This is a genomic window from Aquabacterium humicola, from assembly GCF_030167915.1.
Lineage (GTDB): Bacteria > Pseudomonadota > Gammaproteobacteria > Burkholderiales > Burkholderiaceae_C > Pseudaquabacterium > Pseudaquabacterium humicola.
In genome coordinates this window covers 170,554-281,864 of the sequence record NZ_JARGNB010000005.1, presented here as the reverse complement: position 1 = coordinate 281,864, position 111,311 = coordinate 170,554, and the positions used below count along the sequence as shown (strand labels likewise).

Below are 111,311 nucleotides of genomic sequence, written 5' to 3'. Positions count from 1 at the left end.
ACGCCGGGCCTGCGTTCGCTGTTCGTGCTGTTCGTGCTCTCGGTGGGTTCGGCCGTCGCCTTCGCGAAGTCGCGTCCCGACTCGACGCCGACCGACGAGCTGATCGTCGTCTCGATGTGCGTCGGCGTCGGCGTGGCCTTCGTGCTGGCGGTGATGAACCGGCTCTTCAAGCTCGGCCTGCTGTCGAGGATGGCCGAACGCGTGACCTTCGTGCTGATCCCGCCGCTCGGCCTGATCTTCCTGGTGCTGGGCACCATCTTCCTCGGCGTCGCGACGCCGACCGAAGGTGGCGCGATGGGTGCGGTCGGTGCGCTGGTGATGGCCCTCAGCCGCAAGCGCCTGGACCTGAAGCTGATGAAGCAGGCAATGGACTCGACGATGAAGCTGTCGTGCTTCGTCGTCTTCATCCTGCTCGGCTCGACCGTGTTCAGCCTGACCTTCCAGGGCGTCGACGGTCCCAAGTGGGTCGAGCACCTGATGACCAGCCTGCCGGGCGGCCAGCTCGGCTTCCTGATCGTCGTCAACGTGCTGATCTTCGTGCTCGCCTTCTTCCTCGACTTCTTCGAGCTGTCGTTCATCGTGATCCCGCTGCTGGGCCCGGTGGCCGAGAAGCTGGGCATCGACCTGGTGTGGTTCGGCGTGCTGCTGGCGGTCAACATGCAGACCTCCTTCATGCACCCGCCGTTCGGCTTCGCGCTGTTCTACCTGCGCAGCGTGGCGCCGCACGACGACTACAAGGACCGCCTGACCGGCCGCACGGTCGCCAAGGTGACGACGGGCCAGATCTACTGGGGCGCGGTGCCCTTCGTGCTGATCCAGATCATCATGGTCGGCCTGATCATCGCCTTCCCGAACCTGGTGTCCGGCGGCCTGGGCAAGAAGGCGGATCTGGACACGACGAACATCCAGCTCGAAGCGCAGCCGGATGACAGCCAGAAGGAGATGGATGCGTCCAAGCTCTTCGGCTTCGACCAGCCCGCCAGCGCCCCGGCCGGCGGCGCCAGCGCACCGAAGAAGTAACGCCCGAAAGACGCACGTGCGGCCGCGCCGCACGTCGCATCCGCGGCCCCCGTCGAGGCATCGGCCGGGGCCGCCTTCCTTTCCGCGGGCTCAGCGATGCAGCGGCAGCGGGCTCTGCTTCAGGCTGCGCAGCACGAAGCTCGACTTGCTGTGCCGCAGCCCGGGGATCTTGTACAGCCGTTCGCGCAGCAGGCGCTCGTAGTCGCGGGTGTCGCTGACGGCGATGCGCAGGATGTAGTCGTAGTCGCCGGAGACCAGCAGCGCCTCCAGCACCTCCGGAATGTCCGCCAGCGCACGGCCGAAGGCGAACAGCGCCTCGTCGCTGTGGCTGTCGAGCGTGACCTGCACGATCACCGTCTCGGCCAGGTTCAGCGCCTGCGCATTGACCCGCACGGTGTAGCCCTCGATCACGCCCGACTCCTCCATGCGCCGGATGCGCGTCCAGCACGGCGAACTGCTCAGGCCGACCCGCTTGCTGAGCTCCTGCAGGCTGATGCGGGCGTCGGTTTGCAGCACGGACAGGATGTCACGATCGAGTTTGTCGAGCTTCGGTTCCGGCATCGCTTGCATTCGCAGAAGGATTTTCCGCGTCGATCATAGAACGCGGCGACTTCGAAAGCCTTTTCTCCGGCACCGCGGGCACCATGCCCGCATGCCTGCCGCCGCCACGCTCAGCCCGCCCGCCGACGCCCCTTCGCGCCCGGCGCCTTCGTTGGCCCCACCGACGTCCGGCGCGCCGGAAAACGGCGCGCAGCGCCTGCTGCGCACGCTGGTCGAGCTGGGCGTCGATACCTTGTTCGGCTATCCCGGCGGCGCGGTGCTGCCGCTGTACGACGCGCTGATCGACCACCCGCGGCTGCGCCACGTGCTGGTGCGCCACGAGCAGGCCGCGGTGCATGCGGCCCAGGGCTACGCGCGCTCGACCGGCCGGGTCAGCGTCGTGCTGGTGACCTCGGGACCGGGCATGAGCAACACCGTCACCGGCCTGCTCGACGCCCACTGCGACTCGGTGCCCGTGGTGGTGATCAGCGGCCAGGTGGCAACGACGGCGATCGGCACCGATGCCTTCCAGGAGTGCGACGCGCTCGGCCTGTCGCGGCCGGTGACGCGCTGGAACCACCGCATCCGCTCGACCGCCGAGATCGCGCCACGCTTGCGGCAGGCCTTCGCCATCGCCGCCGGCGGCCGGCCGGGGCCGGTGCTGATCGACGTGCCGAAGGACCTGCAGCTTGCGCCGGCAGCGCGCGACAGCGCACTCGCCACGCCGCCAGCGCGCGACAGCGCCCTCGCCGCGTCCGGCGCCCGCCTTCGCTTGCCCGCCGTGGCCCCCCCGCCCGCCGACGCCGACCTCGCGACCGCGCTGGCGTGGATCGTGCGCGCCGAGCGCCCGGTGTTCTACGGCGGCGGCGGCCTGATCAACGCCGGCCCGGCGGCCTGCGCCGCCTTCACCGAGCTCGTGCGCTGGGCCGACGCGCCCTGCACGCTGACCCTGATGGGCCTCGGCGCCTTTCCGGCGTCCGACCCGCGCTTCCTCGGCATGCTGGGCATGCACGGCACGCTCGAGGCCAACCTGGCGATGCACGCGGCCGATCTGGTGGTCAACGTCGGCGCCCGCTTCGACGACCGCGTCACCGGCCGGCTCGATGCCTTCTGCCCCGGCGCGACCGTGATCCACGTCGACATCGACCCGAGCTCGATCGGCAAGGTCGTGCGCGCGGACCTGTCGCTGCTGGGCGACGCGGCGGCGACGCTGCGCCAGCTGCTCGCCGCACGCGCCGCCGGGCCGGCACCGGGCTCGCGCGCGGCGTGGTGGCAGCGCATCCAGCGCTGGCGGGCCGAGCGCTCGCTGTCCTATCACGACAGCGACGCGGCCATCGCGCCGCAGGCGCTGCTCACCCGCCTGCAGGCCGCGCTCGCCGGCCGCGATGCGATCGTCTCGACCGACGTCGGCCAGCACCAGATGTGGGCCGCCCAGCACCTGCGGTTCGACGCACCGCGGCGCTGGCTGACCTCCGGCGGCGCCGGCACGATGGGCTACGGCCTGCCGGCGGCGATCGGCGCGCAGGTGGCGCATCCGGCGAAGACGGTGGTCTGCGTCAGCGGCGATGCCTCGGTGCTGATGAACATCCAGGAGCTGTCGACCGCGGTCCAGCACCGCCTGCCGGTCAAGCTGGTGCTGTCGAACAACGGCGCGATGGGCATGGTGCGGCAATGGCAGGAGCTGATCCACGGCGGCCGCTACAGCCACAGCTACATGCAGGCGCTGCCCGACTTCGTCGCGCTGGCGCGCGCCTTCGGCTGGGCGGCGCGGCGCATCGAGCGGCGCGACGAGCTCGACGCAGCGCTGGCGCAGTGCCTGGACACGTCGGGCCCGTTCCTGCTCGACGTGCAGGTGGCCCAGGCCGAGAACTGCTTCCCGATGATCCCCGCCGGCGCCGGCCACGACGAGGTGTGGCTGGCACCGGGCCGGCGCTACGCCGAACAGGCCGCCTGAACCGCGGCGCCGTCCGCCGCCGGGACCTCGGCGCCGAGCTGGAACTCGAAGCTGGCGCCCTGCCCGATCCGCCCGCGTGCGCGGATCCAGCCGCGGTGCCCCTCGACGATGCGCCGGGCGATCGACAGGCCGAGTCCCGTGCCGGCGAAGCGCTGCGGCGCATGCAGCCGCACGAAGGGCTCGAACATCGCACCGGCGGCCGCTTCGTCGAAACCGGCACCGTTGTCGGCGACGCAGATGCGCTGCGCAGCGCCGTCGACGCCGGCGAGCGCGCTGATGCTGACGCAGGGCGCGTCGACCTCGGCGGTGTACTTGGCCGCGTTCGACAGCAGGTTGCGCATCAGCAGCGCGACCAGCGACGGCGCGCCATGCAGGCGCATGCCCGGGGCGATCGACCAGTGCACCGGCGCGCGCCGCGGCTGCGGCGGCAGCTGCCGCAGCACGCTGCGGCACAGTGCGCTCAGGTCGATCTCGGTGCGCGCCAGCTGGCCGCCGCTGCCACGCGCCAGTTCAAGCAGGGCCTGCACCGTGTCGCCCATCTGCTGCGCCGTCTGCAGCTGCAGCTCGAGCCAGCGCCGGGCATCGGGCAGCGATCCGTTGTCGAGCCGGTCGAGCAGCAGCTGCGCGATGCCCGCAAGCTGGCCGATCGGCGTGCGCAGCTCGTGCGCGAGCTGGCGCGCGAAGGCTTCCAGGTCCTCGTTCGTCCGCTGCAGCGCCGCGGTGCGGCGGGCCACCGCCTGTTCGAGACGCGCGTCGTGACCCGACGCATCACAGGTGCACAAGCTCGACATCGCAAGACTCCTTCAGACACCGAAGGTGGCCGCTTCCCTTGAACATCATCGTCCGTCGACGTGGCGGCCTCGATCAGCCGCCGGCCGGCAGCTTGAAGACGCCGACCAGCGCTTCCAGCCGCCGCGCCTGGTCGCGCAGGCCGCCCGCCGCGGCCGCCGTCTGCTCGACCAGCGCCGAGTTCTGCTGCGTCAGGCGGTCCAGCTGCATCACCGCGTCGTTGACGCGCGCCATCTCGCGGCTCTGCCCGCCGACCGACTCGGCCACGCCCTGCATCGCGCCCGACACCGCGCGTGCGGTGTGCACCACCTGGTCCATCGTGCGGCCGGCCTGCTGGGACTGCGCCGTGCCCTGCTGCACCTGCTGCGCGGCCTGCCCGACCAGCGCCTTGATCTGCTGCGCCGACTCGGCCACCCGCAGCGACAGCCCGCGCACTTCCTGCGCGACGACCGCGAAACCGCGGCCGTGGTCGCCGGCCCGCGCGGCCTCGACCCCGGCGTTGAGCGCCAGGATGTTCGTGCGCCGCGCGATGCCGTCGACCACCTCGACGATCTCCGCGATGCGCTTGGACGACTCGGCGATGCCGGCCATCAGCCCGGCCACCGCCAGCACGCGCTCGCCGCCGCTGGCGGTGGCATCGGCCGCCTGCACCGCCAGCGCGCCGGCCTGCTGCGCGCTGTGCGCGCTGTGCATCAGCTGCGCGTTCAGCTGCGCCATGCCGCTGGCCGCGGCCTCGAGGCCGGCCGCGGTGGTCTCGGTGCGCTGCGACAGGTCGAGGTTGCCGGCGGCGATCTGCTGCGACGCACTGGCGACGAAGCCGGCGGTCGCCCGGATGCCGCTGACCATGTCGCGCAGGCCCTGCTGCATCTCGGCCAGCGTGCGCATCAGCGCGGCGGTCTCGTCGCGGCCGCTGTCGTGGATGTCCACCGACAGCTCGCCGCGCGCGATGCGCGCCGCGACCTCGCGCGAGCGCCCCAGCGGCACGAGGATCGAGCGCAGCGTCGCCCACATCAGCGGCAGCAGCAGCACCAGCGCCACGGGGGCCAGCACCGCGAGGGCGCGGCTGCTGGCGGCGTTGCGCCCGGCGATCTCCTCGGCCAGCGTCTTCGTCGCGCCGTCGAGCTGCTGGCCCAAGCTGCCCAGCAGCTGCGCGGCATCGGCGATGCGCTGCTTGGCACCCTCCAGCGCCTGCTTGCCGGCGGCGGTCGACGGCAGCTTGCCGTCCCCTGCGGCCCGGTACACCGGCTCGACCTGGCGCCGGTAGTCGGCCAGCAGCTGCTGCGCCCGTTCGATCGGCGGCGAACGATCCGCCGCGGCCACCGCGCGCAGCGGCGCCTCGGCCCGGGCCAGCAGTGCGAGGCCCTGCTCGGCCGACCGCTGCGCGAGGTCCGGCATCGAGTAGTTGATCGCCACATCGGTCTCGTCGAAGGCCTGCAGCTGGCCCAGCGCCTCGCGCGCCTGGTTCACCGCGACGACCAGCGGCAGGTGCCGCTGGGCGAAGCCGGCGAAGTCCTGCTGGGCGCGGCTCACCGCCAGGTAGCCGCCGCCGCCCAGCAGGCCCAGCGTCAGCGCGGTCAGCGCCATCGCCGCGTTGACGCGGCTGCGGATCGAGATCCTGCGCAGTGATTCCATCGAAACCTCCGACGAACGGGACGAGCGGTCCCCCGCGGCCACCCGCGTGGCCGCGCTCCGTGAAACCGCGAATGGGCGACGGACGCCCGCTTTGACGCTTAAGCGGGCACCACCGACACCCCATGCCCGGTCAGGCCCAGGCTCACCGGCGCGCCGACCGCCAGCGGCTCGCGCACCTCGGGCGACACGACGAAGATCTCGCCGAGCGTCGTCGCGAACGTGTACTCCATGATGCTGCCGAGGTAGGTGCGCTTGAGCACGCGCGCCGGCAGCCCGCCGTTGCTCGCCGGCCCGATCGCCCAGGCCTCGGGCCGCACCGCCACCTTCACCTTGCCCGCCGGCAGCGTCTTCGCGCCGTCCAGCGCCAGCGGCCCCAGGCGCGTGCGGCCACCGGCATCGCACTCGCCGTCGAACAGCATCGCCTCGCCCATGAAGCCGGCGACGAACTCCGACGACGGCGCTTCGTACAGTTCGCTCGGCGAGCCCATCTGCGCGATGACGCCGCGGTTCATCACGATGATCTGGTCGCTGACCGCCAGCGCTTCGCTCTGGTCGTGCGTCACGTAGGCCACCGTCAGCTTCAGCCGCTGCTGCAGCGCGCGGATCTCCTCGCGCATCGAGCGCCGCAGCCGCGCGTCGAGGTTCGACAGCGGCTCGTCGAAGAGCAGCACCGCCGGCTCCAGCGCCAGCGCGCGGGCCAGCGCAACGCGCTGCTGCTGTCCGCCCGACAGTTCGCTGGGCATGCGCGCATCGAGGCCGGACAGCCCGACGGTGTCGAGCATCGCGCGCGCCTTCGCCCGCGCGTCGGCCGGCACCAGCCCGGACATGCGCAGGCCGTAGCTCACGTTGTCCACCACGTTCATGTGCGGGAACAGCGCGTAGCTCTGGAACACCAGGCTGACGTTGCGCTCGGCCGGGCCCAGCGTCGTGACGTCCTGGCCGTCGATCAGGATGCGGCCGGCGCTGGGGCTCTCGAGGCCGGCGATCAGGCGCAGCGTCGTCGTCTTGCCGCAGCCGGAGGGCCCGAGGATCGTCGTCAGCGTGCCGCGCGGCACCGTGAAGCTGACATGGTCGACGACCAGCGGCGCGTCGGCCGCCAGGCCGTAGCGCTTGCAGACCGCGTGGAATTCGATGCCGTTCATCGTGAGCGTCCTTTGTCTGTTCTGTTCAGGGGGTGACCGCGACGCCGCGGCGGCCGAGTTGCCGGTCGCCGACCACCCACTGGATCAGCGCGGTGGCCGCGGCCATCAGCACGATCAGCACGGTGCTGTAGGCCAGCGCGACGCCGTAGTCGCCCTGGCCGACGCGGCCGATGATGAAGGTCGTCGCCAGTTCGGTTTCGGCGGTGACGAGGAAGATCACCGCCGACACGGTGGTCATGCTGCGCACGAAGCTGTAGACCAGCGAGGCCACGACCGCCGGCTTCAGCAGCGGCAGCACCACCGACCACAGCGTGCGTGCGGTGCTGGCCTTGAGCATCAGCGAGGCTTCGTCGAGCGACTTGTCCAGCTGCTTGAAGGCCGCCGCGCCGGCGCGCACGCCCACCGGCAGGTTGCGGAACATGAAGCACATCACGATGATCAGCCCGGTGCCGGTGAGTTCGAACGGCGGCACGTTGAAGGCCAGGATGTAGCTGACGCCGAGCACCGTGCCGGGGATCGCGAAGGCCAGCAGCGCGGAGAACTCGAACAGGCCCTGGCCGCGGAACTGCGTGCGCGCCAGCACCCAGGCGATCAGCAGCCCCACCGCGGCGGTCATCGGCGCCGCGGCGGCGGCCAGGCGCACGGTGTTCCACAGCGACTGCCAGGCGACGCCGTCGAAGCGCCAGCCGTCGGCGCCCCACGCGAAGCCGAAGGCCGTCTGGAAGTGCGCCAGCGTGACCGTGTAGTCGCGGCCCCAGGTCTTCACGAAGCCGCCGCTGAAGGCGAACAGGTAGACCACCAGCGTGAACACCAGCCAGGGCACCGCCACGGCCAGCGCGACGCGACGCAGCCGCGCCGGCAGCGGCATCGGCACGCCGGCGTCGCCCTTGCCGGACACGGTGGTGTACTGCCTGCGGCCCAGCAGCCCGCGCTGCAGCGCGAAGACGCCGAGCGCGAACAGCGTCAGGATCCAGGCCAGCGTCGCGGCGCGGCCCTGGTCGTACTGCGCGCCGACGATGGCGAAGAAGATCTCGGTCGACAGCACCGAGAACTGGCCGCCGACGACGATCGGGTTGCCGAAGTCGGCGATGCTCTCGATGAAGCCGACCAGGAAGGCATTCGCGAGCCCCGGGCGGATCAGCGGGAAGGTCACCTGCCAGAAGGTGCGCGACGCGTCGGCGCGCAAGGTCAGGGAGGCTTCCTCGAGCGACGGGCTGACGCCCTGCACGACGCCGCGCATGATCATGAAGGCGATCGGCGTGAAGGCGAACATCTGCGCCAGCCACACGCCGAACGCGCCGTAGAACCAGCGGCCCGGCGGGATGCCGAAGGCCCACTCGAGGAACTGGTTGACGAGGCCCGCACGGCCGAACAGCAGGATCAGGCCGAGGCCGACGACGAACGGCGGCGTGATGATCGGCAGCGGCGCCAGCACGCGAAGCACGCGGCGCCAGCGCGAGTGGCTGCGGTCCTCGATCAACGCCATCAGCGTGCCGAGGATGGTGGTGCCGGCGCCGGTCAGCAGCGCCAGAAGCAGCGTATTCCACGCGACGCCGCAGCGCGTGCCGCCGGCCAGGCACGAGACGCCCCAGATGCGCTCGGTGCCGACGCGGTTCCACGCGGCCTGCAGGCTGAAGCGGCCGGTGTCGTCGAGAAAGGCGCCGGACAGCGCGCTCAACACCGGGTAGGCGACGAAGGTCAGCAGCAGGCCGCCCGAGCACACCACCACCGAGGCGACGAAGAGGTCGCCGCGAAACGCCCCGCGCCGCGCGATGCCGAAGGCGCCGAGCACCAGCAGCGCCGCCAGCACGAAGGTCGCGCCCCAGCCGAAGCCGGGCTGCACCGGCCGCATCGCGCCAGTGTCGATCGGCGGCGCCCCGCCGGCGCCGCCGCCGATCATGAAGCCCTGCAGCATCAGCCAGGCCGCGCCGCCGAAGCCGGCGGCCATCAGCCAGCGGCCCTGCGTGCGCGACGGCGCCCGCATCGCGCAGACCAGGGCCAGCGCCAGCGCCGCCGCCGCGCCGAGCAGCCAGGGCCGGTGGTGCAGCAGCACCTGCGCCAGCGCCGACGAGGTGTCGTGGCCGCCGATCAGCTCGCCCAGGCCGCGCAGCGCGAACAGCCCGTCCGGCGTCGCGTGCCAGGGCAGCAGCACGAAGCCGGCCAGGCCGAACAGCGCCCACACTGCGATCGGCCGGTTGTGGTTGGAAATCGAAGTCTTCAGGTTCATCGGGCGCGCCATCGGCTCGGGTCGGGTCGTCGGTCGGGTCGTCGGGGGTCTCAGTCGTTCGTCGTCGCGGCGCGCGCTCAGCGCGGCTGCGAATTGACGTCGCGCTCCCAGCGCTCGATCAGCCGCTTGCGCTCGGCGGTCTTGCCGTACTTCGCGTAGTCGTACGCGATGAACTTGATCTTCTTGAAGTCGGGGATGCGGGCGTCGAGCTGCGCGGCCTTGTTCGACGGCAGCTGGAACTGCTTCGCCGCGGCGGCGAACTGCTGCGCGGCCGGCGTCAGCGCCCATTCGTAGAACTTCTTCGCGTTCGCGAGGTTGCGCGAGCCCTTGACGAGGGACATCGAGCCGATCTCGGCGCCGGTGCCTTCGCAGGGCGTGGCGGTGGCGATCGGGAAGCCCTGCATCTGCTCGCCCGGCGCGTCGTGCACGAAGCTGATCGACACGGTGGTCTCGCCGCGCGCCACCGCCTTGATCGGCCCGGTGCCCGAGCGCGTGTACTGGCTGACGTTCTTGTGCAGGCCCTTCATGTACTCGAAGGCCTTGTCCTCGCCCATCAGCTGCACCAGGGTCGCGACCATGGTGTACGCGGTGCCCGAGCTGTTGGGGTTGGCGACCTGGATCTCGCCTTTCAGCGACGGGTCGAGCAGGTCCTTCCAGCACTTCGGCGCGGTGAGCTTGCGCTTGGCCAGCAGCTCGGTGTTGAAGCCGAAGCCCAGCGGTCCCGAGTAGACGCCCACCGTGCGCCAGCCCGACTGCTCGGCCTGTGCCTGCGCCCAGCCGTGCAGCTGCGGCAGCGAGGGCGACTTGTACTCCACCGTCAGGTCGAGCTCGGCGGCCTGCAGGTGCGGATCGCCGGTGCCGCCGAACCAGATGTCGAGCTTCGGATTCGCACGCTCGGCGATCAGCTGTGCCAGCGCCTCGCCGCTGCCGCGCTTGACCATGTTGACCTTGATCCCGGTGGTCTTCGAGAAGGTCGTGGTCATCAGCGTGCACCACTCGTCCTGCACCGAGCAGATCAGGTTCAGCGATCCGGCGTCCTGCGCCGAGGCCGGCGTGCCCAGCGCGAGCAGCGCCGCGGCGCCCAGGGCATGGAGGATCGCTTTCGTCGTTTTCATCGTGTGTGTCTCCAGGGTGAAAGAACTCATGACGGGTCGGCGGCCGACGGCGACGGTGCCGCCGGGGCCCAGGACACCACCGCATCGACGCCGACCACGCGCCCGCCGTCGGTGCGGTTGAAGAGCTCGACGCTCGCATCCATCGAGCCGGCGATCTGGCGGCAGATCGACAAGCCCAGGCCGACGCCGCCGCGCGCCGCGGCGAAGGGATGGAACAGCCGCGGCCTGACCGCGTCGTCGATGCCGGGGCCTTCGTCCCAGACGATCAGCTCCGGGCCCAGCGCCGCCTCGCGAAGCAGGATGCCGACGCGGCCGCCGGCGGGCGCATGGTGGATCGCGTTGGCCAGCAGGTTGCGCACCAGCTCGCCGAGCATCGTGGCCTCGCCCGGCACGCTGAAGCTCGCCTCGTCGAGCGTGAAGTCGATGCGCTTGGCGGCGATCAGCGGCGCCAGCTCCAGCACCACGTCGCGCGCGAGCTGGCGCACGTCCACCGGCTGCAGCTCGCCGCGCCGCTTGAGCTGCTCCAGCTTGGTCAGGCTGAGCAGCTGGTCGGCCAGGCCCGCGGCACGGTCGACCGTGTGCAGCATCTGCGGCAGCACCTCCGCGGCCGACGCGTCGCCGGCCATCGCCGCTTGCAGCTGCGTGCGCAGCACGGCCATCGGCGTGCGCAGCTGATGCGACGCATCGGCCAGGAAGCGGCGCTGCTCGTCGACCCACTGGTGCTCGCTGCGCAGCAGCGCCTGCACGCGCTCGACCAGCGGCCCCAGCTCGGCCGGTCCGTCATAACGTTCGACAGGCGCGGCCACCGGCCGGTCCAGCGCGGCATGGGCGCGCCCCACCCAGCGCAGCGCGATGCTCACGCCCGAGACGATCAGCAGCGCCATCGCCGCGGCCGCTGCCAGCAGCGGCGCCAGCGCCGTCCACAGCAGCGACGCGCCCGGCCAGCGCTCGCCCATCGGCGCGGCGGCCTGCACGATCACCGCCGGCCCCTTGCCGTCGCCGGTGACATCGCGGCGCGCGGCGGCCACGCGCACCAGGGTGCCCGCGCGATGGGCGACGTAGGCCTGCACCGTGCCGTCAGGCGGCAGCGCGGCCGCCCACGGGCAGGCGGGCAGGCCCTGGTCGCCGGCGAGCCAGTCACCATTCATCGCGCTGATCCGGAAGACGACCGGCGCCGGCGGTGCATCGACGAGCAAGCTGCGGCGCTCGATGGCCGACTGCACCAGCGCCGACACCGCGGCGCCCAGCCGCTCGTCCTGCGCCTGCGCCAGCCCGTGCTGCAGCCGCAGCAGCTGCCACGCGCCGACGGCCACGATCACCAGCAGCAGTCCGCCCAGCAGCCACAGCAGCAGGAAGCGGCGCAGAGAGCCGGCGAGCAGCACGCGCTGTGTCCATCGCCTCACCTCGGTCCTCGCTGCGCGGCGGCCTGGCTCGCGTCGTCGCACAGCAGGTAGCCGACACCGCGCAGCGTGAGGATCTCGACCTTGGTGGCCACCAGCTTCTTGCGCAGCCGGTGCACCAGCACCTCGACCGCATCGGCCTGCACCGCATCGTCGCCGCCGAAGACCGCGGCGCGCAGGTCCTCCTTGGGCACTACGCGGTCGACCGAGGCCATCAGCGACTTCAGCAGCTCCGCTTCGCGCGGCGACAGCTCCAGCGGACAGGCCTGGCACCAGAAGACGCCGCTGGCCGCGTCGTAGCGCAGCAGGCCGCAGCGCAGGTCGCCGTCATGGCCGAGGCGGCGTGTCAGCGCCTGCAGGCGGGCGACCAGCTCGTCGAGGTCGAACGGTTTCGCGAGGTAGTCGTCGGCCCCGGCGTTGAGCCCGGCGATGCGCTCGCCGACCGCCCCCCGCGCGGTCAGCACCAGCACCGGCGTGCGCTTGCCGTCGTCGCGCAGGCGGCGCAGCAGTTCCAGGCCATCGAGCTTCGGCAGGGTCAGGTCGAGCACCACGACGTCGAACGGGCGCTTGCGCAGCAGCGCCAGCGCCTCGGCGCCGTCGGCACAGCAGAGCACCTCGTAGCCGCGTTGCAGCAGGCTGCGGCTCAGCACGCCGGACAGATCGAAGTCGTCCTCGACCAGCAGCAGCTTCATGGCGCGCGGTGCCCGCCCGGGCAAAGGCGCTCACGCAGGCGCCCGGCGAGCGGCGAACGGCGTGAGCGGGCGGTATTCATGGCGTTCATCGTGCCCGTGCGGGACCCGCGCCGCCACCGGACAAGCACCACGCGGCGGTGAAAGCCAGCTGACAGGCAGCGGCACGCGCGGGAGCCGTGCCCCGGCTTTCAGTTCCATTGCAGCTTCATCGCGGGTTGATACGTCGTTGAATCACTGTACGTATCACCGATACATTGCCGGCGTCCAACACGACGAGGAGACACGATGACCCCCCGATTCAACGCACCCGCACCTACACCGACATCCGCACCCGCCCGGACCGCCCGCCGCGCGCTGCCGGCGCTGCTGCTGCCCTTCGGCCTGCTCGCCGCGAGCGCGCAGGCGCAGGTGACGCTGTACGGCCGCGCCAACATCGACTTCGAGAAGACCCGGCTCGACGGCACGCCGGCCGCCCGCGCCTTCGCCGGCAACCAGCGGGTATCGAGCAACTCGTCGCGCTTCGGCATCCGCTACGCGAAGGAACACCAGGGCCTGACCTGGTTCGCGCAGCTGGAGTCCGGCGTCAGCTGGGATGCGGGCGGCGACACGCTGGCCGGCCGCGACACCTTCGCCGGCGTCGAGGGCCCCTTCGGCAAGTTGCGCATCGGCAAGATGGACACGCCCTTCAAGGACCTGGGCGGGCTGACCGACCGCTTCAAGGGCACCGGCATCCAGGACGACGGCTCGATCGCCGTGCTCGGCGGCTCGGCCAACGGTTTCGGCCGGCGCCAGAACAATTCGCTGCGCTACGACTCGCCCCGCTTCAACGGGCTGCGCGGCGCGCTGCACTACGGCCTGGAGAACGAAGACCGCGGCAGCGCCGAGCAGCGCCGCCTGCTCAGCCTGTCCGGCAACTTCGAGTCCGGCGCCTTCAAGGCCGCGCTGGCGCACGAGCAGCACCGCAACTTCAACGCCACCGGCCAGCGCGACAGCGCATGGCGGCTCGGCGTCAACCACCAGTGGGGCCTCGTGAACCTCGGTGCCGGCCTGAACCGCCTCGACTACCGGCTGCCGGCCGGCCGCGTGAAGCGCGACTACGCCACCGTGACCGCCGGCATCAGCGTCGGTGCCGGCACGATCAACCTGCGCTACGGCCGCGCCGCCGACGTCAAGGGCACGGCGCCCGCGAGCGCCGCCATCGCCGGCGCCGACGGCACGACCTTGATCGTCGGCCGCAACACCGGCGCGACGCAAACCACGATCGGCTACGAGCACACGGTGTTCAAGGGCGCGCAGGTCTATGCCTACTGGACCCAGGTGCGCAACGAGGCCAACGCGAACTACCGCTTCGGCGTCAACCCGATCAACCTCGCCGCGGCCGACCGCGGCGCCGATCCGTCCGGCCTCGTGGTCGGGCTGTGCATCGACTTCTAATCCATGAAAGGCGCGTCATGAGCATCGAATCCAGGCCCTGGGGCGGCTTCGAGGTGCTGGCCGAAAGCCCGCTGCTGAAGATCAAGCAGCTCGCGCTGCATCCCGGTGCGCGCCTGTCGCTGCAGCGCCACCGGCTGCGCCGCGAGCACTGGCTGCTGGTCGAGGGCCTGGCCGAGGTGGAGATCGACGGCACGCCGCGCACGCTGGTGCCCGGCGAGTCGGTCGACGTGCCGCGGGGCGCCTGGCACCGGCTGGCGAACATCGGCGCGGGTGCGCTGCTGATGATCGAGATCCAGACCGGCGACGGCTTTGACGAAGCGGACATCGAACGTGCGGCCGACGACTACGGGCGGGTCGCCCCGGGAGCCGCCTCATGAGCCGCGGCCGGCGCGCGGTGCTGGCGGCGCTGCTGGCAGCGGCCGGCACCCCCGCGGTGTTGGCGCTGCCGCCGGCCGGGCCGTCCCGGCCGGACGCGCCCGCGCCGCCGGGTGCACCGGTGCAGCCGCTGGTCTTCGGCCTGATCACCCCGCGCGAGCGCGACCAGGTGCTCGCCGCGTGGCGCCCGTTCCTGCAGGCGATCGCGCGGGAGATCGGCCGCCCGATCGAGCCCTCGATCGCCAACAGCCCGCAGCAGGTCATCGACGGCTTCCGCGACGGCCGCATCGACCTCGCCTGGGTCGGCAACGCGACTGCGCTGGCGATCGTCGAGCACGGCAGCGGCGAGGTCTTCGCGCAGATGCTGACCGGCGACGGCCGCACGGGCTACCAGTCGATCATCGTCACGCACCGCGACAGCGGCCTGGCCACGCTGGAGCAGGCGCAGCAGCCCGAGCGGCGGCTGGTCTTCGGCGACGGCGACCGCAACAGCACCTCGGGCCACCTCGTGCCGCTGTACTACGCCTTCGTCAAGCGCGGCATCAACGATCCGCGCAGCCTGTACCGCGAGCTGCGCCACGGCAGCCACCGCGGCAACCTGCGCGCCGCCGCGCTGCGCGAGGTCGACCTGGCGACGGCCAACGACGTCGAGCTGGACTTCTTCGCCGCCGAGCAGCCGGCGCTGGCCGCCACGCTGCGCGTGCTGTGGCGTTCGCCGGACATCCCGCATTCGCCGCTGGTGTGGCGGCTGGCGCTGCCGGCGCCGCTGCGCCTGCGCATCCAGCAGGCGGTGGTGGACTTCGGACGCGACGATGCCGAGCGCCGCATCCTGCGCGGCGTCAACGACCTGTCGGGCTTCCGAAAGTCGCGCAACCGCCAGCTGATCACCGTCGCGGACCTGGAAATGTTCGCCGCGTGGCAGCGCGTCAACAACGACGCCGCGCTGGCGCCGGCCGACAAGTTGTCGCGCATTGCCGCCATCAGCCAGCGCGCGTCGCGCCTGGAGCTGCGGCTGAAACAGGAACCGAGCCTGCGCTGAATCAGAATCGGCGGATGCTCAACCGCATCCAGACCCGGCTCGCGCAGCTGTCCACGGCCGAGCGCGCGGTCGGCGACTGGGTGATCCGCCACCCGCACGAAGCGCTCGGACAGGACACGCGCACGCTCGCGCAGCAGATCGGCGTCAGCCAGCCGACGCTCGTGCGCTTCGCGCGCTCGCTCGGCTGCGCGGGCTACGACGACTTCCGGCTGAAGCTCGCGCAGTCCCTCGGGTCGCGGCCGGCGGCGGCGGCCCCGCCGGTGACGCTGGCGACGCTGGCCGCCAGCCCCGACCTCGGCACGCTGGTGCGCGGCGTCTTCGATTTTTCGATCGCCGCGCTGACCCAGCTGGGCGAGCAGCTCGACGAAGCGGCGCTGGCGCGCGCGGTGGCGCTGCTCGACGGCGCCCGCCAGGTGCTGTGCCTGGGCTACGGCAACGCGGCCACCGTTGCCGACGATGCGCGGCGCCGGCTGCTGCGCCTGCAGCTGCCGGTGTCGTCGGCCGCCGAGCCGACGCTGCAGGCGCTGGCCGCGGCGCAGCTGGGCGCCGGCGACGTGCTGCTGCTGGTCTCGCACGGCGGGCGTGTGCCGGGCCTGCTCGAGATGACGTCCGAAGTACGCAGCCGCGGCGTGGCGACGATCGCGTTGACGGCCGGCGCGTCGCCGCTGGCCGCGGCGGTCGACGTCGCCTTGTGCGTCGACGTGCCCGACAGCGGCGACGCGCTGACGCCGGGCACCGCCCAGCTCGCGCAGTTGCTGCTGCTCGACCTGCTGGCGCTGGCGCTGGGCCAGGCGCGCGCGGCGAAGGCGATCCGGCCCCCGGCCAGGCGTCCGGCGCGCACGGCGCGGCGCTGACTTTCATCTCGCTGTCGGCCCGGCCGCGCGCTTGTCCGCTGGCGGCGCGTCGGCAGCGGGCCGACCATCGCCGGCATGGATGTCGTGCTGGTGGACCGCGGGCGTGCGCTGGCCCGCGTGGTGCGGCCCGCGTTGCCGGCGGGCGACCGCCTGCGCCGTGCCAGCGAGGCGCAGGTCGCGGCGGGCTGGTGCCCGCCGGCCTGGCGCACCCGCGCGATCCTGCTCGGCGCGACGGTGCTCGATGCAACCGCGCTGCGCGCCCTGCACCGCCTGTGGATCACCGAGCACGGCCCGCCGGCCTTCCTGCTCACGCCGCTCGGCGGCCCTGGCGAGGCGCGGCTGGCCGCGCTGGCGGGCCGGCCGCCGCACCGGGCAGCTGGGTGCGCCTGGCGGCCGGTGCATGCGCTGTCGCTGGTGCACCTGCTGGCGCTGGAGCGGCTGGCGGCCGCCTGAGGCCTGCCGCGGCGGCCGGGCGCACGGTGCGCTCGTGGCGGCTTCAGGTTCCGATCACGCCGCCGTCGAGCTTGCGGATGGCCACCGTCGCCGAACGCGGACGGCCGCTGCCGTCGGGCCAGCGCGAGAAGCGCATCGGGTTCGCGGGGTCGCTCTGCTCCGAGGGCGTCTCGCCCGGGTGCTGCACGTTGATGAACAGCGTGCGGCCGTCCGGCGTCATCGTGCTGCCGGTGATCTCGCAGCCGGCCGGGCCGGTCAGGAAGCGCCGGATCTCGCCGCTGCGCGGGTCGGCGGCCAGCAGCATGTTGTTGCCCAGGCGAGCGAACTCGCCCTGGCCGCGCACCGACGAGGACATGTCGGTGCAGATCCACAGCAGGCCGCGCTGGTCGACCCACAGGCCGTCCGGGCAGCCGAAGATGTCGCCGCGCACGTTGCCCTTGGCCTCGGCGCGTTCGTTGGCCGGGTCGCCGGCGAGCACGAAGTGGCTCCACTCGAAGGTCTCGCCGTCGAAGTCGCCGGCCTCCTTCCAGCGCAGGATGTGGCCCATCGTGTTGTGCGCGCGCGGGTTCGCGGCATCGACGCCCGGGTAACGATCGCCGCCGCGGTTCGTGTTGTTCGTCAGCGAGCAGTAGACCTCGCGCGTCTGCTGGTCGAGCGCGACCCACTCGGGCCGGTCGAGCTTGGTGGCGCCCAGCGCATCCGAGGCCTGGCGCGCCTTGATCACCACCTCGCCCTGGTCGGCGAAGCCGTTGGCCGCGGTCAGCGGCCCCTGGCCGTGTTGCAGCGGCAGCCAGCGGCCGCGGCCGTCGGCATCGAAGCGCGCGACGTAGAGCACGCCCTCGTCGAGCAGGCCGGCATTCGCCGCGGCGCCGCCCGGCTTCATGCGCTCCTTGCTGACGAAGCGGTAGAGGTATTCGAAGCGCGCGTCCTCGCCGGAATAGACCACCGCACGGCCGTCCTTCGTCAGCGCGACGGTCGCGCCTTCGTGCGCGGCGCGGCCCAGCGCGGTGCGCTTGACCGGCGTCGACGTGGGATCGAAGGGGTCGATCTCGACGATCCAGCCGAAGCGGTTCGGCTCGTTCGGATGTTTCGCCGCATCGAAGCGCTCGTCGTGCTCGTGCCAGCGCGCGCCCCTGCCCTTGCGCAGGCCCCAACGCCGATGGTGAGCGTCCACCGGATCGGCGTCGAGCGCGAAGTAGTAGGCCCAGTTCTCCTCGCCGGTCAGGTAGGTGCCCCACGGGGTCTTGCCGCTGGCGCAGTTGTTCAAGGTGCCCAGCACGCGGCGGCCCTGCGGGTCGGCCGCGGTCTTCATCATCGGATGGCCGGCGGCGGGGCCCTGCACCGCCATCGGCGTCGCCGCGGTGATGCGCCGCGCATGGCGCGACGGCCGCACGGCCTGCCAGCTGCCATCGGCGCGCTGCGCGATCTCGCTGACCGAGACGCCGTGCGCGGCCTGGGCCTTGCGCACCTTGTCGGCATGCCAGGTCTTGTCGCCGTCGGGATAGAGCAGGCCGTAGTCGACGTATTCGTGGTTCATCACCAGCAGGCCGCGGCGCGCGCCGTCCAGCGGGTAGTAGTGCACGCCGTCGTGGTGCATGCCCATCTGCAGTTCCTGCTCGGCGCCGCTGTTGCCGGCATCGGGCTTGAACGCAGGCATCGCGCCGGCCACGCCGACGGGATCGCCCCAGGGCACCAGCACCTGGTGCGTGTAGCCCTCAGGCACGCGGATCGCGTCCTCCAGCGACGCGCTGACGCTCTTGAAGCCCAGGCGCGGGCCGGCAGCCTCGGCGACCGCGCCCTCGCTGCGCGCCGTCGCGCAGCCGCTCAGGTTGGCCAGCAGCGCACTCGACAGCACCGCCAGGCCGCCGTGCAGCACGCGCCGGCGCGACGGGTCGGACACCTCGTGGATGCTGGGGTTGGAGGAGCGGTTGCTGTCCTCCATCGTGTCGAAGTCCTTGGCCATCGCGGGCTCCGTGAGCGACGAAATTTGCGATGGTGCCAGACCGGTTCAGGGCGGAGGATCGGGATACAACCCATGCACGCGGCCGAACAGCCGCGTCAGCCCCAGCAACGCGTCGATGTTCGGCGTCGGCACCCCCACGCGCTGCCCGATCTCGGCCACCGCGGCGACGATCGCATCGAGCTCGATCGGCCGCCCGCCTTCAGCATCCTGCAGCATCGAGGTCTTGAAGGCGCCGAGCTTGCGCGTCACCGCATTGCGGTCCTCCGGCGTCTGGTCGATCGTGCAGCCGATGCGCTCGCCGACCGTGGCGGCTTCGGCCATCGCCGCGTTGCAGAAGCGGCGCACCAGCGGATCGTCGAGGATGCGGTCGGCGGTCGCGCCGGTCATCGCCGACACCGGGTTCATCACCAGGTTGCCCCACAGCTTGTACCAGGCGCCGCGGCGGATGTCGGCCGACGCGGTGGTCTCGAAACCGGCCATCTCGAGCGCCACGCGCAGCGTTTCGACGCGCTCGCTCAGGCCGCCCAGGGGCTCGCCGATCAGCAGCGCGCGGCCCATCTTGTGCACGACGAGGCCGGGCTCGGCGACCAGCGCGCTGGCATGCACGACGCAGCCGACCACCCGCTCGAACGGGATCGCCGCGGCGATCGCGCCGCCGGGGTCGACGCTGGCCAGCGGCTCGGGACCCAGCGCCGGCGTCGCCGCGCCGAACCACCACGGCACGCCGTTCATCGCCGGCAATACGATGGTCTGCGGCCCGAGCAGCGGCGCGACCGACGCCGCCACCGCCGCCATCGACGGCGCCTTTACCGCGATGATCACGAGGTCCTGCTCGCCGAGCACGCGCGCATGCTCGACCGCCGCGACCGGCGACTGCTGAAGCTCGCTGCCCTCGCGCAGCCGGAAGCCGTGGCGCCGCAGCGCGGCCAGGGTCGCGCCGCGCGCCAGCGCCGACACCTGGTGCACGCCGGTGGCCGAGAGCTTGGCGCCGATCAGCCCGCCGATCGCGCCGGCGCCGACGATGCAGACCTTCATGGTCCGCGGGGGTTCAGTTGTGGATGTAGCGCTCGAACACCGGGCTGAAGTCGCGGCGGTGGAAGCGCTCCAGCATGGTCTGGTTGAGCGTATTGAGGATCGCGTTGTAGTGCTGCGTCAGCGCGTCCTCGCTCTGCACCGTGTTGATCTTGTACATCGAGGCCACCGCGTTCAGGCTGTGCATCGCGTTCTCGCGTGCCAGTGCGTCGCGGTGCTGCATCTTGCCGATGGTGATCAGCGCCTTGTAGATGTCCTTCACCGATTCGATGAAGTTCTTGCGCACGTCGATGCTGAAGACGTTGTCGCCGATCGTGAACTTCAGCTCCACGTCCATGTCGATGGTGCCGGCGGTCTCGATCGTGACGTTGGCGAAGTGGTGCGTCGCGTAGTCGTAGCGCTTGATCGTGCGCTTGGACGACACGGCCGAGTCACCGTCGACGTGCACCAGCCCGTAGTTGGTGAAGCAGTATTCGTCCTTCTTGGACTTGATCAGGAAGAAGATCTTCTCGCCATCCTCGTTGAAGAGGTAGTCGTCGGCATCGACCTTGTTGTAGTCGGCCGGCGGCACGATGACGCCGATGTCGCTCAAGCCGAGGGCTTCGGAGGCAAGCTTCTTGAACATGATGGTTCCCTGAGGCGAGGAAAGGATCGGGACGATAGCGCGTCGTGCGGCACCGCGCGATCCCCTGCTACGTCCGCGGAACGATCGAAACGATCGAAACCCGTCGGCGCGCCGCGCGCTCAGACCCGGCCGCTGACCGGGATGCCTGCGCCGGTGATCGCCCGCGCGCCATCGGACAGCAGGAAGGCGATCACGTCGGCCAGTGCCTCGGGCGTGACCCAGCGGGTGAAGTCGGCCTGCGGCATGTCGCGGCGGTTCGCGGGCGTGTCGATGATCGACGGCAGCACCGCGTTGACGGTGATGCCCTTGTCCTTCGTTTCCTCGGCCAGCGCCTCGGTCAGGCGCAGCACGCCGGCCTTCGACGCGGCGTAGGCGCCCATGCCCAGGCCGGCCTTCGCGGCCGCGCCGGCGCCGACGTTGACGATGCGCCCGCCACCGCCTTGCAGCATGTGCGGCAGCACCGCCTGGCAGGCGTTCAGCGTCGTGGCGACGTTGATCGAGAACATCGCCTGCCAGGTGGCCGGATCGCCGCCGTCGATCGTCTCCCAGCGGAAGCCGCCGGCGACGTTGACCAGCCCGTCGATGCGCCCATGCCGCGCGGCCACCGAATCGACCGCCGCGCGCGTCGATTCGGCGCGGCTCAGGTCCACGCCGGCGAGCAGTTGGTACGCGCCGAAGGCCTCGGCCACCGTCGGCGGCACCGCCGGCGCGGCGTCCAGCAGCGCCAGGCGCGCGCCCTGGGCTGCGAGCGTGCGGGCCAGCACCTGGCCCAGCGCACCGAACGCGCCGGTGACGATGACCGTGGGAGAGCTCATGGGAATCCTTTGCTTGAGATGAATCAGGGGCGACGATGCCGACGCAGGGGATTGTCGGCGCGTGGACAGACGCGCCCCGCGCCCTGCGCGATGATCGCGACTTTATTGCACCGCAACATCAGGAGCCCCCCATGGCCAGCACCCGTGAAGTCTTCGTCCTCGGCGCCGCCCGCACCGCCATCGGCACGTTCGGGGGCACCTTGAAGGACGTGCCGCCGATCGACCTGGCGACGCTGACGATCAAGACCGCGATCGAGCGCGCCGGCATCACGGCGGACCGCATCGGCCATGTCGCGATGGGCAACGTCATCCCCACCGAGACGCGCGATGCCTACCTCGGCCGCGTCGCCGCGGTGAACGCCGGCGTGCCGAAGGAGACGCCGGCCTTCAACGTCAACCGCCTCTGCGGCTCGGGCCTGCAGGCCATCGTCTCGGCGGCGCAGGCGCTGATGCTGGGCGATTGCGATCTCGCGATCGGCGCCGGCGCCGAATCGATGTCGCGCGGGCCCTACTTCGTGCCCGCCGCGCGCTGGGGCCAGCGCATGGGCGATGCGCAGCTGCTGGACTACATGGTCGGCATCCTGCACGACCCGTTCCACAAGATCCACATGGGCATCACCGCCGAGAACGTCGCCGAGCAGTTCGGCATCACGCGGCAGCAGATGGATGAGCTGGCTGTCGAGAGCCACCGGCGCGCCGCCGCGGCCATCGCCGCGGGCCGCTTCGTCGAGCAGATCGTGCCGGTCGAGATCGCCAGCCGCAAGGGCACGGTGCAGTTCGCGACCGACGAGCACGTGAAGGCCGACACCACGCTGGAGACGCTGGCGAAGATGAAGCCGGCCTTCAAGAAGGACGGCACGGTGACCGCCGGCAACGCCTCCGGCATCAACGACGGTGCGGCCGCGGTGGTGCTGGCCAGCGGCGACGCGGTGGCCGCGCACGACCTGAAGCCGCTGGCGCGCCTGGTGGGCTACGCGCACGCCGGCGTCGAGCCGACGATCATGGGCATCGGCCCGGTGCCGGCGACCAGGGAGGTGTTGAAGCGCACCGGCCTGAAGGTCAGCGACCTCGACGTCATCGAGGCCAACGAGGCCTTCGCCGCGCAGGCGTGCGCGGTCAGCAAGGGCCTGGACCTCGACCCGGCCAAGGTCAACCCGAACGGCTCGGGCATCTCGCTGGGGCACCCGGTCGGCGCCACCGGCGCGATCATCACCACCAAGGCGCTGTACGAGCTGCAGCGCACGGGCGGCCGCTACGCGCTGGTGACGATGTGCATCGGCGGTGGCCAGGGCATCGCGGCGATCTTCGAACGCTGCTAGAAAGGCGACTTCCCTCTCGAAGGAAGCCCCCATGCAACTGCGTCCCCTCGGCCGCTCCGGCCTGCAGATCGCGCCGCTGGTCTTCGGCGGCAACGTCTTCGGCTGGACGGCCGACGAAGCCACCTCGTTCTCGCTGCTCGATGCCTTCGTCGACGGCGGCTTCAACCTGATCGACACCGCCGACGTCTATTCGCGCTGGGCCACCGGGCACTCGGGCGGCGAGTCCGAGACGGTGATCGGCAAGTGGCTCAGGAAGTCCGGCAAGCGCGACAAGGTGCTGATTGCCACCAAGGTCGGCAAGGACATGGGCGGCGGCAAGGTCGGCCTGTCGCGGGCCTACATCCGCCAGGCGGTCGAGGATTCGCTGCGACGGCTGCAGGTCGACCGCATCGACCTGTACCAGTCGCACGACGACGACCGCGACACGCCGCTCGAGGAAACGCTCACCGCCTTTGCCGAGCTGATCGCCGAGGGCAAGGTGCGCGCGATCGGTGCGTCGAACTACAGCGCCGAACGGCTCGTCGAAGCCCTGGCGCTCAGCGAACGCATCGGCCTGCCGCGCTACGAGAGCCTGCAGCCGCTGTACAACCTGTGCGACCGCGCGGCCTTCGAGGCCGAGTTGCGCGCGGTCTGCGTGCAGCAGGAAGTCGGCGTCATCAACTTCTTCGGCCTCGCGCGCGGCTTCCTGACGGGCAAGTACCGCAGCGAAGCGGACCTGGCGAAGAGCCCGCGTGGCGCCGGCGTCAAGTCGGCCTACTTCAACCCGCGCGGCTGGCGCATCCTGGCCGCGCTGGACGCGGTGGCCGAGCGCCTGCATGCCACGCCGGCGCAGGTGGCATTGGCCTGGCAGATGGCGCAGCCCGGCATCACCGCGCCGATCGCCAGCGCGACCTCGCTGGCGCAATGGGCGGAGCTGGCCCGGGCCGCGACGCTGCAGCTCGACGCCGCGGCATTGCACAGCCTGAGCGAAGCCAGTAACGAGTGAAGGACGCGGCCGAGGCCGCGTCGCTTCAGGGCGGCATCAGCCCTTGTTCTTCAGCCCCAGCACCTCGATCGGCTCGATCGACGGCGGCTGCGAGAACAGCTCCGCGCCCTTGCTCATCAGCGCCTGCGCGATCGGGCCGGTGAGGTGCGTCTGGCGGCCGGCCTCGTCGTGGAAGGCGTCGAAGACACCGAAGGTCGAGGGGCCGAGGCGCAGCGCGAACCAGATCGGCGTCGTCGGCTCGTCGTTGGCCATCGCCAGCGCGGCGTGCAGGAACTGCGCGACCTCGGCTTCCTTGCCCGGCTTGGCTTCGAGGCGGGCGAACAGTGCGAGCTTGATCATGTGAATCTCTCCTGAATCGGGTTGCGTCGGGGAGTCGACGGGAACGGACTGTAGGCAGGCGCCGGCTCCGCAACCATTGCCGCGAATGACAACTTTGGTATCGTTCGCGCCATGAAGCTGATCGTGCTCGCCCTCGATGGCGTCTTCGATACCGGACTCGCCGCGATCCTCGACACCCTGGGCACCGCGAACGAGCTGGCCGCGATTCAGGGCCTGGATGTGCCGCCCTTCGAGCTCCAGGTCGCCGGCGTGCGCCGCCGTGTGCACACCGCGCAGGGTTTCTCGGTCCCGGTGCAGCCGTTGACGGGCCGCGAGCGCCCCGACTGGGTGGTGGTGCCGGCCATCGGCGCCAAGATGCCCGAGCCGCTGTGTACCGCGCTGGACCGCCGCGACGTGCACGAGGCCGCCGCGCGCTTCGCCGACTGGCATGCCGGCGGCGCGCGCCTGGCCGCGGCGTGCATCGGCAGCTTCGTGCTCGCCGAATCGGGCCTGCTCGACGGGCAGGACGCGACGACCTCGTGGTGGCTCGGTCCCCTGTTCCGCCAGCGCTACCCGAACGTGCGGCTCGACGAGTCGCGCATGCTGGTGCCCTCGGGCCCCTTCGTCACCACCGGCGCCGCGCTCGGCCACATGGACCTGGCGCTGTGGCTCGTGCGCCAGGCCAGTCCCGAGCTCGCCGCGGTGACCGCGAAGTACCTGGTCGTCGACCACCGCGCGTCGCAGGCGCCCTACGTGATCCCCGACCACCTCGCGCATGCCGATCCGCTGGTCGGCCGCTTCGAGCGCTGGGCGCGCGCACGGCTGCACGAGGGCTTCTCGCTCGACGACGCGGCCGGCGCGCTGGCCACCAGCAAGCGCACCTTGCAGCGGCGCATCGAGGCGGTGCTGGGCAAGTCGCCGCTGTCCTATGTGCAGGACCTGCGCGTCGAGCGCGCGGTGCACCTGCTGCGCACCACGCGCGACGACATCGAGCGCATCGCCGCGCAGGTCGGTTATGCCGACGGTGTCACCCTGCGCTCGCTGCTGCGGCGCAAGCTCGGCCGCGGCGTGCGCGAACTGCGCGCCGGCGGGGCGTAGGGCGCGGTGCAGAATCGGCCGCACCGCCCCTTCCGTCCACCCGCCACGCCGCCTGACGATGAACGCCCCGCTGCCGCTGCCCGCGCTCGACGACATCCGCGAACACGAAGCCGAGATGGTCGCCATCCGGCGCCAGATCCACGCCCAACCCGAGCTGGCCTACGAGGAACACCAGACCTCGGCCCTGGTCGCCGAACGCCTCGAGCGCTGGGGCTACGAGGTGCACCGCGGCCTCGGCGGCACCGGGGTCGTCGGCACGCTGCGATGCGGCACGTCGACGCGGCGCATCGGCCTGCGCGCCGACATGGACGCGCTGCCGATCCAGGAGACCAGCGGCAAGCCGTGGGCGAGCCGGGTGCTCGGCCGGATGCACGCCTGCGGCCACGACGGCCACACGGCGATGCTGCTGGCCGCCGCGCGCCACCTGGCGGCCACGCGGAACTTCGACGGCATCCTGCACCTCGTCTTCCAGCCGGCCGAAGAAGGCCTGGGCGGCGCGAAGAAGATGATCGAGGACGGCTTCTTCGACCTGTTCCCCTGCGACGCGATGTTCGGCCTGCACAACATGCCGGGCCACCCGGTCGGAAAGCTCGGCTTCCTGGCCGGGCCGATGATGGCCAGCTCCGACACGGTGATCGTCACCGTGCGAGGCAAAGGCGGCCACGGCGCGAAGCCGCACCGCAGCGTCGACGCGGTGGTCGTCGGATCGAGCATCGTGATGGCGCTGCAGACGGTGGTCTCGCGCAACGTGCCGCCGCTGGAGATGGGCATCGTCACCGTGGGCGCGTTCCTCGCCGGCAATGCGCCGAACGTGATCCCGGAGACAGCCACGCTTCGGCTGACCGTGCGCGCCTACCGGCCCGAGGTGCGCGACCTGCTGCAGGAGCGCATCACGGCCATCATTCGCGCCCAGGCCGAAAGCTACGGTGCCAGCGCCGAGATCGACTACCAGCGCCGCTACCCGATGGTGATCAACCACGAGCGCGAGACGGCGTTCGCGCGCCAGGTCGCGCTGGACTGGGTCGGCGAACCGGGCTTGATCAAGAACCTGCAGCCGCTGACCGGCAGCGAGGACTTCAGCTTCTTCCTCGAGCAGGTGCCCGGCTGCTACTTCCTGCTCGGCAACGGCGAAGGCGATGCCGGCGGCTGCGACGTGCACAACCCCGGCTACGACTTCAACGACGCGGCGTTGGGCACTGGTGCCAGCTTCTGGGTGCGGCTCGCGGAGTCCTATTTGTCGAAGTGAGCGTCCAGGCGAATCGCCGAATCAGGAGTTGATGCTGATCGCCATGGCTGTTTCGGTCCGATGCAACGGTCGTCGGTCGCTTGCCTGATGTGTGCGCTTCTCTGGGCGTGTCTCTCTTGCCAACCGGCCGGGTCTCGTCCCGGCAGGCGAGTCACTTTGGTGTCCGCATAACATCGCTTCGCGAAGTGAGCGGCCCCCCGCTTCGCGAGCTTCTGTTGGCCCAGAAGAAAGTAACCAAAGAAGAGGGCCTAACGTTCATCAGGCCGTCCAGATGAGACGTTGGGCAGGACGCTGTCACTCACTGCTCCGGCGTCCTCAATACCCCGAACCGAGGTCATTTGCCCATACATCAACGCTCTCCGTCGCGACCGGGACCGCTGCGAGTGCGCCGAGTCGCGACGAACGGCACAGGCGTATGGGCAATTCGACCTCGGTTCGGGGTATTAAGAGTGCCAGGGCGGTGAGTGACAGTGTCCTGCCCAACTCCTCATCTGGACGACCTGATGAACGTTTGGTTTTAGGTGCTTTCTTTGCTTCTTTCTTTGCACCAGCAAAGAAAGAAGTCGGCCGCCGGGCCGAGACCCGGCACCGTGGCAGGACGGAAACCTCGCGAAAGAACGCGAAGAAGACGACACGTCCGACTGACCGCAACGGCCCGTGAGCCGACACCCGATCAGTCAGCGTTCAGCTGTCGACCTTGACGTTCCCCTCCTTCACCACCTTGGCCCACTTGACGGTCTCGCTGGCGATGAAGTCGCGGAACTTCTCGCGCGTGCCGCCGCCGTCCTCGGCGCCGTAGGTGTCGAGCTTCTCCTGCACGTCGGGCATCGCCAGCACCGCGTTGACGTCGGCGTTGACCTTGTCGGCGATCGCCGCCGGCAGCTTCGCCGGCGCGACGAGGCCGTACCAGGTCGTCGCCTCGAAGCCGTCGAAGCCGAGCTCCTGCATCGTCGGCACCGTCGGGTGGCCTTTCGCGCGCTTGGCGCGCGTCTGCGCGATCGCGGTCACCTTGCCGCTCTTCACATGCGGCGTCGCGGCGGTCATCGTCTCGAAGCAGTACTGGATCTGGCCGCCCATCAGGTCGGTCAGCAGCGGGCCGCTGCCCTTGTACGGAATGTGCAGCGCATCGACCTTCGCCTGCTGCTTGAAGAGCTCCAGCGCCAGGTGCTGCGCCGAACCGAGGCCCGCCGAACCGAAGCTGACCTGACCCGGCTTGTTCTTGCACAAGGCGACGATCTCGGGCAGCGTCTTCGGCTGGCCGGGATGGCCGATCAGCAGGTTGGGCGTCACGCCGACCAGCACGATCGGCACGAAGTCGCGCTCGATGTTGTAGCGCAGCTTGGGCTGCAGGCTGGCCGCCAGCGCATGGCTGTTGATGTGCGCCATCAGCAGCGTCGAGCCGTCGCCGGGCTGCAGCGCCGTGTACTCGGCCGCCAGCACCCCGGCGACGCCGGCCTTGGTCTCGACGATGACCTGCTGCTTCCACATCTCGGTGAGCTTGGCGGCGACCACGCGGGCCAGCGCGTCGGTGCCGCCGCCGGGCGGAAAGCCGACGACGATGCGCACCGGGCCGGTCGGCCAGCTCTGCGACAGCACGTGCGGCGCGGCCAGCGTCGCGGCGGCCGCGCCGGCGACCTGGATCAGGGTTCGACGTTGCATGGTGGTCTCCTGTGTCTTTGAACGTTATGCAGGGCCGGTCTCAGGCGGCCTGCTGCAGCGCACGCGGCGAAGCATGCGCCGCTGAACGGTCCTGCGCGGCATGCGCCGCGAAGTGGTCCATCGCGGCCTGGACGCCGCTGCCGGCGATTCCGATGCCGGCCAGCTTCAGCCCCATCTCGACGCCGGCCACCATCGCGATCAGCGTCAGGTCGTTGCTGTCGCCCAGGTGGCCCATGCGGAACATGCGGCCCTTGAGCTTGCCCAGGCCCGTGCCCAGCGACAGGTCGAAGCGTTCGTGGATCAGGCGCCGCAGCGCGTCGGCATCGACGCCGGCCGGCGTGACCACGCCGGTGAGCACCGGCGAATACACCGCCGGGTCCGCGCACTGGATCGGCAGGCCCCAGGCCTGCACCGCCGCGCGCACGCCGGCCGCCCAGCGCTGGTGGCGCGCAAACACGTTGTCCAGGCCTTCGCCGAGCAGCATGTCCAGCGATTCCGACAGGCCGTACAGCAGGTTGGTGTTAGGCGTGTAGGGCCAGTAGCCCGACTTGTTCATCTCGACGATCTCGTCCCAGGCCCAGAACGAACGCGGCAGCGTCGCGCGCTTCATCGCCTCCAGCGCCCGCGGCGACAAGGCGTTGAAGCTGATGCCCGGCGGCAGCATCAGGCCTTTCTGCGAACCGCTGATCGTCACGTCGACGCCCCACTCGTCGTGCCGGTAGTCGGCCGACGCGAGGCCCGAGATCGTGTCGACCATCAGCAGCGCCGGATGGCCGGCGGCATCGATCGCGCGGCGCACCGCGGCGATGTCGCTGGTGACGCCGGTGGAGGTCTCGTTGTGCACGACGCACACGGCCTTGATCGTGCGGCCGCTGTCAGCGCGCAGCCGGGCCTCGATCAGCTCGGGCTGCACACCGCGGCGCCAGCTGATGGGCAGCCCGGTCTCGGCGTCGGTGCCGGGCAGCGCCAGGAACTCGGGTTGCAGGCCCAGCCGCAGCGCCATCTTCTGCCACAGCGTCGCGAACTGGCCGGTCTCGTACATCAGCAGGTGATCGCCGGGGCTCATCGTATTGGCGAGCGCCGCTTCCCACGCCCCGGTGCCGGAAGCGGGATAGATCGCCACCGGGTGGCGCGTCTTGAAGACCTCGCGGATGCCGGCCAGCACCTTCAGCCCGAGCGCGCCGAACTCCGGCCCGCGGTGGTCGATGGTCGGCAGGCTCATCGCGCGCAGGATGCGGTCGGGCACCGGGCTGGGGCCGGGGATCTGCAGGAAGTGGCGGCCGCTGGGATGGTGGTCGAGCTGGAGCATGGGGTCACGTCCTTTCGCAGCCAAGTTTTGCATGCAAAATGCAAAGAAGTTCGCTGATTAACCCTATCAATCCGAGATTGCCGCGCCTGTTTTTTGCATGCAAACTCAGCTTGACCCACTCACGAAAACCATGGCAGAAGTCATCCAGATCGCCCGCCTCGGCCTGCACGACCAGGTTGCCGCGCGCCTGCGCACCATGCTGGTCGAAGGCCGCATCGCGCCCGGCGCCAAGCTCAACGAGCGCGAGCTCGCCGAACAACTGCACGTGTCGCGCACGCCGCTGCGCGAGGCGATCAAGATGCTCGCGATGGAGGGCCTGGTCGACCTGCTGCCGAACCGCGGCGCGGTCGCGGTCAAGCTGTCGGAGACCGACGTGGTGCACACCTTCGAGCTGCTGGCGATGCTCGAAGGCCTGGCCGGCGAGCTGGCCGCGCAGCGCATCACCGAGCCCGAGCTCGCCGAGCTGCGCGCCAAGCACTACGAGATGCTGGCCGCCTTCGCGCGGCGCGACCTGTCCGCGTACTACCGCCTGAACGCGCAGATCCACGCGGCCATCGGCGACGCGGCGAAGAACCCGGTGTTCAACACCACCTACCGCGCGGTCAACGCGCGCGTGCAGTCGCTGCGCTTCCGCACCAACCAGAACGAGGCGAAATGGAAGCGCGCGGTGAAGGAGCACGAGCAGATGATCGAGGCGCTCGATGCCCGCGATGGCGCCGCGCTGAAGGCCATCCTGCAGCAGCACCTGGCGCACAAGCGCGACACCGTGCTCGAGCTGATGCGCGCCGGCGACGTCTACGCCGGTCACGCCGGCCAGGCCGGTCACGCCGGCGCCTGAGCCGACATCCCCGATGAAACTCGACACCCCTGCGCGGCTGCGCCCGCCATTGACCGAGGTGGCCGACCCCACCGCGTTGCCGCCGAACGAGGTCTGCGAGGCGCTGGCCCGCCGCCTGCGGGCCGAGACGCGCGGCGAGGTGATGTTCGATGCCGCGTCACGTGGCCGTTATGCCACCGACGCGTCGATCTACCAGATCATGCCGGCCGGCGTGTTCGTGCCGCAGACGGCCGAGGACGTCGCCACCGCGCTGGCCATCGCGCGCGAATTCAAGGTGCCGGTGCTGCCGCGCGGCGGCGGCACCAGCCAGTGCGGCCAGACCACCGGCGCCGCGCTGGTGATCGACTGCAGCAAGCACCTGCGGCGCGTGCTGGCGGTGGATGCGCAGGCCGGCACCGCCGTCGTCGAGCCGGGGCTGGTGCTCGACCACCTGAACGCGCAGTTGAAGGCCCACGGCCTGTGGTACCCGGTCGACGTGTCGACCAGCGCGCAGGCCACGCTGGGCGGCATGGCGGGCAACAACTCCTGCGGTTCGCGCTCGATCGCCTACGGCAACATGGTGCACAACGTGCTGGGCGCGAGCGCCTGGTTGTGCGAGGGCAGCCTGCTGGACTTCGGCCCCGTCGCGGGCCTGACCGGCCGCGCCGCGCAGATCGCCGACCACGTGCGTGCGCTGGCGCAGCAGCATGCCGCCGAGATCGACGCGCGCTGGCCCAAGGTGCTGCGGCGCGTCGGCGGCTACAACCTCGACATCTTCCGGAACCAGAACGAGCGGCCGTACACATCGGACGGCAGCGTCAACCTCGCGCACCTGCTGGTCGGCTCGGAAGGCACGCTGGCCTTCACCCGCAGCCTGACGCTGAAGCTCAGTCCCTTGCCGAAGGCGAAGGTGCTGGGCATCGTCAACTTCCCGACCTTCCACGCGGCGATGGACGCGGCGCAGCACATCGTCAAGCTCGGGCCGACCGCGGTCGAGCTGGTCGACCGCACGATGATCGAGCTGAGCCTGCAGAACCCCGCGTTCCGGCCGGTGATCGAGACCGCGCTGATCGGCCGGCCGGCGGCGATCCTGCTGGTGGAGTTCGCCGGCGATGCAAAGGCGCCGCTGCTGCCGAAGCTGAAGAACCTCGATGCGCTGATCGGCGACCTCGGCCTGCCGGGCGCCGTCGTCGCGATGCCCGACGACGCGCCGCAGAAGGCGCTGTGGGAGGTGCGCAAGGCGGGCCTGAACATCATGATGAGCCTGAAGGGCGACGGCAAGCCGGTCAGCTTCATCGAGGACTGCGCGGTGCCGCTGGAGCACCTGGCCGAGTACACCGACGCGCTGACCGAGGTCTTCGCACGCCACGGTACGCGCGGCACCTGGTATGCGCATGCCTCGGTCGGCACGCTGCACGTGCGGCCGATCCTCGACATGCGGACAGACGGGGCGCAGAAGATGCGCGCGATCGCCGACGAGGCAGCGGCACTGGTGAAGAAGTTCAAGGGCGCCTACAGCGGCGAGCACGGCGACGGGCTGTGCCGCGGCGAGTGGATCGAGTGGCAGTTCGGCCCGGCGATCAACGAGGCCTTCCGGTCGATCAAGCAGCAGATGGACCCCGACGGCCTCTTCAACCCCGGCAAGATCATCGACCCGCCGCGCATGGACGAAGGCTCCCTCTTCCGCTTCCCGCCGCCCTCGGCACCCAAGCCCTACCGCCGCATCGAGCTGAAGCCGGTGCTCGACTGGTCGGCGTGGAACGTGCAAGCCGACCCGGTCACCGAGGTCACGACGCCGCCCGGCAGCGGCGGCGACTCGACCGGCGGCTTCGCGAAGGCCGTCGAGATGTGCAACAACAACGGCCACTGCCGCAAGTTCGACGCCGGCACGATGTGCCCGAGCTACCGCGTCACGCGCGACGAGCAGCACCTGACGCGCGGCCGCGCGAACACGCTGCGGCTGGCGCTGTCGGGCCAGCTCGGCCCCGACGCGCTGGCGGGCGACGCAGTGGCCGAGGCGATGGACCTGTGCGTCAGCTGCAAGGGCTGCAGGCGCGACTGCCCGACCGGCGTCGACATGGCGAAGATGAAGATCGAGTGGCTGGCGCACCGCACTGCGCGCCACGGCCTGTCGATCAAGGACCGCCTGATGGGCGCGCTGCCTGCGATCGCGCCCTGGGCCAGCCGCGTGCCGGGCCTCGCGAACCTGCGCAACCGGCTGCCGTGGGCGCGGCGCCTCGGCGAGCGCTGGTTCGGCATCGCCGCCGCGCGTTCACTGCCGGCCTGGCGGCGCGACACCTTCTGGCACCAGCGCCCGCGCGGCCTGGCTTCCCGCGACAAGGTGCTGAGGGCCGCGGCCGCCGGCGACAAGGCCGTGGTGCTGTTCGTCGACACGTTCAACGGCTTCTTCGACAGCGAGAACGCGCGCGCCGCCGTGCACGTGCTGCAGGCCGCCGGCTACCTGGTGCATGCGGTGCACAAGGGCCACGGCCCGGCGGATCAATCCGCCCACTGCTGCGGCCGCACGCTGCTGGCCTCGGGCCAGGTCGACGCAGCGAAAGCAACGCTGGGCGCACTGGTGGACGCGCTGCTGCCCTTCGTGCAGGCCGGGCTGCCGGTGGTCGGCCTCGAGCCGTCGTGCCTGCTGACCTTGCGCGACGAGGCGCTGGTGATGGGCTTCGGCGACAAGGCCGAGCAGATCGCGAACGCGTCGCATCTGTTCGAGGAGTTCGTCGCCGCCGAGCTGCGCGCGGGCCGCTTCGCGCTCAAGCTCAAGCCCGCCGAACGGCCGATCCTGCTGCACGGCCACTGCCACCAGAAGGCTTTCGGCGCGGTCGAGCCGATCCTCCAGGTGCTGCGGCTGATCCCCGGCGCGCAGCCGGCGCTGATCGAGTCGAGCTGCTGCGGCATGGCCGGCAGCTTCGGCTACGAGGCGAAGCACCATGCGGTGTCGATGCAGATGGCCGAAGCCGCGCTGCTGCCGGCAATCCGCGCGCGGCCGGACGCGATGATCGTCGCCGACGGCACCAGCTGCCGGCACCAGATCGCCGACGGCGCGCAGCGCGAGGCGCTGCACGTCGCGCGGCTGCTGGAGATGCAGCTGGCCTAGCGCGAAATCGACGCGGCCGCCGGATCGATCGCCGCCATCGTGCGCGGCGCCGCCGGCGCGCGCACGAAATCGACCACGTCGTCGAGCACCGGCGCCAACCGGCGCAGCGGCCGTGCGATGGCGGCGACCACCGGTTCGTGCCCCAGGCCCTCGTACTGCCGCAGCGCCACCGGCGCGCCGGCGTCGCGCAGCGCATGCGCCAGGCCGACCGTGTTGCGCAGCGGGTTGATGCGCTGGTCGTCCAGCCCGACCGCCAGCAGCGCCGGCACGCTGGCGCCGATCACATGACGGATCGGCTGCGAGTCGCGCGGCACGTCGGGATGGTGGAACACCGACTGCACCTCGGGTGTCTTGATCGGCAGGAAGTCGTAGGGCCCGGCCAGGCCGATCCAGCCGGCCAGTTCCTCGGGCCGGTGGCCTGCGGCCGCGAGCCAGCGCGCATCCAGCGCCAGCATCGCGGCGTTGTAGGCGCCGGCGCTGTGGCCCATCACGAAGAAGCGCTTCGGATCGGCCTGCCAGGCGGCCGCGCGGTCCAGCGCGAAGCCGGCGGCGCGGGCGCAGTCGTGCAGGAACTCGGGGTACTTGACCTCCGGATGCAGCCGGTAGTCGGCCACCATCACCATCAGCCCGCGCTCGGCCAGGGCCTCGCCGACGAAGCGGTAGTCGGCGCGTTCACCGCGGTTCCAGGCGCCGCCGTAGAAGAACAGCACCAGCGGATAACCGCCGGGCGGCGCCGCGCCGGCGGGGCGGTACAGGTCGTAGCGCTGGCGCGGCAGCGGGCCGTAGGCCTCGCCGGCCGCGGCGCGGCGGCTGTCGACGGCGGCCAGCAGGTTCAGCGCCTTCAGCGGCGCCAGCGCCGCCGCGGCCACGATCGCGACCAGCAGCGCGGCCAGCGCGCCCAGCAGGAGTTTGAGGGTCATCGATCGGTCTACGCAGTGACAGGCACCCCGGATGCGGGCGCGGATAATTCGCCGCACTGCAACATTCCACCCGATCCGGAGTTTTTCGTCATGAGCATCAACACCATCGGCATCGTCGGCGCCGGCACCATGGGCAACGGCATCGCGCAGGCCTGCGCGGTCAAGGGCCTGAACGTCGTGATGGTCGACATCAACGACGCCGCCGTGCAGCGCGGCCTCGCCACCGTGGCCGGCAGCCTGGACCGGCTGATCAAGAAGGACAAGATCAGCGCCGCCGACAAGGACGCCGCGCTGGCCAAGATCAAGGGCACGACCCGCTACGAGGACCTGACGACGGCGCAACTGGTGATCGAGGCGGCGACCGAGAACGAGGCGCTGAAGCTGAAGATCCTGGGCCAGCTCGATGCGCTGCTGCCCGCCGAAACCATCATCGCCAGCAATACCAGCTCGATCTCGATCACCAAGCTGGCCGCCTCGACGCAGCGCGCCGACCGCTTCATCGGCATGCACTTCTTCAACCCGGTGCCGATGATGGCGCTGGTGGAGATCATCCGCGGCCTGCAGACCAGCGATGCGACGCACGACGCGGTGAAAGCGATGGCCGAGGCCCTCGGCAAGACGCCAGTGACGGTGAAGAACGCGCCCGGCTTCGTCGTCAACCGCATCCTGGTGCCGATGATCAACGAGGCCTTCTTCGTGCTGGCCGAAGGCCTGGCGACGCCGGAGGACATCGACGCCGGCATGAAGCTCGGCTGCAACCACCCGATCGGCCCGCTGGCGCTGGCCGACATGATCGGCCTGGACGTGTGCCTGGCGGTGATGAACGTCTACGTCGAGGAGTTCGCCGATTCGAAGTACCGCCCGGCGCCGTTGCTGAAGGAAATGGTCGCCGCTGGCTGGCTGGGCCGCAAGACGGGCCGCGGCGTCTACCGCTATTGAGGGCCGACGCTGCGCTCGCGCAGCGCGGCGCGGATCGTGCCGGTGAGCGCGGCCAGCGCGCGCTGCAGCGCGCGCTCGTCGGCGGCCAGGGCCTCGGCGTCGAGCTCGTGGCGTGCGGCGCGCTCCAGCGCCTCCTCGAAGGCCAGCGCCTGGCCCGACAGCGCCAGTGCGCCGATCGCGCCGCAGCTGCCGCGCAAGGTGTGCACCAGCGCGCGCGCCTCGCCGTGCGCGCCCTCGGCGAGCAGCGCCGCCAGCCGCGGCAGGCCGCCGCGGTAGTCGTCGGCGAAGCGCTGCAGCACGCGCAGGAAGAGGTCGTCGCGCCCGGGCAGGTGCATCAGCGCGCGCGACGTCACGAGGCCCGGGATCTCGGGCAATGCGGGCGGACGGTCGGCCGTGGAGGCCGGCCGGCCGGCCGGCGGGCGCGGTGCAGGCACGGGTGTTTCATGCAGCCAGTGCTGCATCAGCCCGTACAGCTGGTCCGGATCGACCGGCTTCGCGATGTGGTCGTTCATGCCCGCATCGAGGCAGGCCGCGCGGTCCTCGCCGAAGGCATTGGCGGTCATCGCGAGGATCGGGGTCCGCGCATGGTGGGACAGCTGCCGGATGCGCCGTGTCGCTTCCAGCCCGTCGAGGCCGGGCATCTGCACGTCCATCAGCACCAGGTCGTAGTGCTTGCGTTCGGCGCAGGCCAGTGCGGCGCTGCCATCGGAGCTGACGTCGACCACCGCGCCGACGGCCTGCAGCAGCTCGACGGCCACTTCCTGGTTGATCAGGTTGTCCTCGGCCAGCAGCACGCGCACGCCGCTGAAGTCCGGCCGGCCGGCCGGCGAAGAAGGGATGTGGGCGTGCTCGTCGGCCATCGTGCTGCGTGAGGTCTGCGGTCGATGCTACACGCGGCCCCGGCGCCAGCGCATCGCACAATGCCACCGATGGACATGGATCGTTCGGGCCTGCCCCGCCGCATCATCTGCCTGACGGAAGAGCCCACCGAGGTGCTGTACGCCCTGGGCGAACAGGACCGCATCGCGGGCATCTCGGGCTTCACCGTGCGCCCGGCCCGGGCGCGCCAGGACAAGCCGCGTGTCAGCGCCTTCACCAGCGCAAAGATCGACCGCATCCTGGCGCTGGCGCCGGACCTGGCGATCGGCTTCTCCGACATGCAGGCCGACATCGCCGCCGCGCTGGTCAAGGCCGGCATCGAGGTGTGGATAGCCAACCATCGGTCGGTGGACGGCATCCTCGGCTACGTGCGCCGGCTCGGCGCGCTGGTGGGCGTGGCCGCCCAGGCGGCGCGTTATGCCGACGCGCTGGCGGCGCAGGTGGATGCGGCGCGCGAAGCGGCCGCGCGGCTGCCGCGCCGGCCGCGCGTGTACTTCGAGGAATGGGACGAACCGCGCATCAGCGCGATCCGCTGGGTCAGCGAGCTGATCGGCATCGCCGGCGGCGACGACATCTTCCCGCAGCGCGCCGCGGCCAGCCTCGGCCGCGACCGCATCGTCGCCGACGATCGCGAGACCATCGAGGCCGCGCCGGACATCATCATCGGCTCGTGGTGCGGCAAGAAGTTCCGGCCCGAGCAGGTCGCCGCGCGGCCCGGCTGGGCGGACGTGCCGGCGGTGCGCGACGGCCAGCTGCACGAGATCAAGTCGCCGATCATCCTGCAGCCGGGGCCGGCGGCGCTGACCGACGGGCTGGCTGCGCTGCAGCGCATCGTCCGCGACTGGGCCGAGCGTCAGGGCTGACGCTCCGCGCCGGCGGACCCTGTGCGACCGCCGATGCCAAGGCGGCGCCGAATGCGCGACAGCGCGACGTCGGTGATGCCGAGGTAGCCGGCGACGTGGCGCAACGGCACGCGCGCCGCGATGGCCGCGTATTCCGAGAGGTAGGCGCGGTAGCGGTCCGGGGCATCGAGCAGCAGCAGCTCGGCCTCGCGCGCCGCCAGCCGCGCGAACACCCGCCCGAGCCCGGCGACGAGCAGTTCGCCGACCGCCGGCCACTGCAGCGACCAGCGCTGCAGCTCGGCATACGACAGCTGCACCACCTGCAGCGGTTCCAGCGCCTCGATGAAGTACGGGCTGGGCGCCGGCCGGGGCGGCACGCCCGCGCCGACCCAGGCGCCTTCGGCATGAAAGGACTTGTTGCGCTCGAGGCCGTCCGGCGCCAGGCAGTACAGCCGCACCAGTCCGGATTCGATGAACCACAGGTCGTGCGCCGGCTCGCCGGCAGACAGCAGCCGGGCACCCGCCGGCCACCGGCGGCGCGGCAGGGTGGTCCACGCCCGCGCCAGCAGCGGCTCGGCGTCCAGCACGCGTGCCAGCCCGGGCCCGCAGGGCGAACAGGCGTCGTCGGACAGCATGCGAATGAACCCTGGTTAATGCGGCGGCGTGCGCGGCTTCGGATCATGCCAGCCCGATCCACCCGACAAGGCTTCACAGTGCCCTTCCCGACGACACCCGAGATCCCGCCCACGCGCCGTCCGTGGCGAACCGCCCTGCTGCTGATCGCCGGGCTGGCGGCCCTGCTGGCGCTGGCCGTGGGGCTTCGCACCGCGTCGCTGAGCTCGCGGCAGCTGGCGGTCGCGCCGCTGCCCGCACTGCCCATCGACACGGCGGCTGCGGCCGAGCGCCTGGGCGGCGCCGTGCGCATCCGCACCGTCTCGATCGACGGGCAACCCGGCGCCAGCGCCGCTGCCTTCGCCGAGCTGCATGCGCATCTCGAGCGTTCGTTCCCGCTCGTGCACCGCACACTGAAGCGCGAGCTGGTCAACCGCCACAGCCTGCTCTACACCTGGACCGGCAGCGACCCCTTGCAGCCGCCGATCCTGCTGATGGCGCACCAGGACGTCGTGCCGGTGGCCGCCGGCACCGAGGGCGACTGGCAGCAGCCGCCGTTCAGTGGCGCGCTGGCCGACGGCCACGTCTGGGGCCGCGGCGCGTGGGACGACAAGGGCAACCTGATGGCGATGTTCGAGGCCGTCGAGCGCTTGATCGCCACCGGCATGCAGCCGCGCCGCACCGTGGTCTTCGCCTTCGGGCACGACGAGGAGATGGGCAGCACGGCCGGACGCGACGGCGCGTCGGCCATCGCGGCGCTGCTGCGCGCACGCGGGCAGCGCTTCGCCTATGCGCTCGACGAAGGCCTGCTGGTCACCGAGGGCGTGATGGCCGGGCTCGACGCGCCGGTGGCGCTGATCGGCGTCGCCGAGAAGGGCTACCTGACGCTGGAGCTCACCGCCCACGCGCACGACGGCCACTCGTCGATGCCGCCGGCGCGCACGGCGATCGGCAGCCTGGCGGCCGCGCTCGACGCCCTGCAGCATGCGCCGATGCCGGCGGACCTCGACGGCATCGCCCGAGGCCTGTTCGACACGCTGGCACCGGAGTTCAGCGGGCCGAATCGATGGCTGCTGTCGAACCTGTGGCTCTTCGGACCGCTGGTGCAGCGGCAGCTCGAGCGCATGCCTTCCGCGAACGCGATGCTGCGAACCACGATCGCGCCGGTCAGCGTGCGCGCCGGCGCCAAGGACAACACCCTGCCCGCACAGGCGGTCGCGCGGCTCAATCTGCGGCTGCTGCCGGGCGACGCGCCGGCCGCGGCGCTGGACCACGTGCAGCGCGCGGTCGATGCGCACGGCGTTCGCGCCGCGAGCAGCCCGGGCGGCTGGGCCGGCTCGCGCGTGTCTCGGCACGACAGTGCGGGCTACCGGCAGATCGAACGCACGATCCGGGAGGTGTTTCCCGGCGCGCTGGTCGCGCCCGGACTGATGGTCGGCGCCACCGACACCCGGCACTACGTCGACCTGGTCGACGACATCTACCGCTTCACGCCGCTGCGCGCGCGGCCCGAGGACCTGCCGCGCTTCCACGGCACGAACGAACGCGTCGCGGTCGACCGCTACGCAGAGATGATCCGCTTCTATCACCGGCTGCTCTCGCAGTCGTGACGGCGACTGTGGTGATTCGGACCGCGTGCGATCATCCGGCGCTCCAGGAGAGACACCATGTTCAAGGCCGTGCTGCTGTCGCAGACCGAGGACCGAAAGACGCGCGCCGAGCTGCTCGAGCTCGACGACGATCGCCTGCCGGACCGCGACGTCACCGTCGACGTCGCCTACTCGACGTTGAACTACAAGGACGCGCTGGCGATCACCGGCCGCGGCGCCGTGGTGCGAAGCTGGCCCCTGGTGCCCGGCATCGACCTGGCGGGCACCGTGCGCGACAGCCGCCAGCCGGACTGGCAGCCCGGCGACCAGGTGGTCGTCACCGGCTGGGGCCTGGGCGAGAACCACTGGGGCGGCCTGACGCAGCGCCAGCGCGTCGACGCCGGCTGGCTGCTGAAGATCCCGGCGCCGTTCACGCCGCGCAGCGCGATGGTCATCGCCACCGCCGGCTTCACCGCGGCGCTGTGCGTGCAGGCGCTGCAGCGCCATGGCCTGCAGCCCGGCGACGGCGAGGTGCTGGTGACCGGCGCGGCCGGCGGCGTCGGCTCGATCGCCGTCGCGCTGCTGGGCGCGCTGGGCTACACCGTCGTCGCGTCGACCGGCCGCCCGCACGAGGCCGACTACCTGCAGGGCCTGGGCGCACGCCGCATCGTCGACCGCGCGACCTTGACCGAAGCCGGCAAGCCGCTGCAGAAGGAAACCTGGGCCGGTGTGGTCGACACGGTCGGCAGCCACACGCTGGCCAATGCCTGCGCGCAGACGCGCTTCAACGGCGCGGTCGCGGCCTGCGGCCTCGCGCAGGGCGGCGACTTCCCGACCACCGTGATGCCCTTCATCCTGCGCGGCGTCACGCTGTACGGCATCAACAGCGTCTTGGTGCACAACGATCTGCGCCGCGAGGCGTGGGCGCTGATGGCCAGGCACCTCGATGCGGCGAAGCTCGAGGTGATGAGCACCGAGATCGGCCTGTCCGAGGTGATCGCCTATGCGCCGAAGCTGATCGACGGCCAGGTGCGCGGGCGCACGATCGTCGACGTGAACCGCTGACGCCGAAAGCACGACGGCCGCCTTGCGGCGGCCGTTCAGCGGGCGTGATGGGCGCAGCCTGCGCCGGTCAGCCGGGCATGAGATCCGAAGGCAGGTGCTCGTCCTCGCGCTCGCTCTCCGGCTTGGCCAGCTGCTGCTCGCGCAGCGCCTGCACGGCCTGCATGCGGCCCATGATGCTGGCTTCCTCGGTCAGCGAGAAGGCGAACGGGAACAGCGAGCGTTCGTTCGCGGCGCGGTCCGGCTGGCCGCCGAACTCGCCGATCTGCTGAAGGATGTAGGCGAAGTCCACCGCCAGCAGCACCGCCGGTGCGCGCACCGTGCGGTTCAGCCGTTCGCTGCCGATGACCTTGAGGCCCAGCATGCGCTCGTAGTAGCGCACGTGACGCGGGTTCACCTCGATCAGCAGCATGTCGTGGCCGCGGATGCGATGGGCGACGATGTACGCGACATGGAACAGCGCCGCCAGCACGCGCTTGGTGGCGGTGGTGGGGTCGACCGCCAGCTTGGTGAATTCGCACAGCCGCCGGCCCTGCGCGCGCAGCGCCTGCACTTCTTCCGGGAAGGCATCGTCGGCGCTGAGCCGGTTCGGCCCGTCGAAGGACACGGTGATCGTGCCGATCGACTGGTCGTTCTCCATCGCCGCCAGCGTGAACTTGTGGACCGACTGGTCCGTCGGCAGGCTCACCTGCTGGTAGCCGCGCCACGCGTAGCGGTGCTTCAGCAGGCTCTCGACCAGGCCGCGCCGGCCCTTCTGGTCGGCGACCTTGATCTTGAAGCGGCGGGGTCCGGGGGCACCATCGGGCAGCAGGTCGATCCGCGGGTTCTCGACCAGCATGTTGCCGGAGTTGCGGCGCCACATCAGCGATGCGGCGATGATGGTGCTGGATTTCAAGGGGAGGACGTGCTCTCGGGTCCGTACCGCGCCCGGGTTAGGCACTGTGCGGCGATGATAGCCCCGAACCCACGTTACAAATCGAACCTTTGCGTCAAAGTGCGGGGAAGCCCCAGGCACTCCATCCCCCGTTCTACCTATCGGTCGTCATCGTGCGTCGGCGGCCACTGGAAACGGGGCGGCTGCTTGGCCAGGAAGCGTTCCACGGCGTCGGCCTGGTAGGCGGTGTCGAAGCAGCGCGCCTGGTGCTCGGCCTCCAGGGCCAGCATGGTCGGCAGGTCGCTGGCCAGCGAGCGCGCGACATCCTGCTTGATGTGTCGCACCGCCACCGGCGACGCGTCGACGAAGCTGCGCGCCAGCGCGCGCGCCCGGTCGAGCAGCCGATCCTCGGGGTGCAGTTCCATCACCAGCCCCAGCCGCTGCGCTTCCTCGGCGCCGACCTCGCGAGCCGACAGCATCAGCTCCTTCGCGCGCTGCACGCCGACGACGCGCGGCAGCGTGTACATCGCGCCGAAGTCGGGGCCGAGGCCGACCTTCATGAACGACAGGCAGAAGCGTGCGCGCGGCGACGCCAGCACCACGTCGGCCGCCAGCGCGAGGCCGAAGCCCGCACCGTAGGCCGGGCCGTCGACCGCGGCGATCAGCGGCCGGTCGAGCTCGATCAGCTGCGTGAGCCAGGGCTGGAACTCGCGCATGCGGGCCTGCCAGCGTTCGAAGTCCATCGTCGGGCGCACTTCGGCCATGCCCCGCAGGTCGCCGCCGGCACAGAAGGCGCCGCCCGCGCCGGTGAGGATCACCGCGCGCACGGCATCGTCGGCGACGATCGATGGCACCAGCGCGGCGAGCGCGTCCTTCATCTGCGCATCCAGCGCATTGCGCGCCTGGGGGCGGTTCAAGGTGATCGTCGCGACGCCATCGGCGACGTCGACCAGCACGGTCTCGTTCATCGTCGCAAAGTCCCGTTCAAGCCAGCCGGTAACGCAGCACGCCGTCGGCGCCCTCCTCGCGCACGGCTTCACCGCGTGCGAGCAGGTGATTCAGGTGCGCCAGGCTTTCGCCGGTGGCCATGCCCAGCAGCTCGCCCTTGCTGTCGATCGGCCGCGCGAACAGCGCGCCGAAGACATCGATCGCGCGCTTCGGCTCGGCCAGGCTGCGGCGCAGGCGCTCCAGCCCGCGCTCGTGCCCGCCGGCCAGGCGGTCGAGGCGCGCATGCAGGCCGCGGAAGGGTTCACCGTGCGCGGGCAGCACCAGCAGCTCGTCGGACAGGCTCGCGCGCAGCACGTCGATCGATTCGATCCAGTCGCCCAGCGGATCGGCATCGGGCTCGGTCGGGAACACCGAGACGTTCGACGAGATGCGCGGCAGCACCTGGTCGCCGGAGATCATCACCCCCAGCGAGTCGCTGATCAGGCAGGCGTGTTCGGGCGAATGGCCGCGGCCGACGACGATGCGCCAGTCGTTCGTGCCGATGCGCAGCGTCTCGCCATCGACGAGGCGGCGATAACTCTCCGGCAGCGCATGCATGTACTTGCCGAAGCCGCCGAAGCGCGCACGGTAGGTGTCGATCGCCTCCTCCGGCCAGCCGACGCGGCGGTAGAAGCGGATCGCCTCCTCGGGCGCCTCGCGGCCGGTGTCGGCGACGAGCATGCGGCAGGTCAGGTACTCCAGCCGCGTCATCCACAGCCGGCACTGGAACTTGCGCGTCAGCCAGCCGGCCATGCCGACATGGTCCGGGTGCATGTGCGTGACCAGCACGCGCGTCAGCCGCGCGCCGCCGCCGGGCAAGGTGCCCTCGGGCAGCCGCGCGGCCAGCGGGCCTTCGGGCGCGATCAACGTGCGCCAGGCATCGAGCGCCTCGGGCGTCTTGGTGCCGGTGTCGACGATGGCCCAGCCGGGGCCGTGTTCGTCCTCGTCGGCGATCGCCCACAGGTTGATGTGGTTCAGCGCGAAGGGCAGCGGCATGCGCAGCCACAGCACGCCCGGCGCGATCTCGGTGACATGGCCGGGGGCCGGCGGTTCGCCGCACGGATAGAGGAGGCCGCGGGCGGCATCGTCGGGCGTATCCGGCCGGCCGTCGGGCGTCATCGTGGGAGCGGAAGGGGAGGACATCGGCCCGATTCTGCGCGCGGGCCCGTCAAGCGGCCTGACGCCCAGGCGACTGCGGCGCCCGCGCCTGCCACTGCGCCCGGCGCAACCAGGGGCTGACGCGGTAGCGCTCGCCGCGGTAATGCGCGTCGAGCCGGTCGAGCAGATCGACGACGGGCGCGACGCCGACGCGCTGCAGCCACTCGAACGGCCCGGCCGGGTAGCCGACGCCGAGCTTCATCGCCGCGTCCGCCGCGTCGGGCGCGCAGACGCCCTGCTGCACGGCATCGGCCGCTTCGTTGATCAACATCGCCACCGTGCGCGCGACGACCAGCCCCGGCGCGTCGGCCACGCGCAGCGGCTGCCAGCCGAGCGCGGCGATCAAGCCGGCGACCTGCTGCGCGAAGCTGTCGGACGCGGTCGGCGCGATCGCGAAGGCCAGCGCGCCGCGCGACGCCGCGGCGGGGTCGGCCACCACCCAGTCGAACACCGCGCTGTCGGCGACGCCGTTCTCGGCCGCGCGCTGCAGCGCCGGGCGGCCGTCGGTGATGTCGAGCCGGCCGGTGCCGAAGCGCAGGCCGACGGTCGGCGCGCCGACGTCCTGCTCGACGGTGAGGCCCGCGGCGCGCAGGCCGTCGGCCAGGCGCTGCGCGAACGCACAGCCGCCATGCACCTCGACCGGACCGCTGACCGGCGCGGTCGGCAGCGGCTCGATCGCCGGCGCCGCGGCCCCGGCCGCATGCGTGTAGAAGCCGCGCCCGCTCTTGCGGCCGAGCAGGCCGCCGTCGACGAACTCGCGCTGAAGCAGCGAGGGCTGGAAGCGCTTGTCGCCGTAGTTGGCCTGGAACACCGACTCGGTGACCGCGAGGTTGGTGTCGTGCCCGATCAGGTCCATCAGCTCGCAGGGCCCCATCTTGAAGCCGGCGCCCCGCAGCGCGGCGTCGATCGCGGCGGGCACCGCGGCCTGCTCCTGCAGCAGCGCCCAGGTCTCGGCGTAGTACGGCCGCGCGATGCGGTTGACGATGAAGCCGGGCGTCGAGCGGGCGTGCACGGCCGTCTTTCCCCAGGCGGTGGCGAGCGCGTGGATCGCGTCGGCAACCGCCCGATCCGTCTCCAGCCCCGACACCACTTCCACCAGCTTCATCAGCGGCACCGGGTTGAAGAAATGCATGCCGACCACACGCCCCGGCCGCTTCAGGCCCTGCGCGATGGCGGTGATCGAGATCGACGAGGTGTTCGTCGCCAGCACCGCGTCGTCGGCCAGCAGCGCCTCGAGCTGCGCCATCAGCGACCGCTTCGCGCCCAGGTTCTCGACGATCGCCTCGACCGCGAGACCGGCGCCGCGGGCGTCGTCCAGCGTCGTCGCGACGCGGATGCGCGCGGTGATCGCCTGCGCCTGGCCGCCCTGCAGCTTGCCCTTGGCCTCCAGCGCCTGCAGCGCACCCGCGAGCTTGTCGAGCGACTGCGCCGCGGCGCCCTCGCGCAGGTCGTACAGCCACACCGGATGACCGGCCTGCGCAGCCACCTGCGCGATGCCGGCGCCCATGATGCCGGCGCCGATCACCAGCAGCGGCGTGTCGAGGGAAAGACTCATTGCTTCAGTTCTCAAATAATTCCGGACCTCTCAAGTGGACCACAACCGGGCCCCGTGCAGAATCGGCGCGCCCGCAAATCCCGGAGCGCCGCCATGCGATGCCGCCTGACGTTCCAACCGATGTGCACCGCGCTCGCGCTGGCGTGCGGGCTGCTGCTGGCCGCCCTGCCCGCTGCAGCAGCGACCGACGGCGCCGGGCTCGTCGTCGGCTCCAAGCGCTTCACCGAGTCGTACATCCTCGGAGAGATCGTCGCGCAGGCCGCGCAGCCGCACGCGCCGGCGGTCGAGCACCGGCAGGGGCTGGGCAATACCGCTGTCGTGTTCGAAGCGCTGAAGGCGGGCGCGATCGACGTCTATCCCGAGTACCTCGGCACCATCGACGCCGAGATCCTGAAGCACCCGAAACCCACCGACATCGCCACGCTGCGTCGTGAACTCCAGGCGCTGGGTCTCGGCGTCGCGGTGCCCCTGGGCTTCCAGAACGGCTACGCGCTGGCCTTGCGGGGCGACCAGGCGCAGCAGCTGGGCCTCACGACGCTGTCCGGGCTCGCGCGGCATCCGGCGCTCAACTTCGGCCTGTCGCACGAGTTCATCGGCCGTGCCGACGGCTGGCCGGGGCTCGCCGCGCGCTACCGGCTGCCGCAGCGGCCCACCGGCCTCGACCACGGCATCGCCTACGACGCGCTGGCCGCCGGCCGCATCGACGTGATGGACATCTATTCCACCGACGCCAAGATCGCCGCGCTGGGCCTGCGCGTGCTGGCCGACGACGCCGCGTACTTCCCACGCTATGACGCGGTGCTGCTGTACCGGCTGGATCTGCCGAAGCGCCTGCCGGCGGCCTGGCGCGCCATTTCCGCGCTCGAGGGCCGCATCGACGAGGCGACGATGATCCGGCTGAATGGCGATGCGGAGCTGCGCAAGCGGTCGTTCGCGGCGATCGCGCGCGACTTCCTGGCGGCGCAGGCGCCCGCGACGGGCGCGTCCGCGGCCACGACGGCACCGGCCGCGTCCGCGGCCACGACGGCACCGGCCGCGTCCGCGGCCACGCAGACGTCATCCGGCGGCGGCTTCCGCGAGCGCCTCTTCGGCGACGACCTCGGCCGGCTGACGCGGCAGCACGTGCTGCTGGTGCTGGTCGCCGTCGGCGCCGCCTGCGTGATCGGCCTGCCGCTGGGGGCGCTGGCGGCCACCTGGCCGCGGCTCGAACACGCGGTGATGGCGGTGGTCGGCCTGCTGCAGACCGTGCCGTCGCTGGCGCTCTTCGCCGCGCTGATCCCGCTGCTGGGCCGCATCGGCACGCTGCCGGCGCTGGTGGCGCTGGCGCTCTACGCGCTGCTGCCGATCGTGCGCAACACCTGCACCGGGCTGATGCAGGTGCCCGGCGGCCTGCGCGCGGCCGGCACCGCGCTCGGGCTGACCGCCTGGCAGCGCTTCCGCCTCATCGACCTGCCGCTGGCGCTGCCGGTGATCCTGGCCGGCGTGAAGACCGCCGCGGTGATCACCGTCGGCACCGCGACCATCGCCGCCTTCATCGGCGCCGGCGGCTACGGCGAACGCATCGCGACCGGCCTGGCGCTCAACGACCACGCAACGCTCTTGGCCGGCGCGCTGCCGGCGGCGGCGCTGGCGCTGCTGACCCAGGCGCTGTTCGAGGGGCTGGCGCGGCTGGTGTCGCCGCGCACTGGAGCGCGGTAGGCCGAAGGGGTCAGGCCGCCATGCCGTTCTCTTGGGCCGCTTTCGGCCCGTTGCGGACATTGGTGTGGATGGTCCACGTGGGAATTGCGACGTGCAGAGCGACAAAGGCACGGGCGGGCAGGCCGCATCGCGCGAGTCCGGCGGTCGGCCCTGGGGGGGCCGACTCCCCGGGCTTGAGCGGCTCGGGGGCGCGCCGTCCATTTAGCTTCGCTCGCTGCGCTCGCTACGCACAGCGCCGGCGAGTCAGTTGTCGAAGCTCGCTGCGCTCGCCGCCCCCGAGCCGCTCAATCCCGGCGCCTCCCACGCGCGCTGCGGCCTGCCCGCCCGCGCCTTTGCGAGTCACCGAGGACTTTGAAGGACCGCATGCCACCACCTCGCCGGACTCGGCCCGACGTGCCCGCACGCCGAGCCGCTCGGGCGCGCCACGCCTTGCAGGTCGAGCGACTCTCCATCGTCCGCGGATCTGCAATGGCTTCCACGCGGACGCCGCCGAAATGTTCATGGCGCCCGTTCCACCGCCTGCAGCGCCAGCTGCACCACGTCGGCATCGCTCAGTGTCCGCCCCTGCGTGATCAGCGCGTCGATGGCCGCATCGTCGGCCGGTGCGTCGCACAGCAGCTGCAGCGTGCGTTCGTAGGCGCGCTGTTCGTTGACCTGGCGCTGCTCGTCGTCCGTCGCGTAGCGCGCGTCGGTGGCGCCTACCAGTTGCGCCGCGTCGTCGAAGCGGCCTTCCAGCGCGGCCAGCAGCGCCAGGTAGTTCATGCACCAGGTCTGCAGCGGCCCGCGCAGCGGCCGGGGCAGGGCCTCGTGCAGCTGCTGCCGCGCAGGCGCGGTCTGGTGCAGCATCAGGTGCGCCGCGGCCAGGTTGATGCGCGCGAAGAACAGCATGTTCTCGTTGCGCAGCGGCTGGATCAGCGCCACCAGCCGGATGCCGCTGGCAACGGCCGCCTCGGCATCGCCGGCCAGCAGCTCGGCGTTGGCGAGGTTGAGCTGGGTGGTCACACCGGGGTCGCCGGCGGCGTGGCCGACGTCGAGCACGCGGCGGTACAGGCGCAGCGCTTCGGACACCTCGTGGCGCGCCATCGCGATGCTGGCCTGGACGCGCAGGCCGGGCAGCAGGCGCACGGGCGGCCAGCCCGGGTCTTCGAGCGTGCGCGCTTCCTGCAGCAGGGCCACAGCGGGCAGCGCGTCGTCGTCGTCGACCAGCATGTGCGCGGTGGCGCAGAGCGCGTCATAGAGCGCATAGCGGTCCGGGCGCGAGGCATCCAGCTGCCGCGCCAGCGCCAGCGCGTGCCGCGCGGCCACCAGGCTGCGCTGCGGCCGCATGTTGGCCAGCGCCACGCTGATCTCGCGCCAGGCGTCGTAGACCCGCACCGGGTCCAGCGGCGCCTGGCGGTCGGCACAGGCGGCGATCAACTGCTCGCAGCGGTCCGCCAGCGCCAGGCGCTCGGCATTCAGCGCGGCGGGCATCATCGCGCTGGCCAGCGCCAGCTCCAGGGCCGGCAGCCCGGCGTCGTTCGCGCAGGCCAGCGCCGCGCGGGCGTTGTCCAGCGCCCGGGCGCCGAGCTGGCGCCAGTCCTGCAGGCCGAGCTCGCCGGCGAGCAGCGCGGTGCGCGCGGCGTCGAGCTCGTCGAGCACGGCGTGGGCGAAGCGCAGGCGCACCACGGGGGCTTCGCCGGCCGCGGCCAGCTGCTCCAGCGCCAGCGCCCGCGGGGACTCGAGCAGCCGGTAGTGCGTCGGGCCGGCGCCTTCGGCCTGCACCACGTCGACCAGCGAGCGCTGCACCAGCTGGTCCAGCGCATCGACGACGGCCCAGGCATCCGCCGGCGCGGCGTCGTCGTCGGCCAGCGTGCCCAGGCGCTGCACCAGGCCCAGCGACGCGCTGCTGGCCACCACGCCGAGGCGGCGGAACAGCTGTTGTTCGAACGGCGCCAGCAGGCCCACGCTCCATTCGAGCGCCGCGCGCAGGCTCTGCTGCCGCGCCGGCGCCAGGCGGTTGCGGTTGCTGCTGAAGACCTGCAGCCGGTCGGACAGCGCCTGCTGCAGCCGCGGAATGCCCAGCGCCGGCGCGCGCGCGGCCGCCAGCTCGATGGCCAGCGCGACGCCGTCGAGGTGCCGGCACAGCTCGATCACCGCGGGCACGTCGGCCTCGTCGAGCACGAAGCGGTGATCGGCCGCGGCCGCGCGTTCGCAGAACAGCGCCACCGCGCCGAAGGACTGCGCCTGCTGCGCCGGCAGCGGGCCCTGCGGCAGGGCCAGCGGCCCGAGCCGGAAGATGCGTTCCTGGGCCAGCCGCAGCGGCGCCTGGCTGGTGATCACCAGGCGAAGGGCCGGCGCCGCGTCCAGCAGCGCCTGCGCGAGGCCGGCCACGTCGTCGAGCAGGTGTTCGGCGTTGTCCAGCGCAAGCAGCATCTGCAGCCCGGCCACCGTGCGCGCCAGGTGCGCCAGCGCGTCGCCTGGGGGCGACTGCAGGCCCAGCGCCGCCGCGACTGCCGGCGGCAGGGCCGCGGACGTGCCGACGTTGCCCAGCTCCACCCAGCAAACGCCCTGCGGATAGGCGTTGGCGCGCAGCTGCATCAGCGCCTGCACGAGGCGCGTCTTGCCGATGCCGCCGGCGCCGACCACGGTGACCAGCCGGTGCTGGTCGACCAGCGTGCCCAGCGCGGCCAGGTCGTCGCTGCGGCCGATCAGCTGCGGCTGCAGCACCGGCAGGTTGGTGCGCGGGCCAGACGGGAGCGGCGCCGCGGTGGTTGCCGGCAATGGCGTCGATGAAGGCGATGCAGGGGCCGAGGGGGATGACGGCGCCGAGGCCGTGGCCGCCGGCGCCGGCGCGACGAAGCGGTAGCCCCGCCCCGGCACGGTCACCAGCCACTCGCTGCCGAGCGCCTTGCGCAGCGCATTGACCTGCACGGTGAGGTTGTTCTCCTCGACCACGCGGCCCGGCCAGACCTGCTCGATCAGCTCGTTGCGGCCGACCAGTTCGCCCGGCCGCTGCACCAGCGCGAGCAGCAGGTCGAACGCACGCCCGCCCAGCGGCACCGGCTGGCCGTCGGCGAGCAGCCGGTGCTCTGCGGGCCGCAGCTCGAACCGGCCGAAGCGCAGGGTGTTCGCCATCGTGGCGTCGAAGTGTAGGGAGCGGTCGCGGCCGATGTTTAACCATTTTTAAGTCCGCCTGAAGGTGCTTGCGAGGGGGTGTCGGAACACTGGCCTCCATCCCTTCCACCGCCTCAGGAGACGCCCGATGAAAGTCCTCATGTCGCCCCAGCAGATCGTGCTGGTCCGATCCACCTGGCAGCAGGTGCTGCCGATCAAGGCCGCCGCGGCGGACCTGTTCTACGGCCGCCTGTTCGAGCTGGCGCCCGATACGCGGCCGCTGTTCAAGCGCGACATCCATGCCCAGGGCGCCATGCTGATGGCCACGCTGGACGCGGTGGTGCGCAGCCTGCACGACCTGGGGGCCGTGCTGCCCACCGCGCAGCAGCTGGCGCGGCGCCATGTCGGCTACGGCGTGCAGCCGCAGCACTACGACAGCGTGGGCACCGCGCTGATCTGGACCCTCGAACAAGGCCTCGGCGCCGCGATGACGCCGGCTGCGCGCGAAGCCTGGCTGCTGGCCTACGAGACGCTGGCCGGTGCGATGAAGGCCGCGGCCTACCCGGCCGAGGCTGCCGACATGCAGGAGGCCGCATGAGCAACGCCCGTGCTTCATGGCGCGACGTGATGTTCACCGCCGTGTGCGTCGCGACCCTCGTCGTCGCCCGCCCTGCCGCCGCCGACCAGCCGCTGGAAACGGCGCTGGGCCTCAGCCGCGACCAGGCGCATGCGGTGATGGCCATCGAGAAGGTCTATCGCCTGGAGTTCGCGGCCAAGCGCGGCGACTTCAACCGCGAGAGCCGCGTGCTGCGCCGCGCGCACCTGGCCCGCGACAGCGCGGCCATCGCGAAGCAGCAGCCGGTCGTCGATGCGCTGCAGCAGGACCTGCGCAAGATCCGCGAGGCCGAGAACGACAAGATCCGCGCGCTGCTGACCCCCGAGCAGCGCGTCCGCTTCGAGGCCGAGCTGGCCCGACGCAAGGCCATGCACGGCAGCTCGCGCGACGAGCGCCTGCTCTGACGCGCTCGCGTCGCCCCGCGCTTCGACCCTCCATCCCCCTCCCGACGAACCCACTTCAGACGAACCCCGTTCAGGAACCCGCACCATGACCTCCCTTCTCCCTGCTTCCCCCGTGCCCACGCGTCGCCGACGCCTGTGGGCCGGCCTGCTCGCCGCGGCCGCCGCGCTGGCCGTTGCCGCACCGGTCCACGCCAGCGACCTCGTCGGCGGCGATGCGATCTCGCTGACCCGCACCTACCACGGCGCCGACGGCAGCGTGCTGTCGCTGCGCGCCGTCAACAACACGGTGGTCGGCTTCAGCCAGGACCTGACCGGCACGCGCGCCTACGTCTTCAGCGGCACGCGCTCGGGCATGACCATCACCGGCCAGGTCTACGGCCTGCCCAAGGGCAGCAGCACGCAGCAGGGCCCGCTGACCCTGACCCTGTCCAATGGCGGCTCGACGCTGCAGCGCGCCAGCGGCGAGAACGTCGGCACCGGCACCTGGATCGCCAAGCTGCCCAGCCAGTTCACCTTCCCGCAGGCGCGCGAAGCGAAGTTCCAGTCGACGATGGCCAGCGACCTCGACGGCGCGTTCAAGGGCTCCGACGGCAGCCGCGCCTACGTGCGCCAGTACGGCTCAACGGTGGTCATGATGACCGAGCGCTTCGCCGAGCCGGGCGATGCGCGCCCGGTGTATGCCACGGTCAGCATCGCGACGCGTTCCAGCGACGGCATGGGCGGTGCCTTCTTCGACCTGCCGCACCAGACCGCCAACCTCACGTCCGGCCAGTTCATCGGCCAGAAGTCGCCCGCCGCGCGCGACTTCCTGCAGACGCTGAGCGTGCCTGTGCCAGGTTACCCGCCGCTGCGCCAGGTGGCCTATACCGCCGACTACGCGGTGGACCTCGACAAGTTCGCCTCCGAGATCGAGGCCCGGCTGACGCCCTACACCGTCGGCTTCAGCTACGCCATCGCGCAGAACGGCGTCGTGCTGCGCAAGGGCGCCGGCGGCGCCCGCCGCGCGGTGACCGCCAGCAACGGGCTGTGGTCGCCGCTGCCGTTCACCGAGAACACGCTCAACGAGATGGCCAGCACGACCAAGACCGTCACGCTGGTGGCGATGCTGCGCGCGCTGCGCGAGCGCTCCGTGTCGGTGGACGCGAAGGTCGACCACTACCTGCCGCCGCACTGGCCGCGCGGACCGGGCATGGACACGGTCACCTTCCGCCAGTTGCTGTCGCACGGGTTGAAGCCCACGGTCGGCAAGGGCCTGCACTATCCGGCCGCGATGTGCGACAGCAACCCCTACCGCTGCCTGCGCGATGCGGTGGCCGGCGGCATGGTCCGCGACGCCGGCTACCACAACATCCACTACACGCTGATGCGCTACCTGCTGCCGTACGTGATGGACCCGGTCGGCGTGACCAACCTGTTCCTCTTCGAGCCCAGCGAGTCCAAGCGCAACGAGGAGATGAGCAAGCGCTTCCGCAACTACGTGCGCGGCATGCTGGCCGAGGTGGGCGTCGACGCCGACTTCAAGTACGTCTACGGCGACGGCGAGAACGGGGCCTACCGCTACCACTGGGGCACGCCGCCGACCGACGAGATCGCGCCGTGGATCCCCGAGAGCGAGGACGACTACCTCGAGGCCGGCTCCGGCGGCCTGAAGATGACGTCCAAGGAATTCGCGCGCTTCCTGTCGAAGCTGGCGAACGGCGCGTTGCTGACGCCCACGGACCTGGCGGCCGCCAAGTCCATCGGCTTCGGTGGCGAGGCCCCGGCGATGAGCGGCCCCGACGGCGTCGGTCCGCTGTACTCGAAGAACGGTGGCGCCGGCGGCGCGGCGTCGCAGCTGGTGGTGTACCCGGGCACCGAGGTCTTCATCACCCGCAACTCGATGGGCAATGAAGCGCAGCCGAACGATGCCGGCATGCTGCGCGCGGCCTGGACGGCCGCGCTGATCGGCAAGTGAGCGCCGCCAGGCCTTTGCACCGACGCTCGGACAGGTCCACCCTTGCGGCTCAGGCGCCGAGGCCGGCCGTGCCCGTCACGGCTTCACGCTGATCGCCTTGGCGGTGGCCGAGGCATCGAACAGCAGCTGCGCCGGCCACACCGGCCAGGTGACGCCCAGCGCGCTGTGGTTCGGGTCGCCGCTGCGCGCGAAGGCGCCCAGGCTCTTCATCATCGCGTCCGACAGCGCCAGACGGCCGGCCTGGTTGGCGCTGCTGTTGGCGACGTTGGAGAACAGCGAGGGCCCGAAGGTGCCGAAGACGAAGGGCAGGTCGAAGGCATGGGCGGCGCCGTAGATGTCGTTCCATGGCGCCGGTTCCTCGTCCCAGTCGAAGCGGAAGTACCAGACGCTGGTGGGCTGCTGCGCCTTCAGCGCGGCCATCACGTTGTTGCGGCTGGCGATGAAGAAGATGCTGTTGAGCAGGTCGGTGCGGGCATTGAAGCCGGTGGTCGGCGTGGCCACCGGCAGGTAGGCGGCCGGAATCCACTGCTCGACGGCGACCGTGGGCGCCGCGTTCGGGTTGTAGGCCATCTGGGTGCTGAACAGCGCCGCGTCGTTGACCAGGCGGCCGCTGACGCCACCGAGCGCCGGCGACAGCGCGAGGAAGGTCGGGAACAGCTTGGCCTCGTCGCGTGTATTGCTGGCGATGAACGGCAGCTTCAAATACTGCCCGGCGTTGATGGCGGCCACCGGGTCCACCGGCAGCACCGTGCCCTCGGGGATCGGGCCCGAACCGGCGAGGCCCAGCGCGCTCAGCTTGCCCAGCAGCGTGCCCAGCAGCGCGGCCGGGCTCTTGCCCCTCAGGTACGCGGCCAGCTGGGCCTTGCCTTGCGTCGCGATGTAGGCATTGGCCGAGGCCACGTCGGTGGCCAGGCCGTCGGCGATCAGCTGCTGCTGCAGCAGCGCGGTGCCCTGGGCCAGCGACGTGCTGGCCGGGTTCAAGGTCGGCAGGCTGCCGGGGGGCAGGTTGGTGGCCAGCGAGATGCCGCCGCTCATCGCCACCGCGCGGTGCATCAGCTTCGGGCTGGCATTGACCATCAGCGGCGAGGTCATCAGCGCATAGACGTTGATCGCGCCGGCCGACTGGCCGGTAACCGTGACGTTGCCGGGGTCGCCGCCGAAACTGGCGATGTTGCGGTTGATGAAGCGCAGCGCCTGGATCGTGTCCAGCGTCGCGAAGTTGCCCGAATCGTCGCTGGCATTGCTGCCTTCCTTCAGCTGCGGCAGGTTCAGCCAGCCGAAGATGCCCAGGCGGTAGTTCACCGTCACGACCACGGCGTTGGCCGTCTTCGCCAGCGCCGCCCCGTCGTACACCGGGTCCGCGGTGTAGCCCGAGACGTTGCTGCCACCGTGGATGAAGACGATCACCGGCAGCCTGTCGTCCGTCGTGGCGGGGCGCCAGATGTTCAGGTACAGGCAGTCCTCGCTGCCCACGGCCTGGTTCAGCGTGGTGCCGATCGTCGCGTCGTAGGTGTTGTTCGCGCCGGGACCGTAGATGCGGCCGTACTGCACGCAGGCATTGCCGAACTGCGTGGCCGGCCGCAGCGTGCCGGCCCAGCTGTCGGGTTCCACCGGGGCCTTCCAGCGCAGGGCGCCGACCGGCGGCTTGGCATAGGGCACGCCCTTCCAGGCCCAGGTGCCGCTGGCGGCGCCGAGGTCGCTGCCTTGCAGCGTGCCGTAGACCGTTTCGCGCCGCGTGGGCGGCACGTCGTCGTTGCCGCCGCAGCCCCCCAGCAGCGCGCTGCCCAAGGCCAGCACCGCCAGCCCACCACGACTCCAAGCCCAGCGCGCGTCCATCGTTTGTCTCCTGCTCGAATGACGAGTGTTTCCCCTCTGCGAGAGGGTCGAATTTCATTCTAGAAATCGCGTTCGGTGGACACAGTGGCCGCAGGCGGCCACAACGCTGGCGTTGCAGCGCCAGAACGGAGCAGGCGAGTTGATCGAGCGCACGAGTTCGGCAGCGTGGGTGCGGGGCGTGGCCGACATGTTCGCGGCCGAGGGCCTGGACGTGGCGGCGCTGTTTGCGCAGGCCGGCCTGGACCTGCGCCTGCTCGACGAGCCGGAAGCCCGCTTCACGATCGACGACGTGAGCCTGCTGTGGGAGCTGGCGGTGCGGCGCTCGGGCAAGCCGACGCTGGGCCTGCGCCGCGAGCTGGCCGCCACCTACGCCAAGCTGGGCATGGTGGGTTTCGCGATGATGGCCTGCCCCACGCTGCTGCAGGCGCTGCAGCGCATGCAGCGCTACATGGACGTGGTGAGCAATGCGGCGACCTTCGCGCTGGCCGACGATGCGCAGGGTTGCTGGATCGAGCTGGGACACCTGGGCGGCGCGAGGCCGGTGCCGCGGCAGCGGGTGGAGTTCGGCATGCTGACGACGCTGAGCTTCTGCAGCTGGATCAGCGGGCGTGACTTCAACGCGCTGGTGATCGAGTTCGTCGATCCGCCTTCGCCGCATGCGGCGCTGCACCAGGCCGTGTTCGGCTGTCCGGTGCGCTATGGCTGCGCGGCCAACCGCGCGCTGCTGCGCCGGGACGACCTGGCGCTGCCGCTGCCGGCGCGCGACGCGGCGATGGCCGCGCTGCACGAGCGCCTCGCCGAGCAGGCGCTCGAGCGCCTGTCCGGCGCCGGTACCGGCCAGCGGGTGCGTCACTTCCTGGCCACGCGCCTGAGCGAGGCCGAGCCGCGCCGCGAACAGGCCGCCGCTGCGCTGCAGCTGAGCGACCGCACGCTGCAGCGCCGCCTGCACGACGAAGGCACTTCGTTCCAGCAACTGCTCGACGAAACCCGGCGCGAGCTGGCGCAGGTGTACCTGAAGCAGCCGCGCCATTCGCTGAAGCAGGTGGCGCAGCAGCTGGGCTTCGAAGACCCGAGCAACTTCTTCCGCGCCTGCAAGCGCTGGTTCGGCGAGTCGCCGGGCGCATACCGCGCGCGCCACGGCGCGGCGGAAAACGTCGGCGATCGCCCGCGCTGAGCCTGCGCAGAGGCCTGCCCGGCCGCGCTACAGCGCGAGCTGCGTCAGCCCGATCGCCACGGCGCCGAGCTGCAGCACGTTGAGCAGCATGCCGCTCACATGCAGCCGGCGAAAGCGCGCGATGCCCGGTGCGTCGGACGGCGTCATCGTGCCGCGCAGCGCGTCCATGCGGCCGACGATCGTGCGGTGCAGCCCGAAGCCCAGCAGAGCGATCGCCGCCATGCCGGCGCAGAACGCGGGCTTGCCGGCCAAGCCGTAGGCCAGCGCGGCGACCGTCGCGGTGAGCATCACCGCCCGGTAGTGCAGGTTGAAGAGACTGCGGATGAAGCGCGCGTCGAGCGGGGTGTCGTGCTTCAGGATCAGCAGCGGCAGCGAGCCCATCATGAAGAAGCCCATCGTGCACAGCAGGGCCACCGTCGACGCGATGGCGAGGATCACGGGCCACATCGGGAGTTCCTCCTCAGCCGCCGGCGCGCTTCACCGTCAGGCCGGCCTGCTGGAGTATCGCGACGATCCGGTCGCAGTGGTCGCCCTGGACCTCGATGACGCCGTCCTTCACCGTGCCGCCGCAGCCGCAGGCGGTGCGCAGCTGCTTGCCCAGCGCCGCCACCGCTGCCGCGTCGCCCGTCACGCCGCGGATGACGGTGACCGCCTTGCCGCCGCGACCCTTGGTCTCGCGGCTGACGCGCACGACGCCATCGCCGGCGGGCGCGGGGGTCTGCGCGCGGCAGCTGCAGGCGGCCAGCGGCTGCCGGCAGGCCGGGCACATGCGCCCGCCTTCGGTGGAGTACACGAGGCCGCCGGCGGCCGACGTCTTGCGCATGCGTGCGCTGCCGTCAGGGGCCGGGTCAGTGCGTCTTCTTCTTGCCCGCGCCGGCGGCGAGTTCCTTGCCCTCGATGCCAGCGAAGAGCTTCGCGGCGCGCACCTTGATGTCCAGCAGCTCGTTGGCGGTCACGCTGTACTTGCCGCTGAACTTGTCGACCTGCACGCTGAACTCGACGTCCTTGCCGCCGTGCGACAGCGTGCCGCTGGTGAAGGCGTAGTCCGGCAGCGTGGCCGGCACCCCGCCGCGCGCCTTGACGTCGTAGTCCTCGTAGACCACGTCGCGGATCTCGCCGCTCGCCAGGTCGAGCGAGCCGGTGGAGCTCACGATGTCGTCGTCGAGCTCGTCGGTGATGGCGATGGAAACGTGCAGGTTCATGGCGGTGCCGCGCAGGAGGGGTCACGAAAATGGCCGCGCACCCTATCACAGTCGGGCTGGCGACCCCCGATTCGATCACCGAACGGCGTTCGCGGTTCGCGGCGCGGGTACTGCACGCGGCAAGTGGCGCGCCCGCGGCCTCAGCGACGCACGAGGCTCATGCGCAGCGCGTCGAAGTAGATGCCGTCGAAGCGCATCGCGTCGCGCTGGCGTGCCTCGAGCTCGTCGAGCGCGACGAACTGCACCGCGTCGTCGCGCACGCTGTCGCGCACGAAGCCCTCGATGCGATCCAGTGGCAGCGCCTCGATCTGGGCGAGGTAGCGTTTCTCGCGTGCCACGGTGTCCAGGCAGGCGTGGAAGCCGGCGGCGTGCGCCGGGGCGATCGGGACGATGCGGAGGGTCGGTTCGGACATCGCGCGAGTGTGGCGCATGGACCGGGGGCTCGAGGGGCGGGCGCGCCGGCCGGCATCACGCCGGCGCCGTGCTGATCGCGTCGGCGCGCGCCGTCACCGACCAGCACGCCGCCGTGAAGCGCGTCTGGTCGCCGTGCCTGAACGGCGCGAAGGCGGTGCGCAGCACCTGCAGCAGGTGGTCGCGGGTCGCGTCGTCGGCCTCGGCCAGCGCGACGCCGACCGGGCCGAGGCGGGACAGGTAGCGGTCGAGCTGCGCCGGGTCGAGCGCACACGGCACGTCGAGCGGCTGCAGCGCGACATCGTGCCAGCCGGCGGCGCCCAGGATGTGCTGCACGCGTGGCGGCTCGGCGAACGCGAACTGGCCCGGGCCGTCGCGGCGGCGCGCGGGCATCGAGGGCAGCAGCGGCGCGACCGCGCGTTCGGCGGTGGTCATGAACGGGTTCTCGGCCGCGCTGCGCCAGACGATGCAGTGCAGCGCGGCGTGATCGGTGGCGGCGCGGCGCAGGTTGGCGAACGCGGCGACGGGGTCGGCGAAGAACATCACGCCGAAGCGCGACACCACGCGGTCGAAGGTGGCGGGCTCGAAGGCCTGGGCCTGCGCATCGGCGCAGAGGAATTCCGCGTTGGCGACGGCGTCGCGCCGCGCGCGTTCCCGGGCCAGCGCGGTCATCGGCTCGGACAGGTCGATGCCGGTGCAGCGGCCACCGGGCCCGGCCGACTCATCGATCGCGCGGGCGATCGCCAGCGTCGTCGCGCCGGTGCCGCAGCCGACGTCCAGCACGCGGCGCGCCGAGGCCGCGCGTGCAGCGGCGGCGAGCGCCTCTTCGAAGGGCCGGAACAGCGCGTCGAGCAGGGCCTGTTCGTCGACCCAGGCCTGGCCGGCGACGCCGTTCCACAGTTTCAGCTGGTCGTCGTTGTTGGTGGGCAGGGGCGGGTCGGTCATCGGGGCCTCGTTTCGGGAAAGTCTATTCAGCTGCCCGATGCGGCGCGCGACCAGACCAGCAGCAGGTTGTTCGACGGCATCGGGACGCGTACTTCGAGCGTCAGCCCGGCGGCCGCCGCCTCGCGCTCGACGTCCTCGCGGCGGCGCAGGCCCCAGGCCGCGTCGCGCGCGCGAAGGTCGGCGTCGAACGCCAGGTTGCTCGCGGCGGTGGGCACGCCGTCCTCGAGGTAGGGGCCGTAGGTGATCAGCCGCCCGTGCGGCGCCAGGTGGCGCGCGGCCACCTGCATCAGCCCGCGGCAGCAGGCCCAGGGCGCGGCATGGATCATGTTGGCGCAGAGCATGGCGTCGACGCGGTCGGGCACACCGGGCCACGGCGGCTGCAGCACGTCCAGCACGATCGGCGGGCGAACGCGCTCGAGGCCGTCGCACCAGGCGCGGATCGACGGCAGCATGTCGGGGTTCACGTCGCTGGGCAGCCACTGCCAGCCCGGCAGCGCGGGGCTGCAGTGCGCGGCATGCTGGCCGCTGCCGCTGGCAATCTCCAGCAGCACGCCGCCCGCCGGGTCGACCCGGGGCAGCAGGCGTTGCAGCTCGGCCAGGAGCACGCCGCGGTTGCGGTCCGCGGCGGGGCTGTGGCGTCGCGGGTCGCCGTCGGCGACGGGATCGGGCAGGTTGAAGGTGGCCATGCCCGATTCTGGGCCCGGTCAGGCCGCGCGGGCCTGCAGCACGTGCCAGGCGCCGGTGGCGTGCGCCTCACCGGTCAAGGCCAGCCCGGCCGCCGCGCACAGCGCCGCGAACTCCGAGCGCCGGCGCTCACGGCCGCTCAGTGCGACCAGCATGTTGAGGTCGGAGCGCGCCACGTCGCGGTCCTGCGGCGTGCGGCCGATGCGATCGGCCACCAGGCGCTCGACGATCAGCACGCGCCCGACCGGCGCCAGCGCGTCGCGGCAGCGGGCGAGGATCTGCACCGCGCGTGCGTCGTCCCAGTTGTGCAGCACGCTCTTGAGCAACTGCACATCGCCCTCGGGCACGGTCTCGAAGAAGCTGCCGGCCATGCAGCGGCAGCGCGCCGCGACGCCGTGCTGCGCCAGCACCGCGTCGGCGCCGGCCAGGCCCTGCGGCAGGTCGAACAGCACGCCGCGCAGCGACGGGTGCGCGGCCAGCACCTGCGCCAGCAGCTCGCCGCGGCCGCCGCCGACGTCGACGACGCAACGCGCCCCGGTGGCGTTCATCGCCTGCACCACCGCGCCGGCGATCGAGCGGGTCATCTCGACCATCGCGCGGTAGAACTGCTCGGCGGCGGCCGGATCGGTCGCCAGGTCGTCGAAGCCGTCGCTGCCGCCGTGACGGCGGCGGTGGCTGCAGCCCGTGCGCACGCTCTGGTCGAGCTCGCCCCAGCGCTGCCACTGCGGGCCGCCGGCCATCAACGCCCAGGCGCGCAGCGACTGCGGATGGTCCTCGCACAGCAGCGCGCCGGTGGCGGTCAGCGCGTGGCGGCCGGCGTCGTCCTCTGCACACAAGCCCAGCGTGGCCAGCGCGCGCAGCAGCCGGGCCAGCGCCGGCGCGTCGCAGCCGAGCCCGGCGGCGGCCTCGTCGGCGGAGCTGGCGCCGCGCGCGAGCCAGTCGGGCAGCTGCAGCACGCAGGCGCTGCGGATCGCCTGCGTGGTCCAGCTGGCGTTGATCCAGTCGAACAGCTGCGCCCGCTGCGGGGGCTCGCCGTCCAGGGATCCGTGGTGCATATTTGCGGCGGTCATTCGGCGCGCAGCCCGGCGTCGCGGATCAGCTTGCCGAAGCGGGCATGCTCGTCGCGGATGAAGGCGCCGAACGCATCGGGCGACAGCACGCCGGCGTCAGCGCCGGTCGCCGCGAACCACTGCCGCGCCTCGTCGGTGGCGGCGATGCGGGCGATCTCGGCCTGCAGGCGCTCGACCACCGCGCGCGGCGTGCCTGCCGGCGCGGCGATGCCCGTCCAGCCGGCGTACTCGTAGCCGGGCACGCCGGCCTCGGCGATCGTCGGCAGGTCGGGCAGCGACGGCACGCGCCGGGCGCCGGTGACCGCCAGCGCGCGCAGGCTGCCCGCGCGCACGTGCGGCAGCTGCGCGGTCAGGCCCTCCATGCACCACTGCACGTGGCCGGCGAGCAGCGACGCCATCATCGCCCCGCCCCCCTTGAACGGGATGTGCGTGGACTCGATGCCGGCGGCGCGGCGGAACATCTCGGCCGCCAGGTGCGGCGGCGTGCCGTTGCCCGGCGATCCGAAGTTCAGCGTGCCGGGCTTCTGCCTCGCCAGCGCGATCAGCTCGCGCACCGAACTCGCCGTCACGCCGGGATGCACGGTCAGCAGCAGCGAACCGTGGCCGAAGCGGGTGACCGGGGCGAAGTCGCGCAGCGGATCGAAGCCGATCTGCGCGTACAGGTGCGGGTTGATCGCGGCAATGCCCTGGTGCACCACCAGCAGCGTGTAGCCGTCGGGCGCCGCGCGCGCCACCTGCTCGGCACCGACGTTGCCGCCGGCGGCGCCGTTGTTCTCCACCACCACCGGCTGGCCCAGCGCGGCGGCCAGGCGCTCGGCGAGCCAGCGGCCGCGGATGTCGGCGATGCCGGCCGGCCCGCCGGTGACAAGGCGCAGCGGCCGCGACGGCCAGGCCGTGCCCTGGGCCACGGCGAGGGGTGCGAGCAGCGGCGCGGCCAGCGCACCGGCCGTGGCGAAGGTGAACTGGCGACGGTGAAGGGCCATGGCGGGCTCCCGGTGGTGTGGCCCGCATCTTCGACGCCGCGCGGCGCGCATGGAATACTCCGCCGCTTGCCGGCGGCGTCAACCATCGGTTGAACCCTGTCCGGCGGCCGGAGGGTCACCACGATGGACAAGCTGCGTTCGCTGCATTACTTCGCGGCCGCCGCCGAGCTGTCGAGCTTCTCGAAGGCGGCGCGTCATTTCGGCGTCAGCACCGCCGCGGTGGCCAAGCTGGTGCAGTCGCTGGAGCGCGAGCTGGGCCTGACGCTCTTCGAGCGCCACCCGCGCGGCCTGGCCCTGACGGCCGGCGGCACGGCCTACCTGGAGGCCTGCGGCCCGGCGCTGGTGCAGCTGGCCGCGGCCGACGAGCAGGCGCGCGCCGTGACGTCCCGGGTGAGCGGCACCGTGGTGCTCGGCGTGCAGCCGGTGATCGCGCAGGAATGCCTGACGCCGGCGCTGCCGCGCTTCCATGCGCTGTACCCCGACATCCAGCTCGATGTGCGGCTGTTCATGCGCCCGACCGAGGACCAGCTGCGTGGCATCGACGCGGCGCTGGTGCTGGGCTGGCCGCAGTTGGCGGCTGCGGACCTGGTGCAGCGTCAGCTCGGCGCGACGAGCTTCGTCGTCTGCGCGGCGCCCGCGTACTGGGCGGCGCACGGCATGCCGCAGCACCCGTCCGAGCTCGAGCAGCACAACTGCCTGTGCATCCGTTCGAACATGGGCTCGGTGATGGACCTGTGGCAGTTCCAGCGCGGTGACGAACGCGTATCGGTGTCGGCGCGCGGCTGGCTGGTCGCCGACAACGTGCACCGCGACATGGTGCGCGACCTCGCCGTGGCCGGCGCCGGCGTCGCGCGGCTGATCGACTGGAACCAGATGCAGGGCCACGAGATCGCGCGTGGCGCGCTGGTGCCCGCGCTGACCGACTGGCAGCACGAGGAGGTGCCGCCGGTGAACCTGCTCTACCCGCCCAGCGTGCGCCGCATTCCGCGCGTGCGGCGCGTGCTCGATTTCGTGACGCAGCTGTTCAGGGACATCGAGCAGCAGCGTGCGCTGCGCCAGCCGTCGACGGCGATGCCGCGCTGGGCGAAGTCGCCGCGGCCGCGGGCCTCGGCGACGCTGGGCTGAGCTCGGGCGCCGGCGGCATCGTGAGCGCCGGCAGGAGATGCCCCATCGCGCGCGAGACGTAGTCGTCCTTCTCGCCGACCGGCGCGACGTAGTGCAGCGCCGCCTGCGCTGCGTCGACGCCTTCGAGCCGCGCGATCACCCAGGCGGCGAGGTAGGGCGACGCGAGGCAGCCGCCGGCGGTGGCGACGTTGCCGCGCGCGGTGAAGGGCGCATCCAGCACGTCGACGCCGGCGTCCTGCACCCAGGGCTTCGTGGTCAGGTCGGTGCAGGCCGGCAGGTCCTGCAGCAGGCCGAGCCTGGCCAGCACCAGCGTGCCCGAGCACTGCGCGCCGAGCAGCTGGCGCGACGGGTCCAGGCGCAGCCGCGCCATCAGCGCCGCATCGGCCACCACCTCGCGCGTGCGCATGCCGCTGCCCACCAGCACCGCATCGGCGCCGGCGGCGTCTTCCAGCGTCGCCTGGGCCTCGATCGTGACGCCGTTCATCGAGCGCACGCGCTCGGTCGGGCAGGCCAGCGAGACGCGCCAGCCGGGCCGGCGCACGCGGTTCAGGACGCCGAGCGCGATCAGCGAATCGAGCTCGTTGAAGCCGTCGAAGGTGAGGATGGCGATGTGCATCAGCGCCCGCCCGGCCGCCCGAAGGGCGCTGAGTCCCCCTCGGGGGGAGCGAACGAAGTGAGCAGGGGGTGGACCATCAGCGCCCGCCCGGCCGCCCGAAGGGCGCTGAGTCCCCCTCGGGGGGAGCGAACGACGTGAGCAGGGGGTGGTCCATTGCCGCATCCTAGGCAGACCTGTCAATACAATCAAATGATTGTCATGGATACAGGCACACCACCATGCCATCGCCCCGCTACAAGCCGCTCGTCGATGCACTCGCCGCCGACATCCGCGACGGCCGCCTCGCCCCCGGCAGCCGCTTGCCGACGCACCGCGAACTGGCCGCGGCGCACGGGCTGGCGCTGGTCACCGCGACGCGGGTCTATGCCGAGCTGGCGGCGATGGGCCTGGTCAGCGGCGAGACCGGCCGCGGCACCTTCGTGCGCGAGACCGCGCTGCCGCCGGGCCATGGCGTGGAGCAGCCCGCGCCGGCCGGCCACCTGGTCGACCTGACCTTCAACTACCCGGCGCTGCCGGGCCAGGCCGAGCTGCTGCGCGGCGCGCTGCGCCAGCTGGCCGGCGGCGGCGACCTCGATGCGCTGCTGCGCTACCAGCCGCATGGCGGGCGCGTGCACGAGCGCGCCGCGGTCGCGCGGCATCTCGCCGCGCGCGGGCTCGACGTGACGGGCGCGCGCGTACTGATCGTCAACGGCGCGCAGCACGGGCTGGCGGTCGCGGCGATGGCGCTGCTGAAGCCGGGCGACGTCGTCGCGGTCGACGCGCTGACCTACCCCGGCTTCAAGGTGCTGGCCGAGACGCTGCGGCTGGAGCTGGCGCCGCTGCCCGCCGCCGGCGCCGGGCCGGACCTCGATGCGCTGGAACGGCTGTGCACGAAGCGCCGCGTGCGCGCGGTCTATGCGATGCCGACGCTGCACAACCCGCTCGGCTGGGTGATGGGCGCGAGCCGGCGGCGCCGGCTGGTGGCCATCGCGCGCCGCTACGGCCTGCTGCTGATCGAGGACGCGGCCTACGCCTTCCTGGCCGACGATGCACCGCCGCCGCTGGCCGCGCTGGCGCCGGAGTGCACGCTGTACGTGTCGGGCTTGTCGAAGAGCGTGGCGACCGGCCTGCGCGTCGGCTTCGTCGTCGCGCCCGACGAGTGGGTGCCGCGGCTCGAGCGTGCCGTGCGCGCGACCGCCTGGAACACGCCGGCACTGATGACCGCGCTGGCCTGCCAGTGGCTCGACGACGGCACGGTCGCGCAGCTCGAGGCCGGCAAGCGCCGCGACGCGATGGCGCGCCAGGCGATCGCCGAACGCGCCTTCGCCGGCCTGCGCTGGTCGCGCCACCCGGCGTCGTACTTCGCCTGGCTGCCGCTGGTCGACGACCAGCGCGCCGACCGGCTGGCGACCGACCTGCTGCGCGAAGGCATCGCTGTGTCCACCGCCGAAGCCTTCGCCGTCGCCCGGCCTCTGCCGCAGGCGATCCGCGTCGCGCTGGGCTCGGTCGACCTGGCCGTGCTGCGGCACGCGCTGACGCAGGTCCGGCGCGCGATCGGCTGATCGCTTACAGCTGGACACCGGGGCCGGCCGAAGCGATGGCACAACTCGCTCCGTCGTCGGCCACCCCTAGTTTGAAGATGAACACCCGCATCACCCTGCTGAGCCTGATCCTGACCGCCGCCGTCGGCGCCGCCCACGCCGGCAGCGCGGTCTGCCCGGCGTCCACGCCGGTGCAAGGCGGCGCGGTGCGTGGCACGGCGCCGCTGTTCCCGGCCGACAACTGGTGGAACCTGGACATCCGCAACGCGCCGGTCGACGCGAACTCGGCCGCCTACATCAGCTTCATCAACAACGGCGGTACGCGGCGGCTGCACCCGGACTTCGGCGGCGAGGAATCGCCCGGCAGCGTCCCGATCTACGGCATGCCCTACGCGGTGGTCGACGCCGGCCAGGTGAAGTCGATGGTGCAGTTCCAGTACGCCAGCGAAAGCGACGGCGTCGGCCAGGCCTTCTATCCGATCCCGACGCAGTCGATCACCCAGCCGCACTGGGTCGAAGGCGGCGCGCCGGCGAACGTCGACCAGCGCAGCAGTTCCGACCGCCACCTGCTGATGGTCGACTGCACGAACAACCGCCTCTACGAGCTCTACAACGTGTGGTTCGACGGCAGCGCGTGGCGGGCCGGCTCGGGCGCGTTCTTCGACATGAACACCAACAACCGCCGGCCCGAGACCTGGACCTCGGCCGACGCCGCCGGCCTGGCGATCTTTCCCGGCCTGGTGCGCTGGGACGAGGTGTACAACGTCACGGTTCCCGAGATCGGCCACGCCTTTCGTGTGACAGTTCGTGCCACCAACGGCTACGTCTGGCCGGCCTCGCACCGGGCCGGCAATACCGCCGGCGCGCTGCCGATGGGCGCGCGGCTGCGCCTGAAGTCCAGCGTCAACGGTGCCGACCCGGCGCTGCGCACCACCGACCCGAACGTGCAGAAGATCTTCCGCGCGATGCAGAAGCACGGCCTGATCGTCGCCGACAACGGCTCGGACATGTACGTCAGCGGCACCTTCGACACGCGCTGGAACAACAGCCTGCTGAACCCCGCGTTCCGCCTGCTGACGGCGAGCGACTTCGAGGTGGTGCAGCTGGGCTGGAACCCGGTGGGCACCGCGCCGGCGCTGAGCGGCCTGGCCATCTCGCCGAGCAGCGTGACCGGCGGCGCCAGCGCGAGTGGCAGCGTGCAGCTGTCGGCCGCCGCGCCCGCCGGCGGCGCGGTGGTGACGCTGCAGAGCTCGTCGAGCGCCGCGCTGGTGCCCTCGTCGGTGGCGGTCGCGGCCGGTGCGACCAGCGCGGCCTTCTCGATCACGACGACCAGCGTCAGCGCGACGACCACGGCGACGATCACCGGCACCTATGCCGACGTCGGCAAGAGCGCGAGCCTGACCGTGCAGCCCGCGGCGACCGCGCCCGCGCCGGCGGTGACTTCGCTGGTGCTGCAGCCGGTGCGGGTGGTCGGCGGGCAGACCGCCACCGGCACGGTCGGCCTCGGTGCCGCGGCGCCCGTCGGCGGTGCGGTGGTCAAGCTGAAGACGTCGAACACCGCGCTGCTCACGGTGCCGGCCTCGATCACCGTGCCGGCCGGCGCCAAGAGCGCGAGCTTCACGATCACGACGATGCCGACGACGCGCAACCAGAGCGCGACGGTCAGCGCGTCGACGCCCAAGGGCGGGCTGACGCGCGGGTTGACGATCACCGCCAAGTGAGCGGCGCGGCGCGCCTGGCGGCGCAGGCCATCGGCCGGCGTCAGCGGGTGGTGTCAGCGGGCGACGGCCGCCTCGCGCGCGATGCGGTACAGGTGGCTCTGCGGCTGGCCCGGCACGTCGTCGAGCGCGCCGATGCGCTGCATGCCCAGCTTCTCCAGCACGCGGATCGACGGCAGGTTGGCCGGCCGCACGATCGCGAAGACCTCCGGCTCGCGCAGGTCGACGAAGGCCTGGCGCAGCGCGGCCTGGCCGAGCTCGGTCGCGTAGCCGCGGCCCCAGGCCGCGGCGTCGAAGCGGTAGCCCAGGTTCAGCGCGTCGGCGTCGACGTAGCGCCGCCACGCGATGCCGCCGAAGCCGATGATCTCGCGCGGGGCCTCGCGGGTGGCGATCGCCCACTGGCCGAAGCCGCGCGCCTGCCAGTGCGAGAGCCAGACGTCGAGCACGGTCTGCGCCTTCTGCAGGTCGCGGAACGGGCCGGCCGGGTTGTAGATGTTGGTCGCCGGGTCGCCATAGATCGCGAACAGGCGCACGACGTCGTCCGGGTCCGGGCGGCGCAGCAGCAGGCGGGCGGTCTTGTGCATGGCGCGTAGGCTAGCTGAGAACGATGTCGCTTGCGCCCCCACGCGGCAGGTGTGACGATTGCTCCGTCCGGTTCCAGCGCTGGAGTCACGCGACATGCAGCCCGCCCCGTCCGAGGTTCTCCCGGCCGCCGCTCCCGGCAGGGCGCCGTCGCTGCGGTTCCGCACGTTGCTGTACCGTTACTTCTTCTTCGGCTGGCTGTTCCACGACGCGAGCGTGCGCGACCTGATCCAGCGCGCCGCGGCGCTGCGCCACAACCGCGCGATGGCGCGCTGGCTGCCCACCTACATGAAGCGCTGGGCGGTGATCGGCTTGCTCGGCTGGGCGATCGGCAGCGCCGTCGAGCTGCTGCTGGGCGCCCCGCTGTCGCTGGTGTTCTTCCTGCCCAGCGTGCTGAGCGTGCCGATCAACTCGGTGATCCTGATCGCGTGGCTGGGGCTCAAGCTGCTGTAGCACCGCGCCAGCGGTCGACGGTGCGCCGCAGCTCGGGCAGCGTGAAGGGCTTGGGCAGCAGGTCGTCCATGCCGGCGTCAGCGCAGTGGGCGCGCTCGTGCGGCATCAGCGACGCGGTCAGCGCGACGATCGGCGTCGGCATGCGCCGGGCCGAGTGCTCGAAGCGGCGGATCGCGCGCGTCGCGGCGGCGCCGTCGAGCAGCGGCATGCGCAGTTCCATCATCACGAGGTGGAAGAGCCCGGTGGTGGCCAGCGTCACCGCGGTGCCGCCGTCGCGCACGCGCACGACCCCGCAGCCCAGCAGCTCCAGCGCGGTCGTCGCGTACAGCGCGTTGTCATCGTCGGCATCGGCCAGCAGCACCAGGGGTTCGGCGCCGTCGCGCGACGCGGCGGATCTTTCAGCACGCGGCAGGTTCATCGTGCACCTCGATGACTTCGGGGAGGGCTGCCGCGAGTTGTAAGGCCGGGGGGACGCCGGCGCCAACGGATTCGATTTCTATGCCCTCATCGGAAATTCCGATGAGCCCGGCCGGGCAGCAGCACCAGCCCGATCGCCGCCAGGATCAGCACGACGGCCGCGCCGTCCTGCCAGTGCAGCGCTTCGCCCAGCCACAGCGCGCCCGAGCCGATGCCCAGCACCGGGATCAGCATCACGCTGGTCGACGAGGCCACCGGGCTCAGCGTGCGCGCGAGGTAGAACCACGCCGCGTGGCAGTAGCCGAACACCAGCGCCCCGTTGTAGACGATGGCCCACAGCGCGGCGTCGCCCGGCGGCCAGCGCCAGCGCGGCGCCTCGAAGGCCAGCGCCAGCGCGCACAGCACCCCCGTGGTGGCCGCGGTCATCCAGAACGACAAGGTCAGCGTCGCGGCCGAGAGGGTGGCGCGGCGCAGCTGCTGCGTGCCCAGCCCCCACACCCCCGCGGCGAACAGGATGGCGCAGGCCGCCAGCGGCGCCCCGCCCAGGCGGCCGAGCTCGTGCCACAGCAGCAGCAGCACCGCGCCGGCCGCGGCGGCGATGCCGGCGAGCTGCCGCGACGTCAGCCGCTCGCCGTACAGCGTGCGGCCCCACAGCGCGGCGAACACCGGCATCGTGTAGCCGAGGATCGCGGCGCGGCCCGAGCTGACGTGCGGCAGCGCCAGGATCAGCAGCACGTGCCAGACCATCATGTTGGTGACCGACAGCGTCGCCGCGGCCGCCCAGTCGCGCCGCGGCAGCGTGAACGGCACCTTCAGCAGCACGAGCCCGAGCGCGAGGCAGGGCAGGCCGAGCAGCAGCGACAGCGCGCGGAAGGTCAGCGGCGCCATCTCGCCGACCGCGAGCTTCATGATCGGCCAGTTCAGGCCCCAGAACAGGGTCAGCAGCGCGAGGACCCAGAGTTGGCGGGCATGCAGCATCGGCGCATTGTCGACGCACGCGGCGCGGCACGCGCCGGCCGCGTCCTTCGATCGATAGGAATCCTCAGAAGCCGGCGGCGGCCGCCTGCTGCAGGAAGTCCGCCAGCGCGCCGACGTCCAGCATGTTCCAGTCGCGCCCGTCGTGCACCACGACGCGGCCGTTCGCCGTGCCCAGGTAGACACCGGTCGACGCGTAGTAGCGGTAGCTGTACGGCGCCTGCGTGCCGGCGCTGCCGGGCTTCGGGAACCACTGCGGGTACAGCGATTCGGCCCAGTCGAAGACGCGGTCGGCGTCGCGCCCGCGCACCGTGAAGCTCGCGCGCTGGGTCGCGGCGATGTTGCCGCTGTCGATCACCGTCAGCTGCAGCGTGAAGCTGCCGGCGGCGAGCGCTTTCACGAAGAGGGCGGCATCGGTCGTGCCGCCGCTGATGGCCGCGACGCCGCCATTGCCGTCGAGCAGCGCCCACTGCTGGCTGCGGATGCTGCGCCCGCTCTGCGCGGTCGAGGTGCTGTCGAAGCGCAGCGTGTCGCCGATCGCCGCGGCGGCCGTCGCCGGGCTGAAGCTGGCGGTCGGCCCGGACGTGCTGATGGCCAGCGGCCGGGTGGCGTTGGCCTGGCGCCCCAGCGTGTCGGTGACGGTGAGCTTGACCGTGAAGGTGGCGCTGCCGGCGCCCGAGGTGACGATCGCGACGCTCGGCGAGGTGGCGCTGCCGACGATCGAGGCGCGCGTGGCGCCGAGCACGATCTCCCACTTGTAGGCGGTGATCGTCAGGTTGGTCGCCGCGATGGAGCCGCTGCCGTCGAGCGTCATCGTGCTGCCGGGCGACACCGTGCCGGTGAGCGCCTGGATCCGCGCGGTGGGGCCCGGCGGCGGCTTCACCGTCAGCGCGACGCTGCTGGTGGCCTGCTGGCCGAGGTCGTCGGTGATCGTCAGGCGGATCGTCGCGCTGCCGAGTCCGATCGTGACCAGGCGGATGCGCCCTTCGGTGCCCGCGCCGTCGATGCGCACGACGTCCGAGCCGCTGGTGATCGCCCACTGGTAGGCGGCGATGCGGCGGCCGCCGCCGACCACCGACGCACCGGCGTCGAGCGTCATCGCATTGCCGTAGAGCACCGTCGTCGCCGACGCGTCGATGGCGGCGATCGGGCCGGTGCTGCCGGACGCCGCGGCCACCGCGCCCCCGGCATCGAGCAGGCCCGCGCCGCAGGTGCTCGTCGTGCACAGGCATTCGCCCTGCGGCACGCCGCCCGGCGCCTTGCACTGCGCCACGCTGTCGTCGTCGCTGGTGGTCGGGAACGGGCGGGCGCGGTGCTGCAGCAGCGTACGCACCTGGGCCGGCGACAGCGACGGGTTGACCGACAGGATCAGCGCCGCGGTGCCCGAGACCAGCGGCGCGGCGAAGCTCGTGCCGACCGAGAAGTGCACGCCATCGCTGTAGCCGTGGGTCGTCGGCACCGTCGTGCCGGCATTGGTGGCGGTGAGGATCGGGTACAGGCAGGGCCCGTCCGGGTTCACGCAGTTGCCGGCCGGGGCGGCGATGGCCACCTGCGGCCCCATGCTCGAGAAGCCGACCTTGGTGCCCGCATGCCGCACCCCCGCGACGGCGATCGCGCCGGGGCAGTTGGCCGGTGCGCCGACGGCCAGGCCCTCGTCGTTGCCAGCCGCGGCGACCACCACCACGCCCGCCGCGGTGATCCGGCTGACCGCGTCGGCATATGCCGGATCGCAGAAGCCGTACGAGCCGAGGCTCAGGTTCAGCACGCGCGCCGGATGGGGATTGGCTTTCGGCTCGTTCGACAGGCCGGCGGCCCACAGCATGCCGGCGATGATGTCCGAGTCGCGGCCGCCGCACTTGCCGAGCACGCGCACCGGCAGCAGCATCACGTCGCGGCCGACGGAGGCCATGCCGATGCCGTTGTCGGTCAGCGCGCCGATCAGCGCCGAGGTCTGCGTGCCGTGCCAGCTGCTCGAATCGGCCCCCGAGCCGGGGCCGCAGTCGTCCTGCGCGACCCAGTCGCCGGGATCGGCCGGATCGTCGTCGCGCGTATTGCCGTCGCGCGCCATGCTGAGGCTGCTGATGAAGTCGTAGCCCGGCAGCAGCTTGCCGGCGAGGTCGGGATGCCACGGCAGCACGCCGGTGTCGATGTCGGCGACGACGATGGACGGCGAGCCGGTGCTGTACTGCCACGCGCCCACCGCGTTGATCGCCGAGACCAGCGTCGCATCGGGCGCCTGCAGGTACCACTGGCCGGCCGCCGGCGAGATCGACGGCTGCGCGGCGAAGAGCGGATCGTTCGGCAGCGCGAGCGGGAAGCGGCGCCGGTCCGGCACCGCGTACTCGACGTCGGGATCGGCGGCCAGCCGGGCGGCCAGCGCGGCGGAGCTGAGGCCGGGCGCCCCGCGCAGCGCCTGCATGCGCGCATCGATCACGCGGCCGTCGGTCAACGCCAGGCCGGTGCGCAGCGACAGCGTGGCCGCGGCCTGCGGTCCGGGCGGGCGCCGCGGCGCCGCACCGAGCGCCCGCATCGCGGTGGACGCGGGGCGCAGCTTGACGATCACCCGCGGACCTTCGAGCGCATCGGCGCGGGCATCGGCCGCGGCCTGCTCGGCGGCGCCCGGCGCGCGGCGCGCCGGGTTGTGCTCGGCCGCGACGGTCGCCAACGAGCACAGGGCGGTGAAGAGGAACAGGGCGACCCTGGCGGTCGCGATTCTGGCCAGACGCATGCGAACACTCCGTCGGCGCATGCTACGGGCCGGCGCCGTGCCGCCGGGCCATTGGCGAGCGCCGCAAAAGGCTGCGAAAGGTAAAGCCGGCGGTGGAGCGGTCGCATGTCACGCGGGGACCGTCGCCGAGCCCCCGTCGCCGACAATGGCCGCCCGATGGCCCCGAGTCCTTCCGCCCCCGCCGCGTCCGAGGCGCCGAGCCCCTTGCAGCGCGAGGACGAGGAGCGCTTCGACCGCGCGCGTGCGCTGCACCGCGCGGGCCGCCTCGGCGAAGCGCGCGCGCTGTACCAGGCGCTGCAGGCCCGCCATCCGCGCAGCGTGCCCTTGGCGAACCTGCTCGGGCAGCTGCACTTTCAGGAAGCGGCCTTCGACGAGGCCTGGCGGCAGTTCGAGGCTTCGCTGGCGCTCGAACCGGCGCAGCCGGACATCCTCGTGCATGCCGCGGCCGCGCTGCGGCGCCTGCAGCGGCCCGACGAGGCGCTGGCGCTGCTGGACCGCGCGATCGTGCTCGCGCCGCGCCATGCCGGCGCGCACAACAACCGCGGCCTGCTGCTGCACGAGACGCTGCGGCGCCCGCAGGCGGCGCTGGCCTGCTTCGAGGCCGCGCTGCAGGCCGATCCCCGCCATGCCGGCGCGCTGTTCAACTGGGGCAACGCGCTGCGCGTGCTGGGCCGGCTGGACGAGGCGATAACGCGCTACGACGCCGCGCTGGCCCTGCAACCGGCCTTCGCCGAAGCGCTGAACAACCGGGGCGTCGCGCTGCGCCGGCTCGGCCGCCTGCGCGAGGCGCTCGACAGCTTCACCCGGCTGGCCGCGCTGCAGCCGCGGCGCGCCGATGCGCAGGTGCAGCTGGCGCAGCTGCTGCAGGCGCTGGGCCGCGACGACGACGCGCTGGCCGCCTACGAGCGGGCGCTGGCGCTCGATCCGCAGCGGCCCGATGCGTGGACCGACCGCAGCGTCGCGCTGAAGGCGCTGGGCCGCCCGGCCGACGCGCTGCACAGCATCGACCAGGCCATCGCACGCGCGCCGGGCCAGGCCGACCTGCACGCCAACCGCGGCAATACGCTGCGCGAGCTGGGCCGCTTCGACGAGGCGCTGGCGAGCTACGACACCGCGCTGGCGCTGTCGCCCGGGCATGGCCGCGCGCTCGAGCTGGCGCTGCTGACGCAGCTCGAGCTCTGCGACTGGTCGCAGCTGGCCGAGCGCTGCACCCGCCTGGCCGCGCAGGTGCGCGAGGACCGGTATGCCGGCTCGCCGTTCGTGCTGCTGGCGCTGTTCGACAACCCGGCATTGCAGCGGCGGGCCGCGCAGGCCTGGTCGGCGCGCCTGGCGGTGCGGCCGGCGCCGCCGCTGCCGCAGGCGCGTGAGGCGGCCGGCGGGCGGCTGCGCATCGGCTACTTCTCGTCCGACTTCGGCGACCACCCGGTGAGCCACCTGCTCGCGGCCGTGCTCGAGGCGCACGACCGGCAGCAAGTCGAGGTGCTGGCCTTCGGGCTCGGGCCGCGGCGCGACGATCCCTGGCGCCGGCGCGTCGTGCAGGCGGTCGACCGCTTCGTCGACCTGGGCCCGCTGGCCGACGACGAGGCCATCGCGGCGGTGCGCGCGCAGCGGCTGGACGTGGCGATCGACCTCAACGGCTGCACCCGCGGCCAGCGCCTGGGCCTGTTCGCCGCGCGCTGTGCGCCGGTGCAGGCGAGCTACCTCGGCTACCCGGGCACGCTGGGTGCACCCTTCATCGACTACCTGGTCACTGATGCGGCGATGGCGTCGCCCACCACGCGGCCGCACCTGGCCGAGCGGCTGATCACGCTGCCGTGCTTCCAGTGCAACGACGTGCTGGCGCCAGCCGGGCTGCCGATCGATCGCGTCCAAGTCGGCCTGCCGGCTGAGGGCTTCGTCTTCGCGTCGTTCAACAGCAACCACAAGCTGACGCCGGCCGTGTTCGCCGGCTGGCTGCGGGTGCTCGGGCAGGTGCCCGGCAGCGTGCTGTGGATCTACCTCGACCGCGCCTCGGCGCTGCCGCGCCTGCGCGCCGCGGCCGAGGCCGCCGGCATCGATCCGCACCGGCTGGTGCCGGCCGCGCGCGTGCCGCTGGCAGAGCACCGTGCGCGGCTGGCGCTGGCCGACCTGTTCCTCGACACCTTCCCGTACAACGCCGGCGCGACCGCCAGCGATGCGCTGCGCGCCGGCGTGCCGGTATTGACGCGGCGCGGCGAGAGCCTGGCCAGCCGCATGGGCGCCAGCCTGCTGCACGCCGTCGGGCTGCCCGAGCTGGTGACGGCCTCGGTGGCGGACTACGAAGCCGCCGCGGTGGCGCTGGCCACCGATCCGGCGCGGCTGCAGGCGCTGCGCGCCCGGCTGGCCGCGGCGTTGCCGGCGAGCCGGCTCTTCGATCCGCGGCGTTTCGCACGCAGCTTCGAGGCGGCGTGCGCGGCCGCGCATCGGCACCATGCCGCCGGCCTGGCGCCGGCGGACCTCGTGATCGACGGGCAGGACTGAGCGGCGCCGGCGCGCGGCAGCGGCCGGCAGGCGTCAGTGCAGCGCCGACAGGAAGCTCTTCAGCTCCGGCGTCTGCGGCGCCCCGAACAGCGCCTCCGGCGCACCGATCTCGTGGATGCGGCCGGCGTGCATGAAGACCACGCGGTCGGCGACGCGGCGCGCGAAGTTCATCTCGTGCGTGACCATCAGCAAGGTCATGCCGTCGTCGGCCAGGCGCTCGACGACCTTCAGCACTTCGCCGACCAGCTCGGGGTCGAGCGCCGAGGTGATCTCGTCGCACAGCAGCACCGCCGGCTCCATCGCCAGCGCGCGCGCGATCGCCACGCGCTGCTGCTGGCCGCCGGAGAGCTGATCGGGGTAGGCCGCGAACTTGTCGGCCAGGCCCACGCGCTCGAGCAGCGCGCGGGCGCGCGCCTCGGCCTCGGCCCCGCGCCGCGCCTTCACCAGCGAGGGCGCCAGCATGATGTTGCGGCCGACGTCGAGGTGCGGGAAGAGGTTGAAGCTCTGGAAGATCATGCCCACGTGCTGGCGCAGCGCGCGCATCGCGGTCGCATCGCCGTGCTTCAGCGGCTGGCCGTCGACGGTCAGTGCGCCGTCGTCGAAGGTCTCCAGCCCGTTGATGCAGCGAAGCAGCGTGCTCTTGCCCGAGCCGCTCTTGCCGATGATGGCGATGACCTCGCCGCGCTGGACCGCCAGGTCGATGCCCTTGAGCACCTCGTTGGCGCCGAAGCGCTTGCGCAGCGCCTGGATGTTCACGATGGGATCAGCCATGGTGCAGCTTTCTTTCCATGCCCCGGCTCCAGGCCGAGATCGGGTAGCAGAGGACGAAGTACAGCAGCGCGACGCACGCGTAGACGGTGAACGGGCGGAAGGTGGCGTTGGTGATCATCGTGCCGGCCTTCGTGAGCTCGATGAAGCCGATCACCGACGCCAGCGCAGTGCCCTTGATCACCTGCACCAGGAAGCCCACCGTCGGCGGCAGCGCGATGCGCAGCGCCTGCGGGCCGATCACGTGGCGCAGCTGCTCGGGCAGGCTGAGCGCGAGGCTGGCCGCGGCTTCCCATTGCCCCTTCGGGATCGCCGCGACGCAGCCGCGCCAGATCTCGGTGAGGAAGGCGCTGGCGTACAGCGTCAGCGCCAGCGCCGCGGCGGTCCAGGCCGAGACCTCCAGCCCGAGCAGCGCGAGGCCGAAGTAGGCGAGGAACAGCTGCATCAGCAGCGGCGTGCCCTGGAACAGCTGCACGTAGCCGCCGACGAGGCGATCGGCGCCGGGCCACCGCGCCAGCCGCGCGCCGAGCAGGCTTAAGGCCACGAGGCCGCCGCCGACGAAGGCGATGACGGACAGGACGATCGTCCAGCGCGCCGCGAGCAGCAGGTTGCGCACAATGTCCCAGAGGCTGAAGTCGACCATGGCGGTTCTCCGGGCTCAGCGTCCGAACACGAAGCGCGGGCCGGCCCAGTGCAGCAGCTGGCGCAGCGCGATGGCCAGCGCCAGGTAGGCGGCGGTGGCGACGAGGGTGGCCTCGAAGGCGCGGAAGTTGCGGCTGTGGATCAGGTTCGCGGCATAGGACAGCTCCTGCGTCGCGATCTGCCCGCACACCGCGGAGCCGAGCATCACGATGATGATCTGGCTGGTCACCGCCGGCCATACGCGCTTGAGCGCCGGCGGCAGCACGACGCGGGTGAACACCTGCGTGCGCGTCAACGCGAGGCTCAGGGCGGCCTCGACCTGGCCGCGCGGCGTCGCGGCGATGCCGGCGCGCACGATCTCGGCCGCGTAGGCGCCGAGGTTGATCACCATCGCCAGCGCCGATGCGAGCTCCGGCGTCAGCTTCACGCCGAGGCTGGGCAGTCCGAAGAACAGGAAGAACAGCTGCACGATGAAGGGCGTGTTGCGGATCAGCTCGACGTAGGCGCCGACGATCGCGCGCAGCCACGCCGGCCCCTCGCTGCGGCCCCAGGCGCAGGCGATGCCCAGCGCCATGCCGAGCGCGGCCGACACCGCGGTCAGCGCCGCGGTGACGCCGATACCCTTCAAAAGCAGCGGCCACTCGGCGAGCACCGCGCCGAAGTCGAGAATCACCATGTCGAGCCCTGCGCCGCGGCTCAGTTCGGCAGCTCGCCGGCCGGGCGGCCGAGCCACTTCTTCGCCAGCGCGTCGAGCTCGCCGGCGGCCTTCGCGGCGGCGATGACCTCGTTGACCTTCGCGCGCAGCTTGTCCTCGCCCTTGGCGATGCCGATGAAGTTGGGCGAGTCCTTGATCAGCAGCTTGTATTCGGCATTGAGCTGCGGATTGCGCTGCATCATGTTGCCGGCCACCGACGCGCCGGTGGCGATCACCTGCACCTGGCCCGAGACGAAGGCCGACACGGTGGCGTTGTTGTCCTCGAAGCGCTTGATGTCGGCGCCCGCGGGCGCGAGCTTGGTGAGCTCCATGTCCTCGATCGCGCCGCGGGTGACGCCCACTGTCTTGCCGGCGAGCTCGGCGAAGCTCTTCAGCGGCAGCGTCTTCGAGGCGAACACCGCCTGGAAGAAGGGCGAGTAGGCGGCACTGAAGTCGATGACCTTCTCGCGCTCGGGGTTCTTGCCGAGCGTGGAGATCACGAGGTGCGCCTTCTTCGTCTGCAGGTAGGGGATGCGGTTGGCGCTGGTCACCGGCACCAGCTCGGCCTTCACGCCGAGCTTGGCGGCGATCAGGTTGGCCATGTCCACGTCCAGCCCCTGCGGCTTCAGGTCGATGCCGACGAAGCCGTAGGGCGGGAAGTCGGTCGGCACGGCGATCTGGATGGTCTTCTTCGCGACGATGTCGTCGAGCGCGGTCTGCGCCTGCGCGCCCAGCGGGGCGAGCAGCGCGGCCGCGGCGAGGGCAAGGCCGAAGGTGGTGGCAAGGCGGCGGTTCATGGCGGTTTCTCCAGGGTGGCGGTGTCGGTGAGGGGAAGGGTCGGGGTCGAGGTCGGGCTCGGGATGTGGGATCAGGCGGAGGCGTCGGGCGCCTGGGAGGGATCGATCAGGTCGGAAAACAGCCGGCGCTGCGGCTGCAGCGCGGCGCGCAGGCGCTGCAGCGGGTCGTCCGCGCGCGGCGGCTCGACGAGCTCGCGCGCGATCAGCGCCAGGTGCTCGCGCAGCAGGCCGGCCGCGGCGGCGTGGTCGCCGGCTTCCAGCGCGGCGACGATCTGCGCATGCTCGGCGCAGGAGCGCGCGGCGTCGGTGCCGGACTGGTAGAGCGCGGCGATCAGCGTCGTGCGCGCGGTGAGGTCCTTCAGGATCTCGGCCAGCAGCGGGTTGCCCGCGCAGTCGGCCAGGCAGACATGGAATTCACCGAGCAGGTAGCTGCGGCGCGCGGCGTCGCCATCGCGGATCGCGCGCTGCTCGTCGGCGACGTGGCGCTGCAGCCGCTCGATCGCCGGCCGCTGCAGCGGTGCGGGCAGCATCTGCACCAGGCCGGTCTCGATCGCCAGCCGGGCATCGAACGCGCTCTTGGCCTCGGCCGCCGAAGGCTCGATGACGAACCAGCCGCGGCGCGGCCGCACCTGCACCATGCCGCGCGCCGAGAGGCGGCTCAAGGCCTCGCGCACCAGCGTGCGGCTGACGCCGAACAGGTCGGCCAGCGACTGCTCGCCCAGGCGCTCGCCGGCGGCCAGGCGGCCGGCGAGGATCGCGTCGACGATGCGGTCGGCGATCGCGTCCGGGCTGCGCAGCGACTCGGCGTGGTGCGCCGGGTCCCCATCCTGGGGCGTGGTGCGTCGATTCATTGCATGGAGGTCTTGTATGCAAGCATCCATGCAAGATGAGGGCCAGGGCGTAGGCCCTTCCCGCCGCCGTCCCGCGACGTCAGGTGGGCGGCGTCCCCTCCGGCCACAGCGCGCGCCGGTAGTTGTGCGGCGCATGGTCGGCCAGCATGCGCACCGGCACGTTGCCGCGGCGCCAGGCGTGGTGCCACAGGTAGTCCAGCCGCGCCGCGGTGCGATCGGCGAAGACGGCCAGGGAACCGATGCCGGGTCGCTCGAGGCCGTGGCGGTCGATGTAGCGCCGCGCGCCGGCATGCCGGAAGCGCAGCGGCGGCGGAACGCGCGCGACGAGGTCGCAGCAGTCGACGAAGCGCTGCACGTCGGGCACCTGCGCCAGCAGCCGCGCGACGAAGGCCGCGTCGCCGACGCGCGGCGAGCCGATGCTCACGAGCCGGTCGGCACCGGACGGCAGCGCCAGCAGCGTGGCGATCGCGCCGCCGAGGCTGTGGCCGCAGACCAGCAGGCGCCGGCGCTGCGGCGCCACCTGCGCCAGCCAGGGCTTCACCGCCGCCCACAGGCCGAGCGAGGTTGCGGCGAAGCCGGCGTGCACGCGGCCGATGCGCTGCGCGTCGCCGCCGCGGTCGAGCGACCAGCCGACCAGCCAGCTGCGCGCGTCGATGACGAGGTCGCGGCGGCGGTCGACCTGCGTGCCGCGAAAGGCCAGCAGCACCAGCCCGTCCGCTGCGCGCAGTGCGCCGAAGCCCTGGCCATCGGTCGCCTCGTGCTCGAAGCACTGCAGGCCGTCGAAGCCGGCGCGGGCCAGCGCCTCCTGCAGCCGCTGCCGCTCGGTGGGGCGTTCATCCCAGCGGTAGTAGGCCAGCCGTGCGGCCTCGGTGGCCAGCGCGATCTCCTGCGGCGCCGGACCGTCCAGCAGCGGCGACTCGGCGCGCTCCGGCTGGAAGAGGGCGGTCAGCGTCGCGTCGTAGGGCATGGCGGCCGCAAGGCTAGCGCGGCGTGCGCGCCGGCGCCATCGTCAGGCATGCGGACCGCCGGCGGCACCGGCCGGCGGCGCGACGGCCCAGGCGCGCGCGAAGCTCCAGGCGCCGAACGCCGCCAGCACCAGCAGCGCCCCCAGCAGCGTGCCGAAGCCGCCGCGGCCTTCGAGCAGCCAGCTGGCGCCGATCGGGCCGGCCGCGCGCGCCAGCAGCGCCGGCATGCCGAGCGTGCCGCTGAGCAGCGCGTAGCGCTCGGCGCCGAAGAGCGCCAGCGGCGCGGTCGCGCGCACGATGGTCATCAACCCGAGGCCGGCGCCGTAGGCGACGACGAACACGCCGCACAGCGGCGCCCAGCCCGGCGCCAGCGCCAGCGCGCCGAGCGCCAGCACGATCAGCGCCAAGGTCGCGAGGCCCATCCGGCGTGCATCGAGCCGGTGGCCGGCGATGAGCTCCAGCAGCCGGCCGGCCACCTGCATCGGCCCGATGCAGCTCGCCAGCACGATCGCGGTGCCGCTGCCGAGGCCGCGCGACTGCAGCAGCGGCAGCATGTGCGCGGCCAGCGCCGCGGTGAGCAGCCCGTTGGCGACGAAGCAGGCGCCCAGCAGCAGCAGCGCGCGGCGCGGGGCACCCCCCAGCGCGGCCGCCGTGGTCGGCCGGCCCGGCGCGCCATCGCGTGCCCCGCGGTGCCGGGCCGGCAGCAGCGCCGCGTGCAGCGGCGCACAGAGCAGCAGGTGCATCAGTCCGTAGGCCAGCGCGGTGTCGCGCCAGCCGATGCGCTGCACCAGCGCGCTGGTCAGCGGCCAGAACAGCGTGCTCGCGAGGCCGCCGGCCAGCGTCAGCGCGGTGATCACGCGGCGCCGGTCGGCGGTGCCGGCCTGCACGACGATGGCGAACGCCGGCTCGTACAGGGTCAGGGCCATCGACAGGCCGAGCACGGCCCACGCCGCGTACAGCGCCGGCAGCGACCCGGCCATCGACAACAAGACGAAGCCGAGGCCGGCCAGCAGCGAACCCGCGCCCATCACCACGCGCCCGCCCCAGCGCTGCAGCACGAGGCCGATCGCGCCGGTGGCCAGCGCCCACACCAGCAGCCCGGCCGAATAGGCTCCCATCACCGCCGGGCCGGCGGCCTGCAGGTCGGCCTGCAGCGGCGGGGCGAGCACGGTGAAGGCGTAGAACAGGCTGCCCCACGACAGCAGCAGCGTCACGGCCAGGGCGGGCACGAAGGCGGGCAGGGACATCGGCAAGGGGCGGCCCTCGTTCGGGGCCAGGGATCGCGGGGAGGGCCGCAGTCTGGACAGGGCCACCGGCCGGCGCAAACGAGATTTCTGCCAAGATGCGTTGAGCGCTGCTCAACACCCCCCTCCACCCGGCCCCACCCCGGCCCCGCCTGCGACCGCGCCGATGCCCGCCCGTCCGCCGCTGAATGCGCTGCATGTCTTCTGCGCCGTCGCGCGCCATGGCGGCATCCGCGCCGCGGCCGAGGTGCTGTGCGTGACGCCCGGCGCGGTGACGCGCCAGGTGCAGGCGCTGGAGGCCCACCTCGGCGAGGCGCTGTTCGAGCGCGGGCCGGCCGCCGCGCAGCCGACCGAAGCCGGCCGCCGCCTGCTCAAGCGCGTCGGCGAACGCCTGGAGGTGATCGTCGATGCGCTGTCGCCCGCCGGGGCCGCGGGCCGGCGCCGCGCGATCGTGCGTGTCGACACCGGCGTGACCCTGGCGATGCACTGGCTGATCCCGCGGCTGCGCGGCTTCGCCGAACGCCATCCGCAGATCGAGGTGCAGGTGCGCACCACCGACGGCGACATCGACCCGGCCTCCGGCGCCGACGTCTACATTCGCCGCGACCAGGCCGAGCTGCGCGGGCTGCCGGCGCAGCGCCTGCTCGTCGAGCAGTCGCTGCTGGTGGCGGCTGCCGCACACCCGGTGCTGACGTCCAAAAGCAGCGGCCTGCGCGCGCTGGCGCGCTGGCCGCGCATCGGCGCGCGGTCGCGGCCGGACCTGTGGCCGCAGTGGGCGCAGCAGCACCGGGCCGCGCCGGCGGACTGGGCGCCGACGCTGGCTTTCGACAACACCGTGCTCGCGATCCAGGCCGCGGCCGAAGGGCTGGGCCTGGCGGTGCTGCCCGAGCTCTTCATCGCCGGCATGCTGGACGCCGGCACGCTGCGCGCGGTGCGGCCGCAACGCATCGAGACCGGCGCCTATGCCGTCGCGATCGGCCGGCGGCGCGAATCGGCGCGTGTGCTCGCCTTCGTCGACTGGCTGCACGCGACGGCCCGCGCCTGACGGCTGCCAGGGGCACCGGCAGCGCAAGCTGCCCCCGTTGATCGCAGTCAATCGGGTGCGAGCGGCACCACCCCAGAATCGATCGAACCCGCTCGCCACGCGCCAGGTGGACCGGACCGTGTGGCGCCACCCTGATCGATGACCGCCGTTGAACTGCTCGGACTGATCATTGCCGCGCTGCTGCTGCAATTGATGGCAGGGGTCGGCGTGACGGTGATGCGCCGGCGGGCGGCGGCGGCGATGGCGCCCGCTGCAACGGGGCTCGAAGGGGCGGCGCCGTCGACGAGTGCATGGGCCGGGTGGCGCGCGTTTCGCGTCGTGCAGCGCGCCTTCGAGGACCCGGCGCAGTCGCAGTGTTCGTTCCACCTGCAGCCCGTCGATGGCCAGCCGCTGCCGGCATTCAAGCCCGGGCAGTTCCTGACCTTCACGCTGGAGGTCGGCCCGCCGGCTTCGCCCGCCACCGCAGGATCGCGCGTCATCACGCGCTGCTACTCGTTGTCCGATCGTCCCGATCCGTCCTTCTACCGCGTGACGATCAAGCGCGTGCCGCCGCCGGCGGATCACCCCGAGTTCGCGCCGGGCCTGTCGTCGAACCACTTCCATGACCACGTGCGGGTCGGCGACGTCCTGCGCCTGAAGGCCCCGGCCGGGCACTTCTTCATCGACCCGGACCCGAACGTGCCGGTGGTGCTGATCGGCGGAGGCATCGGCATCACGCCGATGATGAGCATGCTGCGCTGGTGCCTGGCCGAACAGCCGCAGCGCACGGTCCACCTGTACTACGGCTTGCGACACGGCCACGAGCACGCCTTCAAGCCGGTGCTCGAGCAGATGGCCGCCGCTCACCCGCCGCTGCGCCTGCACATCGTCTACAGCCGGCCCGGCGAGACCGATGTCGAAGGTCGCGACTACCAGCACCGCGGCCATGTCGATGTCGACCTGTTGCGGCGCACCTTGCCGCACGGACGCCACCAGTTCTACGTCTGCGGGCCCCCGGCCATGATGGAGGCGCTGGTGCCGGCCCTGGCGGCCTGGGGGGTGCCGCTTGCGGACCTCCACTACGAAGCCTTCGGCCCGGCATCCGTCAGGCTGCCCGGGACACCTGAAGCGCCGGCGTCGCCCGCCGCAGCACTCGACGTGCGGTTCAGGCGCTCCGGCCGGACGCTGGCCTGGGAGGGCCGGGATCCCTCGCTGCTCGACTTCGCGGAGCGGCACGGCATCGTGGTCGAGTCCGGCTGCCGCTCGGGCGGCTGCGGGAGCTGCGAGACCCGCCTGCTCGAAGGCACGGTGCAGTACGACCACGCACCCGACCACGACGTCGCGCCCGGCCATTGCCTGCTCTGCGTCGGCCGGCCGACTTCGGCCGTGGTGCTGGAGGCCTGATGCCGCAGCGCCCGAGACTCCTGACGCGCGAGGTGCTGCCCTTCTTCGGCAGCTTTGCCGCACTGGTGCTGATCGCGCTGGCCTTCGACGGCCTGCTGCACCTGTTCGACCTGCTGTGGGTCGGCCGCTGGCTGGGCATTCCGGGCACCCTGCTGATCATCGGCTCCACCGCCTACTCGCTGCGAAAGCGGCAGCTCATCCGGCGCGGTCATCCGGCGAAGCTGCTGCGCTGGCACGAGTTGCTGGCCTGGCTCGGATCGCTGCTGGTGCTGGTGCATGCAGGCGTGCATTTCAACGCCATCCTCGGATGGCTCGCCGTGTGGGCCATGCTGATCAACGTGGGCAGCGGCCTGACCGGCAAGTTCCTGCTGGATCGCGCGCGCCGGCGCATGGAGCAGGCCCGCCAGCGCATGCGGGACCGCGGCTTGAGCGAAGGGGAGCTCGAGGACCGGCTGTACTGGGACAGCCTGACCTTCGACGTGGTCACGCAGTGGCGCGTGGTGCACTTCCCGATCACGCTCGCGTTCAGCGTGCTGGCGACGGTCCACATCGCGGCCGTCTTCCTGTTCTGGGGCTGGAAGTGAAGAAGCGCCCCCTCCTGCTGGTCGTCATCGCGCTCAACCTGCTCGTGCTGGTGGCGCTGGCCTTCGTGTACCCGCACCTCATGGTGAGCCCGGGCCCGCTGGTCAAGGGCCATGCCGAGCTCGCCACCGACTGCTTCGCCTGCCACTCGGCATGGCGCGGCGCCTCGTCCCGACGATGCACGGCGTGTCACGTGACGGCCGACGTCGGCTTGAAGACCACCAAGGGCGTGCCGATCCCGAGCCGGACCGTGAAGGTGTCGTTCCACCAGCAACTGATCGAGCAGGACTGCATGGCCTGCCACAGCGACCACCAGGGCCCGAAGTCCACGAAGCGCAGCCGCAAGCCGTTCTCGCACGGCTTGCTGCAGGTCGCCGTGCGCGACACCTGCTCCTCCTGCCACGCGACACCCAGGGACACCGTGCACCGCGACCTCAAGGCCGAATGCTCGAAATGCCACGAGAGCACGGCATGGAAGCCGGCCCATTTCGACCACGCGCTGCTGGCCAAGGCCGAACTGGATCGGTGCGAGCGCTGCCACAACGCGCCGACCGACCGCCTGCATCGCCAGGTCCAGGGGGGCTGCCAGTCCTGCCACCGGACCGGCGCCTGGAAGCCGGCCACCTTCGACCACGACAAGTCCTTCGTGCTCGACCGCGACCATCAGGCCCCCTGCGAGACCTGTCACAGGAACAGCGACTACAGCCGCTACACCTGCTATGGGTGCCATGAGCACTCGGAAGCGAAGGTTCGCCAGGAGCACATCGAGGAAGGCGTGCGGGACTTCCAGAACTGCGTGGAGTGCCATCGGGACCCGCGTGTGGAACCGGACAAGCACGGCGGACGGGAGCGGGGCGGGAGGAAGAAGGACTGAGGTCCCGCGCGCTCGTTCACGCCCGCTTCACCGTCCGCTCACCGCCGGCGCCGGTTCATCGCCGGCACTTCGCAGGCGCCGCGCAGGCTCGGGGCTCCTCTCAGCCCTGGAGCGTTTGCGCATGTCCTTCCGATCCCGTTGGCGCCGGTCGCGCCGGCCGCCCCAGCTGCCCCGGCTGCTGCGCTGGGCGTCCCGAATCGAAGCCTGGCCGCCGGTGACGTGGCTGATCCTGCAATGCATCGCGCTGCTGCCTGCGTCGCCGGTCGTCGCGACGCTGCTCGCCGCGGGAGTGGCCGGCGCGCAATGGCGCGGCCGGCTCGGCTGCGACTGGGCCGCGCGGCTGCATTGGCTGGCGCTGGCGGCGGCGCTGACCTTGCTCGCCCATGCGCGGGGCGATTGGCTGGGGCCGGCCGCGACGGCGCTGCTGGCGGCCGCCGCGGTGGCCGCGGCCTGGCTCGGCTTCCGCGCCGCCGAGCGCGGCCTGCGCCGCACGACGCGCCGCCTCGCCGAGCAGGCGCTGGCCCGCGTGCAGCTCGGCGCGGCCGGCAAGTGCGCCTATGCGCTGGCGCTGGTCGCCAGCTGCGCCGGAGCGCTGCGATGACACGCGTCCTGCTGATCAACCCGCCGCACACCGCGATCGGCAGCCGCATCCCGCGCGAGCACCTGCCGCCGCTCGGGCTGCTGGCGGTCGGCGGACCGCTGATCGACGCCGGCTTCGTGGTCGAGCTGCTCGACGCCGAGCTGCCGCCGCCGGGCAGCGCCGGTCACGCGGCGATGCCGCTGGGCCGGATCGTGCGCGAGGCCCGACGACGCCGGCCCGACATCGTGATGCTCGGCCACTCCGGCTCGAGCTCGGCGCATGCCACGGTGCTGGCGCTGGCGGCGCTGCTGAAGCTCGCGCTGCCGCGGCTGCTCGTGGTCTACGGCGGCGTGCATCCGACCTACCACTTCGATCAGATCCTGCGCGAGGCGCCGCAGATCGACATCGTCGTGCGCGGCGAGGGCGAAGCGACCGCGCCGGCCCTGGTGCGCGCACTGGCCGACGGCCGCCCGCTCGACGCGGTGCGCGGCATCGCCTTCCGCCGCGACGGCGAGCTCATCGCCACGCCGGCGGCCGAGATGATCGCCGACCTCGACGCGCACCGCATCGGCTGGGAGCTGATCGACCATGCGCGTTATTCGTACTGGGGCGGCAAGCGCGCGGTGGTGGTGCAGTTCGCGCGCGGCTGCCCTTACCTGTGCAACTACTGCGGCCAGCGCGGCTTCTGGACCCGCTGGCGCCATCGCGACCCGGTGAAGCTGGCGAAGGAGCTGGCGCGGCTGCACCGCGAGCACGGCGTCGAGCTGGTCAACTTCGCCGACGAGCTGCCCACCGGCTCGCGCAAGGCCTGGCGCGCGTTCCTCGAGGCGCTGATCGCCGAGCACGTGCCGCTGCTGCTGGTCGGCTCGACGCGCGCCGGCGACATCGTGCGCGATGCCGACATCCTGCACCTGTACCGCCGCGCCGGCGTGATCCGTTTCCTGCTGGGCATCGAGAGCGTCGACGAGCCGACGCTGAAGGCGATCCGCAAGGGCGCGACGCCGAGCGAGGACATGCAGGCGATCCGCCTCCTGCGGCAGCACGGCATCGTCTCGATGGCCACCTGCATGATCGGCTTCAACGAGGAGCGCGACGCCGACTACTGGCGCACGCTGCGCAGCCTGTGGCGCTACGACCCCGACCAGGTCCAGCTGCTGTTCGCGACGCCGCACCGCTGGACGCCGTTCTATGACACGGTGATCGAGCGCCGCGTGATCCAGCCCGATACGCGGCGCTGGGACTACAAGCACCAGGTGCTCGAAGCCCCGGGCAGCGTGCCGCCGTGGCGGGTGTTCATGTGGTCGAAGGCGATCGAGCTCGCGATGCAGCTGCGGCCGAAGGCGCTGATGCGGCTGGTCAGCGGCGACGCCGACTTCCGCCACGCGATGCACTGGTACACGCGCATGGGGCGACGCGTCTGGTTCCACGAGGTCGCGCAGTTCCTCTTCGATACGCGGCTGCTGAAGAACGGGCCGACGCTGCGCGAGTTCCTGGGGCCGTCTCTGGCCGCAAGCGAGTACGCGCTGGCGCGGCCGCGGCGGCGCATTCCGATCGCCGCGGCGGAACTGACCGAGTGACGCGCCGGCTGCGTATTACTCGGCGTCGGTCCAGTCGATGCGCGCGCCCAGCGCCTGCAGGTTCTCGACGAAGCCCGGATGCGCGCGGCGGATCGGCGCGGCATTGCGGATCACCGATTTCCCCGGGATGCTGGCCGCGACCATCAGCAGCGCGATCGCGACGCGAATGATGTACGGGCTCTCGACTTCCGCCGGCGCCAGCGGCTTGCCGCCGAAGGTGATCACGCGATGCGGGTCGGAGAGGAACACGTGGGCGCCGAACTTCGAGAGCTCCGAGGTCCAGCCGAGCGCGCCGTCGTAGACCTTGTTCCAGAACATCGCGCTGCCTTCAGCCTTGACGCCGATGGCGATGAAGATCGGCAGCAGGTCGACCGGCACGTAGGGCCAAGGCGCGGCCTCGACCTTCTGCAGCATGTTGCGGGTGAAGGGCTCGCGCACGCGCAGCTGGCCACCGGGCTTCACCCGCGACCAGCCGTCCCGGTGCTCGATGGTCACGCCGAACTTCGCGAAGGTGCGGTCGAGCAGCGGGAACTGGCGCGGCACCGAGTTCTTCACCACCACGTCGCCGCCGGTGATCGCGCCGAGCGCGAGGAAGGTGACGATCTCGTGGAAGTCCTCGGCGAAGGTGTACTCGCCGCCGCCCAGGCGCTCGACGCCGTGCACCGTCACCTTCGAGGTGCCGCGGCCATCGATCTGCGCGCCGAGCATCACCAGGAAGTCGCACATCTCCTGCACGTGCGGCTCGCTGGCGGCATTGGTCAGCGTCGACGTGCCTTCGGCCAGCGCCGCGCAGAGCACGAAGTTCTCGGTGGTGGTGACCGACGCGTAGTCGAGCCAGTGGTCGTTGGCCTGCAGCCGGCCGTCGCAGCGCACGGTGATCGCGTCGCGTGCGCGCTCGACACGGCCGCCGAAGCGCTCCATCACCTCGACGTGCGGATCGATCTCGCGCACGCCCAGCGTGCAGCCCTGCACGTCGTCCTCGATGCGCGCGACGCGAAAGCGCGCCAGCAGCGGCGGCACCAGCATGATCGACGAACGCATCTCCTCGGGCAGCTGGTGGCGGCGCTCGTCGAACAGCGTGTCGCGGTGGTGCACCTTCAGCACGCGGGCGGCGTAGTCGACCTCCACCGCGCTGCCGATCGAGCGGAAGAACTCGAGGATCTTGCGCACGTCGGTGATTTCGGTGATGCCGTGCAGCGTCACCGGCTCGCGCGTCAGCAAGGTCGCGCAGAGGATGGGCAGCACCGCGTTCTTGTTGGCGGAGGGCAGCACGCGGCCGGAGAGCGGCGTGCCGCCGTGGACGACGAGGTTGGACATCGGGGGGCTCGGAACAGGGCTGGAGGAAGGACGGTTGGCGGGCGCGGTCCCACCCGCATTGTCGTCCGGCGAACGGCCGGAGCTGCAAGGGAAGGTTGGCCGTGCGATGTAACGGTTTCGTCAGTGATGTCCGCCGCGGTCACACGACCGTCACCCCGCCGCCGGCACGCCGGCCCCGAAGCGCTTGGACAGGTAGGCATCGACGATCTTCACGAAGTCGTTCCAATAGGTGGGCGAGCTGATCTCCTTGCCGTTGATGCCGAACTGATTCAGCAAGTGCGGCAGCGCGTCCTGGAAACTGGCATAGGCCGAGCGGATCTGCTCTTCTCCCGGCAACCCGGTGACCCCCGGCTTGGGGGCGAGGAAGGTTCGAACGCAGCCAATGGCGGTGGCGGGGTCGCCATGGTGGAACGCCGGGTCCTTGCCGGCGATGTCGCTCATCGTCTTGTGCGGCCGGAACGGTACGCTGTCGAAGATCAGAAGCTGCTTCTGCTTCTGCCTGCCCGTGCCGAAATGAAGGGCGCCGAAGAACAGGCCGCATTCGAATGGCATGTTGAATCGGGGAAGCGGTATCTGCGGGTCGTCTCCAACCTCCACACGGCTGATGTCGTGGATCCCGTAGGCGCAGTCCCGAATGATCCTCACGATCTTGGCCAGTCGCTCGACGCCGCTGTCCTGCACCTCGAGTGCCGAACGCGGAATGAACTGCGCGAAGCAGATCGTGAACGTGATGGCGTGCAGCAGCGGGACATATTCTTCGTCGAACGGGCAGTTGATGAAGATGTTGCGGCCGTAGTTCGTGCCGGGTTCGGTCATCGTGAGTCTCCCCCTTGCCGCTTCTCGCGTCGGCTGCTCCAGAAATGACAAAGCCTCGGCTAGCGAGGCTCTTTTTGGCGTGAAAGGCGCCTAGACGGCTTCGACCACCTGGTCGACGGCGTCCTTGATCTGCTTCTCGGTCAGATGATTGGGCCGATAGGGCAGCTTCAGGGGCTTGTACACCCAGATCGCCTTCTTTTGCTGTGACGCCTTGCCGCCGCTCTTGGCGCGCTTGATGTAGGCCACTTTTCGCTCGATTTTCGCCATCGTGCGCCCTTTCGCTCGAGAGACCACGCCATTGTAGGCGGACCGATGGACCCGGCTCGCTTCGGTCCGTTGAGCCGAAACTTTAGTCAAGCCGCAGCCTCGTTCGTGAACAAGGCCGCAGCTGCCCGCCCCGCGTTTCGGGGGGGCAATCGTCATGCCGCAGCACGGAGGCCGCGCCGCTCACCCCAGCGTGAACTCCTCCGCCGACAGGATCGCCGAGCCGCCCGGCACGCCGGCCAGGTTGACCACGGCGAAGAGGATGCTGTCGCCGGCCGCGCCGAAGGTCGGGTTGTAGAACAGCTGGCCGGTCGCGGTGTTGTTGTAGATGCCCACCGGGTCGAACTGGCCGCTGCCGTTGCTGCCGCCTTCGAAGTAGTAGGCCGCGCCCAGCGTGCCGGCGTTGGTGCCCAGCGTCGACAGCAGCGCGGTGAAGATGCTGTTCTCCAGCACGATCTGGTCGTCGGTGGCCTCGCCGCCGGCGGCGGTAAAGCTGGCGCGGTCGATCAGGTCGACGTTGGTGAAGGCGTTCAGCGCGGTGTCGAAGAAGAAGCGGTCGGTCGCGCCGTCGTTGGGCGTGACGTTGTCGTTGGCGCGCAGCGTGTCGTTGCCGACGCCGCCGTGCAGCAGGTCGGCACCGGCGCCGCCTTCGATCAGGTCGTTGCCGGCATTGCCGAAGACCGTGTCGTTGCCGCCCACGCCCAGCAGCGTATTGGCCGCGCCATTGCCGTACATCGTGTTGTTGGCGGCATTGCCGGTGCCGTTGATCGCCGCGGCGCCGGTCAGCACGAGGTTCTCGACGTCGACGTCGGTGAGCGTCTCGCTGATGCTGGCATAGACCCAGTCGGTGCCCTGGGCCGCGTTCTCGCTGACCGTGTCGCCGGCGTTGTCGACGAAGTAGATGTCGTTGCCCGCGCCGCCGCTCATCGCGTCGGCGCCGGCGCCGCCGTCGATCGTGTTCGCGGCGGCATTGCCGACGATCGTATTGGCCAGCGCATTGCCGGTGCCGTTGATCGCGGCGGCGCCGGTCAGCGTCAGATTCTCGACGTTGGCATCGAGCGTGTGCGTGACCGATGCGCGCACGTGGTCGGTGCCTTCGCCGGCAAGCTCGATCACGTCGTCGCCGACGTTGTCGACGACGTACTCGTCGTCGCCGGTGCCGCCGGTCATGTCGTCGGCGCCGGTGCCGCCGTCCAGCGTGTCGGCGCCGCCTTCGCCGAACAGCGCGTCGTTGCCGCCCATGCCCTTGAGGATGTTGGCCCCGCTGTTGCCGCTGATCGTATTGGCGCCGCTGTTGCCGGTGCCGTTGACGCCGCCCGGCAGCACCAGGAAGCCGCCGCCGGGCTGCACGATGATCGAGGTCGACAGCAGGTCGAGGTTCTCGACGTTGGCGCCGAGCGTGAAGTCGGCGGCCCGCGAGCGAACCTGGTCCGTGCCTTCGCCGGCGAGCTCGGTGACGACGTCGGTCGACACGTCGACGTAGTAGGTGTCGTTGCCGCTGTTGCCGGCCATCGTGTCGGACCCGGCCTTGCCGTCCATCACGTTGTTCGCGCTGTTGCCCTTGAGGTTGTTGTTGAGGTCGTTGCCGGTGGCATGCACCGCGGTGATGCCGATCAGGTCGAGGTTCTCGACGTTGTTCGCCAGCACGTGGTCGATCGTCGAGTACACCAGGTCGACGCCGCCGAACAGGAACTCGACCGTGTCGTCGCCGACGTCGTCGACGTAGTAGGTGTCGTTGCCGAGGCCGCCGGACATCATGTCGGCGCCGGTGCCGCCGTTGAGGATGTTGTTGGCGCCGTTGCCGGTGAGCTTGTTGTTCAGGCTGTTGCCGGTGCCGTTGATCGCCAGCGCACCGGTCAGCGACAGGTTCTCGACGTAGGCCGGCAGCGAGTAGCTGATCGACGACTGCACGAGGTCGGTGCCGCCGAACAGGCCCTCGGTCACGACGTCGAGGCCGTTGTCGACGACGTAGGTGTCGTTGCCGGTGCCGCCGTTCATCTTGTCGCCGCCGGTGCCGCCGTCGAGCAGGTCGTTGCCGCCCAGGCCGGTCAACGTGTCGGCGCCGCCGAGGCCGTAGATCTCGTGGTCCGCGTTCGAGCCGGCGGTCAGCGTGTTGTTGCCTGCGTCGCCGGTGATGATGATGGCCATGATGGGTTACTCCGAAATGCAAGGGTTGATGAAGTGACCGGGGGAGACCGGTCCTCGCATCGAGCGAGGTGGCCATTGCAGTCCGGGGGTGGCTCGCGCCGCGACGTGTGCGGCGGCGGTGAATACGTCACAGCGGTCGGACGATGGCCCGACGATCGTCTTGGGGCCCCGTTCCGCGTCCCCCAAAGTCATCGGCCCCTGCGGACCGGGGGGTCCGCAGGGGCCGGATGAAGACGACGCTGCCGGCGCCTTCGGGGCGGGCGCGGGACGCGAGCCGCCTTGGGGCGGCCCGGCGGCGGCTCAGGGCAGGGTGAGCTTGCGGTCGAAGATCGGGTAGCCGGGGATCGCCGCCGGCAGCAGGCCGACGAACTTGGCCTGCTTGTGGTACTCGATGATGAAGTCGACCCACGCGGTGGACTTCAGGAAGTCGATCACCTGCGGCTGCGCCGGCGTCGGCGCCTTCTGCAGGTAGAACGGCGAGCGCCAGTCCCACAGCCCGCGCAGCACCGGGTCCGGGCAGAGGATGTTCATCGCCAGCTGGCGGGACGAGAAGTCCCAGACGATGTCGGGCGCGATCCACGGCGTGGCGCTCGCGCCGTAGACCTTGATCGTCGCCAGCGCCTGGTGCAGCTGCGTCGCGGCGGCCACCACCGCCGCGCTGCCGGCGAAGGCCATCAGTTGCTCGGCCAGGCTGCGCAGGTCGGTCAGCTCGTCGGGCACGTCCAGGCGGGCGTTGGTGCCGGTGTCGTACTGCTGCGCGCGGATGATCGCGGTGCGGATGCGGCCGACCACCGTCGGGCGCTCCGCCGCTGGCGCGCCCGTCAGCGCCGCGACCAGCGCCTGGGCCAGCGCATCGACGCGCGCGGCGATCAGCGGCATGCGCGACAGCTGCACGGCCGCGCCGGTGGTCGGGTGGTGCGTCTTCGTCGCCAGCAGGTCGCGGTTGGCCTCGGCCAGCCATTGCGACAGCTGCTGCGTCGTCGCATTGCCGGCGATCTTCAGCTTGTTGAACACCGCCGGGTAGGTCTCGCCGCCGGTGAAGAAGTTGTAGTTCATGTAGCCGGTGGCGTAGTCGGCGTAGGGCGCCACGGTGTGCAGCACCTCCACCGCCATGTTGAAGCAGTTGTTGAAGTGGATCGCGGCCAGCTTGCGGCCGCTGCCGGCCCCACCGCCGAGGGCATCCTTCAGGGCCGTCGCCAGGCCCCAGGTCGACAGGGGCATGTGGTTCACCGGCAACAGCGGCGAGCCCATGGGCAGCAGCGGCGAACCCATCGGCAGCAGCGGCGAACCCATCGGCAACACCGGCTCGCCGTGTTCCGAACCGAGCTGCCAGGCGACTTCGCCGCCCTGCGTCAGCTGTTCTGTGGAGAGCTGGCTGCGGTCGATCTCCGGCAGGAAGCCGGCGCCATGGCCTTCGAGCGCCAGCACCAGCGCGGTTTCAGGATGCAACTGCCGCGCGCGGCGCAGGAAACCGGCCAGCGTGCGCGGCGATTGCATGTCCTGCTTCCAGCGCGAGGCGATCTGCATCGACAGCGGCTTGTTGGCCGGGATGTCGACGAGGTAGCTGTCGTCGTCGTGCAGGTCGATCAGCGCGCTGACGTGCACGCCGCATTCGCTGACCTTCAGCAGGTGCTGCACCAGCGCATGCTGCTGGATCGGCAGCACGCTGCCGCCGGGATAGGTGCTGAGCACCGCATCGGTGCCGAAGGGGGCGTAGAGGGCGAGCGTGACGCCGACCGGCGCGGCGCCGGGCGGGCCGGCCACGAGCGGGGTGCTGAAGATCAGGTTGGGCATAGGGGTCTCCATCGCGGGGCGGCCACACTACGGCTGCATCGCGTTGCATTCACATGCACACTGGCGTGCCCGCCGCGTGAACACCGTAGACGATCGCTGGATGATGGTCGAGCCCGCCGACACACGCCCCCCTAGCTTGCGTCCTGCGCGTCCCCCGCGCGGGGCCCCGTTTGGGGGTGCGCCGCGCGCGAGCCGCTCGGCGCGGCGCCGCGCGCTCTGCGACGCGGTGCTCGCCGCCGCGCTGGCCGCGCACCGGGCCGGCACGCTGGACGAGCTGCTGCGCAGCCGGCCGCTGCTGACACGCTGGTTCGCGCGCCGGCTGATGCCGCCGCTGCAGGCCATCGCCGGCGACCTGTTCGGCGCCGACCCGGCGCTGCAGCCGGCCGCCTGGACCGTGCTGCTGCGCGCCGCGCTGGCCGCGCTGCGGCCCGATGGCGCGTCGGGCCTGACGCGCATTGCCGAGCACGACTGGCTGCAGCGCACCGCGTGGCGGCCGCTGCTGGCGCTGATGTGCCACGCCGGCTTCGTCGCCGTGCCGGCCTTCCCGGCGCGTTACCGCGCCCGCGCCGACGAACCGGCCGTCGAGCAGCTGTGCGGCTTGTGGGGCGTCGGCGCCAGCACCTTCTACCGCCATGCCGATCGCGGCCGAAGGCGCTTGTCCGACGTGCTGTTCGGCCCGTTGTTCGGGCACGTCGCGCATGGCGATGCGGCGCTGGCGCGCGACCTGCACCTGCAGCACGAGCTCGATGCGCTGCTGCCGAGCGATCCGGCCGCGCGTACCGCATGGCATGCGCGGCAGGCCACCGCCGCGCTCGCCGCGCACGAGGGGCGCGCCGCGCTGTGGCATCTGCTGTGCGCGGGCGACATGGCCGGCTTCATCGCCTGCCTGCGGCGCTTCCGCGTCGAACTGGCCAACGACCCCGACACCGATGCGCTGCTGCAGCGCTGCGCCGCGCGGCTGCCGCTGCCGCGCGAACGCTTCGAGCTGGGCCTGGCGCGGGCCGCGCTCGCCGGCGTGCGCGGCGACGAGGCCGCCGAGCGCGCCGCCTGCGAAGCCGCGCTGCGCATCGCCGCCGCCGTCGACGATCCCCTGATGCTGGGCATCGTCTACGGCGTGCTCGGCAAGATCGACGAGGCGCGTGATCCTGACAAGGCTTTCGCGTGTTATCAGGAAAGTGCCGACTTCCTGCGCCGCGCCGGCCTGCCCGACGATCCGTCGCAGGCCCCGCCCGAGGTGGTGGAGGCCACCGTCGCGACGCTGGTGAAGCTGGGCTGGCTGTACGTGCTGCGCAACGATCCGCGTTCGAAGGCGGTGCTCGACCGCGCCGAGGCGCTGCGCGAGGTCGGCACGCTGTCCGCGGAGCGGGTGGCGATGCTCGAGCAGGCCTGGGGCGAATACTGGCGCCGTGCCGGCGAGCTGCCGCGCGCGCTGGAGCACAAGCACCGCGCGCTGCAGGTCTACGAGCGCCTGGGCGACCGCCAGGCGGTGCTGAAGACCTGGGGCAACCTCGCGCTGCTGTACGGCGACGCGAAGGACTTCGCCCGCGCGATCGACTACTCGCAGCGCGTGCTGGAGATGGCGTCGCGCGTGGCGATCGAGCCGGAGACGGTGGCCGCGACGCACCTGAATGCCGGCGCCGCGTACTTCTGGCAGGGCAAGTACGACGCGGCGATCGAGCACTATGCGCAGGCGCTCGAGGTCGCGCAGGGCGCCGCGCTGCGCGTGCTGGTCGGGCGCGCGCACTACAACCTGGCCGAGGCCTTCTACAAGCGCTTCCAGGCCGGCGACGATCCGGTCGACGAGCGCCTGGGCGATGCGCACATCGGCGCCGCGCTGGCCTGCTGGCCCGAAGGCGCGGACCCCGGCGCGGTCGAGGCGACGCGGCGCCTGAAGCGCGAGATCCTGGGCCCGCGCGACGAGGCATTCGTCGACCGCATGATGCCGGTCGAGCTGGCAGCGCACTTCGACGAGATGGCCAGCGTACAGCGCCACCGGGCCGCGCTGGCGGTGCCGCTGCAGCCGCTGCAGCAGGTCGAGGCGCAGCTGGCGATCGCGCGCGCCTATGCGGTCATCGCCGCGAAGGAGCGCGAGGCCGCGGTGGCGCTGATCGAGCGCCATGGCCTCGGTGCGCGTTTTGCGCCGGCGCTGGACGAGCTGCGTGCGCGCTACGAACGGCAGCTCAGCCGCGAGCAGCGGGTGATCGCGTTGTGGCGCGGCACGACCACCGACCTCGTCGCCTGGTCGAGCGGCGAAGCGCTGCTTCAGCAGCTGCTGGCCGGTGGCACCGTCAACAAGAGCGGCTACGCGGCGCTGTGCGGCGTCGGGCTGGCCACGGCGTCCAAGCACCTCGGCGTGCTGATGGGGCGCGGGCTGCTGGTGCAGCTGGGCAAGGGGCCGAGCACGCGCTACCGGCTGCCGGCCGAAGCCGACGAGCCGACGGCCTGAGAGGCCGTGCCAACCAGAGGCTAGAGGCGCAGTGGCCGGTCGGCGAGCTCGTTGGCATCGCCCGCGCCGGCCGCGAGCGGAAACTGCTGCAGCAGCGTCGCCTCCACCGCCTCGATCGCCGCCATCAGGCCGGCCTCGAAGCGGCCGTCGCGGAAGGCTGCGGCCATGTGCTGCGTCACCGCGGCCCAGTGGCCGGCCGGCACGAGGCGGTCGACACCGCGGTCTGCGACGATCTCGATCGCGTGCTCGGCCAGCAGCAGGTAGATCAGCACGCCGTTGTTGAACTCGGTGTCCCAGACGCCGAGCTGGCCGAACAGCGCCAGCGCCCGTTCGCGCGCGGCCGTGCCGCGCCACAGCTCGGCCAGCGGCAGCGCGGCTTCGATGCACAGGCGGATCTCGCCGCTGTGCCGGCGCTCGCTGGCCTCGATGCGCTGCTGCAGCCGGTCGAGCGCGGCGTCGTCCAGCAGGCGCCGGGCTTCGGCGTCGTCGTGCCAGCGGTGGCGCAGCAGGCGCGTCCAGCGATTCGAGGTGTCGGGCATCGCAGTCACCAGCGTCCGGACGCGCCGCCGCCGCCGAAGTCGCCGCCGCCGCCGGACGAGAAGCCGCCTCCGCCGCCGGAGAACCCGCCGCCGCCCCAGCCGCCACCGCCGCCGCCCCAGACGATGGGCGGTGCCATGCCGCGCAGCCCGCCGCGGCGGTGGCCGCGCGCACCGCCGCCGACGCCGAGCACGCCGACCATCACCAGCGCGATCACCGCCGCCACGGCCGCGACCGCCAGGCCGGCGCCCAGCCACCAGGCCAGCGCGCCGGCACCGCCGGCCGTCAGGGCCGCGCCGAGCCGCCGTCCGAGCAGCCCGGACAGCATGCCGCCGACGATCGGCACGCCGGCAAAGAACAGCAGGCCGAGGCCGCCGAGGTCGAAGCCGCCGGCCGGGCCCCGCGTGCCGGCGCCGCGCGGGGCCGGGGCCGGCAGGTGCTCGCCGCGGATGCGCGCCATCAGCGCGTCCACGCCGGCATTCAGGCCGCCCGCGAAATCGCCGTTGCGAAAGGCCGGCAGCATCTGCCGGTCGATGATCTGCCGCGCGGCGAGGTCCGGCACCGCGCCCTCGAGCGCCTTCGCCGGCGCGATGCGCACCGCACGGTCGTCCTTCGCGATCACCAGCAGCAGCCCGTCGCCGACCTCGCGGCGGCCGATCTTCCAGGTTTCGCCGACACGCTGCGCATAACCCACGATGTCCTCGGGTGCGGTGGTCGGCACCAGCAGCACGACGATCTGCGGCCCGGCCTGCTGCTCGAAGGCGGCCAGCTTGGCCTCGAGCGCCGCGCGCTGCCCGTCGGTCAGCGTGGCGCTGCGGTCGATGACGCGCGCGTCGAGCGGCGGCACCGGCTGCGGCGCCTGCGCCAGCGCCGGCGCGGCGCCGAACAGCAGCGCCACCAGCAGGGCAGCCAGAGCGGCCACGGCGGCCATCGGCGCGGGCCGCGTCAGCGCGAAGCCGGTGCGGCCGGTGCCGACGCCGCCGTGGAGCCGGCGGGTCCTCGCGCCGGGCCGTCGAAGCTCACCGTCGGCGGCGTGGAGATCTGGCGCTCGTCGGCCACCGTGAAGCTCGGCTTCGGCTCGTAGTCGAAGACCTTGGCCGTCAGGTTGGTCGGGAAGCTGCGTGCCAGCACGTTGAACTGCGCGACCGACTGGATGTAGCGGTTGCGCGCGACGGTGATGCGGTTCTCGGTGCCTTCGAGCTGCACCCGCAGGTCCTGGAAGCCCTGGTTGGCCTTCAGGTTCGGGTAGTTCTCGGTCACCACCAGCAGCCGGCTCAGTGCGCTCGACAGCTCGCCCTGCGCCGCCTGGAATTTCTGGAAGGCCGCCGGGTCGTTGATCAGCTCGGGCGTCGCCTGCACGGACGTCGCCTTGGCGCGCGCCTCGACCACGCGCGTCAGCGTCTCCTGCTCGAAGGCCGCTTCGCCCTTCACGGTGGCGACGATGTTGGGGATCAGGTCGGCGCGGCGCTGGTACTGGTTCAGCACTTCGGACCAGCTGGCGCGCACCTGCTCGTCCAGGCGCTGGAAGTCGTTGTAGCCGCAGCCGGTCAAGGCGGCGGCGAGCGCGGTGATCAGCACCAGGCGAGCCGCGAGGCGCGGCACCGGGTCAAGACGCAGCATGGCCACTCCCCACGACAGGACACGGCGATCGTACGGCAAGCGGCATGCCGGCCCGGGGCCGGCGCGTCGATCCGCCGGGGGAGGGCGGGCGTTTCAGCGCGCCGCGGCGCGCCGCCCGCTGCCCGGGCGCGGCATCGCCATCGGCGCTTCGGCCGGCACGCCGAGCAGCGACGCGGCCACCTGCGGCACGGTGATCGCATCGGCGAAGGTCATCTTGTCGAGCTCGTGCATGAACGCGTCGACGGCGCGGCGCATGCCGCGCTTCAGGTTGCAGGCCTGGAAGACGGCGCAGTCGGACTCGACTGTCGTGTCGTGGCAGGCGACGACGGCGAAGTCCTTCTCGGCCATGCGCACGACCTCGCCGACCGAGATCTGCTGCGGCGCGCGCGCCAGCCGCGCGCCGCCCGAGCGGCCGCGCACGGTCTCGATGAAGCCGTGCTGGCCGAGCTCGTGCACGATCTTCGTCAGGTGGCTGCGCGAGATGCCGTAGGCGGTGGCCATCTCGTCGATCGTCGCGACGCCGCCGTCGCGGTACCGCACCGACAGGTAGATCATCACCCGCAGCGTGTAGTCGGTGTAGAGCGTCAGGCGCATGCGTCGGCTTTCGTCGCCTCAAAGCGGTAGGTGGGAGTCTACTTTGCGGCCCGCCGCGTGTCCGGCTCCCATGGCATCCGCCACAAAAAAAGATTCATCGCAGATGTTGCTTTGGCGAATCGCGCCAGATAAGATACACCGCAGATGAATCATTGATCAGCGTCATGAGCACCCTCGTCATCCTGCTGTCCGCCTTCGTGCTGTCGGTCGTCGCACTGATGGTCTTCATCTGGACGCAGCGCGCGGGGCTGTTCGACCGCGAGACGCCGGCCGCCGACGTGATCTTCGCCCGCGGCGAGGTCGGGCAGGTCGAGGAGCCGGCCGCCGCGCCGGCGGCCGCGCGTTCGCTGCAGGCCGCCCTCGGCGGGGCGTCCGGCGCGGCCGACGACGAGGAACTGCTGGCGCGCGCCCGCGCCGACGCGTCGACCTCCGGCGTCGTGCTGCTGTTCTTCGCCTGCAGCATGGTGTGGCTGCTGGTGGCGTCGGCGGCCGGGCTGGTCTCGTCGATCAAGCTGCATGCGCCGGACTGGCTGGTCGAGCAGGCGTGGCTGACGTTCGGCCGCCTGCGCACGATCCACCTCAACGCGGTGGCCTATGGCTGGGCGCCGAACGCGGGGCTGGGCATCGCGCTGTTCATCATCCCGCGGCTGCTGAAGACGCCGCTGGTGGGGGCGCGTTTCGCGGTGCTGGGCGGTGCGCTGTGGAACGCGGCGCTGATCGCAGGCCTGGGCGCCATCGCACACGGCCTGAGCGACGGGCTGGAGTGGCTGGAGATCCCGTGGCAGATCGACATCCTGTTCGTCGCCGGCGGCGCGCTGATCGGCATTCCGCTGGTGCTGACGCTGACGCAGCGGCGCGTGCCGCACCTGTACGTCTCGGTCTGGTACATGGGCTGCGCGCTGTTCTGGTTCCCGGTGCTGTTCCTGGTCGCCAACATCCCGGGCCTGCACCGCGGCGTGCAGCAGGCGGCGATGAACTGGTGGTTCGGCCACAACGTGCTGGGACTGTTCTACACGCCGCTGGCGCTGGCCTCGGTGTACTACTTCCTGCCGAAGGTGATCGGCCGGCCGGTGCAGTCGTACAACCTGTCGCTGCTCGGCTTCTGGGGGCTGGCGTTCTTCTACGGCCAGGTCGGCGGCCACCACCTGATCGGCGGCCCGGTGCCGGGCTGGATGGTCACGCTGTCGATCGTGCAGAGCATGATGATGATCATCCCGGTCATCGCCTTCACGGTGAACCAGCACCAGACGCTGAAGGGCCGGCTCGCGGCGCTGAAGCACTCGCCGACGCTGCGCTTCATCGCCTTCGGCGGGCTGATGTACACGGCCAGTTCGATCCAGGGCTCGTTCGAGGCGCTGCGCAGCGTCAACGCGATCACCCACTTCACGCACTACACGGTCGCGCATGCGCACCTGGGGCTGTACGGCTTCGTCAGCATGGTGTTCTTCGGCGCGATGTACTTCGTGGTGCCGCGCATCACCGGCCGCGAATGGCCGTCGCCGGCGCTGATCGCCGCGCACTTCTGGCTGGTGGCCATCGGCATCACGGTGTATGTCGTGACCCTGTCGATCGGCGGCTGGCTGCAGGGCGTCGCGATGCTCGACGGCGCGCGCGGCTTCATGGACTCGGTGGCGGTGACGCTGCCGTGGCTGAAGGGCCGCAGCATCGGCGGCGCGCTGATGCTCGCCGGCCACCTCGTCTTCGTGGGGCACTTCGCGCGGCTGGTGCTGTCGCCGAAGGCCACGCGCCGCGGCGCCGCCCTGCTGCGCGCCGCCTGAAGGAGTTTCATCGATGAAGAGCGAAACCCGGCTGCTCGCCGGCGGCATGCTGATGCTCGGCGTGGCCACCAGCGCGCTGGTCGTGATCCCCTACCTCACGGTGCGCGACGAGTCGCCGCTCGCCGGCCTCAAGCCCTACGGCGCGGCCGAGTTGCGTGGCCGCCAGCAGTACATCGCGCAGGGCTGCGTCTACTGCCATTCGCAGCAGCCGCGCACGAAGAACTTCGCGCCGGACTTCCAGCGCGGATGGGGCCGGGCGACGGTGGCCGGCGACTATGCGCACGACACGCCGCACCTGCTGGGCACCATGCGCACCGGCCCCGACCTGATGAACATCGGCGCGCGCCAGCCCAGCGAGCAGTGGCACCTGGGGCATCTGTACCAGCCGCGCGCCTACGTGCCGGGCAGCCTGATGCCGAGCTACCCCTACCTGTTCGAGGCGCGCGATCGCATCGAGCCCGGCGACGTCGCGGTCACGCTGCCGCCCGGCGTGCCGATGCGCGGCCGCCATGTGGTCGCCACGCGCGACGCGCTGGACCTCGTGGCCTACCTGAAGTCGCTGGACCGCAGCTACCCCGCGGTGCTCGACGGCGACCGGAGGGACCTGCGATGAACCGCCCCACGGTGCTGCCGCAGCAGCGGCGTGAACACCCCGAGCCGCATGAAAGCGCCGGCCGCGTGCCGGGGGCGGTGCTGGCGCTCGTCGCGGCGATGATCGTCTTCGGCGTGGTCTACATCGGATTGGCGCACGTCGACACGCCGTCGGCCTGGGGCGACGGCCGCGACATCGCCGAGCTGCGCGGCAGGCGGCCCGCGGCGGGCGCCAAAGCCGACGGCGCCGCGCTCTATGCCGCGATGTGTGCGGCCTGCCACCAGGCGCAGGGCGGCGGCCTGGCGGGGGTGTTCCCGCCGCTGGCGGGCTCCGAATGGGTGCTCGGCGACGAACGCACCGCGGCCGCGATCGTGCTGCACGGCATCAGCGGCGAGCTGACGGTGAGAGGCACCCGCTACCGCGGCGCGATGCCCTCGTTCAAGACGCAGCTCGACGACGATCAGCTGGCCGCGCTGCTGACGCACCTGCGCGGGCAGTGGGGCAATACGGGCGCGCCGGTGAACGCCGCGACCGTGGCGGCGGTGCGTGCCGAGACCGCCGCGCGCGCGGCGCCGTTCGATGGCGACGTCGAGCTGAAGGCGGCGCGCTGAGGGAGGCGCGGCATGCCCCGGACACGGCACGGCTTCGGCGCGACGATGGCGGCCTGCGCGGCGCTGCTGCTCGCCTTCGGTGCGCTGGCCTGGTCGTCCACCGACGGGCTCGAGCGCTGGACGCACGAATCGCTGCGCCGCGCCGCCGCGCGCGAGGGCCGGCTGCAGGCGGCGCCGGTGCCGCTGCTGCGCGCCGACGGCACGGTGGCCGAGGCGTTCGCCGGCCCGCCGCTCACGGGGCCGCGCATCGTGCTGGTCGACTTCATCTACACCCGCTGCCCCTCGGTGTGCCAGGCGCTCGGGGCCGGCTTCTTCCAGGCGCAGGAACGGCTGCGACGCGAAGGGCGCGACGACATCGCGCTGCTGTCGGTGTCCTTCGACACCGCGCACGACGACGTGGCCAGCCTGCAGGCCTACGCGCGCCTGCACCGCGCCGATCCGGCGTGGTGGACGATCGCCGTGCCGGCCGCCGACGAGGCGGCGCGGCGCCTGCTGCGGCAGCTGGGCATCGTCGTGATCCCCGACGGCTTCGGCGGCTACACGCACAACGCGGCGATCCACCTGATCGATGCCCAGGGCCGCGTGCGCGCCATCCATGCACTCGACGACTGGCCCGCCGCGGTGGCGCAGGCGATCCGGCTGGCCGACGGCGAGCAGAGCGAGGTCCGGCGATGACGCGCCGCGCGGCCGGCTTCTTCATCGCGCTGGCGCTGGCCACGCTGCTGCCCGGCCTGCGCGAAGTGTTCGAAGGCGCGATGGCGCTGCACATGCTGCTGCAGCTGCCGGCGCTGCTGGCGGCGGGCTGGCTGATGGCCGGCCGGTGGCATCGCGCGGCGGCGGTGCAGGCCCTGGGCCGCGCCATCGCGGCCATCGACGCCGGCGGCCTCTTCGGCGCCACGGCGGCCAGCGCGGTGATCGCGCTGTGGATGATCCCGGCCTGGCTAGACCGCAGCCTGCTGGACCCGTCGACCGCGGTCCTGAAGTACGCGTCGTGGCTTCTGGCGGGCGTGCTGCTGCGCGCCGGCGCCGGGCGCATGCACCCCACCGTCGCCGCGTTCTTCCTCGGCAATGGCGCGTGGATGGCGGCGACCGTCGGGCTGCTGTACCAGGACGAGGCGACGCGGCTGTGCGTGTCCTACCTGCAGGACGACCAGGTGTGGACCGGCGGCGGCCTGGTGGTGGCTGCCGTCGCGATGGGCGCGCTCGCGCTGCGCCTGGTGCTGCGGCCGCCGGGCCCGGCGCCCACCCGCGTCGCCCGCGGCGCGTGAATTCGGCCGCGCGCCTGTGCTCGAACGCCGCGCGTGGGCCGATAGCATTGGCCGGTCCATGTCCGCCACCACCGTCCACCCTCCGCCGCGCGTCGAGCCGCCGCGTTTTGCCGCCACCAAGATCCAGGCCGCGCGCCCGCGGGCGCGGCGCATCGAACGGCCCGCGCTCGACGCCGCGCTGCTGCAGGCGGCGCTATCGCGCCGCGTCGTGCTGCTGCACGCGCCGGCGGGATACGGCAAGACGACCGCGCTGGCCTCGCTGGCCGCGGCACTGCCGGCGGACAGCGCGCTCGGCTGGGTGTCGCTGGATGCCGAGGACGACGCGGCGCGCCTGTTCGCCTGCCTGGCCGCGGCGCTCGAACCCTGCGACCTGCCGTGGCGCACCTTGCCGGAGGCGCTGCTGCCGCACCTGGCCGGCGGCGGCGATGGCGCGCGCCGCGCGCTCGACGAGCTGGTCAATGCGCTGGCCCATGCCGATGTCGCGCACGGCGTCATCGTGCTCGAGGACTGGCACCGCGTGGTCGACGCCTCGCTGGTCGCGCTGGCCGACCACCTGATCGAGCGCCTGCCGCGGCACTGGACCGTCGTGCTGTCGAGCCGCGAGCTGCCGGCGCTGTCGCTGGCGCGCTGGCGCGTCGCCGACGAGCTGGCGGAGTTCGATGCCGAGGCGTTGCGCTTCACCCCCGACGAAGCCGGCGCGCTGATCGCCGCCGAAGGCCTGGTCGCGGCCGATGCGAACGTGCAGACGCTGATCGAGCGCAACCACGGCTGGCCCGCCGGCCTGCGGCTGACGCTGGTGGCGCTGAAGTCGCGGCCCGGGCTCGCCGCCGGCGCCCTGAGCGACCGCTACCTGTTCGACTACCTGACCAGCGAGGTGCTGGACGCGCTGCCGCCCGAGCTGCACGACTTCCTGCTGCGCTGCGCGGTGCTGCCGGAGCTGACCGCGGCGCGCGCGGCGGCCGTCAGCGGCGCCTGGAACGCGGTCGAGCTGCTCGACGAGATCGAGCGCCGCGGCCTCTTCGCGACCTCGCTGGCCACCGCCGACCGCACGCTGGTGCTGCACGACCTGTTCCGCGCCGCGCTCGAAGCGCGGCTCGCGCGCCGCCTGCCGGACGAGCTCGATGCGCTGCTGCACCGCGCCGCGGCCTCCGAGCCCGATGCCGCGCGCCGCATCGGCTACCTGCTGCGCGCGCGCGACTGGGCCGGCGCCGAGGCCGCGCTGGCCGCCGCGGCGCCCGATCTCTTCGTCGGCGGCGGTGCGGGCGAGGTGCAGCGCCTCGTCGAGCAGTTCGACGCCGGCTGGCGTGCGACGTCGGCGCGGCTGGCGCGCCTGGCGGGCACCGTCGCGCTGCTGCGCTGGGACTGGCCGGCGATGGAGCGCCACTTCAGGGCGGCGATGGCGCATGCGGCGGCCGCCGGCGACGTCGACGAGCGCCAGCAGGCGCAGTCGCTGCTGCCGATGGCGCTGTACGCGATGGACCGCAATGCCGAGGCCGAGACGCTGATCGCCGGGCTGCATGCCGAATCGATGGCGCCGCCCACGCGCCGTCGGCTGCTGATCTCCGACGCGACCCAGCACTTCCGGCGCGGCCAGCTCGACCGGCTGCCGTTGCTGTACGGCGAGGTGATCGAGTCGCTGCAGCGCGGCGCGAGCCTCTTCGAATGGTGGGAATGCGCGCCGGCGTCGAACTGGAGCACGCTGCCGGGCATGCGCGTGTGGTTCGAGCGCTATGTCGAGGGCGCGCTCGCGCGCATCGGCCAGCGGCCGCTGCCGATGCGCGCCGAGGTGATCCTGCAGCGCGCGTTCGTTCGCCTGTGGGCCGGCCGCCTCGACGAGTCGCGCGCCGATGCGCGGCAAGCCGAGGACGACCTGCGCTGGCTGGCCTGCTCCGGCGAGACCGAGACCCAGCTGACGCTGTATCGCATGATCGAGTGCGCCATCTGCGGCCGCGCCGACGAGCTGGCCGCGCACCTGGACGGCATGTTCGCCCGCGAGCAGGATGCGCCACCCGAGCGGCGCCGGCTGTGGGAACACCAGATGGCGGTCTACGGCGTGCGCATGAACAGCACGCTGGGCGCCGCGCCCGAGGTGATCGAGCGCTGGGCTGCGTACCTCAAGGAAGACCCGCTGCGCAGCGACCAGTTCCAGAACCCGCGGGCGATCGCCGTGCGCGCGCGCCATGCGGCCGCGCAGGGCCGCTGGCGCGACGCGGCCGAGGGCCTGCAGCGCCTTTTGCCCAAGCTGCACGAGATGGACGTGATGGCCCACCACGTCGACCTGCGGCTGCGCTGCGCCGAGGCCTGGGTGCATTGCGGCGAGCTCGGCCTGGCCGCGCAGGCGGCCGCGCCGGCGCTGGCACGCATCGAGCGCGACGGCGACGCCGGCCATGCGTGGATGGCCGGCCTCGCCGCCTTGCAGACGCTGGCCGGCGCCGCCTGGGGCGATCGCCTGCCCGCGGCGCAGCGGCAAGGGCTGCAGGTGGCGGCGGCCACGGTCGCGCAGTTGCGCAGCACGGCGCCGCAGCCCGCGGCCCGCCTGCTGTCCGACGAGGCCGAGCGCACGCTCAGCGGCCTGGCCGAACCGGCCGAGACGCCCGCCACCGCCGACGCGGGCCTGACGATTCGCGAGGCCGAGGTGCTGGCGCTGATCGCCACCGGCACCAGCAACAAGCTGATCGCCCGCGCGCTCGACATCAGCCCGCACACGGTCAAGCGCCACGTGGCCAACGTGCTCGACAAGCTGGGCCTGCAGTCGCGCGGCCAGGCGGCGGCCTGGTACCTGAAGGGCGCACCGGCCTGAAGGGCGGCCCGCGCCGCTGCTTCTGGCCGCCCCTCTAACCGCTTCCGGCCCGTCCGGGGCGTGCGTATTGCACGCTGCCGGGGCCGGGCTGGTGCGGCAGGTTTTGCCGCCGTAACGGAAGGAAAGACCGCTGCAACGATTGAATCGCCGCCACTACCATGCGCGCCGTCGGCACACCTGCGCGAAAGCCGGGGTCGCAAAGTTCCCGGTCTAACGCGGTCGCCTCCAGCAGGCCCCGTCATGGCAGCGGGGCCGCCTGCAGGCGCACTTTCTCCATGAAGTCGTCGGCTGTCGTTCCTGGCTGGTCACACCGGATGTCGTTGGTTGATCCGCTGTTCGAGAGCCCCTTCATGATCCATCTCCCCCGATTGCTCGCGCCGGTGCTGCTCGCACTGGGCCTGGCCGGTACCGCGGCCACCGCCGCTGCCGCGAACGAAGCGGCCGTGCCGCACCGCCTGAAGGGCGCGTTCCCGACGATGGTGCTCAACGAGCGCCAGGTGCAGGGCCAGCGGGCGGTCGAGGCGCTGGGGGCGCGGCTGCCGGACGTGGCCGACTTCTACGGCAAGTCGGCCGACGAGTTCAAGGCGATGCTGCTGAACGACAAGCGGCTGAAGCTCGACCGAAACGGCCGCGCGTTCTACGTCGAGGAGCTCGATGCGCCGGTCGCCGCGTCGCCCGAGCCGCTCGCCGGCAGCGGCCTGCTCGACGGCACGCTGGCGCCGCTGGAACAGACCTTCTTCCTGCACAGCCGTCCGGGCTCCAAGCGCACGATCTACCTGAACTTCCGCGGCGCGACGCTGACCGGCACCGCGTGGAACAGCAGCGGCACGACGATCAACGCCGCGCCCTACGACATCGACGGCATCCCGGGCACCTTCTCGACCACCGAGCTGCAGCGCATCCAGGGCATCTGGCAGCGCGTGGCGGAAGACTTCGCGGCCTTCGACGTCGACGTCACCACCGAACCGCCGACCGCCGACAAGCTCACGCGCAGCGGCTCGACCGACGACATCTTCGGCACGACGGTGCTGATCACCAACCGCACCGGCGTCTACAGCTGCGGCTGCGGCGGTGTCGCCTACCTGGGCGTCTTCGACGACACCAGCAACTACTACAAGCCGGCGCTGGTCTTCTACGACGCGCTCAGCGGCAGCGAGAAGAACATCGCCGAGGCCGCCTCGCACGAAGCCGGCCACAACATGGGCCTGAACCACGACGGCACCGCGACGGCCGGCTACTACGGCGGCCACGGCAGCGGTGCCACGAGCTGGGCGCCGATCATGGGCGTGGGCTACTCGAAGACCGTCGTGCAGTGGAGCAAGGGCGAGTACACCGGCGCCAACAACACGCAGGACGACTACGTCGTGATGCAGTCCAACGGCCTGCCGCTGCGGGCCGACGACCACGGCAATACGCACGCCGCGGCCACCGTGCTGTCCCCGGCCGTCAGCGGCACCACCAGCAGCGCCAGCACCAGCGGCGTGATCGAGCGCCCGACCGATGTCGACGTGTTCGCCTTCAGCGCCGGTGCAGGCCCGGCCACGCTGACGCTGACGCCCGCGGTGCGCTCGGCCAACCTCGATGCGCTGATCACGCTGCGCAACAGCGCGAACACGGTGATCGCCACCGCCAACCCGGTCGATGCGCTGAACGCCAGCATCAGCGTCAACCTGCCGGCCAACGGCACCTACTACCTGTCGGTGCAGGGCACCGGCAAGGCGGGCACCGACGGCTACCCGGCCTACGGCAGCATCGGCCAGTACGCGCTGTCGGCCAGCTACACGACGCCGGTCAACATGGCCCCGATCGCCACGATCGGCACCTCGACCGCCAAGGGTCCGGCGCCGCTGACGGTGAACTTCTCCGGCACCGGCTCCACCGATCCGGACGGCAGCATCGCCTCGTACAGCTGGGCCTTCGGCAATGGCGCCGTCGGCAGCGGCAGCACCGCCGCCTACACCTACAGCAACCCCGGCAGCTACACCGCGCAGCTGACCGTCGTCGACAACCTGGGCCAGGCCTCGACCAGCTCGGTGACCATCACCGTCGATGCCCCGGGCGCCACCGGCAAGACGATGCGGGTGGCCGACATCGCGATGAGCGTGATCAACATCGTCGGCACCGCCGCGCAGGCGCAGGCCACGGTGAAGGTCGTCGATGCCAACGGCCTGCCGGTCGCCAGCGCGTCGATCAACGGCGCGTGGAGCGGCCTGGTCACGCGGCCGTCGGTCACGTTGAGCACCGACAGCACCGGCGTCGCGCGCTTCAAGTCGCCCAGCGTCAGCGGCAGCGGCGTATTCACCTTCACGGTGAACAGCGTGACGCGCACCGGCTGGACCTACGTGCCGCAGTCGAACACCGAGACCAGCGACTCGATCACGCGCTGATTACGCGCCGATCGCCCGCTGATCCGCTGGTCCCTGCGACCGCTCGGCCCGCGCCCGGAGCTTCCGGCCGCGGGCCGCTCGTCTTCTACCGAACCTCGCCCGGCGACACCCGCCGCGACGGCGTGCGCATCAGCACCCATTCCTCGGCGGCCGTCGGGTGGACCGCGACGGTGCGGTCGAAGTCGGCCTTGGTGGCGCCGGCGCGCAGCGCGACGGCCAGGCTCTGGACGATCTCCGGCGCATCGGCGCCGATCATGTGCAGGCCGAGCACGCGGTCGTCCGCCACGTCGACCAGCAGCTTCATGTAGCAGCGCTCGGCGCGGCCGGTGAAGGCCGCGCGCATGGGCCGGAAGTCGGCTTCGAAGACGTCGATGGTGTGGCCCTGCGCCAGCGCATGCGTCTCGGTGGCGCCGACGGTGCCGATCGGCGGCAGCATGAACACAGCGGTGGCCACCTGGCCGACGGCGATCTGCGGCTCGCCGCCGGCGAACAGCGCATCGGCCAGGGCGCGGCCCTCGGCAATCGCCACCGGCGTCAGGTTGTGGCGTGCGGTGAGGTCGCCGATCGCATAGATGCCGGCGGCGGCGGTGTGGCCACGCTCGTCGACCGGCACCGCCGCCTGCGCGTCCGGCACGATGCCCACCCGCTCCAGCCCCAGGCGCGCGCTGTTGGGCCGGCGGCCGGTGGCGTTCAGCGCCCAGGGCAGCCGCAGCGCCTCGCCGTCCGCCAGGTGCAGCGTCCAGGTGCCCGCTTCGTGGCTGATCGACAGCGGGGCCATGCCCGGCCTCAGCTGCACGCCGGCATCCTCGAGCGCTTCGGCCGCCCGCGTGCGCAGGCTCTCGTCGAAGCCGCGCAGCGGCAGCTCGCCGCGGTACAGCATCGTCACCTCGACGCCCAGCCGCGCCAGCATGCTGGCGAACTCCACCGCGATGTAGCCGCCGCCGATCACCGCGGCGCGCGGGGGCAGCTCCGCGAGGTCGAGCAGCTCGTCCGAAGTCGGGCAATCGGCGATGCCGGGGATGCTGTCGCGCACCGGCGCGGCGCCCGTGGCCAGCACGATGTGCGGCGCGGTCAGCCGGCGCGGGCCGACCTGCACCGCGCCGGGGCCGTCCAGCCGCGCGGCGCCCTCGATGAAGTGCACGTTCGCCTGCTCCAGCATCCCGCGGTAGATGCCTTCCAGGCGCTTGAGCTCCTGCGCCTTCGCAGCCTGCCAGGCTTGCATGCGGAAGGCCGCGCCGTCCGGCACCTGCCAGCCGAAGCCGCCCGCTTCGCGCAGCGTGTCGCCGATCTGTGCGGCGTACATCAGCAGCTTCTTCGGCACGCAGCCGCGCAGCACGCAGGTGCCGCCGACGCGCACCGCCTCGATCAGCGCGACGCGCGCGCCGTGGTGGGCCGCGCGCCGCGCGCAGGCGACGCCACCGGAGCCTCCTCCGATGACGATGAGGTCGTAGGCGGTGTCATTCACGCAGCAGCTCCCCGGTCCGGTTCGGCCGGCGAGCATAGACCGGCGCCGGTTATGCTGCCGCGCAGGTCCGCGGAATGCCCTGGCCTGCCGAAGAGCCGGTGAAGCAGGCTCGGAGTCCAAGCGTGGGAGATCGGATGCTCGATGAACTGTGGCCCGGCCTGCTGGCGATCGCCGCGACGCGCGCGGCCGCGCCGCCGCCGGTGATGCCGGCGGGCCTGCGGCACGATGCGCAGCACGGCTGGCAGCTGACCGGCGATGCCGGCCGGGAGACCGCCGCGCAGGAGCGCTTCGCCCTCTTCAAGCCGCTGATCGACCTCGATTCCTGGGTGGTCGCGCAGCTCGGCCAGAGCCTGGACGGCTGCATCGCCACCCGTACCGGCGATGCCGCCTTCGTCAGCGGCACCGAGGTGCTGGAACACCTGCACCGGCTGCGCGCGCTCAGCGACGCGGTGATCGTCGGCGCCGGCACGGTGGCCATCGACAACCCGCGGCTGACCACCCGCCACGTGCCGGGGCCGAACCCGGTGCGCGTGCTGTTCGACCCGCAGCTGGGGCTGGCCGGCGGCGTGCAGCGGGCGCACGTGTTCACCGACCGCAGCGTGCCGACGCTGTGGTTGTGCGATGCGCGCTGGCGCGCGCAGGCGGTGGACCTGGCCGGCGCGGCGCGCGTGCTGGCGGTGCCCGGGCTGCTGCGCGACAACGGCGCGCCCGACGTCGCCGCCGCCGTCGCCGCGCTGCGCGCCCGCGGGCTGAAGCGCCTGCTGGTCGAAGGCGGCGGCGTCACGGTCTCGCGCTTCCTGGCGCAGCGGGCGCTCGACCGGCTGCACCTGTCGATCGCGCCGGTGCTGATCGGCGACGGCCGGCGCGGCCTGCTGTTCCCCGGGCCCGAACGCATGGGCGACTGCGCCCGGCCGCGCTGCCGCGTCTATTCGCTCGGTGGCGACCGGCTCTGGGACGTGGACATGAGGAGTTAGCCCGGCGGTCGCGCGGCCAGGTCGACGTGGCCGACCCGCAGCCGGGTCGCGGGCAGCGCACCCTGGCGTCGCAGCGCCCAGGCCTGCACCAGCGCGCGCGCCGCCGGGTCCTGCTCGATCGCCGCGGCGGCGGTGCCCTCGACCATCGCGCGCAGCATCGCCGGCGCCTGCGCGCCGTCGATGAGCCAGTCGCTCGCCGCGTGTCTCGTCGTCCACCCGGCGGCGGCCAGGTGCTCGAGGGCGACGGTCGCGGCCTGGCTGCCGAGCGCGGCACCGAAGCCCTTGTCGCGGCGCTGGTGCGCGGCGAACAGGGCCTGCACGGCCTCGTCGGCCGGATCGCCGGGCGACCAGCGGATGCGGGCGTCGGCGGTCAATGCGAACAGCAGTGTCGCGCGGGCGGCGAGCGCGTGCTGCAGCAGTGCCTGCAGCCAGTGCGCGGACACCAGGTCGAGCAGCGCGGACGCCGTCAGCAACGCGCCCGGCGGCAACTCGAGATCGTGAAGCGCCGCCGCGAGGTCCAGGCGCCGGCGTTCGATGATCGCGTCGAAGCCCTCGCCCGCCAGGTGGATCGTGGCGCCGCCCGGCGTGACGCGGTGGCCGGCCGCAGTGGCCCAGCGCGCGAGCGCGGCGGGCACCTCGCCGAGCAGCGCGTCGTCGTGGTCGATCAGCCGCCAGCGTTGGCCCTGGCCGAGGCGGGGCGCCAGCGCGCGCAGGTTGGCGCCGGTGCCGCAGGCCAGATCGATGACGGACCACGGGCCGGCATCGGCGGCGCGACCGGCCAGCGCGAACTGCCTGACCGCGTCGGCCTGCGCGCGCGCCGCGGTGTCGAAGGGCTCGCGCAGCTGCAGCCAGCCGGCGCTGAAGCCGTCGCTCATCGCGGCGCGCCCGCGTGGTCGGCCGGCGTGGCCAGCGCGGCCAGCACGGCCTCGAAGGCCGCGACGGCCTGCGGCCAGGTCGGCAGCGCCGCCCGCGCGGCCCGCGCGCCGGCCGCCAGCTGCGCGCGCCAGCCGGGCTCGTCGATCATGCGGCGCAGCGCCTCGCGCAGCGCCGCCATGTCACCCGACGGCACCAGCATGCCGGCGCCGGCCGGCACCGTCTCGGGCAGCGCACCGACCGCCGTGGCCACCACCGGCAGCCCGCGCGCCAGCGCCTCGGCCAGCGCCATTCCATAACCTTCGAAGAACGTGGCCAGCACCGCGACGTCGGCGCGCTGCATCAGCGCCTGCAACGCGGCGTCGGGCAGCTCGCCGTGCAGCCGCACGCGCCCGGCGAGGCCGAGCGTGTCGATCTGGCGGCGCAGCGCGGCCGCGGTCGCCGGATCGCGCTCGAGGCTGCCCACGCAGTGCAGCGTCCAGCGCCTGTCGCCGAGGCCGGCCAGTGCGTCGATCAGCAGCGCATGGCCCTTGCGTGCGCTGACCGTCGCCACGCACAGCAGCGTGAGGCCGTCGTCGCCGGAACCTGCGGCCAGCGGCGCCGGATCGGTGCCCGGCGCGATCACGTGCAGGCGCTCCGGCGGCACGCCGTACGGTGCCAGTGCGCGAGCGGTGGCCGCGCTGGGCACGATCACCCGCCGCGCGGTGGCCAGCGCGCGGCGTTCGCTGTCGAAGAGCTGCGCGGCCTGCACGTCGGCCAGGCCGGTCTCCAGCGCCAGCGGGTGGTGCACCAGCGCGACCCAGCGCAGCCGCCCGGCGTGGGCTTCGGCCAGCGCGGGCAGCGCGCCGAAGGCCAGGCCGTCGGCGACGACGAGCGTGCCGTCCGGTATCTCGCCGATGCAGCGCGCGGCCGCCGCGAAGGCCGCCTCGCCGGGAAACGGGAAGCCGTCGGGCAGCCGCGGCTGCCCGACCGTCCAGCCGCGCGCGCGCAGGCCGGCGACCATCGCACGGTCGTAGGCATACCCACCGGTCAGGCTCGCCGGGTCGCCGGGCATCAGGAAGGTCAGCCGCCGCACACGCGTCCTTTGCAAGCTAGGCCGGCAGCGGCCCTTCGTAGGCCGCCCAGGCGACATGCGATTCGTGCAGCGTGATCTTCATCGCCGCCAGCCCGGCACCGTCGGGGCCCAGCGCACCGGCCGCGATGCGCGCGGCGAGGCGGTCGAACAGCGCGCGGGCGAGGAACTCGGTCGTCGTATTGCGGCCCCGGAACGCGGGCTCGTCGTCCAGGTTGCTGAAGTTCAGGTCGCCCAGCACCGCCTTCAGCAGCGCCGCGGCGCGGCCGATGTCGGTCACCACGCCGTCGGCGTCGAGCGCCGTGCGCTGCAGCGTCATGTCGACGACGTAGGTCGCGCCATGCAGGCGCTGCGCCGGGCCGAAGGTCTCGCCGGCAAAGCTGTGGGCGATCATGAAGTGGTCGCGGACGTTGACGCTGTACATGGGCCTCTTTAGGGGGGGTAGTCGATGCGCTGGCAGAGCACGTCCGGCTCGTCGCCGGCGGCCAGCCGTGCCAGCACCGCGGGCAGCGCGTCGAAGGGCGCGGGCTCGCCGAGCAGCGCATCGAGCGCCGGGTCGGTGAGCAGCGACAGCGCCAGCGCCAGCCGGCGGCGGAAGTCCCAGCGGCCGCGCTGCGCCGCCGCGACGTGGCCGACCTGCGAGGACTGCAGCCGCAGCCGCCGCGCATGGAAGGCTTCGCCCAGCGGCACCGCGACGGGGCGCGTGCCGTACCAGCTGAGCTCCAGCACCGTGGCCTCGAAGCCGGCCAGGCGCAGCGCGGTGGCCAGGCCTTCGCCGCGGCCGCTGGCATGCACGACGAGATCGGCATCGCCCCAGGCCTCGTCCGGCAGCGCGAAGCCCAGCCCCAACCGTTCGGCCAGTGCGCGCCGCG

The 111,311-nt window shown here is 72.2% G+C and carries 99 protein-coding genes, 1 pseudogene and 1 riboswitch (2 of these 101 only partly in view); of the genes and pseudogenes, 42 read left to right on the top strand and 58 right to left on the bottom strand.

All coding sequences use genetic code 11. The features are described from left to right. A protein-coding gene (locus tag P1K89_RS22475; protein WP_284618762.1) for a TRAP transporter large permease crosses the window boundary here: on the top strand, positions 1-1,020 show its 3' portion. 684 nt of this gene lie to the left of the window's left edge; only the last 1,020 of its 1,704 coding nucleotides appear in the window; the start codon falls outside the window, past its left edge; it ends in the stop codon at positions 1,018-1,020. 90 nt (positions 1,021-1,110) lie between these two features. Here the strand turns inward: P1K89_RS22475 and P1K89_RS22470 are convergent, their stop codons facing one another. Continuing rightward, positions 1,111-1,581, bottom strand: coding sequence for an Lrp/AsnC family transcriptional regulator (locus tag P1K89_RS22470; protein ID WP_284618761.1), 471 nt, complete (start codon positions 1,579-1,581; stop codon positions 1,111-1,113). A 91-nt stretch (positions 1,582-1,672) separates the two neighbouring features. Here P1K89_RS22470 and ilvB point away from each other — a divergent pair, with 91 nt between their 5' ends. Further along, positions 1,673-3,514, top strand: coding sequence for a biosynthetic-type acetolactate synthase large subunit (ilvB, locus tag P1K89_RS22465; protein WP_284618760.1), 1,842 nt, complete (start codon positions 1,673-1,675; stop codon positions 3,512-3,514). On the opposite strand, the gene P1K89_RS22460 is transcribed toward ilvB, so the two are convergent. From P1K89_RS22460 to P1K89_RS22430, 7 genes are all read right to left on the bottom strand, one after another. Further along, the gene (locus P1K89_RS22460) at positions 3,493-4,305 is read right to left on the bottom strand and encodes a sensor histidine kinase (RefSeq protein WP_284618759.1); all 813 of its coding nucleotides are present in this window, start codon (positions 4,303-4,305) and stop codon (positions 3,493-3,495) included. The genes ilvB and P1K89_RS22460 overlap by 22 nt on opposite strands. Before the next feature lie 73 nt (positions 4,306-4,378). Continuing rightward, positions 4,379-5,935 carry a methyl-accepting chemotaxis protein gene (locus P1K89_RS22455; RefSeq protein WP_284618758.1) on the bottom strand — a complete coding sequence of 519 codons (1,557 nt, stop codon included), beginning with the start codon at positions 5,933-5,935 and terminating at the stop codon, positions 4,379-4,381. 98 nt (positions 5,936-6,033) lie between these two features. Continuing rightward, positions 6,034-7,077 (bottom strand): ABC transporter ATP-binding protein, encoded by a 1,044-nt coding sequence (locus tag P1K89_RS22450; protein ID WP_284618757.1) that lies wholly within the window; start codon positions 7,075-7,077, stop codon positions 6,034-6,036. 25 nt (positions 7,078-7,102) lie between these two features. Further along, positions 7,103-9,304 carry an ABC transporter permease gene (locus tag P1K89_RS22445; protein ID WP_284618756.1) on the bottom strand — a complete coding sequence of 734 codons (2,202 nt, stop codon included), beginning with the start codon at positions 9,302-9,304 and terminating at the stop codon, positions 7,103-7,105. Between the two features lie 77 nt (positions 9,305-9,381). Continuing rightward, positions 9,382-10,419 (bottom strand): ABC transporter substrate-binding protein, encoded by a 1,038-nt coding sequence (locus P1K89_RS22440; RefSeq protein ID WP_284618755.1) that lies wholly within the window; start codon positions 10,417-10,419, stop codon positions 9,382-9,384. Positions 10,420-10,445: 26 nt separating this feature from the next. Continuing rightward, positions 10,446-11,822, bottom strand: a complete 1,377-nt coding sequence (locus P1K89_RS22435) for a sensor histidine kinase (RefSeq protein ID WP_284618754.1) — start codon at positions 11,820-11,822, stop codon at positions 10,446-10,448. Then, a complete protein-coding gene (locus tag P1K89_RS22430) occupies positions 11,819-12,511 on the bottom strand; it encodes a response regulator transcription factor (protein ID WP_284618753.1) in 693 nt (230 codons plus the stop codon). Before P1K89_RS22430 ends, P1K89_RS22435 begins: the two co-directional genes overlap by 4 nt. 285 nt (positions 12,512-12,796) lie before the next feature. Between P1K89_RS22430 and P1K89_RS22425 the strand changes: the two genes are divergently transcribed. From P1K89_RS22425 to P1K89_RS22405, 5 genes are all read left to right on the top strand, one after another. Continuing rightward, positions 12,797-13,945, top strand: coding sequence for a porin (locus tag P1K89_RS22425; protein ID WP_284618752.1), 1,149 nt, complete (start codon positions 12,797-12,799; stop codon positions 13,943-13,945). 17 nt (positions 13,946-13,962) lie between these two features. After that, complete coding sequence (locus P1K89_RS22420) at positions 13,963-14,322, top strand: phosphomannose isomerase type II C-terminal cupin domain (protein ID WP_284618751.1); 360 nt, start codon at positions 13,963-13,965, stop codon at positions 14,320-14,322. Next, positions 14,319-15,359, top strand: a complete 1,041-nt coding sequence (phnD, locus tag P1K89_RS22415) for a phosphate/phosphite/phosphonate ABC transporter substrate-binding protein (RefSeq protein WP_284618750.1) — start codon at positions 14,319-14,321, stop codon at positions 15,357-15,359. The genes P1K89_RS22420 and phnD overlap by 4 nt, the downstream gene beginning before the upstream one ends. Before the next feature lie 14 nt (positions 15,360-15,373). Beyond that, positions 15,374-16,213: a MurR/RpiR family transcriptional regulator gene (locus tag P1K89_RS22410; RefSeq protein ID WP_284618749.1), complete on the top strand. Its 840-nt coding sequence runs from the start codon at positions 15,374-15,376 to the stop codon at positions 16,211-16,213. Positions 16,214-16,288: 75 nt separating this feature from the next. Then, positions 16,289-16,666 (top strand): hypothetical protein, encoded by a 378-nt coding sequence (locus tag P1K89_RS22405; protein WP_284618748.1) that lies wholly within the window; start codon positions 16,289-16,291, stop codon positions 16,664-16,666. A gap of 43 nt (positions 16,667-16,709) precedes the next feature. Here P1K89_RS22405 and P1K89_RS22400 read toward each other — a convergent pair whose 3' ends face one another. From P1K89_RS22400 to P1K89_RS22385, 4 genes are all read right to left on the bottom strand, one after another. Beyond that, a complete protein-coding gene (locus tag P1K89_RS22400; protein ID WP_284618747.1) occupies positions 16,710-18,629 on the bottom strand; it encodes a PhoX family protein in 1,920 nt (639 codons plus the stop codon). Positions 18,630-18,674: 45 nt separating this feature from the next. Continuing rightward, positions 18,675-19,664 (bottom strand): 2-dehydropantoate 2-reductase, encoded by a 990-nt coding sequence (locus P1K89_RS22395; protein WP_284618746.1) that lies wholly within the window; start codon positions 19,662-19,664, stop codon positions 18,675-18,677. A gap of 13 nt (positions 19,665-19,677) precedes the next feature. Then, complete coding sequence (locus tag P1K89_RS22390) at positions 19,678-20,286, bottom strand: PH domain-containing protein (RefSeq protein WP_284618745.1); 609 nt, start codon at positions 20,284-20,286, stop codon at positions 19,678-19,680. 119 nt (positions 20,287-20,405) lie between these two features. Next, entirely contained in the window at positions 20,406-21,101 is a 696-nt protein-coding gene (locus P1K89_RS22385; protein ID WP_284618744.1) for an SDR family NAD(P)-dependent oxidoreductase, read from the bottom strand. Between the two features lie 131 nt (positions 21,102-21,232). Between P1K89_RS22385 and P1K89_RS22380 the strand changes: the two genes are divergently transcribed. Next, positions 21,233-22,420: an acetyl-CoA C-acyltransferase family protein gene (locus P1K89_RS22380; protein ID WP_284618743.1), complete on the top strand. Its 1,188-nt coding sequence runs from the start codon at positions 21,233-21,235 to the stop codon at positions 22,418-22,420. A 31-nt stretch (positions 22,421-22,451) separates the two neighbouring features. Then, the gene (locus P1K89_RS22375; RefSeq protein ID WP_284618742.1) at positions 22,452-23,405 is read left to right on the top strand and encodes an aldo/keto reductase; all 954 of its coding nucleotides are present in this window, start codon (positions 22,452-22,454) and stop codon (positions 23,403-23,405) included. Positions 23,406-23,441: 36 nt separating this feature from the next. Here P1K89_RS22375 and P1K89_RS22370 read toward each other — a convergent pair whose 3' ends face one another. Further along, positions 23,442-23,744: a putative quinol monooxygenase gene (locus tag P1K89_RS22370; protein WP_284618741.1), complete on the bottom strand. Its 303-nt coding sequence runs from the start codon at positions 23,742-23,744 to the stop codon at positions 23,442-23,444. 111 nt (positions 23,745-23,855) lie between these two features. On the opposite strand from P1K89_RS22370, the gene P1K89_RS22365 reads away from it, so the two are divergent. Both P1K89_RS22365 and P1K89_RS22360 read left to right on the top strand, forming a co-directional pair. Continuing rightward, on the top strand, positions 23,856-24,821 hold the full coding sequence (locus tag P1K89_RS22365; RefSeq protein WP_284618740.1) for a GlxA family transcriptional regulator: 966 nt from the start codon (positions 23,856-23,858) through the stop codon (positions 24,819-24,821). Between the two features lie 58 nt (positions 24,822-24,879). After that, entirely contained in the window at positions 24,880-26,067 is a 1,188-nt protein-coding gene (locus tag P1K89_RS22360; RefSeq protein ID WP_284618739.1) for a M20 aminoacylase family protein, read from the top strand. Positions 26,068-26,751: 684 nt separating this feature from the next. Here P1K89_RS22360 and P1K89_RS22355 read toward each other — a convergent pair. Together P1K89_RS22355 and P1K89_RS22350 are read right to left on the bottom strand one after the other, a co-directional pair. Then, positions 26,752-27,726 carry a Bug family tripartite tricarboxylate transporter substrate binding protein gene (locus tag P1K89_RS22355; RefSeq protein WP_284618738.1) on the bottom strand — a complete coding sequence of 325 codons (975 nt, stop codon included), beginning with the start codon at positions 27,724-27,726 and terminating at the stop codon, positions 26,752-26,754. A 40-nt stretch (positions 27,727-27,766) separates the two neighbouring features. Continuing rightward, complete coding sequence (locus tag P1K89_RS22350) at positions 27,767-29,035, bottom strand: pyridoxal-phosphate-dependent aminotransferase family protein (protein WP_284618737.1); 1,269 nt, start codon at positions 29,033-29,035, stop codon at positions 27,767-27,769. 130 nt (positions 29,036-29,165) lie between these two features. Between P1K89_RS22350 and P1K89_RS22345 the strand changes: the two genes are divergently transcribed. Next, positions 29,166-29,873, top strand: coding sequence for a GntR family transcriptional regulator (locus tag P1K89_RS22345; protein ID WP_284618736.1), 708 nt, complete (start codon positions 29,166-29,168; stop codon positions 29,871-29,873). Between the two features lie 13 nt (positions 29,874-29,886). Then, complete coding sequence (locus tag P1K89_RS22340) at positions 29,887-32,961, top strand: FAD-binding and (Fe-S)-binding domain-containing protein (protein ID WP_284618735.1); 3,075 nt, start codon at positions 29,887-29,889, stop codon at positions 32,959-32,961. Here P1K89_RS22340 and P1K89_RS22335 read toward each other — a convergent pair. Further along, a complete protein-coding gene (locus P1K89_RS22335; RefSeq protein ID WP_284618734.1) occupies positions 32,958-33,881 on the bottom strand; it encodes an alpha/beta hydrolase in 924 nt (307 codons plus the stop codon). The genes P1K89_RS22340 and P1K89_RS22335 overlap by 4 nt on opposite strands. Before the next feature lie 90 nt (positions 33,882-33,971). On the opposite strand from P1K89_RS22335, the gene P1K89_RS22330 reads away from it, so the two are divergent. Continuing rightward, a complete protein-coding gene (locus tag P1K89_RS22330; protein ID WP_284618733.1) occupies positions 33,972-34,820 on the top strand; it encodes a 3-hydroxybutyryl-CoA dehydrogenase in 849 nt (282 codons plus the stop codon). On the opposite strand, the gene P1K89_RS22325 is transcribed toward P1K89_RS22330, so the two are convergent. Further along, entirely contained in the window at positions 34,814-35,680 is an 867-nt protein-coding gene (locus P1K89_RS22325) for a response regulator (protein WP_284618732.1), read from the bottom strand. The two genes, P1K89_RS22330 and P1K89_RS22325, sit on opposite strands and share 7 nt — an antisense overlap. 69 nt (positions 35,681-35,749) lie before the next feature. Between P1K89_RS22325 and P1K89_RS22320 the strand changes: the two genes are divergently transcribed. Further along, on the top strand, positions 35,750-36,562 hold the full coding sequence (locus tag P1K89_RS22320) for an ABC transporter substrate-binding protein (protein WP_284618731.1): 813 nt from the start codon (positions 35,750-35,752) through the stop codon (positions 36,560-36,562). Here the strand turns inward: P1K89_RS22320 and P1K89_RS22315 are convergent. Continuing rightward, positions 36,553-37,176, bottom strand: coding sequence for a Crp/Fnr family transcriptional regulator (locus P1K89_RS22315; RefSeq protein ID WP_284618730.1), 624 nt, complete (start codon positions 37,174-37,176; stop codon positions 36,553-36,555). The genes P1K89_RS22320 and P1K89_RS22315 overlap by 10 nt on opposite strands. A 78-nt stretch (positions 37,177-37,254) precedes the next feature. Here P1K89_RS22315 and P1K89_RS22310 point away from each other — a divergent pair, with 78 nt between their 5' ends. Further along, on the top strand, positions 37,255-38,763 hold the full coding sequence (locus P1K89_RS22310; protein WP_284618729.1) for a M20 family peptidase: 1,509 nt from the start codon (positions 37,255-37,257) through the stop codon (positions 38,761-38,763). 57 nt (positions 38,764-38,820) lie between these two features. Continuing rightward, a complete protein-coding gene (gene acuI / locus P1K89_RS22305; protein ID WP_284618728.1) occupies positions 38,821-39,807 on the top strand; it encodes an acrylyl-CoA reductase (NADPH) in 987 nt (328 codons plus the stop codon). A 67-nt stretch (positions 39,808-39,874) separates the two neighbouring features. On the opposite strand, the gene P1K89_RS22300 is transcribed toward acuI, so the two are convergent. From P1K89_RS22300 to P1K89_RS22285, 4 genes are all read right to left on the bottom strand, one after another. Further along, the gene (locus tag P1K89_RS22300) at positions 39,875-40,699 is read right to left on the bottom strand and encodes an N-acyl amino acid synthase FeeM domain-containing protein (protein WP_284618727.1); all 825 of its coding nucleotides are present in this window, start codon (positions 40,697-40,699) and stop codon (positions 39,875-39,877) included. A 137-nt stretch (positions 40,700-40,836) separates the two neighbouring features. After that, complete coding sequence (locus P1K89_RS22295) at positions 40,837-41,646, bottom strand: enoyl-CoA hydratase/isomerase family protein (protein WP_284618726.1); 810 nt, start codon at positions 41,644-41,646, stop codon at positions 40,837-40,839. Between the two features lie 16 nt (positions 41,647-41,662). Continuing rightward, a complete protein-coding gene (locus P1K89_RS22290; protein WP_284618901.1) occupies positions 41,663-42,784 on the bottom strand; it encodes an MBL fold metallo-hydrolase in 1,122 nt (373 codons plus the stop codon). Positions 42,785-42,833: 49 nt separating this feature from the next. Continuing rightward, positions 42,834-44,378, bottom strand: a complete 1,545-nt coding sequence (locus P1K89_RS22285; protein ID WP_284618725.1) for a 3-hydroxyacyl-CoA dehydrogenase — start codon at positions 44,376-44,378, stop codon at positions 42,834-42,836. Between the two features lie 93 nt (positions 44,379-44,471). On the opposite strand from P1K89_RS22285, the gene P1K89_RS22280 reads away from it, so the two are divergent. After that, complete coding sequence (locus tag P1K89_RS22280; RefSeq protein ID WP_284618724.1) at positions 44,472-46,076, top strand: ABC transporter permease/substrate-binding protein; 1,605 nt, start codon at positions 44,472-44,474, stop codon at positions 46,074-46,076. A 498-nt stretch (positions 46,077-46,574) separates the two neighbouring features. Here P1K89_RS22280 and P1K89_RS22275 read toward each other — a convergent pair whose 3' ends face one another. Then, complete coding sequence (locus P1K89_RS22275; RefSeq protein ID WP_284618723.1) at positions 46,575-49,190, bottom strand: ATP-binding protein; 2,616 nt, start codon at positions 49,188-49,190, stop codon at positions 46,575-46,577. 127 nt (positions 49,191-49,317) lie between these two features. Between P1K89_RS22275 and P1K89_RS22270 the strand changes: the two genes are divergently transcribed. From P1K89_RS22270 to P1K89_RS22260, 3 genes are all read left to right on the top strand, one after another. Next, positions 49,318-49,767: a globin family protein gene (locus tag P1K89_RS22270; protein ID WP_284618722.1), complete on the top strand. Its 450-nt coding sequence runs from the start codon at positions 49,318-49,320 to the stop codon at positions 49,765-49,767. Beyond that, a complete protein-coding gene (locus tag P1K89_RS22265; protein WP_284618721.1) occupies positions 49,764-50,189 on the top strand; it encodes a hypothetical protein in 426 nt (141 codons plus the stop codon). Before P1K89_RS22270 ends, P1K89_RS22265 begins: the two co-directional genes overlap by 4 nt. Before the next feature lie 112 nt (positions 50,190-50,301). Then, positions 50,302-52,143, top strand: a complete 1,842-nt coding sequence (locus P1K89_RS22260; protein WP_284618720.1) for a serine hydrolase domain-containing protein — start codon at positions 50,302-50,304, stop codon at positions 52,141-52,143. A 75-nt stretch (positions 52,144-52,218) separates the two neighbouring features. Here the strand turns inward: P1K89_RS22260 and P1K89_RS22255 are convergent, their stop codons facing one another. Continuing rightward, positions 52,219-53,979 carry a carboxylesterase/lipase family protein gene (locus tag P1K89_RS22255; RefSeq protein WP_284618719.1) on the bottom strand — a complete coding sequence of 587 codons (1,761 nt, stop codon included), beginning with the start codon at positions 53,977-53,979 and terminating at the stop codon, positions 52,219-52,221. 187 nt (positions 53,980-54,166) lie between these two features. Between P1K89_RS22255 and P1K89_RS22250 the strand changes: the two genes are divergently transcribed. Then, complete coding sequence (locus P1K89_RS22250; RefSeq protein WP_284618900.1) at positions 54,167-55,153, top strand: AraC family transcriptional regulator; 987 nt, start codon at positions 54,167-54,169, stop codon at positions 55,151-55,153. A 27-nt stretch (positions 55,154-55,180) separates the two neighbouring features. Here P1K89_RS22250 and P1K89_RS22245 read toward each other — a convergent pair whose 3' ends face one another. The 8 genes from P1K89_RS22245 to P1K89_RS22210 form a co-directional block, all read right to left on the bottom strand. Beyond that, positions 55,181-55,600, bottom strand: coding sequence for a hypothetical protein (locus P1K89_RS22245; protein ID WP_284618718.1), 420 nt, complete (start codon positions 55,598-55,600; stop codon positions 55,181-55,183). 13 nt (positions 55,601-55,613) lie between these two features. Next, a complete protein-coding gene (locus P1K89_RS22240; RefSeq protein WP_284618717.1) occupies positions 55,614-55,976 on the bottom strand; it encodes a translation initiation factor Sui1 in 363 nt (120 codons plus the stop codon). 25 nt (positions 55,977-56,001) lie between these two features. Beyond that, entirely contained in the window at positions 56,002-56,355 is a 354-nt protein-coding gene (locus tag P1K89_RS22235) for a hypothetical protein (protein WP_284618716.1), read from the bottom strand. A 140-nt stretch (positions 56,356-56,495) separates the two neighbouring features. Continuing rightward, on the bottom strand, positions 56,496-56,768 hold the full coding sequence (locus P1K89_RS22230) for a hypothetical protein (RefSeq protein WP_284618715.1): 273 nt from the start codon (positions 56,766-56,768) through the stop codon (positions 56,496-56,498). Positions 56,769-56,823: 55 nt separating this feature from the next. Further along, complete coding sequence (locus P1K89_RS22225) at positions 56,824-57,711, bottom strand: class I SAM-dependent methyltransferase (protein WP_284618714.1); 888 nt, start codon at positions 57,709-57,711, stop codon at positions 56,824-56,826. 26 nt (positions 57,712-57,737) lie between these two features. Further along, positions 57,738-58,397: a DUF938 domain-containing protein gene (locus P1K89_RS22220; RefSeq protein ID WP_284618713.1), complete on the bottom strand. Its 660-nt coding sequence runs from the start codon at positions 58,395-58,397 to the stop codon at positions 57,738-57,740. Positions 58,398-58,415: 18 nt separating this feature from the next. Then, positions 58,416-59,450 (bottom strand): methyltransferase, encoded by a 1,035-nt coding sequence (locus tag P1K89_RS22215; protein WP_284618712.1) that lies wholly within the window; start codon positions 59,448-59,450, stop codon positions 58,416-58,418. Positions 59,451-59,461: 11 nt separating this feature from the next. Then, complete coding sequence (locus P1K89_RS22210) at positions 59,462-60,448, bottom strand: Bug family tripartite tricarboxylate transporter substrate binding protein (RefSeq protein ID WP_284618711.1); 987 nt, start codon at positions 60,446-60,448, stop codon at positions 59,462-59,464. Between the two features lie 123 nt (positions 60,449-60,571). Between P1K89_RS22210 and P1K89_RS22205 the strand changes: the two genes are divergently transcribed. After that, positions 60,572-61,573, top strand: coding sequence for a LysR family transcriptional regulator (locus tag P1K89_RS22205; RefSeq protein WP_284618710.1), 1,002 nt, complete (start codon positions 60,572-60,574; stop codon positions 61,571-61,573). Between the two features lie 22 nt (positions 61,574-61,595). On the opposite strand, the pseudogene P1K89_RS22200 reads toward P1K89_RS22205, so the two are convergent. Beyond that, a pseudogene (locus P1K89_RS22200) lies at positions 61,596-62,189 on the bottom strand (DJ-1/PfpI family protein); the annotation flags it as partial. Positions 62,190-62,407: 218 nt separating this feature from the next. Between P1K89_RS22200 and P1K89_RS22195 the strand changes: the two are divergent. After that, positions 62,408-63,730 carry an aminotransferase-like domain-containing protein gene (locus P1K89_RS22195; RefSeq protein WP_284618709.1) on the top strand — a complete coding sequence of 441 codons (1,323 nt, stop codon included), beginning with the start codon at positions 62,408-62,410 and terminating at the stop codon, positions 63,728-63,730. A 77-nt stretch (positions 63,731-63,807) separates the two neighbouring features. Further along, positions 63,808-65,430: a hypothetical protein gene (locus P1K89_RS22190; RefSeq protein ID WP_284618708.1), complete on the top strand. Its 1,623-nt coding sequence runs from the start codon at positions 63,808-63,810 to the stop codon at positions 65,428-65,430. 53 nt (positions 65,431-65,483) lie between these two features. Here the strand turns inward: P1K89_RS22190 and P1K89_RS22185 are convergent, their stop codons facing one another. Further along, complete coding sequence (locus P1K89_RS22185; protein ID WP_284618707.1) at positions 65,484-66,011, bottom strand: GNAT family N-acetyltransferase; 528 nt, start codon at positions 66,009-66,011, stop codon at positions 65,484-65,486. A gap of 94 nt (positions 66,012-66,105) precedes the next feature. On the opposite strand from P1K89_RS22185, the gene P1K89_RS22180 reads away from it, so the two are divergent. Continuing rightward, complete coding sequence (locus P1K89_RS22180) at positions 66,106-66,462, top strand: hypothetical protein (RefSeq protein ID WP_284618706.1); 357 nt, start codon at positions 66,106-66,108, stop codon at positions 66,460-66,462. Here the strand turns inward: P1K89_RS22180 and P1K89_RS22175 are convergent. The 3 genes from P1K89_RS22175 to P1K89_RS22165 all read right to left on the bottom strand — a co-directional run bounded on the left by P1K89_RS22175 (position 66,449) and on the right by P1K89_RS22165 (position 70,582). Next, entirely contained in the window at positions 66,449-66,880 is a 432-nt protein-coding gene (locus P1K89_RS22175; RefSeq protein ID WP_284618705.1) for a response regulator, read from the bottom strand. The two genes, P1K89_RS22180 and P1K89_RS22175, sit on opposite strands and share 14 nt — an antisense overlap. Before the next feature lie 86 nt (positions 66,881-66,966). Then, complete coding sequence (locus P1K89_RS22170) at positions 66,967-67,857, bottom strand: DMT family transporter (RefSeq protein WP_284618704.1); 891 nt, start codon at positions 67,855-67,857, stop codon at positions 66,967-66,969. Positions 67,858-67,921: 64 nt separating this feature from the next. Continuing rightward, entirely contained in the window at positions 67,922-70,582 is a 2,661-nt protein-coding gene (locus P1K89_RS22165; RefSeq protein WP_284618703.1) for a S8 family peptidase, read from the bottom strand. A gap of 156 nt (positions 70,583-70,738) precedes the next feature. Between P1K89_RS22165 and P1K89_RS22160 the strand changes: the two genes are divergently transcribed. Further along, positions 70,739-73,081, top strand: a complete 2,343-nt coding sequence (locus P1K89_RS22160) for a tetratricopeptide repeat protein (RefSeq protein ID WP_284618702.1) — start codon at positions 70,739-70,741, stop codon at positions 73,079-73,081. Positions 73,082-73,114: 33 nt separating this feature from the next. Here the strand turns inward: P1K89_RS22160 and P1K89_RS22155 are convergent, their stop codons facing one another. The 7 genes from P1K89_RS22155 to P1K89_RS22125 all read right to left on the bottom strand — a co-directional run bounded on the left by P1K89_RS22155 (position 73,115) and on the right by P1K89_RS22125 (position 79,045). Next, positions 73,115-73,852, bottom strand: coding sequence for an amino acid ABC transporter ATP-binding protein (locus P1K89_RS22155; protein WP_284618701.1), 738 nt, complete (start codon positions 73,850-73,852; stop codon positions 73,115-73,117). Beyond that, on the bottom strand, positions 73,845-74,492 hold the full coding sequence (locus P1K89_RS22150) for an amino acid ABC transporter permease (protein WP_284618700.1): 648 nt from the start codon (positions 74,490-74,492) through the stop codon (positions 73,845-73,847). Before P1K89_RS22150 ends, P1K89_RS22155 begins: the two co-directional genes overlap by 8 nt. Before the next feature lie 15 nt (positions 74,493-74,507). Next, positions 74,508-75,167, bottom strand: a complete 660-nt coding sequence (locus tag P1K89_RS22145; RefSeq protein WP_284618699.1) for an amino acid ABC transporter permease — start codon at positions 75,165-75,167, stop codon at positions 74,508-74,510. A gap of 20 nt (positions 75,168-75,187) precedes the next feature. Then, entirely contained in the window at positions 75,188-75,982 is a 795-nt protein-coding gene (locus tag P1K89_RS22140) for a transporter substrate-binding domain-containing protein (protein WP_284618698.1), read from the bottom strand. A gap of 71 nt (positions 75,983-76,053) precedes the next feature. Next, positions 76,054-76,833, bottom strand: a complete 780-nt coding sequence (locus P1K89_RS22135) for a GntR family transcriptional regulator (RefSeq protein WP_284618697.1) — start codon at positions 76,831-76,833, stop codon at positions 76,054-76,056. Positions 76,834-76,912: 79 nt separating this feature from the next. Further along, on the bottom strand, positions 76,913-77,800 hold the full coding sequence (locus P1K89_RS22130) for a lipase family protein (RefSeq protein ID WP_284618696.1): 888 nt from the start codon (positions 77,798-77,800) through the stop codon (positions 76,913-76,915). A 42-nt stretch (positions 77,801-77,842) separates the two neighbouring features. After that, the gene (locus P1K89_RS22125; RefSeq protein ID WP_284618899.1) at positions 77,843-79,045 is read right to left on the bottom strand and encodes an MFS transporter; all 1,203 of its coding nucleotides are present in this window, start codon (positions 79,043-79,045) and stop codon (positions 77,843-77,845) included. 163 nt (positions 79,046-79,208) lie between these two features. Here P1K89_RS22125 and P1K89_RS22120 point away from each other — a divergent pair, with 163 nt between their 5' ends. From P1K89_RS22120 to bchE, 6 genes are all read left to right on the top strand, one after another. Continuing rightward, complete coding sequence (locus P1K89_RS22120) at positions 79,209-80,087, top strand: LysR substrate-binding domain-containing protein (protein ID WP_284618695.1); 879 nt, start codon at positions 79,209-79,211, stop codon at positions 80,085-80,087. A gap of 138 nt (positions 80,088-80,225) precedes the next feature. Then, a complete protein-coding gene (locus tag P1K89_RS22115) occupies positions 80,226-81,470 on the top strand; it encodes a 2Fe-2S iron-sulfur cluster-binding protein (RefSeq protein ID WP_284618694.1) in 1,245 nt (414 codons plus the stop codon). After that, positions 81,470-82,054, top strand: a complete 585-nt coding sequence (locus P1K89_RS22110) for a hypothetical protein (RefSeq protein WP_284618693.1) — start codon at positions 81,470-81,472, stop codon at positions 82,052-82,054. The genes P1K89_RS22115 and P1K89_RS22110 overlap by 1 nt, the downstream gene beginning before the upstream one ends. Next, positions 82,051-82,926: a cytochrome c3 family protein gene (locus tag P1K89_RS22105; protein WP_284618692.1), complete on the top strand. Its 876-nt coding sequence runs from the start codon at positions 82,051-82,053 to the stop codon at positions 82,924-82,926. Before P1K89_RS22110 ends, P1K89_RS22105 begins: the two co-directional genes overlap by 4 nt. Before the next feature lie 121 nt (positions 82,927-83,047). Beyond that, on the top strand, positions 83,048-83,527 hold the full coding sequence (locus tag P1K89_RS22100; RefSeq protein WP_284618691.1) for a hypothetical protein: 480 nt from the start codon (positions 83,048-83,050) through the stop codon (positions 83,525-83,527). Continuing rightward, on the top strand, positions 83,524-85,083 hold the full coding sequence (gene bchE / locus P1K89_RS22095; RefSeq protein ID WP_284618690.1) for a magnesium-protoporphyrin IX monomethyl ester anaerobic oxidative cyclase: 1,560 nt from the start codon (positions 83,524-83,526) through the stop codon (positions 85,081-85,083). Before P1K89_RS22100 ends, bchE begins: the two co-directional genes overlap by 4 nt. A gap of 15 nt (positions 85,084-85,098) precedes the next feature. Here the strand turns inward: bchE and P1K89_RS22090 are convergent, their stop codons facing one another. From P1K89_RS22090 to P1K89_RS22070, 5 genes are all read right to left on the bottom strand, one after another. Further along, positions 85,099-86,400 (bottom strand): UDP-N-acetylglucosamine 1-carboxyvinyltransferase, encoded by a 1,302-nt coding sequence (locus tag P1K89_RS22090; RefSeq protein ID WP_284618689.1) that lies wholly within the window; start codon positions 86,398-86,400, stop codon positions 85,099-85,101. Between the two features lie 150 nt (positions 86,401-86,550). Beyond that, positions 86,551-87,216 (bottom strand): hypothetical protein, encoded by a 666-nt coding sequence (locus P1K89_RS22085; protein ID WP_284618688.1) that lies wholly within the window; start codon positions 87,214-87,216, stop codon positions 86,551-86,553. 90 nt (positions 87,217-87,306) lie between these two features. Beyond that, positions 87,307-87,483 (bottom strand): hypothetical protein, encoded by a 177-nt coding sequence (locus P1K89_RS22080; RefSeq protein ID WP_284618687.1) that lies wholly within the window; start codon positions 87,481-87,483, stop codon positions 87,307-87,309. A 180-nt stretch (positions 87,484-87,663) separates the two neighbouring features. Continuing rightward, positions 87,664-89,628 carry a beta strand repeat-containing protein gene (locus P1K89_RS22075; RefSeq protein WP_284618686.1) on the bottom strand — a complete coding sequence of 655 codons (1,965 nt, stop codon included), beginning with the start codon at positions 89,626-89,628 and terminating at the stop codon, positions 87,664-87,666. A 300-nt stretch (positions 89,629-89,928) separates the two neighbouring features. Further along, positions 89,929-91,422, bottom strand: coding sequence for a clostripain-related cysteine peptidase (locus P1K89_RS22070; RefSeq protein ID WP_284618685.1), 1,494 nt, complete (start codon positions 91,420-91,422; stop codon positions 89,929-89,931). A 226-nt stretch (positions 91,423-91,648) separates the two neighbouring features. Between P1K89_RS22070 and P1K89_RS22065 the strand changes: the two genes are divergently transcribed. Continuing rightward, positions 91,649-93,868, top strand: coding sequence for a tetratricopeptide repeat protein (locus tag P1K89_RS22065; RefSeq protein WP_284618684.1), 2,220 nt, complete (start codon positions 91,649-91,651; stop codon positions 93,866-93,868). Between the two features lie 20 nt (positions 93,869-93,888). Here P1K89_RS22065 and P1K89_RS22060 read toward each other — a convergent pair whose 3' ends face one another. The 4 genes from P1K89_RS22060 to P1K89_RS22045 all read right to left on the bottom strand — a co-directional run bounded on the left by P1K89_RS22060 (position 93,889) and on the right by P1K89_RS22045 (position 96,619). Beyond that, positions 93,889-94,407: a TPM domain-containing protein gene (locus P1K89_RS22060; protein ID WP_284618683.1), complete on the bottom strand. Its 519-nt coding sequence runs from the start codon at positions 94,405-94,407 to the stop codon at positions 93,889-93,891. 5 nt (positions 94,408-94,412) lie between these two features. Further along, positions 94,413-95,336 (bottom strand): TPM domain-containing protein, encoded by a 924-nt coding sequence (locus P1K89_RS22055; RefSeq protein ID WP_284618682.1) that lies wholly within the window; start codon positions 95,334-95,336, stop codon positions 94,413-94,415. Between the two features lie 14 nt (positions 95,337-95,350). Next, positions 95,351-96,025: a LemA family protein gene (locus tag P1K89_RS22050; protein WP_284618681.1), complete on the bottom strand. Its 675-nt coding sequence runs from the start codon at positions 96,023-96,025 to the stop codon at positions 95,351-95,353. Positions 96,026-96,118: 93 nt separating this feature from the next. After that, the gene (locus P1K89_RS22045; protein ID WP_284618680.1) at positions 96,119-96,619 is read right to left on the bottom strand and encodes an RrF2 family transcriptional regulator; all 501 of its coding nucleotides are present in this window, start codon (positions 96,617-96,619) and stop codon (positions 96,119-96,121) included. Positions 96,620-96,783: 164 nt separating this feature from the next. Here P1K89_RS22045 and P1K89_RS22040 point away from each other — a divergent pair, with 164 nt between their 5' ends. From P1K89_RS22040 to P1K89_RS22010, 7 genes are all read left to right on the top strand, one after another. Then, positions 96,784-98,397, top strand: coding sequence for a cbb3-type cytochrome c oxidase subunit I (locus tag P1K89_RS22040; protein ID WP_284618679.1), 1,614 nt, complete (start codon positions 96,784-96,786; stop codon positions 98,395-98,397). Between the two features lie 13 nt (positions 98,398-98,410). Beyond that, positions 98,411-99,010 carry a cbb3-type cytochrome c oxidase subunit II gene (locus tag P1K89_RS22035; RefSeq protein WP_284618678.1) on the top strand — a complete coding sequence of 200 codons (600 nt, stop codon included), beginning with the start codon at positions 98,411-98,413 and terminating at the stop codon, positions 99,008-99,010. Next, positions 99,007-99,600 (top strand): c-type cytochrome, encoded by a 594-nt coding sequence (locus P1K89_RS22030; protein WP_284618677.1) that lies wholly within the window; start codon positions 99,007-99,009, stop codon positions 99,598-99,600. Before P1K89_RS22035 ends, P1K89_RS22030 begins: the two co-directional genes overlap by 4 nt. A gap of 12 nt (positions 99,601-99,612) precedes the next feature. After that, positions 99,613-100,275: an SCO family protein gene (locus tag P1K89_RS22025; RefSeq protein ID WP_284618676.1), complete on the top strand. Its 663-nt coding sequence runs from the start codon at positions 99,613-99,615 to the stop codon at positions 100,273-100,275. Continuing rightward, positions 100,272-100,868: a hypothetical protein gene (locus tag P1K89_RS22020; RefSeq protein ID WP_284618675.1), complete on the top strand. Its 597-nt coding sequence runs from the start codon at positions 100,272-100,274 to the stop codon at positions 100,866-100,868. Before P1K89_RS22025 ends, P1K89_RS22020 begins: the two co-directional genes overlap by 4 nt. Before the next feature lie 58 nt (positions 100,869-100,926). Then, positions 100,927-103,668, top strand: a complete 2,742-nt coding sequence (locus P1K89_RS22015) for a winged helix-turn-helix domain-containing protein (RefSeq protein ID WP_284618674.1) — start codon at positions 100,927-100,929, stop codon at positions 103,666-103,668. 160 nt (positions 103,669-103,828) lie between these two features. After that, positions 103,829-103,928: riboswitch (cyclic di-GMP riboswitch) on the top strand. A gap of 90 nt (positions 103,929-104,018) precedes the next feature. Further along, positions 104,019-106,055 (top strand): PKD domain-containing protein, encoded by a 2,037-nt coding sequence (locus P1K89_RS22010; protein ID WP_284618673.1) that lies wholly within the window; start codon positions 104,019-104,021, stop codon positions 106,053-106,055. Positions 106,056-106,140: 85 nt separating this feature from the next. Here P1K89_RS22010 and gorA read toward each other — a convergent pair whose 3' ends face one another. Next, positions 106,141-107,520 carry a glutathione-disulfide reductase gene (gene gorA / locus P1K89_RS22005; RefSeq protein WP_284618672.1) on the bottom strand — a complete coding sequence of 460 codons (1,380 nt, stop codon included), beginning with the start codon at positions 107,518-107,520 and terminating at the stop codon, positions 106,141-106,143. Between the two features lie 134 nt (positions 107,521-107,654). Here gorA and P1K89_RS22000 point away from each other — a divergent pair, with 134 nt between their 5' ends. Beyond that, positions 107,655-108,494, top strand: coding sequence for a RibD family protein (locus P1K89_RS22000; RefSeq protein ID WP_284618671.1), 840 nt, complete (start codon positions 107,655-107,657; stop codon positions 108,492-108,494). Here P1K89_RS22000 and P1K89_RS21995 read toward each other — a convergent pair. The 4 genes in view from P1K89_RS21995 to P1K89_RS21980 are tightly spaced (at most 16 nt apart) and all read right to left on the bottom strand, a layout consistent with a single transcriptional unit that may run on beyond the window. Further along, positions 108,491-109,369 (bottom strand): hypothetical protein, encoded by an 879-nt coding sequence (locus tag P1K89_RS21995; RefSeq protein ID WP_284618670.1) that lies wholly within the window; start codon positions 109,367-109,369, stop codon positions 108,491-108,493. The two genes, P1K89_RS22000 and P1K89_RS21995, sit on opposite strands and share 4 nt — an antisense overlap. Next, on the bottom strand, positions 109,366-110,442 hold the full coding sequence (locus P1K89_RS21990) for a glycosyltransferase family 4 protein (RefSeq protein ID WP_284618669.1): 1,077 nt from the start codon (positions 110,440-110,442) through the stop codon (positions 109,366-109,368). Before P1K89_RS21990 ends, P1K89_RS21995 begins: the two co-directional genes overlap by 4 nt. A gap of 16 nt (positions 110,443-110,458) precedes the next feature. Next, positions 110,459-110,863 (bottom strand): 6-pyruvoyl trahydropterin synthase family protein, encoded by a 405-nt coding sequence (locus P1K89_RS21985; RefSeq protein WP_284618668.1) that lies wholly within the window; start codon positions 110,861-110,863, stop codon positions 110,459-110,461. Between the two features lie 8 nt (positions 110,864-110,871). Continuing rightward, positions 110,872-111,311, bottom strand: the 3' end of a protein-coding gene (locus tag P1K89_RS21980; protein ID WP_284618667.1) for a zinc-dependent alcohol dehydrogenase. The gene runs 547 nt beyond the window's last position; the window shows 440 of its 987 coding nt (coding positions 548-987); the start codon falls outside the window, past its right edge; its stop codon occupies positions 110,872-110,874.

What these genes read in the sequence shown, in the direction of transcription:
- P1K89_RS22470 (WP_284618761.1), bottom strand. Translation starts at nt 1,581, where the DNA reads ATGCCGGAACCGAAGCTCGACAAACTCGATCGTGACATCCTGTCCGTG.
- ilvB (WP_284618760.1), top strand. Translation starts at nt 1,673, where the DNA reads ATGCCTGCCGCCGCCACGCTCAGCCCGCCCGCCGACGCCCCTTCGCGC.
- P1K89_RS22460 (WP_284618759.1), bottom strand. Translation starts at nt 4,305, where the DNA reads ATGTCGAGCTTGTGCACCTGTGATGCGTCGGGTCACGACGCGCGTCTC.
- P1K89_RS22455 (WP_284618758.1), bottom strand. Translation starts at nt 5,935, where the DNA reads ATGGAATCACTGCGCAGGATCTCGATCCGCAGCCGCGTCAACGCGGCG.
- P1K89_RS22450 (WP_284618757.1), bottom strand. Translation starts at nt 7,077, where the DNA reads ATGAACGGCATCGAATTCCACGCGGTCTGCAAGCGCTACGGCCTGGCG.
- P1K89_RS22445 (WP_284618756.1), bottom strand. Translation starts at nt 9,304, where the DNA reads ATGAACCTGAAGACTTCGATTTCCAACCACAACCGGCCGATCGCAGTG.
- P1K89_RS22440 (WP_284618755.1), bottom strand. Translation starts at nt 10,419, where the DNA reads ATGAAAACGACGAAAGCGATCCTCCATGCCCTGGGCGCCGCGGCGCTG.
- P1K89_RS22430 (WP_284618753.1), bottom strand. Translation starts at nt 12,511, where the DNA reads ATGAAGCTGCTGCTGGTCGAGGACGACTTCGATCTGTCCGGCGTGCTG.
- P1K89_RS22425 (WP_284618752.1), top strand. Translation starts at nt 12,797, where the DNA reads ATGACCCCCCGATTCAACGCACCCGCACCTACACCGACATCCGCACCC.
- P1K89_RS22420 (WP_284618751.1), top strand. Translation starts at nt 13,963, where the DNA reads ATGAGCATCGAATCCAGGCCCTGGGGCGGCTTCGAGGTGCTGGCCGAA.
- phnD (WP_284618750.1), top strand. Translation starts at nt 14,319, where the DNA reads ATGAGCCGCGGCCGGCGCGCGGTGCTGGCGGCGCTGCTGGCAGCGGCC.
- P1K89_RS22410 (WP_284618749.1), top strand. Translation starts at nt 15,374, where the DNA reads ATGCTCAACCGCATCCAGACCCGGCTCGCGCAGCTGTCCACGGCCGAG.
- P1K89_RS22405 (WP_284618748.1), top strand. Translation starts at nt 16,289, where the DNA reads ATGGATGTCGTGCTGGTGGACCGCGGGCGTGCGCTGGCCCGCGTGGTG.
- P1K89_RS22400 (WP_284618747.1), bottom strand. Translation starts at nt 18,629, where the DNA reads ATGGCCAAGGACTTCGACACGATGGAGGACAGCAACCGCTCCTCCAAC.
- P1K89_RS22395 (WP_284618746.1), bottom strand. Translation starts at nt 19,664, where the DNA reads ATGAAGGTCTGCATCGTCGGCGCCGGCGCGATCGGCGGGCTGATCGGC.
- P1K89_RS22390 (WP_284618745.1), bottom strand. Translation starts at nt 20,286, where the DNA reads ATGTTCAAGAAGCTTGCCTCCGAAGCCCTCGGCTTGAGCGACATCGGC.
- P1K89_RS22385 (WP_284618744.1), bottom strand. Translation starts at nt 21,101, where the DNA reads ATGAGCTCTCCCACGGTCATCGTCACCGGCGCGTTCGGTGCGCTGGGC.
- P1K89_RS22380 (WP_284618743.1), top strand. Translation starts at nt 21,233, where the DNA reads ATGGCCAGCACCCGTGAAGTCTTCGTCCTCGGCGCCGCCCGCACCGCC.
- P1K89_RS22375 (WP_284618742.1), top strand. Translation starts at nt 22,452, where the DNA reads ATGCAACTGCGTCCCCTCGGCCGCTCCGGCCTGCAGATCGCGCCGCTG.
- P1K89_RS22370 (WP_284618741.1), bottom strand. Translation starts at nt 23,744, where the DNA reads ATGATCAAGCTCGCACTGTTCGCCCGCCTCGAAGCCAAGCCGGGCAAG.
- P1K89_RS22365 (WP_284618740.1), top strand. Translation starts at nt 23,856, where the DNA reads ATGAAGCTGATCGTGCTCGCCCTCGATGGCGTCTTCGATACCGGACTC.
- P1K89_RS22360 (WP_284618739.1), top strand. Translation starts at nt 24,880, where the DNA reads ATGAACGCCCCGCTGCCGCTGCCCGCGCTCGACGACATCCGCGAACAC.
- P1K89_RS22355 (WP_284618738.1), bottom strand. Translation starts at nt 27,726, where the DNA reads ATGCAACGTCGAACCCTGATCCAGGTCGCCGGCGCGGCCGCCGCGACG.
- P1K89_RS22350 (WP_284618737.1), bottom strand. Translation starts at nt 29,035, where the DNA reads ATGCTCCAGCTCGACCACCATCCCAGCGGCCGCCACTTCCTGCAGATC.
- P1K89_RS22345 (WP_284618736.1), top strand. Translation starts at nt 29,166, where the DNA reads ATGGCAGAAGTCATCCAGATCGCCCGCCTCGGCCTGCACGACCAGGTT.
- P1K89_RS22340 (WP_284618735.1), top strand. Translation starts at nt 29,887, where the DNA reads ATGAAACTCGACACCCCTGCGCGGCTGCGCCCGCCATTGACCGAGGTG.
- P1K89_RS22335 (WP_284618734.1), bottom strand. Translation starts at nt 33,881, where the DNA reads ATGACCCTCAAACTCCTGCTGGGCGCGCTGGCCGCGCTGCTGGTCGCG.
- P1K89_RS22330 (WP_284618733.1), top strand. Translation starts at nt 33,972, where the DNA reads ATGAGCATCAACACCATCGGCATCGTCGGCGCCGGCACCATGGGCAAC.
- P1K89_RS22325 (WP_284618732.1), bottom strand. Translation starts at nt 35,680, where the DNA reads ATGGCCGACGAGCACGCCCACATCCCTTCTTCGCCGGCCGGCCGGCCG.
- P1K89_RS22320 (WP_284618731.1), top strand. Translation starts at nt 35,750, where the DNA reads ATGGACATGGATCGTTCGGGCCTGCCCCGCCGCATCATCTGCCTGACG.
- P1K89_RS22315 (WP_284618730.1), bottom strand. Translation starts at nt 37,176, where the DNA reads ATGCTGTCCGACGACGCCTGTTCGCCCTGCGGGCCCGGGCTGGCACGC.
- acuI (WP_284618728.1), top strand. Translation starts at nt 38,821, where the DNA reads ATGTTCAAGGCCGTGCTGCTGTCGCAGACCGAGGACCGAAAGACGCGC.
- P1K89_RS22295 (WP_284618726.1), bottom strand. Translation starts at nt 41,646, where the DNA reads ATGAACGAGACCGTGCTGGTCGACGTCGCCGATGGCGTCGCGACGATC.
- P1K89_RS22290 (WP_284618901.1), bottom strand. Translation starts at nt 42,784, where the DNA reads ATGACGCCCGACGGCCGGCCGGATACGCCCGACGATGCCGCCCGCGGC.
- P1K89_RS22285 (WP_284618725.1), bottom strand. Translation starts at nt 44,378, where the DNA reads ATGAGTCTTTCCCTCGACACGCCGCTGCTGGTGATCGGCGCCGGCATC.
- P1K89_RS22280 (WP_284618724.1), top strand. Translation starts at nt 44,472, where the DNA reads ATGCGATGCCGCCTGACGTTCCAACCGATGTGCACCGCGCTCGCGCTG.
- P1K89_RS22275 (WP_284618723.1), bottom strand. Translation starts at nt 49,190, where the DNA reads ATGGCGAACACCCTGCGCTTCGGCCGGTTCGAGCTGCGGCCCGCAGAG.
- P1K89_RS22270 (WP_284618722.1), top strand. Translation starts at nt 49,318, where the DNA reads ATGAAAGTCCTCATGTCGCCCCAGCAGATCGTGCTGGTCCGATCCACC.
- P1K89_RS22265 (WP_284618721.1), top strand. Translation starts at nt 49,764, where the DNA reads ATGAGCAACGCCCGTGCTTCATGGCGCGACGTGATGTTCACCGCCGTG.
- P1K89_RS22255 (WP_284618719.1), bottom strand. Translation starts at nt 53,979, where the DNA reads ATGGACGCGCGCTGGGCTTGGAGTCGTGGTGGGCTGGCGGTGCTGGCC.
- P1K89_RS22250 (WP_284618900.1), top strand. Translation starts at nt 54,167, where the DNA reads ATGTTCGCGGCCGAGGGCCTGGACGTGGCGGCGCTGTTTGCGCAGGCC.
- P1K89_RS22245 (WP_284618718.1), bottom strand. Translation starts at nt 55,600, where the DNA reads ATGTGGCCCGTGATCCTCGCCATCGCGTCGACGGTGGCCCTGCTGTGC.
- P1K89_RS22240 (WP_284618717.1), bottom strand. Translation starts at nt 55,976, where the DNA reads ATGCGCAAGACGTCGGCCGCCGGCGGCCTCGTGTACTCCACCGAAGGC.
- P1K89_RS22235 (WP_284618716.1), bottom strand. Translation starts at nt 56,355, where the DNA reads ATGAACCTGCACGTTTCCATCGCCATCACCGACGAGCTCGACGACGAC.
- P1K89_RS22230 (WP_284618715.1), bottom strand. Translation starts at nt 56,768, where the DNA reads ATGTCCGAACCGACCCTCCGCATCGTCCCGATCGCCCCGGCGCACGCC.
- P1K89_RS22225 (WP_284618714.1), bottom strand. Translation starts at nt 57,711, where the DNA reads ATGACCGACCCGCCCCTGCCCACCAACAACGACGACCAGCTGAAACTG.
- P1K89_RS22220 (WP_284618713.1), bottom strand. Translation starts at nt 58,397, where the DNA reads ATGGCCACCTTCAACCTGCCCGATCCCGTCGCCGACGGCGACCCGCGA.
- P1K89_RS22215 (WP_284618712.1), bottom strand. Translation starts at nt 59,450, where the DNA reads ATGCACCACGGATCCCTGGACGGCGAGCCCCCGCAGCGGGCGCAGCTG.
- P1K89_RS22210 (WP_284618711.1), bottom strand. Translation starts at nt 60,448, where the DNA reads ATGGCCCTTCACCGTCGCCAGTTCACCTTCGCCACGGCCGGTGCGCTG.
- P1K89_RS22205 (WP_284618710.1), top strand. Translation starts at nt 60,572, where the DNA reads ATGGACAAGCTGCGTTCGCTGCATTACTTCGCGGCCGCCGCCGAGCTG.
- P1K89_RS22195 (WP_284618709.1), top strand. Translation starts at nt 62,408, where the DNA reads ATGCCATCGCCCCGCTACAAGCCGCTCGTCGATGCACTCGCCGCCGAC.
- P1K89_RS22190 (WP_284618708.1), top strand. Translation starts at nt 63,808, where the DNA reads ATGAACACCCGCATCACCCTGCTGAGCCTGATCCTGACCGCCGCCGTC.
- P1K89_RS22185 (WP_284618707.1), bottom strand. Translation starts at nt 66,011, where the DNA reads ATGCACAAGACCGCCCGCCTGCTGCTGCGCCGCCCGGACCCGGACGAC.
- P1K89_RS22180 (WP_284618706.1), top strand. Translation starts at nt 66,106, where the DNA reads ATGCAGCCCGCCCCGTCCGAGGTTCTCCCGGCCGCCGCTCCCGGCAGG.
- P1K89_RS22175 (WP_284618705.1), bottom strand. Translation starts at nt 66,880, where the DNA reads ATGAACCTGCCGCGTGCTGAAAGATCCGCCGCGTCGCGCGACGGCGCC.
- P1K89_RS22170 (WP_284618704.1), bottom strand. Translation starts at nt 67,857, where the DNA reads ATGCTGCATGCCCGCCAACTCTGGGTCCTCGCGCTGCTGACCCTGTTC.
- P1K89_RS22165 (WP_284618703.1), bottom strand. Translation starts at nt 70,582, where the DNA reads ATGCGTCTGGCCAGAATCGCGACCGCCAGGGTCGCCCTGTTCCTCTTC.
- P1K89_RS22160 (WP_284618702.1), top strand. Translation starts at nt 70,739, where the DNA reads ATGGCCCCGAGTCCTTCCGCCCCCGCCGCGTCCGAGGCGCCGAGCCCC.
- P1K89_RS22155 (WP_284618701.1), bottom strand. Translation starts at nt 73,852, where the DNA reads ATGGCTGATCCCATCGTGAACATCCAGGCGCTGCGCAAGCGCTTCGGC.
- P1K89_RS22150 (WP_284618700.1), bottom strand. Translation starts at nt 74,492, where the DNA reads ATGGTCGACTTCAGCCTCTGGGACATTGTGCGCAACCTGCTGCTCGCG.
- P1K89_RS22145 (WP_284618699.1), bottom strand. Translation starts at nt 75,167, where the DNA reads ATGGTGATTCTCGACTTCGGCGCGGTGCTCGCCGAGTGGCCGCTGCTT.
- P1K89_RS22140 (WP_284618698.1), bottom strand. Translation starts at nt 75,982, where the DNA reads ATGAACCGCCGCCTTGCCACCACCTTCGGCCTTGCCCTCGCCGCGGCC.
- P1K89_RS22135 (WP_284618697.1), bottom strand. Translation starts at nt 76,833, where the DNA reads ATGAATCGACGCACCACGCCCCAGGATGGGGACCCGGCGCACCACGCC.
- P1K89_RS22130 (WP_284618696.1), bottom strand. Translation starts at nt 77,800, where the DNA reads ATGCCCTACGACGCGACGCTGACCGCCCTCTTCCAGCCGGAGCGCGCC.
- P1K89_RS22125 (WP_284618899.1), bottom strand. Translation starts at nt 79,045, where the DNA reads ATGTCCCTGCCCGCCTTCGTGCCCGCCCTGGCCGTGACGCTGCTGCTG.
- P1K89_RS22120 (WP_284618695.1), top strand. Translation starts at nt 79,209, where the DNA reads ATGCCCGCCCGTCCGCCGCTGAATGCGCTGCATGTCTTCTGCGCCGTC.
- P1K89_RS22115 (WP_284618694.1), top strand. Translation starts at nt 80,226, where the DNA reads ATGACCGCCGTTGAACTGCTCGGACTGATCATTGCCGCGCTGCTGCTG.
- P1K89_RS22110 (WP_284618693.1), top strand. Translation starts at nt 81,470, where the DNA reads ATGCCGCAGCGCCCGAGACTCCTGACGCGCGAGGTGCTGCCCTTCTTC.
- P1K89_RS22100 (WP_284618691.1), top strand. Translation starts at nt 83,048, where the DNA reads ATGTCCTTCCGATCCCGTTGGCGCCGGTCGCGCCGGCCGCCCCAGCTG.
- bchE (WP_284618690.1), top strand. Translation starts at nt 83,524, where the DNA reads ATGACACGCGTCCTGCTGATCAACCCGCCGCACACCGCGATCGGCAGC.
- P1K89_RS22090 (WP_284618689.1), bottom strand. Translation starts at nt 86,400, where the DNA reads ATGTCCAACCTCGTCGTCCACGGCGGCACGCCGCTCTCCGGCCGCGTG.
- P1K89_RS22085 (WP_284618688.1), bottom strand. Translation starts at nt 87,216, where the DNA reads ATGACCGAACCCGGCACGAACTACGGCCGCAACATCTTCATCAACTGC.
- P1K89_RS22080 (WP_284618687.1), bottom strand. Translation starts at nt 87,483, where the DNA reads ATGGCGAAAATCGAGCGAAAAGTGGCCTACATCAAGCGCGCCAAGAGC.
- P1K89_RS22075 (WP_284618686.1), bottom strand. Translation starts at nt 89,628, where the DNA reads ATGGCCATCATCATCACCGGCGACGCAGGCAACAACACGCTGACCGCC.
- P1K89_RS22070 (WP_284618685.1), bottom strand. Translation starts at nt 91,422, where the DNA reads ATGCCCAACCTGATCTTCAGCACCCCGCTCGTGGCCGGCCCGCCCGGC.
- P1K89_RS22060 (WP_284618683.1), bottom strand. Translation starts at nt 94,407, where the DNA reads ATGCCCGACACCTCGAATCGCTGGACGCGCCTGCTGCGCCACCGCTGG.
- P1K89_RS22055 (WP_284618682.1), bottom strand. Translation starts at nt 95,336, where the DNA reads ATGGCCGCCGTGGCCGCTCTGGCTGCCCTGCTGGTGGCGCTGCTGTTC.
- P1K89_RS22050 (WP_284618681.1), bottom strand. Translation starts at nt 96,025, where the DNA reads ATGCTGCGTCTTGACCCGGTGCCGCGCCTCGCGGCTCGCCTGGTGCTG.
- P1K89_RS22045 (WP_284618680.1), bottom strand. Translation starts at nt 96,619, where the DNA reads ATGCGCCTGACGCTCTACACCGACTACACGCTGCGGGTGATGATCTAC.
- P1K89_RS22040 (WP_284618679.1), top strand. Translation starts at nt 96,784, where the DNA reads ATGAGCACCCTCGTCATCCTGCTGTCCGCCTTCGTGCTGTCGGTCGTC.
- P1K89_RS22035 (WP_284618678.1), top strand. Translation starts at nt 98,411, where the DNA reads ATGAAGAGCGAAACCCGGCTGCTCGCCGGCGGCATGCTGATGCTCGGC.
- P1K89_RS22030 (WP_284618677.1), top strand. Translation starts at nt 99,007, where the DNA reads ATGAACCGCCCCACGGTGCTGCCGCAGCAGCGGCGTGAACACCCCGAG.
- P1K89_RS22025 (WP_284618676.1), top strand. Translation starts at nt 99,613, where the DNA reads ATGCCCCGGACACGGCACGGCTTCGGCGCGACGATGGCGGCCTGCGCG.
- P1K89_RS22020 (WP_284618675.1), top strand. Translation starts at nt 100,272, where the DNA reads ATGACGCGCCGCGCGGCCGGCTTCTTCATCGCGCTGGCGCTGGCCACG.
- P1K89_RS22015 (WP_284618674.1), top strand. Translation starts at nt 100,927, where the DNA reads ATGTCCGCCACCACCGTCCACCCTCCGCCGCGCGTCGAGCCGCCGCGT.
- P1K89_RS22010 (WP_284618673.1), top strand. Translation starts at nt 104,019, where the DNA reads ATGATCCATCTCCCCCGATTGCTCGCGCCGGTGCTGCTCGCACTGGGC.
- P1K89_RS22000 (WP_284618671.1), top strand. Translation starts at nt 107,655, where the DNA reads ATGCTCGATGAACTGTGGCCCGGCCTGCTGGCGATCGCCGCGACGCGC.
- P1K89_RS21995 (WP_284618670.1), bottom strand. Translation starts at nt 109,369, where the DNA reads ATGAGCGACGGCTTCAGCGCCGGCTGGCTGCAGCTGCGCGAGCCCTTC.
- P1K89_RS21985 (WP_284618668.1), bottom strand. Translation starts at nt 110,863, where the DNA reads ATGTACAGCGTCAACGTCCGCGACCACTTCATGATCGCCCACAGCTTT.